This window comes from Methylocystis sp. MJC1, from assembly GCF_026427715.1.
In the GTDB taxonomy this organism is placed as follows: Bacteria; Pseudomonadota; Alphaproteobacteria; order Rhizobiales; family Beijerinckiaceae; genus Methylocystis.
On record NZ_CP107558.1, the window covers coordinates 115,343 to 226,051 of the forward strand.

At 64.1% G+C, this 110,709-nt stretch carries 109 protein-coding genes, 1 tRNA gene and 1 riboswitch (1 of these 111 running past the window's edge); of the genes, 49 read left to right on the forward strand and 61 right to left on the reverse strand.

The window, feature by feature from the left end:
* Positions 1-20 precede the first annotated feature (20 nt).
* The 4 genes from OGR47_RS00550 to OGR47_RS00565 form a co-directional block, all read right to left on the reverse strand.
* Positions 21-1,832: a hypothetical protein gene (locus tag OGR47_RS00550; protein ID WP_206527398.1), complete on the reverse strand. Its 1,812-nt coding sequence runs from the start codon at positions 1,830-1,832 to the stop codon at positions 21-23.
* 25 nt (positions 1,833-1,857) lie between these two features.
* Positions 1,858-2,307, reverse strand: coding sequence for a GtrA family protein (locus OGR47_RS00555; RefSeq protein ID WP_165049692.1), 450 nt, complete (start codon positions 2,305-2,307; stop codon positions 1,858-1,860).
* 2 nt (positions 2,308-2,309) lie between these two features.
* Positions 2,310-3,800, reverse strand: a complete 1,491-nt coding sequence (locus OGR47_RS00560) for an NAD(P)/FAD-dependent oxidoreductase (RefSeq protein ID WP_165049694.1) — start codon at positions 3,798-3,800, stop codon at positions 2,310-2,312.
* Between the two features lie 141 nt (positions 3,801-3,941).
* The gene (locus OGR47_RS00565) at positions 3,942-4,487 is read right to left on the reverse strand and encodes a L,D-transpeptidase (RefSeq protein ID WP_165049696.1); all 546 of its coding nucleotides are present in this window, start codon (positions 4,485-4,487) and stop codon (positions 3,942-3,944) included.
* A gap of 145 nt (positions 4,488-4,632) precedes the next feature.
* Between OGR47_RS00565 and mepA the strand changes: the two genes are divergently transcribed.
* Positions 4,633-5,541, forward strand: coding sequence for a penicillin-insensitive murein endopeptidase (gene mepA / locus OGR47_RS00570; RefSeq protein WP_165049849.1), 909 nt, complete (start codon positions 4,633-4,635; stop codon positions 5,539-5,541).
* 108 nt (positions 5,542-5,649) lie between these two features.
* Here mepA and msrA read toward each other — a convergent pair whose 3' ends face one another.
* Together msrA and OGR47_RS00580 are read right to left on the reverse strand one after the other, a co-directional pair.
* Positions 5,650-6,300, reverse strand: coding sequence for a peptide-methionine (S)-S-oxide reductase MsrA (gene msrA, locus OGR47_RS00575; protein WP_165049698.1), 651 nt, complete (start codon positions 6,298-6,300; stop codon positions 5,650-5,652).
* 22 nt (positions 6,301-6,322) lie between these two features.
* Positions 6,323-6,652, reverse strand: a complete 330-nt coding sequence (locus OGR47_RS00580; RefSeq protein ID WP_246729584.1) for a hypothetical protein — start codon at positions 6,650-6,652, stop codon at positions 6,323-6,325.
* A 199-nt stretch (positions 6,653-6,851) separates the two neighbouring features.
* Here OGR47_RS00580 and OGR47_RS21765 point away from each other — a divergent pair, with 199 nt between their 5' ends.
* The 3 genes from OGR47_RS21765 (at position 6,852) to OGR47_RS00595 (ending at position 9,018) form a co-directional block, all read left to right on the forward strand.
* On the forward strand, positions 6,852-8,315 hold the full coding sequence (locus OGR47_RS21765) for a M23 family metallopeptidase (protein WP_305801356.1): 1,464 nt from the start codon (positions 6,852-6,854) through the stop codon (positions 8,313-8,315).
* 68 nt (positions 8,316-8,383) lie between these two features.
* On the forward strand, positions 8,384-8,623 hold the full coding sequence (locus tag OGR47_RS00590; protein WP_165049700.1) for an antitoxin: 240 nt from the start codon (positions 8,384-8,386) through the stop codon (positions 8,621-8,623).
* On the forward strand, positions 8,605-9,018 hold the full coding sequence (locus tag OGR47_RS00595; protein WP_165049702.1) for a PIN domain-containing protein: 414 nt from the start codon (positions 8,605-8,607) through the stop codon (positions 9,016-9,018). Before OGR47_RS00590 ends, OGR47_RS00595 begins: the two co-directional genes overlap by 19 nt.
* Positions 9,019-9,147: 129 nt before the next feature.
* Here the strand turns inward: OGR47_RS00595 and prfB are convergent.
* Together prfB and OGR47_RS00605 are read right to left on the reverse strand one after the other, a co-directional pair.
* Positions 9,148-10,279, reverse strand: a protein-coding gene (gene prfB / locus OGR47_RS00600) for a peptide chain release factor 2 (RefSeq protein WP_165049705.1) whose coding sequence is annotated in 2 segments (ribosomal slippage) — positions 9,148-10,209 and positions 10,211-10,279 — 1,131 coding nt in all. Because the reading frame shifts where the segments join, the coding sequence is not laid out codon by codon here.
* A gap of 116 nt (positions 10,280-10,395) precedes the next feature.
* Positions 10,396-11,487 carry a CorA family divalent cation transporter gene (locus OGR47_RS00605; protein WP_165049707.1) on the reverse strand — a complete coding sequence of 364 codons (1,092 nt, stop codon included), beginning with the start codon at positions 11,485-11,487 and terminating at the stop codon, positions 10,396-10,398.
* 325 nt (positions 11,488-11,812) lie between these two features.
* Here OGR47_RS00605 and OGR47_RS00610 point away from each other — a divergent pair, with 325 nt between their 5' ends.
* Positions 11,813-14,308 (forward strand): putative bifunctional diguanylate cyclase/phosphodiesterase, encoded by a 2,496-nt coding sequence (locus OGR47_RS00610; protein ID WP_246729585.1) that lies wholly within the window; start codon positions 11,813-11,815, stop codon positions 14,306-14,308.
* 67 nt (positions 14,309-14,375) lie between these two features.
* Here the strand turns inward: OGR47_RS00610 and OGR47_RS00615 are convergent, their stop codons facing one another.
* The 3 genes from OGR47_RS00615 to OGR47_RS00625 all read right to left on the reverse strand — a co-directional run bounded on the left by OGR47_RS00615 (position 14,376) and on the right by OGR47_RS00625 (position 16,944).
* Positions 14,376-15,089, reverse strand: coding sequence for a DsbA family protein (locus OGR47_RS00615; protein ID WP_246729586.1), 714 nt, complete (start codon positions 15,087-15,089; stop codon positions 14,376-14,378).
* 43 nt (positions 15,090-15,132) lie between these two features.
* The gene (locus tag OGR47_RS00620) at positions 15,133-16,251 is read right to left on the reverse strand and encodes a M48 family metallopeptidase (RefSeq protein WP_165049709.1); all 1,119 of its coding nucleotides are present in this window, start codon (positions 16,249-16,251) and stop codon (positions 15,133-15,135) included.
* A gap of 132 nt (positions 16,252-16,383) precedes the next feature.
* Complete coding sequence (locus OGR47_RS00625; protein WP_165049711.1) at positions 16,384-16,944, reverse strand: LemA family protein; 561 nt, start codon at positions 16,942-16,944, stop codon at positions 16,384-16,386.
* Between the two features lie 175 nt (positions 16,945-17,119).
* Between OGR47_RS00625 and def the strand changes: the two genes are divergently transcribed.
* The 3 genes from def to truA all read left to right on the forward strand — a co-directional run bounded on the left by def (position 17,120) and on the right by truA (position 19,626).
* Positions 17,120-17,686: a peptide deformylase gene (def, locus tag OGR47_RS00630; RefSeq protein WP_165049713.1), complete on the forward strand. Its 567-nt coding sequence runs from the start codon at positions 17,120-17,122 to the stop codon at positions 17,684-17,686.
* Positions 17,687-17,689: 3 nt separating this feature from the next.
* Positions 17,690-18,616 carry a methionyl-tRNA formyltransferase gene (gene fmt, locus OGR47_RS00635; protein WP_165049714.1) on the forward strand — a complete coding sequence of 309 codons (927 nt, stop codon included), beginning with the start codon at positions 17,690-17,692 and terminating at the stop codon, positions 18,614-18,616.
* Between the two features lie 272 nt (positions 18,617-18,888).
* A complete protein-coding gene (gene truA, locus OGR47_RS00640) occupies positions 18,889-19,626 on the forward strand; it encodes a tRNA pseudouridine(38-40) synthase TruA (protein ID WP_165049716.1) in 738 nt (245 codons plus the stop codon).
* Here the strand turns inward: truA and OGR47_RS00645 are convergent.
* The 3 genes from OGR47_RS00645 to OGR47_RS00655 all read right to left on the reverse strand — a co-directional run bounded on the left by OGR47_RS00645 (position 19,620) and on the right by OGR47_RS00655 (position 21,792).
* On the reverse strand, positions 19,620-19,853 hold the full coding sequence (locus tag OGR47_RS00645) for a hypothetical protein (RefSeq protein WP_165049719.1): 234 nt from the start codon (positions 19,851-19,853) through the stop codon (positions 19,620-19,622). The genes truA and OGR47_RS00645 overlap by 7 nt on opposite strands.
* A 239-nt stretch (positions 19,854-20,092) precedes the next feature.
* The gene (locus tag OGR47_RS00650) at positions 20,093-20,593 is read right to left on the reverse strand and encodes an META domain-containing protein (protein ID WP_165049721.1); all 501 of its coding nucleotides are present in this window, start codon (positions 20,591-20,593) and stop codon (positions 20,093-20,095) included.
* 203 nt (positions 20,594-20,796) lie between these two features.
* Positions 20,797-21,792: a 2-hydroxyacid dehydrogenase gene (locus OGR47_RS00655; RefSeq protein ID WP_165049723.1), complete on the reverse strand. Its 996-nt coding sequence runs from the start codon at positions 21,790-21,792 to the stop codon at positions 20,797-20,799.
* A gap of 271 nt (positions 21,793-22,063) precedes the next feature.
* Here OGR47_RS00655 and OGR47_RS00660 point away from each other — a divergent pair, with 271 nt between their 5' ends.
* On the forward strand, positions 22,064-22,534 hold the full coding sequence (locus OGR47_RS00660; RefSeq protein WP_246729587.1) for an SH3 domain-containing protein: 471 nt from the start codon (positions 22,064-22,066) through the stop codon (positions 22,532-22,534).
* Positions 22,535-22,692: 158 nt separating this feature from the next.
* Here the strand turns inward: OGR47_RS00660 and irrA are convergent, their stop codons facing one another.
* The gene (gene irrA / locus OGR47_RS00665; RefSeq protein ID WP_246729592.1) at positions 22,693-23,076 is read right to left on the reverse strand and encodes an iron response transcriptional regulator IrrA; all 384 of its coding nucleotides are present in this window, start codon (positions 23,074-23,076) and stop codon (positions 22,693-22,695) included.
* A 340-nt stretch (positions 23,077-23,416) separates the two neighbouring features.
* On the opposite strand from irrA, the gene fabA reads away from it, so the two are divergent.
* The 5 genes from fabA to OGR47_RS00690 all read left to right on the forward strand — a co-directional run bounded on the left by fabA (position 23,417) and on the right by OGR47_RS00690 (position 27,129).
* The gene (gene fabA / locus OGR47_RS00670; RefSeq protein WP_165049727.1) at positions 23,417-23,938 is read left to right on the forward strand and encodes a 3-hydroxyacyl-[acyl-carrier-protein] dehydratase FabA; all 522 of its coding nucleotides are present in this window, start codon (positions 23,417-23,419) and stop codon (positions 23,936-23,938) included.
* A 181-nt stretch (positions 23,939-24,119) separates the two neighbouring features.
* Positions 24,120-25,343: a beta-ketoacyl-ACP synthase I gene (gene fabB / locus OGR47_RS00675; protein WP_165049730.1), complete on the forward strand. Its 1,224-nt coding sequence runs from the start codon at positions 24,120-24,122 to the stop codon at positions 25,341-25,343.
* A gap of 187 nt (positions 25,344-25,530) precedes the next feature.
* A complete protein-coding gene (locus tag OGR47_RS00680) occupies positions 25,531-25,896 on the forward strand; it encodes a hypothetical protein (protein WP_165049732.1) in 366 nt (121 codons plus the stop codon).
* Between the two features lie 81 nt (positions 25,897-25,977).
* A complete protein-coding gene (gene fabI, locus OGR47_RS00685; protein ID WP_165049734.1) occupies positions 25,978-26,787 on the forward strand; it encodes an enoyl-ACP reductase FabI in 810 nt (269 codons plus the stop codon).
* 18 nt (positions 26,788-26,805) lie between these two features.
* The gene (locus tag OGR47_RS00690; RefSeq protein WP_165049736.1) at positions 26,806-27,129 is read left to right on the forward strand and encodes a c-type cytochrome; all 324 of its coding nucleotides are present in this window, start codon (positions 26,806-26,808) and stop codon (positions 27,127-27,129) included.
* A gap of 450 nt (positions 27,130-27,579) precedes the next feature.
* Here OGR47_RS00690 and OGR47_RS00695 read toward each other — a convergent pair whose 3' ends face one another.
* From OGR47_RS00695 to OGR47_RS00705, 3 genes are all read right to left on the reverse strand, one after another.
* Positions 27,580-28,266, reverse strand: coding sequence for a hypothetical protein (locus OGR47_RS00695; RefSeq protein WP_165049738.1), 687 nt, complete (start codon positions 28,264-28,266; stop codon positions 27,580-27,582).
* A 42-nt stretch (positions 28,267-28,308) separates the two neighbouring features.
* A complete protein-coding gene (locus OGR47_RS00700; protein WP_165049740.1) occupies positions 28,309-29,811 on the reverse strand; it encodes a pyridoxal phosphate-dependent decarboxylase family protein in 1,503 nt (500 codons plus the stop codon).
* A gap of 275 nt (positions 29,812-30,086) precedes the next feature.
* Positions 30,087-30,776, reverse strand: coding sequence for a fumarylacetoacetate hydrolase family protein (locus OGR47_RS00705; RefSeq protein WP_206527399.1), 690 nt, complete (start codon positions 30,774-30,776; stop codon positions 30,087-30,089).
* A gap of 68 nt (positions 30,777-30,844) precedes the next feature.
* Between OGR47_RS00705 and OGR47_RS00710 the strand changes: the two genes are divergently transcribed.
* Positions 30,845-32,227: a histidine kinase gene (locus OGR47_RS00710; RefSeq protein WP_165049742.1), complete on the forward strand. Its 1,383-nt coding sequence runs from the start codon at positions 30,845-30,847 to the stop codon at positions 32,225-32,227.
* A 21-nt stretch (positions 32,228-32,248) separates the two neighbouring features.
* Here OGR47_RS00710 and OGR47_RS00715 read toward each other — a convergent pair whose 3' ends face one another.
* Together OGR47_RS00715 and OGR47_RS00720 are read right to left on the reverse strand one after the other, a co-directional pair.
* Entirely contained in the window at positions 32,249-33,244 is a 996-nt protein-coding gene (locus OGR47_RS00715) for an aldo/keto reductase (protein WP_165049744.1), read from the reverse strand.
* 177 nt (positions 33,245-33,421) lie between these two features.
* The gene (locus tag OGR47_RS00720; protein WP_165049746.1) at positions 33,422-34,474 is read right to left on the reverse strand and encodes an NAD(P)-dependent alcohol dehydrogenase; all 1,053 of its coding nucleotides are present in this window, start codon (positions 34,472-34,474) and stop codon (positions 33,422-33,424) included.
* Positions 34,475-34,588: 114 nt separating this feature from the next.
* Here OGR47_RS00720 and OGR47_RS00725 point away from each other — a divergent pair, with 114 nt between their 5' ends.
* A complete protein-coding gene (locus tag OGR47_RS00725) occupies positions 34,589-35,485 on the forward strand; it encodes a LysR family transcriptional regulator (RefSeq protein ID WP_165049748.1) in 897 nt (298 codons plus the stop codon).
* Positions 35,486-35,696: 211 nt separating this feature from the next.
* A complete protein-coding gene (locus tag OGR47_RS00730) occupies positions 35,697-36,041 on the forward strand; it encodes a hypothetical protein (protein WP_165049750.1) in 345 nt (114 codons plus the stop codon).
* On the opposite strand, the gene OGR47_RS00735 is transcribed toward OGR47_RS00730, so the two are convergent.
* Genes OGR47_RS00735 through OGR47_RS00745 form a run of 3 tightly spaced genes read right to left on the reverse strand, consistent with a single transcriptional unit; the run spans position 36,038 to position 39,137 of the window.
* Complete coding sequence (locus OGR47_RS00735) at positions 36,038-36,997, reverse strand: Hsp33 family molecular chaperone (RefSeq protein ID WP_165049752.1); 960 nt, start codon at positions 36,995-36,997, stop codon at positions 36,038-36,040. The genes OGR47_RS00730 and OGR47_RS00735 overlap by 4 nt on opposite strands.
* Positions 36,997-37,941, reverse strand: a complete 945-nt coding sequence (gene argF / locus OGR47_RS00740; protein WP_165049866.1) for an ornithine carbamoyltransferase — start codon at positions 37,939-37,941, stop codon at positions 36,997-36,999. The genes OGR47_RS00735 and argF overlap by 1 nt, the downstream gene beginning before the upstream one ends.
* The gene (locus tag OGR47_RS00745; protein WP_165049869.1) at positions 37,941-39,137 is read right to left on the reverse strand and encodes an aspartate aminotransferase family protein; all 1,197 of its coding nucleotides are present in this window, start codon (positions 39,135-39,137) and stop codon (positions 37,941-37,943) included. Before OGR47_RS00745 ends, argF begins: the two co-directional genes overlap by 1 nt.
* A 440-nt stretch (positions 39,138-39,577) precedes the next feature.
* Here OGR47_RS00745 and OGR47_RS00750 point away from each other — a divergent pair, with 440 nt between their 5' ends.
* Positions 39,578-40,123 (forward strand): GcrA family cell cycle regulator, encoded by a 546-nt coding sequence (locus OGR47_RS00750; RefSeq protein ID WP_165049755.1) that lies wholly within the window; start codon positions 39,578-39,580, stop codon positions 40,121-40,123.
* 34 nt (positions 40,124-40,157) lie between these two features.
* Here OGR47_RS00750 and phoB read toward each other — a convergent pair whose 3' ends face one another.
* The 10 genes from phoB to OGR47_RS00800 all read right to left on the reverse strand — a co-directional run bounded on the left by phoB (position 40,158) and on the right by OGR47_RS00800 (position 50,292).
* Entirely contained in the window at positions 40,158-40,907 is a 750-nt protein-coding gene (gene phoB, locus OGR47_RS00755) for a phosphate regulon transcriptional regulator PhoB (RefSeq protein WP_165049757.1), read from the reverse strand.
* Complete coding sequence (gene phoU, locus OGR47_RS00760) at positions 40,900-41,619, reverse strand: phosphate signaling complex protein PhoU (protein ID WP_165049759.1); 720 nt, start codon at positions 41,617-41,619, stop codon at positions 40,900-40,902. The genes phoB and phoU overlap by 8 nt, the downstream gene beginning before the upstream one ends.
* Positions 41,620-41,640: 21 nt before the next feature.
* Positions 41,641-42,423 (reverse strand): phosphate ABC transporter ATP-binding protein PstB, encoded by a 783-nt coding sequence (pstB, locus tag OGR47_RS00765; protein ID WP_165049761.1) that lies wholly within the window; start codon positions 42,421-42,423, stop codon positions 41,641-41,643.
* Complete coding sequence (gene pstA / locus OGR47_RS00770) at positions 42,420-43,262, reverse strand: phosphate ABC transporter permease PstA (RefSeq protein WP_165049763.1); 843 nt, start codon at positions 43,260-43,262, stop codon at positions 42,420-42,422. Before pstA ends, pstB begins: the two co-directional genes overlap by 4 nt.
* A 12-nt stretch (positions 43,263-43,274) precedes the next feature.
* On the reverse strand, positions 43,275-44,264 hold the full coding sequence (gene pstC, locus OGR47_RS00775) for a phosphate ABC transporter permease subunit PstC (RefSeq protein ID WP_165049872.1): 990 nt from the start codon (positions 44,262-44,264) through the stop codon (positions 43,275-43,277).
* Positions 44,265-44,412: 148 nt separating this feature from the next.
* Positions 44,413-45,474 (reverse strand): phosphate ABC transporter substrate-binding protein PstS, encoded by a 1,062-nt coding sequence (gene pstS, locus OGR47_RS00780; protein ID WP_165049766.1) that lies wholly within the window; start codon positions 45,472-45,474, stop codon positions 44,413-44,415.
* 152 nt (positions 45,475-45,626) lie between these two features.
* Positions 45,627-46,688, reverse strand: coding sequence for an ATP-binding protein (locus tag OGR47_RS00785; protein WP_165049768.1), 1,062 nt, complete (start codon positions 46,686-46,688; stop codon positions 45,627-45,629).
* A 25-nt stretch (positions 46,689-46,713) separates the two neighbouring features.
* Positions 46,714-47,775, reverse strand: a complete 1,062-nt coding sequence (locus tag OGR47_RS00790) for a lysylphosphatidylglycerol synthase domain-containing protein (protein WP_165049770.1) — start codon at positions 47,773-47,775, stop codon at positions 46,714-46,716.
* 122 nt (positions 47,776-47,897) lie between these two features.
* Entirely contained in the window at positions 47,898-49,436 is a 1,539-nt protein-coding gene (locus OGR47_RS00795; RefSeq protein WP_165049772.1) for a Y-family DNA polymerase, read from the reverse strand.
* A complete protein-coding gene (locus OGR47_RS00800) occupies positions 49,360-50,292 on the reverse strand; it encodes a hypothetical protein (protein WP_165049774.1) in 933 nt (310 codons plus the stop codon). Before OGR47_RS00800 ends, OGR47_RS00795 begins: the two co-directional genes overlap by 77 nt.
* A gap of 239 nt (positions 50,293-50,531) precedes the next feature.
* On the opposite strand from OGR47_RS00800, the gene OGR47_RS00805 reads away from it, so the two are divergent.
* Entirely contained in the window at positions 50,532-50,762 is a 231-nt protein-coding gene (locus tag OGR47_RS00805; RefSeq protein ID WP_165049776.1) for an FmdB family zinc ribbon protein, read from the forward strand.
* 143 nt (positions 50,763-50,905) lie between these two features.
* Here the strand turns inward: OGR47_RS00805 and OGR47_RS00810 are convergent, their stop codons facing one another.
* On the reverse strand, positions 50,906-51,667 hold the full coding sequence (locus tag OGR47_RS00810; RefSeq protein ID WP_206527400.1) for an SDR family NAD(P)-dependent oxidoreductase: 762 nt from the start codon (positions 51,665-51,667) through the stop codon (positions 50,906-50,908).
* 91 nt (positions 51,668-51,758) lie between these two features.
* Between OGR47_RS00810 and OGR47_RS00815 the strand changes: the two genes are divergently transcribed.
* Complete coding sequence (locus OGR47_RS00815) at positions 51,759-52,181, forward strand: MarR family winged helix-turn-helix transcriptional regulator (RefSeq protein ID WP_165049778.1); 423 nt, start codon at positions 51,759-51,761, stop codon at positions 52,179-52,181.
* Positions 52,182-52,254: 73 nt separating this feature from the next.
* Here OGR47_RS00815 and OGR47_RS00820 read toward each other — a convergent pair whose 3' ends face one another.
* Both OGR47_RS00820 and OGR47_RS00825 read right to left on the reverse strand, forming a co-directional pair.
* Entirely contained in the window at positions 52,255-52,530 is a 276-nt protein-coding gene (locus OGR47_RS00820; RefSeq protein WP_165049780.1) for a hypothetical protein, read from the reverse strand.
* A 15-nt stretch (positions 52,531-52,545) separates the two neighbouring features.
* Positions 52,546-52,872 (reverse strand): hypothetical protein, encoded by a 327-nt coding sequence (locus tag OGR47_RS00825; protein WP_165049782.1) that lies wholly within the window; start codon positions 52,870-52,872, stop codon positions 52,546-52,548.
* 111 nt (positions 52,873-52,983) lie between these two features.
* Here OGR47_RS00825 and cobT point away from each other — a divergent pair, with 111 nt between their 5' ends.
* Both cobT and OGR47_RS00835 read left to right on the forward strand, forming a co-directional pair.
* Positions 52,984-54,882, forward strand: coding sequence for a cobaltochelatase subunit CobT (cobT, locus tag OGR47_RS00830; protein ID WP_165049784.1), 1,899 nt, complete (start codon positions 52,984-52,986; stop codon positions 54,880-54,882).
* Positions 54,883-55,033: 151 nt separating this feature from the next.
* A complete protein-coding gene (locus OGR47_RS00835) occupies positions 55,034-55,159 on the forward strand; it encodes a hypothetical protein (RefSeq protein WP_256367619.1) in 126 nt (41 codons plus the stop codon).
* Positions 55,160-55,375: 216 nt separating this feature from the next.
* Here OGR47_RS00835 and OGR47_RS00840 read toward each other — a convergent pair whose 3' ends face one another.
* Both OGR47_RS00840 and OGR47_RS00845 read right to left on the reverse strand, forming a co-directional pair.
* Complete coding sequence (locus tag OGR47_RS00840; RefSeq protein ID WP_165049786.1) at positions 55,376-56,167, reverse strand: quinoprotein dehydrogenase-associated SoxYZ-like carrier; 792 nt, start codon at positions 56,165-56,167, stop codon at positions 55,376-55,378.
* A gap of 62 nt (positions 56,168-56,229) precedes the next feature.
* Complete coding sequence (locus tag OGR47_RS00845; RefSeq protein WP_165049788.1) at positions 56,230-57,165, reverse strand: quinoprotein relay system zinc metallohydrolase 2; 936 nt, start codon at positions 57,163-57,165, stop codon at positions 56,230-56,232.
* Positions 57,166-57,452: 287 nt separating this feature from the next.
* Here OGR47_RS00845 and OGR47_RS00850 point away from each other — a divergent pair, with 287 nt between their 5' ends.
* The 4 genes from OGR47_RS00850 to OGR47_RS00865 all read left to right on the forward strand — a co-directional run bounded on the left by OGR47_RS00850 (position 57,453) and on the right by OGR47_RS00865 (position 61,412).
* Positions 57,453-59,318, forward strand: a complete 1,866-nt coding sequence (locus OGR47_RS00850) for a methanol/ethanol family PQQ-dependent dehydrogenase (RefSeq protein WP_216697872.1) — start codon at positions 57,453-57,455, stop codon at positions 59,316-59,318.
* Positions 59,319-59,465: 147 nt separating this feature from the next.
* Positions 59,466-59,933 (forward strand): c-type cytochrome, methanol metabolism-related, encoded by a 468-nt coding sequence (locus OGR47_RS00855; RefSeq protein WP_165054980.1) that lies wholly within the window; start codon positions 59,466-59,468, stop codon positions 59,931-59,933.
* A gap of 25 nt (positions 59,934-59,958) precedes the next feature.
* Positions 59,959-60,864, forward strand: a complete 906-nt coding sequence (locus tag OGR47_RS00860) for a substrate-binding domain-containing protein (RefSeq protein ID WP_165054961.1) — start codon at positions 59,959-59,961, stop codon at positions 60,862-60,864.
* Positions 60,861-61,412, forward strand: a complete 552-nt coding sequence (locus tag OGR47_RS00865) for a PQQ-dependent catabolism-associated CXXCW motif protein (protein ID WP_165054960.1) — start codon at positions 60,861-60,863, stop codon at positions 61,410-61,412. Before OGR47_RS00860 ends, OGR47_RS00865 begins: the two co-directional genes overlap by 4 nt.
* A gap of 12 nt (positions 61,413-61,424) precedes the next feature.
* Here OGR47_RS00865 and OGR47_RS00870 read toward each other — a convergent pair whose 3' ends face one another.
* Positions 61,425-62,036 carry a hypothetical protein gene (locus tag OGR47_RS00870; protein WP_165054959.1) on the reverse strand — a complete coding sequence of 204 codons (612 nt, stop codon included), beginning with the start codon at positions 62,034-62,036 and terminating at the stop codon, positions 61,425-61,427.
* Between the two features lie 22 nt (positions 62,037-62,058).
* On the opposite strand from OGR47_RS00870, the gene OGR47_RS00875 reads away from it, so the two are divergent.
* Positions 62,059-62,760 (forward strand): HisA/HisF-related TIM barrel protein, encoded by a 702-nt coding sequence (locus tag OGR47_RS00875; protein WP_165054958.1) that lies wholly within the window; start codon positions 62,059-62,061, stop codon positions 62,758-62,760.
* 48 nt (positions 62,761-62,808) lie between these two features.
* Here OGR47_RS00875 and fae (OGR47_RS00880) read toward each other — a convergent pair whose 3' ends face one another.
* The 4 genes from fae (OGR47_RS00880) to OGR47_RS00895 all read right to left on the reverse strand — a co-directional run bounded on the left by fae (OGR47_RS00880) (position 62,809) and on the right by OGR47_RS00895 (position 66,004).
* Positions 62,809-63,381: a formaldehyde-activating enzyme gene (gene fae / locus OGR47_RS00880; protein ID WP_165054957.1), complete on the reverse strand. Its 573-nt coding sequence runs from the start codon at positions 63,379-63,381 to the stop codon at positions 62,809-62,811.
* A 194-nt stretch (positions 63,382-63,575) separates the two neighbouring features.
* A complete protein-coding gene (gene fae, locus OGR47_RS00885) occupies positions 63,576-64,085 on the reverse strand; it encodes a formaldehyde-activating enzyme (RefSeq protein WP_165054956.1) in 510 nt (169 codons plus the stop codon).
* A 139-nt stretch (positions 64,086-64,224) separates the two neighbouring features.
* Positions 64,225-65,139 carry a triphosphoribosyl-dephospho-CoA synthase gene (locus OGR47_RS00890; RefSeq protein ID WP_371824405.1) on the reverse strand — a complete coding sequence of 305 codons (915 nt, stop codon included), beginning with the start codon at positions 65,137-65,139 and terminating at the stop codon, positions 64,225-64,227.
* Positions 65,140-65,170: 31 nt separating this feature from the next.
* Positions 65,171-66,004: a RimK family alpha-L-glutamate ligase gene (locus OGR47_RS00895; RefSeq protein ID WP_253948076.1), complete on the reverse strand. Its 834-nt coding sequence runs from the start codon at positions 66,002-66,004 to the stop codon at positions 65,171-65,173.
* 421 nt (positions 66,005-66,425) lie between these two features.
* Here OGR47_RS00895 and OGR47_RS00900 point away from each other — a divergent pair, with 421 nt between their 5' ends.
* Positions 66,426-66,812, forward strand: coding sequence for a hypothetical protein (locus OGR47_RS00900; RefSeq protein WP_165054954.1), 387 nt, complete (start codon positions 66,426-66,428; stop codon positions 66,810-66,812).
* A gap of 127 nt (positions 66,813-66,939) precedes the next feature.
* Positions 66,940-67,026 (forward strand) — tRNA-Ser (locus tag OGR47_RS00905).
* Between the two features lie 51 nt (positions 67,027-67,077).
* On the opposite strand, the gene mch is transcribed toward OGR47_RS00905, so the two are convergent.
* Positions 67,078-68,055 carry a methenyltetrahydromethanopterin cyclohydrolase gene (mch, locus tag OGR47_RS00910; RefSeq protein WP_165054953.1) on the reverse strand — a complete coding sequence of 326 codons (978 nt, stop codon included), beginning with the start codon at positions 68,053-68,055 and terminating at the stop codon, positions 67,078-67,080.
* A 224-nt stretch (positions 68,056-68,279) separates the two neighbouring features.
* Here mch and OGR47_RS00915 point away from each other — a divergent pair, with 224 nt between their 5' ends.
* The 3 genes from OGR47_RS00915 (at position 68,280) to OGR47_RS00925 (ending at position 71,462) form a co-directional block, all read left to right on the forward strand.
* Positions 68,280-68,420: a hypothetical protein gene (locus tag OGR47_RS00915; protein WP_165054952.1), complete on the forward strand. Its 141-nt coding sequence runs from the start codon at positions 68,280-68,282 to the stop codon at positions 68,418-68,420.
* 189 nt (positions 68,421-68,609) lie between these two features.
* A complete protein-coding gene (locus OGR47_RS00920) occupies positions 68,610-69,665 on the forward strand; it encodes a GlxA family transcriptional regulator (protein ID WP_165054951.1) in 1,056 nt (351 codons plus the stop codon).
* Positions 69,666-69,677: 12 nt separating this feature from the next.
* Entirely contained in the window at positions 69,678-71,462 is a 1,785-nt protein-coding gene (locus tag OGR47_RS00925) for a hydrogenase maturation protein (RefSeq protein ID WP_165054950.1), read from the forward strand.
* Between the two features lie 281 nt (positions 71,463-71,743).
* Here OGR47_RS00925 and OGR47_RS00930 read toward each other — a convergent pair whose 3' ends face one another.
* Positions 71,744-72,730 (reverse strand): GlxA family transcriptional regulator, encoded by a 987-nt coding sequence (locus OGR47_RS00930; RefSeq protein WP_165054949.1) that lies wholly within the window; start codon positions 72,728-72,730, stop codon positions 71,744-71,746.
* 162 nt (positions 72,731-72,892) lie between these two features.
* On the opposite strand from OGR47_RS00930, the gene amoC reads away from it, so the two are divergent.
* On the forward strand, positions 72,893-73,663 hold the full coding sequence (gene amoC, locus OGR47_RS00935; RefSeq protein WP_165054948.1) for a bacterial ammonia monooxygenase, subunit AmoC: 771 nt from the start codon (positions 72,893-72,895) through the stop codon (positions 73,661-73,663).
* A 147-nt stretch (positions 73,664-73,810) separates the two neighbouring features.
* Here the strand turns inward: amoC and OGR47_RS00940 are convergent, their stop codons facing one another.
* Positions 73,811-74,641, reverse strand: coding sequence for a YgfZ/GcvT domain-containing protein (locus tag OGR47_RS00940; RefSeq protein WP_165054947.1), 831 nt, complete (start codon positions 74,639-74,641; stop codon positions 73,811-73,813).
* A gap of 118 nt (positions 74,642-74,759) precedes the next feature.
* Between OGR47_RS00940 and OGR47_RS00945 the strand changes: the two genes are divergently transcribed.
* Positions 74,760-76,085 carry a dihydroorotase gene (locus OGR47_RS00945; RefSeq protein ID WP_165054946.1) on the forward strand — a complete coding sequence of 442 codons (1,326 nt, stop codon included), beginning with the start codon at positions 74,760-74,762 and terminating at the stop codon, positions 76,083-76,085.
* 171 nt (positions 76,086-76,256) lie between these two features.
* Here the strand turns inward: OGR47_RS00945 and OGR47_RS00950 are convergent, their stop codons facing one another.
* The gene (locus OGR47_RS00950) at positions 76,257-76,673 is read right to left on the reverse strand and encodes an Lrp/AsnC family transcriptional regulator (RefSeq protein ID WP_165054945.1); all 417 of its coding nucleotides are present in this window, start codon (positions 76,671-76,673) and stop codon (positions 76,257-76,259) included.
* Positions 76,674-76,812: 139 nt separating this feature from the next.
* Between OGR47_RS00950 and OGR47_RS00955 the strand changes: the two genes are divergently transcribed.
* Complete coding sequence (locus OGR47_RS00955) at positions 76,813-77,883, forward strand: ornithine cyclodeaminase (RefSeq protein ID WP_165054974.1); 1,071 nt, start codon at positions 76,813-76,815, stop codon at positions 77,881-77,883.
* Between the two features lie 25 nt (positions 77,884-77,908).
* On the forward strand, positions 77,909-78,808 hold the full coding sequence (locus OGR47_RS00960) for a dimethylarginine dimethylaminohydrolase family protein (RefSeq protein WP_306792343.1): 900 nt from the start codon (positions 77,909-77,911) through the stop codon (positions 78,806-78,808).
* Between the two features lie 118 nt (positions 78,809-78,926).
* On the opposite strand, the gene OGR47_RS00965 is transcribed toward OGR47_RS00960, so the two are convergent.
* The 3 genes from OGR47_RS00965 to OGR47_RS00975 form a co-directional block, all read right to left on the reverse strand.
* Complete coding sequence (locus OGR47_RS00965; protein WP_165054943.1) at positions 78,927-79,592, reverse strand: hypothetical protein; 666 nt, start codon at positions 79,590-79,592, stop codon at positions 78,927-78,929.
* Between the two features lie 255 nt (positions 79,593-79,847).
* A complete protein-coding gene (locus OGR47_RS00970; protein WP_165054942.1) occupies positions 79,848-80,219 on the reverse strand; it encodes a hypothetical protein in 372 nt (123 codons plus the stop codon).
* 140 nt (positions 80,220-80,359) lie between these two features.
* Positions 80,360-80,719, reverse strand: coding sequence for a hypothetical protein (locus tag OGR47_RS00975; RefSeq protein ID WP_165054940.1), 360 nt, complete (start codon positions 80,717-80,719; stop codon positions 80,360-80,362).
* Positions 80,720-80,893: 174 nt separating this feature from the next.
* On the opposite strand from OGR47_RS00975, the gene OGR47_RS00980 reads away from it, so the two are divergent.
* Positions 80,894-81,121, forward strand: a complete 228-nt coding sequence (locus OGR47_RS00980) for a hypothetical protein (protein WP_165054938.1) — start codon at positions 80,894-80,896, stop codon at positions 81,119-81,121.
* Positions 81,122-81,128: 7 nt separating this feature from the next.
* Here the strand turns inward: OGR47_RS00980 and OGR47_RS00985 are convergent, their stop codons facing one another.
* Positions 81,129-81,632 (reverse strand): hypothetical protein, encoded by a 504-nt coding sequence (locus OGR47_RS00985; protein WP_165054937.1) that lies wholly within the window; start codon positions 81,630-81,632, stop codon positions 81,129-81,131.
* A 131-nt stretch (positions 81,633-81,763) separates the two neighbouring features.
* Between OGR47_RS00985 and OGR47_RS00990 the strand changes: the two genes are divergently transcribed.
* The 4 genes from OGR47_RS00990 (at position 81,764) to mutL (ending at position 87,091) form a co-directional block, all read left to right on the forward strand.
* Positions 81,764-84,226, forward strand: coding sequence for a TIGR02302 family protein (locus OGR47_RS00990; protein ID WP_165054936.1), 2,463 nt, complete (start codon positions 81,764-81,766; stop codon positions 84,224-84,226).
* Positions 84,227-84,529: 303 nt separating this feature from the next.
* Complete coding sequence (locus tag OGR47_RS00995) at positions 84,530-84,718, forward strand: twin transmembrane helix small protein (RefSeq protein ID WP_371824406.1); 189 nt, start codon at positions 84,530-84,532, stop codon at positions 84,716-84,718.
* A gap of 4 nt (positions 84,719-84,722) precedes the next feature.
* On the forward strand, positions 84,723-85,301 hold the full coding sequence (locus OGR47_RS01000) for a cob(I)yrinic acid a,c-diamide adenosyltransferase (RefSeq protein ID WP_165054934.1): 579 nt from the start codon (positions 84,723-84,725) through the stop codon (positions 85,299-85,301).
* Positions 85,302-85,303: 2 nt separating this feature from the next.
* The gene (gene mutL / locus OGR47_RS01005) at positions 85,304-87,091 is read left to right on the forward strand and encodes a DNA mismatch repair endonuclease MutL (RefSeq protein WP_165054933.1); all 1,788 of its coding nucleotides are present in this window, start codon (positions 85,304-85,306) and stop codon (positions 87,089-87,091) included.
* 81 nt (positions 87,092-87,172) lie between these two features.
* On the opposite strand, the gene gcvPB is transcribed toward mutL, so the two are convergent.
* The 4 genes from gcvPB to gcvT are packed head-to-tail and all read right to left on the reverse strand — an operon-like array spanning position 87,173 to position 91,573.
* Entirely contained in the window at positions 87,173-88,705 is a 1,533-nt protein-coding gene (gcvPB, locus tag OGR47_RS01010; RefSeq protein WP_165054932.1) for an aminomethyl-transferring glycine dehydrogenase subunit GcvPB, read from the reverse strand.
* Between the two features lies 1 nt (position 88,706).
* Positions 88,707-90,047 (reverse strand): aminomethyl-transferring glycine dehydrogenase subunit GcvPA, encoded by a 1,341-nt coding sequence (gene gcvPA / locus OGR47_RS01015; protein ID WP_165054931.1) that lies wholly within the window; start codon positions 90,045-90,047, stop codon positions 88,707-88,709.
* An 18-nt stretch (positions 90,048-90,065) separates the two neighbouring features.
* Entirely contained in the window at positions 90,066-90,440 is a 375-nt protein-coding gene (gene gcvH, locus OGR47_RS01020; RefSeq protein WP_165054929.1) for a glycine cleavage system protein GcvH, read from the reverse strand.
* A 5-nt stretch (positions 90,441-90,445) separates the two neighbouring features.
* The gene (gene gcvT / locus OGR47_RS01025) at positions 90,446-91,573 is read right to left on the reverse strand and encodes a glycine cleavage system aminomethyltransferase GcvT (protein ID WP_165054928.1); all 1,128 of its coding nucleotides are present in this window, start codon (positions 91,571-91,573) and stop codon (positions 90,446-90,448) included.
* Between the two features lie 167 nt (positions 91,574-91,740).
* Positions 91,741-91,828, reverse strand: a riboswitch (glycine riboswitch).
* Positions 91,829-91,998: 170 nt separating this feature from the next.
* Between gcvT and OGR47_RS01030 the strand changes: the two genes are divergently transcribed.
* On the forward strand, positions 91,999-94,041 hold the full coding sequence (locus OGR47_RS01030) for a hypothetical protein (protein WP_165054926.1): 2,043 nt from the start codon (positions 91,999-92,001) through the stop codon (positions 94,039-94,041).
* 226 nt (positions 94,042-94,267) lie between these two features.
* On the opposite strand, the gene hdeA is transcribed toward OGR47_RS01030, so the two are convergent.
* The gene (gene hdeA, locus OGR47_RS01035) at positions 94,268-94,594 is read right to left on the reverse strand and encodes an acid-activated periplasmic chaperone HdeA (protein WP_165054925.1); all 327 of its coding nucleotides are present in this window, start codon (positions 94,592-94,594) and stop codon (positions 94,268-94,270) included.
* Positions 94,595-94,975: 381 nt separating this feature from the next.
* Here hdeA and OGR47_RS01040 point away from each other — a divergent pair, with 381 nt between their 5' ends.
* Positions 94,976-95,503 carry a DUF992 domain-containing protein gene (locus OGR47_RS01040; protein ID WP_165054924.1) on the forward strand — a complete coding sequence of 176 codons (528 nt, stop codon included), beginning with the start codon at positions 94,976-94,978 and terminating at the stop codon, positions 95,501-95,503.
* Between the two features lie 82 nt (positions 95,504-95,585).
* Here the strand turns inward: OGR47_RS01040 and OGR47_RS01045 are convergent, their stop codons facing one another.
* From OGR47_RS01045 to OGR47_RS01065, 5 genes are all read right to left on the reverse strand, one after another.
* Positions 95,586-96,638, reverse strand: a complete 1,053-nt coding sequence (locus OGR47_RS01045) for a cytochrome-c peroxidase (RefSeq protein ID WP_165054923.1) — start codon at positions 96,636-96,638, stop codon at positions 95,586-95,588.
* Between the two features lie 60 nt (positions 96,639-96,698).
* Positions 96,699-97,337: a LexA family transcriptional regulator gene (locus tag OGR47_RS01050; protein ID WP_165054922.1), complete on the reverse strand. Its 639-nt coding sequence runs from the start codon at positions 97,335-97,337 to the stop codon at positions 96,699-96,701.
* A 104-nt stretch (positions 97,338-97,441) separates the two neighbouring features.
* The gene (locus OGR47_RS01055) at positions 97,442-99,298 is read right to left on the reverse strand and encodes a cation:proton antiporter (RefSeq protein ID WP_165054921.1); all 1,857 of its coding nucleotides are present in this window, start codon (positions 99,296-99,298) and stop codon (positions 97,442-97,444) included.
* Positions 99,299-99,448: 150 nt separating this feature from the next.
* Positions 99,449-99,934, reverse strand: coding sequence for a DUF2147 domain-containing protein (locus OGR47_RS01060; RefSeq protein ID WP_165054920.1), 486 nt, complete (start codon positions 99,932-99,934; stop codon positions 99,449-99,451).
* Positions 99,935-100,060: 126 nt separating this feature from the next.
* The gene (locus OGR47_RS01065) at positions 100,061-101,269 is read right to left on the reverse strand and encodes a glycosyltransferase family 4 protein (protein ID WP_165054970.1); all 1,209 of its coding nucleotides are present in this window, start codon (positions 101,267-101,269) and stop codon (positions 100,061-100,063) included.
* A gap of 133 nt (positions 101,270-101,402) precedes the next feature.
* Here OGR47_RS01065 and OGR47_RS01070 point away from each other — a divergent pair, with 133 nt between their 5' ends.
* From OGR47_RS01070 to OGR47_RS01095, 6 genes are all read left to right on the forward strand, one after another.
* Positions 101,403-102,245 (forward strand): alpha/beta hydrolase, encoded by an 843-nt coding sequence (locus tag OGR47_RS01070; protein ID WP_165054919.1) that lies wholly within the window; start codon positions 101,403-101,405, stop codon positions 102,243-102,245.
* Positions 102,246-102,406: 161 nt separating this feature from the next.
* On the forward strand, positions 102,407-103,165 hold the full coding sequence (gene bcsS, locus OGR47_RS01075) for a cellulose biosynthesis protein BcsS (protein ID WP_165054918.1): 759 nt from the start codon (positions 102,407-102,409) through the stop codon (positions 103,163-103,165).
* Between the two features lie 95 nt (positions 103,166-103,260).
* Positions 103,261-105,561, forward strand: a complete 2,301-nt coding sequence (gene bcsA, locus OGR47_RS01080) for a UDP-forming cellulose synthase catalytic subunit (RefSeq protein ID WP_165054917.1) — start codon at positions 103,261-103,263, stop codon at positions 105,559-105,561.
* Complete coding sequence (locus tag OGR47_RS01085; protein ID WP_246729802.1) at positions 105,558-108,119, forward strand: cellulose biosynthesis cyclic di-GMP-binding regulatory protein BcsB; 2,562 nt, start codon at positions 105,558-105,560, stop codon at positions 108,117-108,119. Before bcsA ends, OGR47_RS01085 begins: the two co-directional genes overlap by 4 nt.
* On the forward strand, positions 108,116-109,258 hold the full coding sequence (locus tag OGR47_RS01090) for a glycosyl hydrolase family 8 (protein WP_246729801.1): 1,143 nt from the start codon (positions 108,116-108,118) through the stop codon (positions 109,256-109,258). The genes OGR47_RS01085 and OGR47_RS01090 overlap by 4 nt, the downstream gene beginning before the upstream one ends.
* Positions 109,255-110,709: the 5' portion of a hypothetical protein gene (locus OGR47_RS01095; RefSeq protein ID WP_267270095.1), read on the forward strand. Its footprint extends 741 nt past the window's final position; the window shows 1,455 of its 2,196 coding nt (coding positions 1-1,455); the start codon lies at positions 109,255-109,257; its stop codon lies beyond the right edge, outside the window. Before OGR47_RS01090 ends, OGR47_RS01095 begins: the two co-directional genes overlap by 4 nt.

Genomic DNA, 110,709 nt, shown 5'->3' on the forward strand with positions numbered 1-110,709 from the left:
CGACAGGAGTGTTGCGCCGCTTATTTCACGGCTCTCAAGGCGAAAACAAGGAGAGGCGCGTTATTGGCCGACTTGCGCTCCAGCCATGCTGGAAAATCGCCCCGCGCAAGCATGGCGGCGAGCCCGTCCGGCGCAGCGGAAACGAGTGACGAGGGCGCCTTGGCGCGCGCGCACCATACAACGAGCCCCGCGCCCGCTTCGCGCAACAGCGCCTCGGCCTCATTGGGCGGGGCCATGAAGGCGTTGGCGGCGAGGAGATTGCCGTGATTGTCGCGATGATAGGGCGCCGCAAAAACGCTGTGCGGCGTATGGGCGAGAATATGGCTGCCGAAATCGAAGGAGCCGAGGACGCGCGCCGGGGGCTGCGCAGCGAGCGGGGCGAGCGCTTGCGGCGTCAGGCAGGCGCGCTCGCCATCCGCCTCGCTATCGTCCCCCGAGGGCAGCGCCAGCGCGAGGCCGATCGGCGAAACGAGGAGCGCAAGGAAGGCGGCGAGGGGGGCGCGTAGCGCGGCGCTCACGCGCAAGCGTTCGCCCAGTGCAACGATGGCGGCGGCGAGCGGCGCCATCGCCAGCGGCGTCACGGACGAGAAAACCCGTAGCTGCCAGAGACCCGCCGCAAGGCCCACCGCGACAAGAGCGGCTGTGAGCAGCCAGCGCCGCCGCGCGAGGCCCTGCGCGCGCCAAGCGAAGGCGGCCGCGGCCGCGAGTCCGAGCGCGACGGGCGCGGCGGTGGCGACGACAAGGCCGGGCGCTTTGGGGAAGAGCGCAAAAAGCGGCTTCGCCTCGGCCACATGGGAAAGCCAGAGATCCCGTATCAGAGGATCGAGCCCCACGAGCGGATCGCCGAGGCAATGGGGCGCAAGCAGGAGGACGCTCGAAAGCGTTACGAGTCCGGCCCCGCCCGCTGCGAGAAGGCGAGCGCGGAAAGTCGGGAGCCACGGAGCGGCCAAAGCCAGCGCAATGAGCGACGCGGCGCCAACGCCAAGCGCGGCGATATGCGCGAAAGAGAAGGTGTCACAAACGGAAGCGAAATAACGGACGCTCGGAACAGTGGTCACGTAGAAGGCGGGAAAGGCGACGGGGACGCCGCCGGCAAACCACAGAAGCCGCCCCCGCGCCGCCGCGCCCTCGAAGACGAAAAGCAAGGGAAGCGCCGCCACAATCACGGCGAAGAAGGGCAGGTTTTCGAGGCTGATCGCGAAAGAGAGCGCCATCAGCGCCGCGCTGGCGGCGAGGCGGCTCGCCTGCTTCCCATCGAGGCCTTGCAGAAAAAAGCAGAGCGACGCCGCCAATGTGACGATCTGGGGCGCATGATGGTCGATGCGGCCCGGCGTGAATTGCAGAAACATCGCCCCCGAGAGCATGGCGAGCCAAATCGCGAGGCTTCGCGCGCGGGGGCCGGAGAGAATGGCCGCGAGCCAGCCGACGACCGCGAAAAGCGCGGCGAGCAAAAGGAAGGGAAAGACGAGCCGCGTCGCCCGCTCCGCATATTCCGGCGCGAGAAAGCGCGAAAAGAGCAGATCGAGCCCGGCGAGCGGAACGTCGACGATCCGCGACCAATGCATCGGCAGCCCACCCGGCGGATCGAGGCGATAGGCGGTCACGTCGAACCAGGGCTGGCCCGCGAGGAAATCACGTAGCTGCACGGCCCGCATAGCGTCGTCGGAATCGAAAAAGGCGCCCGTGCGCCAGACGGCCTCAGTGCGCGAGAAGGACAGCGCCGCCGCGCAGAGAAGCGAAAGAGCAAGCACGAGGCCGGACGGGAAGCCGAAGTCCGTCGCCGCTTGGCGGCCCGCGGCGCTCCGCGCATCAGGCGTGGCGAGATCGGTCATCGTGCATCCTTAGAGCGTCGGGCGCTCATATCTCGGCTTTGAACAGCAGGCCCCGGCGCGAGACGAAATTGAACATGAAGACGAAGCCCGCCGTCGCCGCCTTGGCGATCGAGAGCGGCAGGCCGAACTCTCCGACGAAGAGGCGCATGAGGGCCTCGGTCAGCAGGAGGCCGATGACGCCCGTGACCAGAAAGCCGAAAATCTCGACGCGCGGCGCGCGGGCGCGCCGTCCCTCGAAGACGAAGCGGATGCTGAGGAGATAGATCAGGCAGAGGCCGGAAAGAAAGCCCGCGGCGGCGGCCTGCAGATAGCCGACGCCGAAGCCTTTCGTGAGCGACATCAGGACTGCGTAATCCAGCGCCAAAGCAAAGACGCTCGCCGCCGCATAGCGGATCATGTCGCGCACAAAGCGCAGGAGACGTCCCGGCGCCAGGCCCACAGCGAGCGCGCCATGCGCATCCGTCAGAAGCGACATGGTCACGCCACCTTTTGCGGCACGAGCCGTTCGCTCGCCAGCGCTTCCTCGGCTCCCGCGACGCCCGCCTCGGAATATTCGGCGTCCTCATTGACCCGCCAGATGTCGAAGGTCTCTTCGCCGCGAATGATGTTGAGCGCGGCGAGCATGCCAGTCATCATGGCGTGGTCCTGATTGTTATATTTGTGCATGCCATTGCGGCCGATCGGATGCAGCGTCGGGAAGCGCGCGGCGATCTCGCGGCGGATCGTCTCGACATTCTCGGCGTAAGCGTCGTCGTAAACCGGATAGGCCTTGGCCTGACGCACGACGCAGGCGTCCACCACGTCATCGGGGTCCATAAGCCCGATCTGGCCGATCTCTCCCTTGGCGAGCGCGATCAGCTCCTCATCGGGCGCGGCCCAGAGCCCGTCGCCCTCGAAGCAGAAATATTCGAGCCCGAGGCAGGTGGAGACGCCGTCGGCGATCATCTCGGGCGACCAGCTCCTGAAGTTCTGCACCCGGCCGACCTTCACGGAAGGGTCGTGGATATAAACCCAATTGTCGGGCAGCTCCTTCTGCGGGCGCCCGATCAGCACCACGGTCAGGAAGTCGCGATATTTGAGGGCGCGGGCGTTGAAGAGGCTCAAGGGCTTGGGCTCGACGGCGTTCATCAGATCGCGCATCGGCGCCGACGACATCACGTGGCGTGCATGGAAGGTTTCAACGTCGCCATTCGGCTTTGCGGCGCGCACGGTCCAGAGCCTGGACGCCGCGTCGTAGTGGATTTGGTCGACGCTTCGGCCCATGAGGAGACGTCCGCCCATCTCCTGCATCTTGCGGGCGCAGGCCTCCCACATCATGCCGGGACCGCGGCGCGGATAGCGGAAGCTCTCGATCAGTGTTTTGGCGCCGGCCCCGGCCTTGCGCAGGCCAAGCGAACGGCGCAAGCCGTCCATGATCGCCGCGCTCAGCGAAAGCCCCTTGATGCGCTGCGCCGCCCAATCGGCGGAAATCTCGTCGCAGCCCATGCCCCACACTTTCTCGGTGTAGGTCTTGAAGAAGATGCCGAAGAGCCGCTCGCCGAACTGATTGCGCACCCACTGGTGGAAGGTCTTGGGCTCCTTGACCGGGAAGGCCTTGGCCCAGGCGAAGGAGGCCATGCACAAGGCGCTTTCGAAAAGGCCGAGATTCCTCAGCGCCTCGAAGGCTTTCAGCGGATAGGCGTAGAACTTCCCCCGGTAATAGATACGCGACAGGCGCGGCCGCTCCAGAAAATCATCGGGCAGGATCTCGTTCCAGAGGTCGACGATCTCCTTCGACTTGGAGAAGAAACGATGCCCGCCGATGTCGAACAGGAAACCCTTGTAGCTCGCCGTGCGCGAAATGCCGCCGACATAGGTCGGGTCCTGCTCCAGCACCAATGCGTCGCGCCCGTGTTTTGCGAGCGTATATCCTGCCGTCAAACCGGCAGGGCCGGCCCCGATGATGATCGTTTCGATAATCTCGCCCATGCCAGCCCTGAAGTCGGGCTCCTCGCCGCGGCGGGAGCCCTTGCCTGAAGCGGACCCACATGGGGGCCGCCGCCCGGCAAGCATTCTGGTTTAGGGCCGTTAATGGGCAGTTACGTTAACGTTACGCGCGGGCGCGCGCACTCACCACATTGGCGCGAAGGGTTGCTCCTGCCAGCTGCGAACCGTGCCATAATGGTGATGACGGACAGGCGCATAGGCCATGGCGTGCGCGTGATGGCGCCGCAGGCTGGCGTAGCGGGTGGCGCGCACCGGCGGCGCGCCCGTGATCGAAATGCTGCCTCCTTCCGCCTGCACAATCTCATAGAGCCGCTTGGCGTTGCCGGGCGCGAGGCGCACGCAGCCATGCGACGCGGGGCGTCCCAAGGCGCCGGTGGCGTAGGTGCCATGGATAGCGTAGCCGCCGCGAAAGAAGATCGAGTAGGGCATGGGCGACATGTGGTATTTGCGGGAATAATGCATCCGCTGCATGCCGGTCGGCGCATAGGAGCCGCGCGGCGTCGCATAGCCGGCCCGCGCCGTCGAGACAGGCCAGCTGTAGCTGCCCTCGTTCGAGTCGACATGCATGGTCTGCGTCGACAAATCGATGTGGATGTTCGCGGTAGCGTGGGCCAGGCCGAAGGACATGAAAAAGGCCGCCACAGCCAGCAAGATGATTCTCAAACGCATGACGCCCACTCCAAGAAAACACTTATTGTCGAGATTGTGCCGCAATGATGTTCGAACGGCAACGTAAATGGACCGGTAAGGTTGACAGGGGATGATAACCTAAAAGAGGGCGAGCGTGCGTCAGCAAGACAAGACGGTGAGAGAAATGCGCGCATTTAGACTTGTGACGACGCTGTTGGCGCTGACCCTGGCGGGCGCAGGCGCCGCTCAAGACAAGGGAACGCTCGACCCGAAGCCTCTGCCGCCGCTCGCCAATCCTTCCGCCCCCACGACCCCGGCGAAGGAGCTCTTCGGCCGGGCGGCGGACAGCGCGCCGCTCGAGCCGGACCCGATCGGTTTTTATTCGCGCGGCTGCCTGGCGGGTGGAGAACAACTCCCCGTCAACGGCCCGCATTGGCAGGTCATGCGCCTCTCGCGCAACCGCAATTGGGGCCATCCGGAGCTCGTCCGCTTCCTGGAGAATTTCTCGGCCAAGGCGGCGCAGGCCGCGGGCTGGCCGGGCCTTCTCGTCGGCGACATGTCGCAGCCGCGCGGCGGACCGATGCTGACCGGCCACGCCTCGCACCAGATCGGCCTCGACGCCGATATCTGGCTCTCGCCGATGCCCAGGCGCGAGCTCACCCGCGCCGAGCGCGAGGAGATGTCGGCGACCGACGTCGTGCGCGAGGATCTCCTCGACGTGAAGCCGAACGTCTGGAGCGAGGGACACATCGCGCTCATTCGCGCTGCGGCGATGGAGCCAAAGGTACAGCGCATTTTCGTCAACCCGGCGATCAAGCGCGCCCTATGCCGCGTCGCGGAGGGCGAATCCTGGATGCGCAAGGTGCGCCCCATGTGGGGGCACAATTACCATTTCCACGTCCGGCTCTTCTGCCCCGACGGCTCGAGCTGCAAGGATCAGGACCCGACGCCTGCCGGCGACGGCTGCGATCAGTCGCTGGCCTGGTGGTTCACGGACGAGGCGCTGCACCCGAAGAAATCGACGAAATCCTGGCCGCCCATGACCATGGCGGCCTTGCCCACGGCCTGCCAGCAGGTGCTGCGGGCGGAGTGACGCCGACTCCCGTCATTGCGAGCGAAGCGAAGCAATCCAGAGCCGCTATAGCTGCCCTGGATTGCTTCGTCGCTTTGCTCCTCGCAATAACGGCGGGTGGCGTGGCGGTCAGCCCGCCCCGGTTCCGACAGGGCAGGAGACCCCGGTGCCGCCGAGCCCGCAATAACCGCTCGGGTTCTTGGCGAGATATTGCTGGTGGTAGGCCTCCGCATAATAAAACAGCGGCGCGGGCCGGATTTCCGTGGTGATCGGGCCGTAGCCGGCCCTGGTCAATACCTGTTGATACGAAGCCTTCGAGGCCTCCGCCGCCGCGAGCTGCTCGGGCGTCGAGGTGTAGATGACCGAGCGATATTGGGTCCCGACGTCATTGCCCTGGCGCATGCCTTGGGTCGGATCGTGGCTCTCCCAGAAAATCCGCAAAAGGCTCTCGAAAGACATCCTGGCCGGGTCGTAGACCACCAGAACGACCTCCGCATGGCCGGTCCTGCCGGTGCAGACGTCTTCGTAAGTGGCGTTCTTGCTCGTTCCGCCCGCGTAGCCGACGGCGGTGACGTGAACCCCCTCGCCCGCCTGCCAGAATTTGCGCTCGGCGCCCCAGAAGCAGCCCATGCCGAAAAGAACCTGCTGGGTCCCGGCCGGAAAGGGCGGATCGAGCGACGCGCCAGTGACGAAATGGCGCGCGCCATGTGGAACGGGCGTTTCGCGGTCCGGGATCGGCCCCAGCCGCCGGGCGAGGTCGAGCTTGTCGAAGAGAGACATGCTTCGAAGAATAACGCGCCATTCAGCGGCGCCAATAGCGATTCGACGCCTCGCGCTTATGGCTGAAGATAATGAAGAAGGCCCCCAGGCCGCCGAGGGCGACGCTCACCGGCAGAAGGAGCAGCGTGGTCGCTACGGGGTCCCATAGAGAGGCCGATTTCGCTTGGATGTTCGATTCCAACGACCGATAGAGCGACGGGAAAGAGTCCGCGAGGCCGCTGCGCAGCGACGTGACCAAAAGCGACCCGCCCGCGATCGAGCGCGTGCCGTCGACAATGAGGGCGATGAATCCTCCGGCGAGTAGCAGCAGTCCGAGGAAGCGGGTCACGAGGCGCAGCATATGCCCAACCATAAGTGCATGGCGCGCCTCTGTCCACGCGGCGCCAGTTCCATTTCCGCCACGGGCGATCCTATTTGAGGCGCCGCGACTTTGGGCGCTTTGGCGAAGCATTAACCTTAATAGGTTCTGATTGGCGCAGAGGCCGGAACGCCCTCGAGCGGACGTTCGCCGGCCGCTTCAACGGAGCGCCCTCCGCTCCGCCGGAACCAAAATGCGCAGCCGTAACCAGTCCTTCCCCTTTGTCGACGCGTCTGGCGACTATACCCTCGAGGTGTCGCGCGGCCATTTCAGGCGCAAGTTTCGCCTGTCGCTTTCGGCGCTCGTGGCCGGCGGCGCGGTCGCCGCCCTTCTCGTGGCCACGGTCGTCGGCGCCGCCGCCTATTTGATCTTCCGCGACGAGCTGCTCGCCGGCCTGATCGATCGCCACACACAGATGCAATACGCCTATGAGGATCGGATCGCCGCTTTGCGGCTGCGCCTCGACCAGCTCGCGAGCCGGCAGTTCATCGACCAGGACAGCGTCGAGGGGAAGGTTCAAAATCTGGTTGTCCGGCAGGCGCAGCTCGAGACGCGCGCCGCCGTTGTCGCCCAGCTGCTTGAACGCACCATTTCCAGCGACGCCGGAGTTACGTTGGTGACGCCGGCCGCCCGCGAGCCTTCGGCTCTGAGTGCGGTAAAGGCGGGCCTGCCGCTCGCAAAGGCGCCGCCCATTTCCGCCGGGATCAACGGCCAGAAGGGCGCCACGGAAGAGGCTCCGCTGGGCTACGCGCCAAAGCCCGCACCCGAGGGGCTCGAGCTGCGGCTCGGCGACGAATCGAAGCCGCTGCCGCTCGCGCCGCCCGGCGCCGCGCCCAAGCGCGACGAGCGCGGGCCCATCGACACCTCGATGGCTCCGCGGACAGCTACGCCGTCGCTCGCGCTCGCGCACGCCGCCGATCCCGGCGCACCCATGCCCCTGCGCCTCGAAAGCCTCGCCGTCTCGCTCGATCACGTCGAGCGGGATCAGGCGCGCCGTCTTTCCGGCATCGTGCGCCCCGCCCTTGAGGCCGCGACCCGCCTGCGGCAGGCTTTCGACATCGCGGGCGTTTCCGTCGATCGCTACATCAAGCCCCGGCACAAGGACGCCGCGCTGGCGGTCGGCGGCCCGTTCGTCGCGGCCCCTGCGCGCGCGACCGACAGTTTGTTCGAACGCGATCTCGCCGCTGCGCAATCGGCTGTCGCGACGCTCGACGGCCTGCGCCGCGCGCTGCCGACAACGCCATTGCGCAAGCCGCTTACAGGCGAGCTCCAGCTCACCTCGACCTTCGGCTATCGCACGGACCCCTTCTTCGGACGCCCGGCGCTGCATAGCGGCGTCGATCTGCGCGAGGACTATGGCGCCCCTGTCAAGGCGACCGCCGCGGGAACCGTCAGCGTCGCCGGGCCGCAGGGCGGCTATGGCAATCTGGTGGAGATCGACCACGGCGGCGGCATGTCCACCCGCTACGGCCATCTCTCGGCGATCAACGTCTTCCCCGGCCAGCCGGTCGGGCCCGGCGCCGTCGTCGGCCGCGTCGGCTCCACGGGACGCTCCACCGGCCCGCATCTTCATTATGAGGTGCGCATCGACGGCGAGGCGGTCGATCCGTCGCGCTTTCTCAAGGCCGCCTCCGCGCTGGGCGGCATTGTCCAGTAGTCGTAGAGACGCGTATCGACGTTCATACAGGTATTGACAGAATCAGCCCGCGCTGGAAGTCTCGCGCCATGGCCACGACGAAGGTTTTCAAATCCGGCAATAGTCTTGCGGTGCGCTTGCCGCGCGAGATCGCTTTTCCCGAGGGGTCGGAGGTGATTGTGACCCGGCAGGGCGAAAGCCTCGTCGTTTGCCCCGCCCGTCTCGATATGAAGACGCTCGTCTCTCGTCTTGCCCTGGCCCCGGCGCCGCCGCCGCTGGATCCGCCGGAGTTCAAGCCGCCGAGGCGCGAATGGACCGAAGCCGAGTGACGCCCCGTTATCTCTTGGACGCAACAGTCGTTTTCGCTGCGGCAAGCGGCGAGATGGCGACGCTCGCCAAGCTGTCTCGGCTGTCGATTTCCGACGTTGCGATCCCGGCGCTGGTTTATTGCGAGCTAGTGGGCGGCGCGGCGACCGCCGGAAAGAGCCCGAGGCTCGCCGAGAATGTCGCATTGCTCGCGCAAAACGTCGACATCCTCCCCTTCGACCGCGCGGCGGCCGAGGCCTATGCCGCCATGCTGCGCAAAATCGAGCCCAAAAGACGCCGCATGCTCGACCGCATGGTGGCGGCGCAGGCGATAGCAGAGGGTCGAATCCTCATTACGCTCGCGCCGCGCGACTTCGAGGATTTGCCGGACCTCTCGCTGGAAAGCTGGGCGATTTAGGCTAGGCGGCTCACGATAGAGATTGTCGACCCGGCCCGCATCGGGGCTATGGGAGTCACGCCTCTCGGAAGCGTCATGGCCGGGACGAGCCCGGCCTTGACGAGGGTCGGCCGTTCCGTCGCCCTCGCGTTACTCCACGTCCTCCACCTTCTCCGGGCCGCCGCCATAGATGCGCTGGGCGAGAGAAGCCTGCATGAAGTCGTCGAGCTCGCCGTCGAGCACTTCCGAGGGCGTGCCCGACGTGACGCCGGTGCGCAGGTCCTTCACCAGCTGATAGGGCTGCAGAACATAAGAGCGAATCTGGTGTCCCCAGCCGATCTCGGTCTTGCTGGCGGCCACCTTGTTCGCCTCGGCCTCGCGCATTTCCAGCTCGCGCTCATAGAGGCGGGCGCGCAGCATGTTCCAGGCGGTCGCGCGGTTCTTGTGCTGCGAGCGCTCGGCCTGACAGGCGACGACGATGCCGGTCGGCAAATGCGTGATGCGGATCGCCGAATCGGTCGTGTTCACGTGCTGGCCGCCCGCGCCGGACGATCTATACGTGTCAATACGGCAGTCCGACTCGTTGATATTGACCTCTATCCGGTCGTCCACGACCGGATAGACCCACACCGACGCGAAGCTCGTATGGCGGCGGGCGTTCGAGTCGAAGGGCGAGATGCGCACCAGGCGATGCACGCCCGATTCGGTCTTGGCCCAGCCATGGGCGTTGTGGCCCTTGACCAGAAGCGTGCCCGATTTGATGCCCGCCTCTTCGCCGGCGGTCTCCTCGATCACCTCGACCTTGAACTTCTTGCGCTCGCCCCAGCGGGCGTACATGCGGAACAGCATGCGCGCCCAATCCTGGCTCTCGGTGCCGCCGGCGCCGGAGTGAATTTCGATGAAGGTGTCGTTGCCGTCGGCTTCGCCCGAGAACAGCGCCTCGATCTGACGGCGCTGGGCCTCCTTGAGAAGGACCTTGAGCGCCTCGACGCCCTCTTTCTCGGTCGTTTCGTCACCGGCTTCTTCGCCAAGCTCGACGAGCGTCAGCGCGTCTTCGAGATCGCGCGCAAGCTTGTCGATCGCGCCCATCTGCTCCTCGAGCTGGGTGCGTTCGCGCATGAGCTTCTGCGCTTCGTCGGCGTTGTTCCAGAAATTGGGGTCTTCGGCCTTGACGTTCAGTTCGGCGAGACGGCGGGTTGCAGTCTCGACGTCAAAGATGCCTCCTCAGCAGTCCCATGGACTGCTCGATCTGTTCTTTGAGCGCAAGCGGCTCGGCGCGCATGGGTTTTTGTCTTTCGGAAAGCTTGGGGAGCGGCGCTCCCTGTTAAGTGGCGCGGAAATTAGGCGGGGCGGGGCGGCATGTAAAGCGCCGATCGTGTCAGCCTCAGTAACTGCTGCTCAGTAACTGCTGGTGTCGGCCGGCGGCGCCGGCGGCTTGGAGCCGCGCGGCCGGCTCTCCTCGGCGCCCTCGGAGTCGGTAAGGCCCCAGCGCCGCATCAACAGCAGCACGAGCCCCGCCGCAAAAATACAAACGATGGTGGCGTAGACGACGCCCTCCTCGCTTTCCGAGAAAGGCAGATTCTTAAGATTCATCCCGAAAAAGCCGGTGACAAAGGTCGCCGGCAGCAAGAGCGTCGTGACCACGGTCAGCACATAGAGCCGGTCGTTGGTCTCGAGATTCAGAATGGCGTTCAGCTCGTCCTGCAGCAGGCGGGCGCGATCCTGGAGGGTTTGCATGTCCCGGGCGAGCGATTCGGTATGCTGCACGAGCCGGGACGCGGTCTCGCGCAGCGCGTTGTCGGCGGCGCTATTGGGATCGTCCTCGATATCTTCGAGGCGCGCCAGCGTCGAAACAAGGCCACCGATCTGCCGCGAGAGCCGCACGGCGTCGCGGCGCCCGGCGCCGAGCAGCGGCCGCGCATCCCGCCCGCGCGCGTCGATGATCAAATCCTCGGCGCGATCGAAGGCGAGGCCGATGTCATTAGCCATCCGGCTCAGCTCGTCGACGATGTTGGCCGTCATCATCTCGAAGAGGGCGAAGGGCGATTCGACGGTGGTCCCCCTGCCGACGGCGCTGCGAATGGCGTCGACGCAGCTCATCGGCCGCCGCCGGGCTGTCACCAGGAAGCTTTCGTCTATCGCGAAGCGCAGGAAATCCGTGCGCGACGCCGGACCGGCGAGGGTGCGCTCGTGATCGAGCAGGGCGCCGCTCAGCAGGCCTTCCGAATATTCGAGATATTGGTGATCTACCGGCTCGCGGAGCGCCTCGCGCGCGCTGTCCGAGAGCACCCCGATCCGGCCGATGAGCGGCCGCGCGCGCACGTCGGTCAGATCGAGATGCAGCCAGACAAAGCCCTCGCGCGCCTCGCCAAGAGCGTCGAGATCGACCGTCGAGCCCGGCTCGGCGCGGCCCTGCGCGTCGAAGCGGATGATCCAGAGACAGCCGGGAATGCCGGCGTGAAGGGGTTCTTTCAGACGGTCGGCGGTCATGAGCTCGAGCTGTAGGGGATCGTCTAGGCCGCGCCGAGCCTCGCGGTGAATTCCGGCGCAACCGGGGGCGGCGGTTCGGCGTCCAGATGCGCGACAAGCCGCCGAGGCCGATGAGAGAAAGCGACAGCGTTTCAATTAAACGCGTCCCCGGCGCTTGGGAAGGCGCCCCCACTTATTTTCATCGGCCGGGCAGTCACGCGGGCAGTCGTCTGTTTATGACACAATTGCGACGCAGTATCTCTCACAAGGCCATGGAAATTTTACGTTTTTTTCAACTCCGGCCCCCAACCTCAAGCTAGATATTGGTCTATGTTGGTGTAGCGTCATGATGGCTATGGATCCGGCGGAAGATATATCCGCCGCTTTTGGTGTGCTCAGCGACTTCGAGGAAGTCCGCGAGCTGTGCGTCAGCTGGGGCTGCCAGACAGAGAAGCCATCTGAATTTCCACGCTTCGAGGAACTCGCTCTGGGGAGTCTCGGAACCCTCGCCGACGATCTCGGCCTCATGGGGGAGGGGCGCGGCGGCGGCCTCGAAATCTATTATGCGGGCAGATCGATCGAGAGCTGGCTCGGTCAGGAGCTACGATGCACGGCCTTGGAGGCGATCGACCAATATTGCGCCGCCTCTATGCGCGAAACGGTGGCCCTCGCGACGCAGCGGCGCCGTCCTGCCATGCAGGTCTTGCATTGCCTGCGGGACGGCCTCGCGACGAGCCGTGAAATCGTCATCTTCCCGCTCTCGACCAGAAAGGGCGCGACGGTTTTTCTCGTCTTCTCGCGGGAACGGGCGCAGGCGCACAACATCGTCGACGCCATTTACCGCGCCACGGACGACGGTTTGGTCACGCTCGCGGCCGTCTTCGGCGAGGCCGCCGGCGCGCCCGTGGATTTCCGCATTCTGAGCCTCAATGACGGAGCCGCACGGCTATTCGGGGGGGCTGAAACGGCGCTTCGCTGGCGGCGCCTCTCCGAGGCGGCCCCTGCCTTCGCGCGCGACGGCACGCTCTCCCGGCTGATCGAGCTTTCGAAAAACCGGCGCTGCGACGAATTCGAAATCGCCGGGCCGCTCGCGGAGTCGCCCCGGCATTTGCGCCTCAGCGCCGCCCCAATGAGCGCCGATCTCATCGCCATTACGCTGACCGACGTGACCCGGCTCAAAGCCCGAGAGGAATATTTCCGGCTGCTCTTCGAAGAAAATCCGATGCCCATGTGGGTGCACGACCCACATAGCCGGCAAATCCTCGCAGCCAATGACGCGGCGGTCCGGCATTTTGGCTATCCACGCGACCGCCTTCTGGACGCCACGCTCGAAGCTCTCTTCGACGAGAAAGAACACCCGCACCTTCCGGGCATCCAAGGAATCCCGGACGACGCAAGCGCAGATCGAATCTGGCAGGGGCGCTCTGCCGACGGGCGGCGTCGGGATATAGAAATTCACGCTCGGGAACTCGACTTCGACGGCCGACGGGCCGTCCTCGTCTCGGTGGTCGACGTAACCGAGCAACTGGCGGCTTCGGCGCGCATCGCCCATATGGCGCTTCACGATTCGCTCACCGGTCTCGCTAATCGCAACCAGTTTCGCATGCGCCTCGCCGCCAGCCTGGAGGCCCTTCAGCCGGGCGAGGCACTCGCCGCGCATTACATCGATCTCGATGATTTCAAGGACATCAACGACACGCTGGGGCATCCCGCGGGCGATCAATTGCTGGTCGCCGTGGCCGAGCGGCTCTCCGACATCCTACGGCCGGGGGACATGGTCGCCCGCCTCGGAGGGGACGAGTTCGCCTTTGTCCAACCAGGTCTCGCTTCGCCGGACGAGGCCGCCCAATTCGCCGAAAAAATCGTCGGCGCGCTCGGCCACCCGCTCAAAATCAACGGACAGAATGTTCTGGTGAGCGCGAGCGTCGGCGTGGCCATCGCCCCGGCGCACGCCAGCGACCCGGACACTCTGCTGCAATATGCGGATATCGCGCTTTATCAGGTCAAGCAGGCCGGCGGCGGCGCCTATCGGCTCTTCGACGCGGGGATGGCGGCGTCGCTGATGCGTCGCCGCATTTTGGAGGCGGACCTCCGGGACGCGCTGATGCGCAACGCCTTCGAGGTGCATTATCAGCCCATCGCTGAGATCGAAAGCCGCCGCATCGTCGCGATGGAGGCTTTGCTGCGCTGGACCCATCCGACCCGCGGGCCCATTTCTCCCGTGGAGTTCATCCCCATCGCCGAGGCCAGCGGGCTCATCATCCCGATCGGCGAGATGGCGCTCAGGCGCGCTTGCGTCGAAGCCATGCACTGGCCGCCGACCGTGCGCTTGAGCGTCAATCTTTCGCCGGCGCAGTTCAAGTCCGAGGCCCTCGTCCAATCGGTCGTCCGGGCGCTGGAGTCCAGCGGCCTGCCGGCGAACCGCCTGGAGCTGGAGATCACCGAGTCGGTTCTGCTGGTGGAGAGTCGCGACAATCTCTCGATCTTGCACCAGCTGCGCGCCTTGGGCGTGCATATTTCGCTCGACGATTTCGGAACGGGCAATTCCTCGCTCTTCTATCTTCGGGCGTTCCCTTTCGACAAAATCAAGATCGATCGCTCCTTCGTGCAGGAGCTGCCGACCAATCAGCAGTGCGTCGCCATTGTTCGCGCGGTGACGGGCATCGGCCAGTGTCTGAATGTGGCGACGGTGGCGGAAGGGGTGGAGACGGAAGAGCAGCTTGCGCATCTTCGCAAGGAAGGCTGCACGCAAATGCAGGGCTATCTCTTCGCCAGGCCGCAGCCGGCAGAAATGGCGCGCAAGCTTTTCGGCGCGTGGCAGGAGGAGGGGGCCGCGGCGTGAGCGGCTTGCCCCGCCCCGGCCACGCGCCAACATTTTCTGTCCAGCCGCCGGATCGGCGCCGAACCAATCAGCCCTTCTTCTCGCAAAGCGGCTGATCGCATTTGCGCGCATTGGCGATAATCTCGCGCAGCGGCTTTGCGCCTGGCCAGCCGAGGATCGCCGTTCCCGCGATGACGAAAGCGGGCGTCATCGCCAAGCCCAGCGCCGCGGCGAGGCGCGTTTGCTTTTTGACGACGTCGCTGACCGTTTCGCTATCGGCCGATTCTTCCACCTTGGCCGGATCGAGCCCCATGGCGCGCACGATGGCGAGCGCTGCCGGTCCATTGGCGCCGCCGCGCGCTGCATACATCTTCAGATGAAAATCATAGGCCTTCGCCGGGCCGTAAAGCCGCAAGACAGATTGTTGGACCTTCGCCGCCTGCACCGAGCCGATGGAGAGAATGGCGTTGTTGATCAGGCCGACGCGCAAGTTTTGGTCGGCTGCGGCGATGCTCGCAAGCTCTCGAGCGGCTTTTCGACAGAAAACGCAGTTGTAGTCGAAGAATTCATAGAGGATCACATCGCCGTCGCGGCGACCTTCCCATAAAATGCCGGGAAGACTTGCCGGGTCCAGCTCCGATGGGATGCGGAAATTTTGCATCGGCTCGCCGGTCTCGCCGCGCAAGGGAAAGGCGGAATTGTCCTGCGCGCGAAGCGGAGAGAGCGAGAGAAATGGAGCCGCGCCGAGGACGCCGAGCGCCGCGCGTCTGGTCAATTGCCGGTTCGGACGATCAAACTTCAATTTTTTGCTCCTTGGCTTTTCGGCGCTGCCGACGCCGAAACGATCATCCCCACGGACCGGGCTTCGGTTGATCGAGGGGGCTGCGACCGTCCTTCGGCAGAAAAGACCCTTCCTCCGGCTGCGGCTCGATCGACTCGGGCGCGGCTTCCTCGATCGGCGCGGGATCAGGCGCAATCTCCACGTCCTGTCCGCCCGCATAAGCAATGAGCGCCCGGATGCGCTCGTCTACGCTCGGATGCGTGGCGAGCCAGCTTGATTCTTCCACCCGCGCGGGGCTCTCGATGAAGAAGGCGTGCATGCGCGAGGGCATGTCGGGAATGACCGCATGCGCCTGGATTTTGCGCAGCGCGGAGATCATGGCGTCGGGGTTTTTGGTCAATTCCACAGAGCCGGCGTCGGCGAGAAATTCGCGCGAGCGCGACAGCGCGAAGCGGATCAGCACCGAGGCGCCCCAGCTCAGCAGGATGATGAGCAGCGCCAGGACAATCGCGATAATCGCGCCACCGTCGCGCCGATTGTCCTCGCGATCGGACGAGCGGGTCGGCATGAAACCGAAAGGGAAATTCCAGTTGCGGAAGGTGAGATCGGCGACGAAGGCGAAAATGCCGGCGAAGATCACCGCGATCACCATCATCTGAACGTCGCGGTTGCGGATATGCGTCAGCTCATGGGCGAGCACCGCCTCGATCTCGGGGTCGGTCAATTCCACGAGCAGGCCGCGCGTCACGGCGATGTGATATTTCCCCTCTTCAAGGCCCGACGCATAGGCGTTGAGCGCGTCGCTCTCGACGATCTGCAGCGCGGGGATGGGAATGCCGCGCGAGATGCAGAGATTTTCGAGGAGATTGTAGAGCCGGGGCGATTCCGCGCGGGTGACGTCATGCGCGCCGGTCGCGAAGTCGATCATCCTCTGGTGAAAAAAATAGGCAATGGCGAACCAGGCGCTCGCCGCCGCGACGCCGATCGGCCAGCCATATTTGAGGTCCTTTGTCGCGCGGGCGACGATATCGTCGAAAGGCGCGTCGCCGGCATTAAGGGCCTCGAAGATCAGCGCGAAGGAAAACATCAGCGCCAGCAGCAGGACGACAAAGCCCGCAAGCAGAAAGGCGGAGCGCATCCGATTGGCGCGGATGTGGGAATAAAGGCCGTAGGCTTTGAACATGGGGTTTTCCGTATTAGGGCGCCGCCGCGTGGCGTCCCGTCATTGCGAGCGAAGCGAAGCAATCCAGGGCGTCATCTCGGCTCTGGATCGCTTCGTCGCTTTGCTCCTCGCAATGACGGGACTGCGTCCCACTCAAAACTGCACCTTCGGCGCCGCTTCTATGGCCTTCTGCTCGGCCTCGCCCAGGTTGAAATAGTCCATAGGCTCGAATGCGTAACGCTGGGCAATGAGAAAGCCGGGAAAGCCCTCGCGCGTGGCGTTGTATTCTGCGACCGTATTGTTGAGGAAACGCCGCGCAGCGGAAATCTTGTTCTCTATGTCCGCCAGTTCGCTCTGCAGTTGCTGGAAGTTCTGATTGGCCTTTAGATCGGGATAGGCTTCGCTAAGCGCGATGAGGCGGGAAAGCGCGCCGGTCAGCGCGCCTTCGGCGGCGCCCTGCGCCGTGGGGCCGGCCGCAGAAACGGCTGCGTTGCGCGCCTTGACCACGTCTTCGAGCGTCGTCTTCTCATGCGTGGCGTAGCCCTTCACCGTCTCGACCAGATTGGGAACAAGGTCGTGGCGTTGCTTGAGCTGGACATTGATGTCGGAGAAGGCCTGTTTGCAGCGCTGCCGCAGATTGACGAGACCATTATAGGCCCCGACCAGCCAGAAGCCGACCGCCGCCGCGAGGCCGAGCAATATGAGTAGCGCCATTTGACATTCCTCCCCTTGGCCCGCCGCGTGAAACCGCCGCCGGAGCGCGCGCATGTTAGCCCTGCGCCGCGTCCGGGCATAGGCCGAGTCTATTTGACGGAACGGCCGCTCACGCCTATCTCTTGACGAAAGGCTCACGGCTCGCTGCACGCGACGAACCCTAAAAGAATTAGCGATGGCTCTTCTGCCGATCATCACCCTGCCCGATCCCCGGCTGCGCAAGGTCTCGCAGCCGGTGGAGCGCGTCGACGCCGAGATCTTGCAGCTTCTCGACGATATGCTGGAGACCATGTACGAGGCGCCCGGCGTCGGGCTCGCCGCCATTCAGGTGGCCGTGGCCAAGCGCATCGTCGTCGTTGACATTGGCAAGTCGGAGGAGGAGCGCAGCCCGCTCTTCCTCGTCAATCCGCAGATCATCTGGGCCTCGGAGGAGCTGTCCTCCTATAACGAGGGCTGCCTCTCGGTGCCGGATTATTTCGACGACGTGAAGCGCCCGGCCCGCGTGCGCGTGCGCCATCTCGACCGCGCCGGCGAGGCGCAGGAATTCGACGCCGAGGGCTTCCTCGCCACTGTCGTGCAGCATGAGCTCGAACATCTCGAAGGCGGGCTGTTCATCGACAATCTGTCGCGGCTGAAACGCGAGCGCGTCGTCAAGAAATTCACCAAGGCGGCGCGGATGGACGAGATCGTGGCCCAGCGCCGCACCGACGCCGCCCGGCAGTCGGAAGACATCGAGGCCTGACGCTTGCGCGTGATTTTCATGGGCACGCCGGATTTCGCGACGGCGCTGCTGAAAGAGCTTTGCGCGCGCGGTCACGAGATCGTGGCCGTCTATTCCCAGCCGCCGCGCCCGGCGGGGCGGGGGATGTCGGAGAAGAAATCCAGCGTCCATCAATTCGCCGAGAGCAAAGGGCTTCTCGTGCGCACGCCGAAGAGCCTGCGTGGGGCCGAGGAGCAGGAGGCGTTCAAGGCGCTCGGCGCCGATGTGGCGGTGGTCGCGGCTTATGGCCTGCTGCTGCCGCAGCCCATTCTCGACGCGCCGAAACATGGCTGCCTGAACCTTCACGGCTCGCTGCTGCCGCGTTGGCGCGGCGCGGCGCCGATCCAGCGCGCGATCATGGCCGGCGACAAGGAGAGCGGCGTCGAGGTGATGAAGATGGACGCCGGGCTCGACACGGGCCCTGTCGCGCTCACCGCGAAGACGCCCATCGGCCCCGATATGACGGCCGGTGAACTGCACGACAGGCTCGCCGAGCTCGGGGCGCCCTTGATGACCGATGCGCTCGATCTTCTTGCCAAGGGCGACTTGCGTTTCACGCCGCAGCTAGAGGAAGGCGCCTGCTACGCCGCCAAGATCGACAAGGCGGAGGCGCGCATCGATTGGCGCCGGCCGGCGCAGGCGCTGCATGATCATGTGCGCGGCCTCGCGCCCTTTCCGGGGGCCTTTTTCGAGGGCGATCTCGGCCATGGCGTCGAGCGCGTGAAAGCGCTGCGCACGCAGGTGGAAGCGGGCAAAGGCGAGCCGGGGACAATTCTCGACGAGGCCGGCCTCATCGCCTGCGGCGATGGCGCGCTTCGGCTGCTGCGCGTGCAGCGCGCCGGCAAGGGCGAGATGGCGATCGAGGAATTTCTGCGCGGCCGCAAGCTCGCGAAGGGCGCCGTGCTGGGATGATGCGGCGGCAGGGCCAGTTTCGCTCCCCTCGCGAACAGGGGAGTCACTCATTTCGGAACCGTCATGGCCGGGCTTGTCCCGGCCACCCACGCCAAGGGGCACAGCTTGCCTACGGACAGGATCGGCTCTGCGCTACAGACCTATCCGAGCGACGTCCCGGTCGGTTGATTTTTCGAAATTGGAGTCCATCCGCCCCAGATGAGCCGTCATTGCGCGGCGTGGATGGCCGGGACGTGCCCGGCCATGACGAGGCGGGGAGTTAGTGGTCTGACATGCCCCGCTACGCGCTCACCATCGAATATGACGGCGGACCCTTCGTCGGCTGGCAGCGGCAGGCCAATGGCATGTCCGTGCAGCAGCGGTTGGAGGAGGCTGTGTCCGCGATCAACGGCGCTCGGGCCATCATCCATGGCGCCGGGCGCACCGACGCCGGCGTGCATGCGCTGGGCCAGGTCGCCCATGTCGATCTCATGCGGGAATGGCGCGTGGATCGCCTGCGCGACGCGCTCAACGCGCACCTCAAGCCCGACCCCATTGCGGTGGTCGGCGCGCGGGCGGTGGATGAGACTTTTGAGGCGCGTTTCTCGGCCATCCGCCGCCACTACCGCTACATCATCGACAATCGCCGCGCGCCCTTGACCATCACGCTCGGCCGCGCCTGGCATGTCAAGCGCCCGCTCGACGCCGAGGCGATGCATGACGCCGCGCAGCGGCTCGTCGGCCGCTATGATTTCACCACCTTCCGCGCCTCCGAATGCCAAGCCAATTCGCCGATCCGCACGCTCGAGCGGCTCGACGTCCGCCGCAAGGGCGATCGGATAGAGATCGTCACTTGCGCAAGGTCCTTCCTGCATAATCAGGTGCGCTCCATGGCTGGTTCGCTGGAGCATGTCGGGACCGGCAAATGGTCCGCCGACGATCTCGCCGACGCCCTCGCGGCGAAAGACCGTGCGCGGTGCGGCCAGGTTGCCCCGCCGCACGGTCTCTATCTCGTCACCGTGGATTATTGAGTCACGGTCGCAGGCGCGTTGGTCCCGCTGGTTTCGGATTTCGCGGCGTCATCCTTTGCCGCCGCCGGCTGGTGCATTTTCTTCACCGCCGAGGTGTCGATCTTCTTGGCGGCGCTCTTGGGCGCATCGGGCGATTTCGGCTTCGCCAACGCGCCATGCATGGGAACGATGCTCGCCGACAGAACGGCGGCAAGAATGCCATTAACTCGGCTTCGATTCTGGATCATGAAAACCCCTCTCCTCGAAAGCCCCCTTTCCGGCGAATCGCCGGCCGCCCGAGACGATAACAACTGTCTACCGTGGAGATGTTGGGCCCCGCGCTTGGCGAGGCGGAGATAATTTCAAGGCGCAAACGGCCACGATTGAGGCGGCACGCCGCATTTCCATTCAAATAAAAAGGGGCCGCCGTAAGTCGACGCCCCCTTTTTGGTCGAGGATGCCTGCCGGGAACGACAGTGACCCGCTCTTACAGCGACCGTTCGAACTTCAGCACGCCGCCCTTGAAGCCCTTGAGCGTGAGCGTGTCGCCCTTCACGTCCCAATAGGGGCCGGAGAGCAGCACGCCCCAATAGTCGCGTTCGATGCCGGCCAGAGCGCCGTCGCATTGGCGTTCGTTGGTGGCGGGCATGGCGCGCGGGCCGAGGCGGTCCGGGCCGATCACGAAGACGCCGGACCAGTTCTTGCAGCCCGAAAAACCATTGGCGCGGCCGGTCGAGTCGATGTTGATCCACATCTCCACGGGCGGCGCCTTGCCGTTGATTTCCTTCAGCGTGAAGTTGCGGTTGTGCGGGAAGGGGACGTAGCGCGGAATGCCGCCCGACTCCTTGCCGCCCTCCGCGCCGCCCTGCTGCTGCTGCTCCTGCGCCTGGCCTTCATCGGCTGGCTTGGCGCGTTTCTTGGCCTGCGCCGGAGCGGCGATCATCGCGACGCAAAGAGCGGCCGCGAGGATCGAAAATAGCTTGTTCATGTCAGTCCCCTCCCTGGCGCGCGCCGCTCGCATGGAGCCATGCAGGCGATACGAAATCGCGCCGAATCAAAAAGCGAAAAGCGCGCTCTCGTCGCAAAAGCGTCGCCTTTGCGGAACGCGCTCTCAGGCGCTTGATTCGCATGCAAAAAAGCCCGAATCGCGGCAATGCGCCGCGCGGCAAGGCTAAGGCGCGATGGCTTTTATCACAACATGCTGGGCAGCACGCGGTCCGGCGGGCGGTGGCCGTCCATGAATGTCTTGATGTTGATGATGACCTTCTCGCCCATGTCGATGCGGCCCTCGATGGTCGCGGAGCCCATATGCGGCAAGAGCGTCACCTTGCCGCTCTGGGCGAGCTTGAGGAGCTTGGGCGATACGGCGGGCTCATGCTCGAAGACGTCGAGGCCGGCGCCGGCCATTTCATTGGCCTCCAGCATGCGCATCAGCGCGTTTTCGTCAACGATCTCGCCGCGCGCGGTGTTCACCAATATCGATTGCGGACGCAGATATTTCAGCCGGCGCGCCGAGAGCAGGTGATAGGTCGCTGGCGTGTGCGGGCAGTGGATCGACACGACGTCGACCCGCGCCAGCATCTGGTCGAGCGACTCCCAATAGGTCGCCTCCAGCTGTTCCTCGATCTCCACCGGGACGCGGCGGCGGTTGTGGTAATGGATCGAGAGGCCGAAGGCCTTGGCGCGCCGCGCCAGCGCCTGACCGATGCGGCCCATGCCGACGATGCCCAGCCGCTTGCCGGTGATGCGATGGCCGAGCATCCAGGTCGGCGACCAGCCGGCCCAGGCGCCTTCCGGGATCGCCCGCGCGCCTTCGACGAGCCGCCGCGCGACCGCGAGGATCAGGGCCATGGTCATGTCGGCGGTGTCCTCGGTGAGGACGCCCGGCGTGTTGGTGACGGTGATCGAGCGCCCGAGCGCCGAGGCGACGTCGATGTTGTCGACGCCATTGCCGAAATTGGCGATGAGCTTCATCTGCTCGCCCGCCTGCGAAATGAGGCTCGAATCGATGCGGTCGGTGATCGTCGGCACCAGCACTTCCGCCGTGCGCATGGCCTCGGCCAGCTCCTCATGGGTGAGCGGCTTGTCGGTCTCGTTGAGCCGGGTGTCGAAGAGCTCGCACATGCGGGTCTCGATGACTTCGGGCAAGCGTCGCGTCACGACTACGAGCGGCTTCTTTTTCGGCATGGTTGCGCTTCGTCCCTTCGGCTCGCCCGGATGGCTGCGTGGCAAAAACTCGAAAACTTGCTAAAAGCGTCGAGACCTCGGCCCTTGCGTCGGCGCGCCGGTTTCAACCCGGTCTTAACGATGGCAGGCGACAAAACGACGATGCCGCCCGGCGCCTGCTTTTTCGTTCCTAGCAGATGGCGGGCCAAAGACAAGACGAGCGATCATCCCCATCATGCGGCAGCAAAAAAGCAGGATTTCGACCGGCCTATTAGCGGCTTTCAGCTTGATTATGCTCCATTTTTCGCCTTTCGCGCGGGCGCAGGAGCCGCAGCTCGGCCCGGTGAGCAAATTGCCTATTCCCCGATATGTCAGCCTGAAATCGGATCGCGTCAATCTGCGCGAAGGGCCGAGCAAGGAGCATCCCACCCTCTGGATTTACCAGCGCGCCGGACTGCCCGTGGAGATTACCGCCGAATTCGAGACCTGGCGCAAGATTCGCGATTCGGAAGGCACGGAAGGCTGGGTGCTGCATTCGCTGCTCTCGGGCCGCCGCACGGCGCTGATCGCGCCCTGGAAAAAGGAGCCGCAGCTGCTGCTGGCGTCAGACCATTCGACGCCGGTGGCGAAGCTCGGGCCGGGCGTGATCGGCAATCTGCGTGGCTGCGACGGCAAATGGTGCCGCATCGCAAGCAAGGAATTTGATGGGTATATCCAGCAGGAGAATTTGTGGGGGGTGTATCCGGGGGAGAAGGTGGAGTAGCCCTCATCCGACCCCTGCTGACGCAGGGGCCACCTTCTCCCGCACGCGGGAGAAGGGAGAAACCCGAGTTTTCGATTCACAAAATTTCGACCGCGATTCCTTCTCCCGTTTACGGGAGAAGGTGGCCCCGCAAAGCGGGGTCGGATGAGGGCAGGGCCCTACCCCTCCCGCCGCAGCCGCACCACGACATCAACCCGATCGATCCGCAGCCCCTTGGGCGGCGTCGGCAGATTCGCCACCGCGACATTGGAGCCCGGAATATCGTAAAGCTCGCCGTCTTCCTCGATGAGGAAGTGGTGGTGGTCGCTCACATTGGTGTCGAAATAGACCCGCGCGCCATCGACGGCGATCTCGCGCAGGAGGCCAGCGTCGGTGAACTGATGCAGCGTATTATAGACGGTTGCGAGCGAGACCGAGAGATTGGCGGCGACCGCCTCGTCGAAGAGGCGCTCCGCGGTCACATGGCGGTCGCAGCCTCGAAAGAGCAGCTCGCCGAGCGCGACGCGCTGCCGGGTCGGGCGCAATCCGGCGTCGACCAGCATGGCGTGGACGGGCTTGCGGCGCTCGGAAAGGCCGGGCGATATCGGTTGGTTGGCGAAAACGTCCATTGGCGAGCGGCCCATGATTTTCTTTGACCTATACCAAAAAAACCCGGAAGCCTCAACTTCTGTCGCCCGTCTCGCATCGAGCGCCGCTGGCGCAAGCAGGCGCTTTCGGCGGGCTTCGGGCTATGTTACGGAACGCCAGCCCTAAAAAATCCGTCCCGTCGTCCTGCTGGGCTTGGGGCGGCGAAAACAAACGGGCGACGCGCGCTCGGTTCAGGAGCCGCGCAAAGGTGGGGAACAGGGCCTGTCAAAAGGCTGCAGCGGAGGCGGTGAGATCATGAGCGAACGGCGCTCGTCATTTGGCTATGAGGATTTGTTGGCCTGCGGGCGCGAGGAGCTCTTCGGCCCCGGCAATGCGCAACTGCCGCTGCCGCCGATGCTGATGTTCGACCGCGTCACCGAAATTTTCGAGACGGGCGGCGAGCTCGGCAACGGCTATATGCGCGCCGAGCTCGACGTCAAGCCGAGCCTCTGGTTCTTCGATTGCCACTTCAAGGGCAATCCGGTCATGCCCGGCTGCCTGGGCCTCGACGCGCTGTGGCAGATGGTCGGCTTCTATCTCGCCTGGCTCGGCAATCCCGGCCGCGGCATGGCGCTCGGCGTCGGCGAGGTGAAGTTCTCCGGCCAGGTGCGCCCGACCGTGAAGACCGTCACTTACGGCATCGACCTCAAGCGCGTACGCACGGGCAAGCTCGTGCTCGGCATGGCGGACGGCTGGGTGGCGGCGGACGGCCAGCGCATCTATGAGGCGAAGGACCTCAAGGTTGGCCTCGCAAACGCCCCGGCGCCGGCGGCGTGAGTTGATGCGGCACATCCTTCGAGACGCCCGCTTGGCGGGCTCCTCGGGATGAGGTTGTCGTTGCGAGAGAGTGGACGGCCCCAGCCGTTTTCCTCACCCTGAGGAGGCCGTCGTCTCGACGGGCGAGGAAAACCGGCCAGAAGCTATAGGAAACGGCGTCAAGCCGCGCAGGGAGAGAGAAATGAGACGAGTCGTCGTCACCGGCATGGGCATCGTATCGTCGATCGGCAATACGACGCAGGAAGTGGTCGCCTCTCTGCGCGAGGCGCGCTCCGGCATCGTTCGCGCCGAAAAATACGCGGAGCTGGGCTTCCGTTGTCAGGTCTATGGCCTGCCGACGCTCGATCCCTCGACGATTGTCGATCGCCGCGCCATGCGCTTCCACGCCACGGGCACCGCCTGGAACCACGTCGCCATGGATCAGGCGATCCTCGACTCCGGGCTCACCGAGGCGGATATCTCCAATGAGCGCACCGGCATCATCATGGGCTCAGGCGGCCCTTCGACCCGCACCGTCGTGGAGGCCGCGGACATCACCCGCACCAAAGGCCCCAAGCGCGTCGGCCCCTTCGCCGTGCCGAAATGCATGTCCTCGACGGCCTCCGCCACGCTTGCCACATGGTTTAAGATCAAGGGCGTGAACTATTCGATCTCCTCGGCCTGCGCGACCTCGAACCATTGCATCGGCAACGCCTATGAGATGATCCAATATGGCAAACAGGATGTGATGTTCGCCGGCGGCTGCGAGGAATTGGAGTGGGAGCTCTCCGTCCTCTTCGACGCCATGGGCGCCATGTCTTCCGCCTATAACGACCGCCCGGCGACCGCCTCGCGCGCCTATGACAAGAACCGCGACGGTTTCGTGATCGCCGGCGGCGCTGGCGTGCTGGTGCTGGAGGAATATGAGCGCGCCAAGGCGCGCGGCGCCAAGATCTACGCCGAGATCGCCGGCTATGGCGCAACCTCCGACGGCCACGACATGGTGGCCCCCTCGGGCGAAGGCGCGGTGCGCTGCATGAAACAAGCGCTCGCGACCGTTAAGTGCCCAATCGACTACATCAATCCGCACGCCACCGCGACGCCGGTCGGCGACGCCAAGGAGATCGAGGCGCTGCGCGAAGTCTTCGGCCGCGAGGACAAATGCCCGCCGATCGCCGCCACCAAGTCGCTCACCGGCCATTCGCTCGGCGCGACCGGCGTGCAGGAGTCGATCTATTCGCTGCTGATGATGCAGAACGGCTTTATCTGCGAGAGCGCCAATATCGAGGAGCTCGATCCCGAATTCGCCGATATGCCGATCGTGCGCCAGCGTCGCGACAATGTGAAGCTCGGCGCGGTTCTGTCGAACTCCTTCGGCTTCGGCGGCACCAACGCCACGTTGGTTTTCAAGCATCCCGATGCGTGAGGCGCTTAGCGCCGACTCGCACCCTCGTCATGGCCGGGCTCGTCCCGGCCATCCACGCGCGCAATGACATCCAATCGTGACGAACAGCCTGAATAGAATTTCGACCGGAGCGGTCTTTGGCGAAAACCTCGTTCCGTCCCCGAGTGAGCCGCGCCCCTTGGCGTGGATGGCCGGGACAAGCCCGGCCATGACGGCGATGTTCGGACGTTGCAGCATCGCGCTCGCCGCCGCCCTCTTCCCGTCGGGCGCGAGCGCTTTCGAAGGGCGCTATGTCGCGGGCTCGAATTCCTATTCGCAGGACATCGAGATCAAGAAGAGCAGCGACGACAGCTATAATGTCCGGGCCAGCGTGGCGTCGCAGGCTTGCACGGGTGATTTCGACGGCGCCGGTCCGGTTGCGGGCGACGTTCTCCGGGCGACCGCCGTCATGGAAACAGACAAATGCACGCTGGTCCTCCGCCGCACCAAGAAGGGCGTCAGCGTCGAGGAAGAAAACTGCCTACCATTTCACGGCGTGGCTTGTGATTTTACCGGCGAGTACCGCAAGCGCTAGCGCGCTTCCACGGTTGAGCGATAAGACATCGCCAGTTCGAAAAGCTGGGCCTTTAGGCCTTTCGAGTAGAGAAAGAGTGAGATGACGGTTTCTACCGGTTTGATGCAAGGTAAGCGCGGGCTCGTGATGGGCGTCGCGAACGACCATTCGATTGCTTACGGCATTGCCCGCGTGCTGGCGCGCCATGGCGCCCAGCTCGCCTTCACCTATCAGGGCGAGGCGCTCGGCAAGCGCGTGAAGCCGCTCGCCGAGGAGCTGGGCTCCAATCTCGTCCTGCCTTGCGACGTCGAGGATACCGAGACCGTCGACGCGGTCTTCGCGCGGCTGGAGCAGGAATGGGGCGAGATGGACTTTCTCGTCCACTCCATCGCCTATTCCGACAAGAGCGAGCTGAAGGGCCTTTACGCCGACACCTCGCGCGAGAATTTCATCCGCACCATGGTGATCTCCTGCTTCTCCTTCACGGAAGCGGCGAAGCGCGCGGCCCGTTTGATGAAGAACGGCGGCTCGATGGTGACGGTGAGCTTCGGCGGCGGCACCCATGTCATGCCGAACTACAATGTGATGGGCGTCGCCAAGGCCGCGCTCGACTCCTCCGTGCGCTATCTCGCCGCCGACTACGGCGATCGCGGCATCCGTGTGAACGCGCTGTCGCCCGGGCCGGTGCGCACCATGGCAGGGGCCGGCATCACCGGCGCGCGCGCCATGGGCGCCTTCCAGAAGCAGCATTGCCCCCTGCGGCGAATGATCACGCTCGATGAAATCGGCGGCTCGGCGCTTTATTTCCTATCCGAGCTCTCGGGCGGCGTGACCGGCGAAATCCATCTCGTCGACGCTGGCTACAACATCATGCTGCAGCCGCGCCCGGAGGATTTGAACGGCGGCGAGTAATTTTTGAGGGAGAGGAAAATGAGATTGGCGTTCCTGTCGGTTTTGCTTTTCCTCTCCGCCGGGACGGCGCCGGCTCTGGCGCAGGGCCCCGATGAGACGGTCGGCAAGCGCATCGCGCAGGAAACCTGCGCGTCATGCCACGCCGTGACCGCCGACCCCGACGCCATCAGCCCCGACCCCAAGGCCCCGCGCTTCCTCGACGTCGCCAGAATGCCCTCGACGACGGAGCTGTCGCTGAAGGTGTTTTTGCGCTCCTCGCACCGGAACATGCCGAACTTCATTCTCTCGCGCGAGGAGATGGATTCGGTCACTTGGTATATTTTGGGGCTGAAGAAGAAGTAGGGGCAAGGATTCCGCCTGGGGCGCGATCCCCGTCCCTCCCTCTCAAGGGAGGGAAGCTGAATCCATTAATGCCGAGTTAATCGTCGCTATCCCAGCCGGAACGCCCATCGCAAAATTCGCAGCCTGATAAGTAGCTGTCTTCCAAATCACCTCCGCCAATCTGATATTCGTTGCACCAGCCACAACATGGCGCATCCTCACTAGTGGAAAGACATTCGCTGCAGACAAAAAAGTCCTTATGTTTCACTACGCTGGCGTGACTCATGCAGAAGCCGCAATTGATGGGGGGCGAAAAGTCAGACGGATCAGAGAAATCCGTGCACAATGCATCGGCAAGTTCTTCCGAGTTTACCTCATGGCCGCACTTACATGTTCGGTTGCTTCCATAATCAGCTTCAATCAGAACCTTTGCGCCGCATTCGGCGGGGCATCCAATTGACGCATATCTTTCTAATAGTCCGCAGACACGACAATCTTGTTCGAAGATGAGCTCTGACAATTCCTTAACTTCTGCGGCTTCGTATCCGCATCCAGAGCAGAGCTTAAAGGTAATCCCTTTTTTTCGATCTGCTGCAATTTCACTTGAGACACGATCGAACGCGACGGATAGATAAGAGCGATTTCGTCGCATAAGCATCGCGTCTCTGTAATTTTCACTGCAAACTCTGAAAATTGATCGCTCCACTGCAGGAGAAGATTCTCTAGATAAAACCATCCTAGACACTGCTCCTTAACGATCCCCTCAACTAGTCCTTTGCTATTCTGAGTAGAAGTGGCCTCGTGAAAGAAATGAACCATCTTATTGCGGTGAGCTGCAATTTTTTCAAATTGCTTCGCGGAGGGCATTGGGATGCTCTGCTGACAGACCTTTTCAAGGCGTTTGATTGCCTCGCCTGTGCTAACGGTTTTGCATTTCCCTGAAAGAAAGTCGTTTATGTCGGCATCTGAAACCTTCTCTACGACAAGAGACCAGTGTTCATGCATCAATCTGGCCTTGAGTAGAAGCTCAACAGCAATCGCGAAATGGATAACAGAGTATTTCGGGTGATCGTCAATTTCACCCGCAGAACGTTTTAAGAAGTCAAACGCACTATCTGTAAGAGTCTTTTTGGCTTGCGCGATTTTCTGCTTATGCATTGAGATATACCGACTTGTTTTAGCTGCCAGATTAATGCAGCTCTAATCCTCCGACAGCCGCGTCTTCCCCGGCCCATGCGGCTCCACCACGGCGCCGAAATCATGCGGCTCCTTGCGGGCGCGGCGTAGCGCCGCTTCTAGGAAGCGCGTGACGGCGTCGATGTCTTCCTCATGGGTCCGGTGATTGATGATCGCCGCGCGGATCGCCGGCGCGCCGTCGAGGATCGTCAGCGAAGGCGCCGCCTCGCCGCGTTCGTGCAGCTCCATCACGATCTCGCGGGCGAGCGAGCCGTCGTCGTCGCCCTTCACCCCGAAGCACACAATGTTGAGCGCGACCGGCGCGCGCATCACGAAGCTGTCCGACGTCTCGATCCAGGCTTCCAGTCGCTTCGCCATGCGGCAGCATTGCTCGATACATTGGGCGAGCTTATCGGCGCCGAAGGTCTCGATGGTGATCCAGGTTTTCAGCGCACGAAAGCCGCGCGAGAGATCGGGGCCGAGATCGCAGGGCCAGGTGTCCCCGGCCGCGAGCCCGCGCGGCGCGCGCGAGAGATAGGCCGCGTTGGCCGCGAAGGCGCGCTTATGCGCCTTGGGATCGCGCACCAGGAAGAAGCCCGCGTCATAAGGCACATGCAGCCATTTGTGGAAGTCGAAGGCGACGCTGTCGGCGCGCTCCAGCCCCTTCACCAGCGGCTTCAAAGCCGGTGAGAGCGCCGCCAGCGCCCCGAAGGCGCCATCGACATGAAACCACAAATCCTCCGAATGGGCGACGTCGGCGAGGCGATCGAGCGGATCGATCGCGCCCGTATCCACCGTCCCGGCCGTGCCCACGATGAGGAAGGGCCGGAAGCCCGCCGCGCGATCGGCCGAGATGGCGTGGCGCAGCGCGCTGATCTTCATGCGGCGGTTGTCGTCTGAAGGAATGAGCCGCAGATGCCGCGCGCCGAGCCCGGCAAGCTCCATGGCCTGCCGCACGCAATTGTGCGCCTCGCGCGACGTATAGGCGATGAGCTGGCCGCTCTGAGCGCAGAGCCCGTTGAGCCGCACGTCCTTGTCGCCATAGGCCTGGTCGCGCGCGACGAGGAGCGACAGGAAATTCGCCATGGAGGTGCCGGTGACGAAAATCCCCGAGGCGTCCTCTGGCAGGCCGAAAGCCTGCGCCATCCATTTGGCGATCTGGCGCTCGACGTCGATGGCGATATGATTGCGCCCGCCGCAGTTGGAATTCATGCCAGCGGCGAGCATTTCCGCGATCATGCCGACCGGCGTGCCGGCGCCCTGCACCCAGCCCATGAACATCGGATGGATGTTGCCCGTGGCGAAGGGCTTGATGTAGCGCTCGAAATCTTCGAGCACGGCGGAAAGCGCGCGGCCCTGCGCCGGCAGGTCGCGGTTGAAACGCGCCTTGGCCTCGTCGCTCGGCGGCGTCCAGACGGGCCGGGTGCGCAGGTCGCGCAGATAGTCGATCATGGAATCGAGCGCGCGATGGCTCTCCTCGCGGAAGGCGTCCCAGTCTTGGGGGTCGAGATCGACCGGCTTGGTCATGTCGCGGCGCTCCCGCGCCGGAGCGGCGCAAAGGCGGTCATATGGGGCATGCGCCGCGCGTCTCCCGGCGTTTCAACAGCAAAGCCAAATAGCCGTCTTTGGGCGCCTTGCGCAACCCGGCCTTGTGCGCTGCGGCGGCTCTTTGCGTCAGAGGAACGGCTCGCGGTCATTCCCGACGCTCGCGAAAGCGAGCGATCGGGAATCCAGAGCAGAACCAACGCTCTTGTGGCTCTGGATCCCCGGTCGGGCCGGCGGCCCCCCGGGGATGACAGTCGTCACCTGGCGAAAGTGACGCGGACGGTCCCCACGCCCTCGATCTCGCCGTCGGCCGTGTCGCCCGGCTGCAGCGCGCCGACGCCCGAGGGCGTGCCGGTGAAGATGAGATCGCCCGGCGCCAGCGCGACATAGGTCGAGATCGCCGCAATGATCTGCGGCAGGCTCCAGATCATGTCCGAGAGATCGCTTTGCTGGCGCACAGCGCCATTCACCGAGAGCGCAATGCGCCCGCGCGCCGGATGGCCGATGTCGGACGCCTTGCGGATCGCCCCGATCGGCGCGGAGTTGTCGAAGCCCTTGGACATATCCCAGGGCCGTCCGGCGTTGCGCGCTTGCGTCTGCATATCGCGGCGGGTGAGGTCGATCCCGGCGGCGTAGCCATAGACGCAATCGAGCGCGCGGTCGGGCGCGATGTCGGCGCCGCCGGACTGCAGCGCGGCGACAAGCTCGATCTCGTGGTGCAGGTTCGTCGTCAGACGCGGAAAGGGAATGGTCTCGCCGTCGGCGACAACGGCGTCGGCGGGCTTGGCGAAGAAGAAGGGCGGCTCGGCGCCGGGGTCTTTCCCCATCTCGCGCGCATGGTCGGCGTAGTTCAGCGCGACGCAGAAAATCCGCCGCACCGGAAAGCGCCGCGTCTCGCCGACAACCGCGACGGAAGGGGCGGACGGCGGCGGAAAGACATAGGACATGGGAATTCCTCTATATTGCGTCCTCCGGTTATAGATTGACTTCGCAGGGCGCCGCTATCGTTTCAACCATGAGCTTGACAGGGACCACCATCGCTGACGAGGCGCTGACGCGCGGGCGGATCGGACTCGCCCTCGTGGATGCGCGCCTGTTCGTTCGCCAGCGCCTCGGGCCGCTCAGCGATTGGCTGCCGCCAGTCGGGGCGCCCGTCTGCGGCGCGCCGCTTCTCATCAATATGGAAGAGGCCTTCGCGGCTTTGCGCCGAGAGGGCGGCGAGATTGTCCTGCCCTCGATGCGGGCCGCTTTGGAGGGCCGGCGCGTCACGATCTCGATCGGCTGGAGCGCTGGCGAGGGGGCTTATCTCGTCGTCACGACGCCGGACCATGGGTCGGAGCAGATCGACCGCCTCCTGGCGTCGGATCGGCGCGAGAAGCAGCTCTTGCAGCAGCAGGCCGACGCCGCCGCGGCGCGGCTCAAGATCGCCGACGCGCTTTATCGCGACATCGTCGAATCCTCCGGCAATCTCGTCTTGCGCTTCCGCCCTGATTTGCGGCTTGTTTTCGCGAACCGGGCGACCGCGTCCTTCCTTGGCAGGCCGCAGGACGCGCTGATCGGCGAAGCGCTCGACGATCTATTCCCTTCCCAGGGCGCTCCCTGGCGGCTTCGTCGCGCCGCCGAGGGGCAGTCCTTCAAGATGTCGGCCCGCGACGCGAGGGGCCGCGCGCGATGGCTTTCCTGGGATATTCGCTTTCTCGGGGCGGCGGCCGGCGGCGAGTTTCAGGCCGTGGCGCGCGACGTCACCGCCGAGCGGCGGCTGCGCATCGAGCGCGAGAAGGCGCAAGAGGAGGCGCGCGCGGCGGCGATCGCCCATGAGCGTTTGCGGATCGCCCATGACCTGCACGACACGCTGGTGCGCTCCATCGTCACCATGATCGCCGAGGCGCGGCTGATCGCGAAGAAGACCTCCGACCCAGAGGCAAAAAAAGCCTTGGCCGAGGTCGACGCGCATGCGCGGCAGGGCCTATGGGAAGCGCGCGAGGCCATCGCCCAGATGCGCGAGACGCGGCGCGAGGACGCGGATCTGCGCGCCATCGTTTTGGCGTTCCAGGCGCGCTGGCCGGAGGTCGCCGTTACGCTGGATTTTGCCGCCGAGCGTCCGCTCGCGCCGCAGACCGAGACGCTTTTTGCGGCGATCCTGCGCGAGGCGCTGCGCAATATCGAGCTGCATTCGGGCGCGAAGAATGTGCGCGTCGCCCTGCATGTGAACGACGCGCGAGCGGAGCTCGTCGTCGAGGACGATGGCGCAGGTTTCGACCCCGCGGCGCCGACGCCCGGCCATTTCGGGGTGCTGGGCATGCGCGAGCGGGCAAGCCTTTCGGGCGCGACGCTGGAGGTCGAGAGCGCGCCGGGCGAGGGGGCGCGGCTGAAGCTCTCGGTCTCACTGACCGGCTAGCGGCGTGCGAGCCGATCTCGCTCACCCGCCCGTCATCCGCTCCAGATGCTCCGGATAACGGTCGCCCTGCACGGGAATCTTCGCCGCCGCCGCGTCGATTTCCGCAAGATCGTCGGCCGTCAGCGCCAGTTCCGCCGCCGCGAGGTTTTCCTCCAGGCGCGCGGGCTTCGTCGTGCCGGGGATCGGGATGATCCACGGCCTTTGCGCGAGGAGCCAGGCGAGGGCGATCTGCGCCGGCGTGGCCTGTTTGCGCGCGGCGACCGCGCGGATCAGTTCGATGAGCGCCTGGTTCGCCTGCAGCGCCTCGGCCTCGAAACGCGGCAATCCGCTGCGCATATCCTTCGCGTCGAAGGTCGTGCGCGCGTCCATCTGGCCCGTGAGGAAGCCGCGCCCGAGCGGGCTGTAGGCGACGAGGCTGATCTCCAGCTCCTCCAGGGTCGGGATGATCTCCGCCTCCGGTTGTCGCCACCAGAGCGAATATTCGTTCTGCAGCGCCGTCACCGGCTGCACGGCATGCGCGCGGCGGATCGTCTGGGCGTTCGCCTCCGACAGGCCGAAATGCCGGACCTTGCCCTGCGCGATGAGGTCTTTCACCGCCCCGGCCACTTCCTCGATCGGCACGTTGGGGTCGACGCGATGCTGGTAGAGAAGATCGATCGTCTCGATCTTCAGCCGTTTGAGCGACGCCTCGACGACCTCCCTTATGTGTTCGGGGCGGCTGTCGAGACCGGTCCAGGGCCATTTGCCATTGGGGTCGACGGCGAAGCCGAATTTCGTCGCGATCACGAGATCCGCGTGCAGCTCCGACAACGCGTCGCCGACAAGCTCCTCATTTGCGAAAGGGCCATAGACCTCGGCGGTGTCGAAGAAATTCACGCCACGCTCGACCGCCGCGCGCAGCAGCGCGATCATCTCGCGCTTGTCTTTGGGCGCGCCATAGGCGCCGGTCATTCCCATGCAGCCGAGCCCGATGGCCGAGACTTCCAGGCCGCTCGCGCCTAATTTGCGCTTTTGCATGTCTGCCCTCCTGAAATGAAGTGATACGAGATGTCATTCCCGACGCTCGCTTGAGCGAGCGATCGGGAATCCAGAGCAAAACCAGCGCTCTTGTGGCTCTGGATCCCCGGTCGGGCCGTCGGCCCGCCGGGAATGACAGAGACCCGATGCGCGCTGTTCACGACAAGAATCCGCGCGCTACGCTTTCAACGACACCATGTCGATGACGAAGCGATATTTCACGTCGCTTTTGAGCATGCGCTCGTACGCCGCGTTGATGTCCTGCATCTTGATCACTTCGACATCCGAGACGACGCCATGCGTCGCGCAGAAGTCGAACAGCTCCTGCGTCTCCGCCATGCCGCCGATGAGCGAGCCTGCGACAGACTTGCGGCCCATGATCAAGGGAATCGTGTCGAGCGCGGGTTCGAGCCCGCCGAGATAGCCGACGAGCACGAGCGTCCCGTCGATGGCGAGCGTCGGCAGATAGGGATTGAGATCGTGAATGGAGGGCACGGTGTCGATGACGAGATCGAACTTGCCCTTGGCGCCCGCCATATGCGCTTCGTCGGTCGAAAGAATGATCTCGTCGGCGCCGAGTCGCTTGGCGTCCTCGCTCTTGCCGGGCGAACGGGTGAACAAAGCGACCTGCGCGCCGAGCGCCTTGGCGAGCTTGATCGCCATATGCCCGAGCCCGCCCAGGCCGATGACTGCGACTTTGCTTCCCGGGCCGACCTTCCAGTGGCGCAGCGGCGAATAGGTCGTGATCCCCGCGCACAGCAGCGGCGCCGCGCCCGCGAGGTCGATTCCGTCGGGGATCTTCACCACGAAGCGCTCTTTGACGACGATGCGGTCGGAGTAGCCGCCCTGCGTCGGCTGCCCGTTCTTGTCGAGCGCATTGTAGGTGAAAGTCGGGAAGCAATTGCAGAATTGCTCCTGTCCCTGCTCGCAAGGCTCGCAGGTGAGGCACGAGTCGACCATGCAGCCGACGCCCGCATGGTCGCCGATCTTGAAGCGCGTGACCTGCGGCCCGACCGCCACGACGCGCCCGATGATCTCGTGACCGGGCACCATCGGATAGATCGAATTGTTCCAGTCGTTGCGCGCCTGATGCAGGTCGGAGTGGCAGACACCGCAGTACAGAATTTCGATTGTCACGTCGTCGGCGAGCGGGTCGCGCCGCTCGAAGTGGAACGGAACGAGCGGCGAGGTCGCCGAATGCGCGGCATAGCCGAAAGCTTTGATCGTCATTTGCGGGTCTTCTCCAAGGGCGCGGGCGGGGACGCTTCTGCGTCGGAGATAACACCTGGACCGTCGCCTCATTAGGGAGCTATATCCGCATGCGCTTATGAATAGGGTTCATGAATGTTCCGGCAGAACGCCCATGATCTTTTCGGCTTCGTCGCCGTCGCCTCGGAGCGCAGCTTTACGCGAGCGGCCGCAAAGCTCGGCGTCTCGCAATCGGCGCTGAGCCATGGCGTGCGCGGGCTGGAGGAGCGCCTGGGCGTGCGGCTGCTCTCGCGCACGACGCGCAGCGTGGCGCTGACGGCGGCCGGCGAGCGCCTGCTCGAAGCCCTGGGGCCGCGTTTCGACGAGATCAATCTTGAGCTCGCGGGCCTGAGCGACTTGCGCGACAAACCCGCCGGCGCGATCCGCATCACTGCGGGCGGGCATGCCGCTGAAACGATCCTGTGGCCGGCGCTCGCCAAGCTTGTCGCCGATTATCCCGACATCAAGGTCGAGATCGTCGTCGATGAGGCGCTGACCGACATCGTCGCGGAGCGTTTCGACGCTGGCGTCCGCTTCGGCGAGCAGGTGGCCAAGGACATGATCGCGGTGCGCATCGGGCCGGACGCACGCATGGCGGTCGTCGGCGCGCCGTCCTATTTCGCGCGGCGCAAGCGTCCGAAAAGCCCGCAGGAGCTGACCGAGCACATCTGCATCAATCTGCGCCTGCCGACCTATGGCGGTTTCTACGCCTGGGAGTTCGAGAAGGGCGGGCGCGAGGTGAAGGCGCGCGTCGACGGCCAGCTCGCCTTCAACAGTCTGCGGCTGATCCTCGACGCCGCGCGCGCGGGCTACGGATTGGCCTATCTCCCCGAAGATATGGTCGAGGCGCCGCTTGCGCGAGGCGAGCTCATCCGGGTCCTCGCCGATTGGCTCCCGCCCTTTCCGGGCTATCACCTCTATTACCCGAGCCGGCGCCAGCCCACGCCGGCTTTCGCCTTGGTGGTCGAGGCGCTGCGTTACCATGGCGGTTAGGAAAAATCGGCGTGGGCGCCTTCCGATTTGTCTGAGGGCTTCCTCTTAATCGAATGCCGGCCGGCGAAGTTTCTCTCGAAATCAAAATGCTGGAATGAATTTTTCGCCAGAATTCGCTTTGAAGAGCGATGCTGCGCTGCGCAATTACATTTTTGTCGTTATGTGCTTTTAAGGAGGCGTAACTGCATTTTTTTTCATCAGGAGCGCTTTGATGACCGCGTTTACGTTCGAATATTCTCGAGAAGGCGAGACACCGCTGCTCGCCGAGAAAATCGAGATTTCGGACAGCGCGGCGATCTGGCGCCATGTCGAGGCGTTGGCTTTGCGCTTTGGACGGAGCCCCGGCGCCCTCATCCGGGTGCGCGACGAGCGCGGGCAGGTCGTGGTGCGGGCCGGCGTCGCCACTGCTCTCGCGGCGATCGAGCAATGTCCCTGCAGCTGTTGCGAGCTGAAAGAAACCGCGCGGGGCGAGAAAAAAGCTGGTGATTTACGGCTCTCGTCCTGCACCAACTCGGGCGTCTGCCCTTGCAAGGCGCAATCGGCGGCGAAAAACTAATCGAAATCGGCGGGATCGAAGCTTCTGAAGGTCGCGCAGAATTCGCAGGTGACGCCGATGCGCCCGTCGTCGCCGACCATGTCGGCGCGCTCCTGCGGCGTGAAGCTCTTCAGCAGCCGTTCGATGCGCTCCGACGAGCAGCGGCAGAACTCTTCCAGCGCGCGCTCGTTGAAGACCTTCACGCCACGCTCGTGGAACAGCCGATAGAGCAGCCGCTCGCCAGAGAGCGACGGGTCGACAAGCTCGTGGTCTTCGAGCGTCCCGGCGAGGGCCTGACCCTCCGTCCAGGCGTCGTCCTGCTCCTCGATGGCGATTTCGCCATCGTCGGGAGCGTCGCCCGGGGCCAGATCCTGCACGCGCGCGCCGGCGACCGGCAGATATTGCAGCAATAATCCGCCCGCCCGCCAACTGCGGCCCTGGGGCGTCACCACTTCCGCGACGGCCAGGCGCACGAAAGACGGGATCTGCTCGGACTGGCGGAAATAGGTGTGCGCCGCCTCGGCCAGGCTCTCGCCCTCTAACGGCACAACGCCCTGATAGCGCGCGGCGTCTTCCTCGCGCTCGATCGTCAAAGCCAGATGGCCGCGCCCGAGCAGCGCCGCCGGCGCGGGGTCGGCGATCTCGCTCAGGCGTGCGGCATCGAAACGGGCGAAGCCACGCAGCTTGCCCGGCGCGTCATAGTCGACGACCAGCATATCCACCGGGCCGTCGCTGCGCGTCTGGAGCTGGAAGCGGCCATGCGACTCCAGGATCGAGCCGAGCAGGGCCGCAAGCGCGACGGCTTCGCCAAGCAGGCGCGCGACCTGCGGGGGATATTCATAGTGGTTGAGGATCGCGTCGACCGTCGGCCCGAGCCGCACGAGCCGCCCGCGCAGATCGAGCGCCTCGACGGCGAAAGGCGTCACGCGATCATCGCGCGCCTCTTTCGAAACCGCACGGCTCGGCGCCTCCTGCATCAATAAATTCCCGGCGCGAGGCACCAGGCGAGGACGCCCTTCTGGGCGTGGAGGCGGTTCTCGGCCTCGTCGAAAACCACCGATTGCGGTCCGTCCATGACCTCATCGGTCACTTCCTCGCCGCGATGGGCCGGCAGACAATGCATGAAGATCGCGTCCTTGGCGGCGGCGCGCATGAGTTTGGCGTCGACCTGATATGGCGCGAGAACCCGGCGACGGAAGTCCTCATCCTCATCGCCCATGGAGACCCAGCAATCGGTAATGACCGCCTGCGCGCCGGCGACGGCGGCGTGAGGGTCGGCCATGACGTTCATGGCGCAGCCGTTGGCCTTGGCCCAATCGAGGAGGGCTTGCGGCGGCGCGAGCTCGGGAGGGGTCGCGACATTGATCGTGAAACCGAAGCGCGCGGCGGCGTGCACCCAGCTCGCCAGCACATTGTTCGAGTCGCCGACCCAGGCGACCGTGCTTCCGTCGATGCGGCCGAGGCGCTCCTCAAAGGTCAGCAGATCGGCCATGATCTGGCAGGGATGCGAGAGCTTGGTCAGCCCGTTGATGACCGGCACGGTGGCGTGGCGGGCAAGCTCGGTCAAATCCTCGTGCGACAAAATGCGGATCATCACCGCGTCGACAAAGCGCGATAGAACGCGCGCCGTATCGGCGATGGTTTCGCCGCGGCCGAGCTGCATCTCGCCGCCGGTGAGCATGATCGTCTCGCCGCCGAGATCGCGCATGGCGATATCGAAAGAGACGCGCGTGCGGGTCGACGGCTTGTCGAAAACCATCGCCAGATATTTGCCGGCGAGCGGGCGCTCTGCGGGAGGCATGCCCTTCACGCGCTTGGCTTTGAGGGTTTTGGCAAGCTCGAGGATCTGGCGCAGCTCTTGGCCGGGAAGATCGCAGATATCCAGAAAATGACGCGGCCGCGTCATGGTGTGCGCGGTCATCATACCGCCCCCAATTGCTCGGCTTTCGCGGCGAAATGCGCGCAGGCCCGATCGAGGCGCTGAAATGCCTCCGATATGTGGCTCTCGTCGATAATGAGCGGCGGGAGCAGGCGAACGACATTATCCCCGGCGATTGGAAGGAGGAGCTCTTCCGTGCGCGCTGCGGCGGCGAATTCCCCATTGGGAACGCGCGTCTTGATGCCGAACATCAGCCCTTCGCCGCGAATGGCTTCGATCACGCGTGGATGGCGGTCGTGCAGCTCCGCGAGACGCTGGCGGAGATGGCCGCCCAACGCGGCGACGCGCGCGAGGAAGCCCTCGGCGAGAACGACGTCCAGCACGGCGCCGCCCACTGCGGTGGCGAGCGGATTGCCGCCGAAGGTCGAGCCATGCGTGCCTAGCGTCATGCCTTTGGCCGCCTCTCGCGTGGCGAGGCAAGCGCCGAGCGGGAAACCGCCGCCGAGACCCTTGGCCAGCGCGACGATATCTGGCGTGACGCCGGAGTGCTCGCAGGCCAGGAATTTTCCGGTGCGGCCGACGCCGCATTGAACTTCGTCCAGCACGAGCAGCAGGCCGCGCTCATCGCACAAAGTGCGAAGCTTTCGCAGGAATTCATGCGGGAAGACGCGCAGACCGCCCTCGCCCTGCACGGGTTCGAGCAGCACGCCCGCGGTTTCCTCGGTGATGGCGGCTTCGACAGCGGCGAGATCATCGAAGGGGACCTGGTCGAAGCCGTCGAGCGGCGGACCGAAGCCTTCGAGATATTTCGGATTGCCGCCGGCGGCGATGGTCGCGAGCGTGCGTCCGTGAAAGGCGCCCTCGAAGGTAATGAGGCGGTAGCGCTCCGGCTGGCCATTCGCCGCATGATATTTGCGGGCGGTTTTGATGGCGCATTCCACGGCTTCGGCGCCAGAATTCACGAAGAACACCGTGTCGGCGAAGGTCGCCGCTACGAGACGCTCGGCAAGCGCTTCGGCCTGGGGAATGCGGAAGAGATTGGAGACGTGCCACGGCTTTTCGGCGGCGGCCTTGAGGGTCTCGACAAGATGCGGATGCTCATGGCCGAGCGACAGCACCGCCACGCCCGAAGCAAAATCGAGATAGCGGTCGCCGTTTTCTGTAAAGAGCCATGCGCCTTCGCCCCGAGAAAAGGCGATGTCGGCTCGCGCATAAGTCGGATAGAGCGCAGAAGTCAAAATCATGCTCCAAGCCAACAGATCCGCCGCTTTGGCGGTTGGGCCAAAAAACAAAGCGCCGCCCTTTCGGGGCGGCATTTTGAGAAGTCGATTTTATGCGGGCGCGCTGTTTCGGTCAAATCCTAACGTCGTGGCCAACTTGGCGGCCGCGCCGAGACGCCTTTCATTTGACGTTTGGCAGGCGGTGAGTCGCCACGGCAACACTGTCGGGGAAATGCGCTCAGAAAGGCTGTGTAGAACGCCCCGTCCTGCTTGCCAGCGACTCTTGCCCGTGATTCAAAGGTTTTGTTAAGTTTTTCTCGCCGGGTCGGTCGCGTTGTTTCCGCCTGGCGCTTCTCGAGTTTCGGTGCGCGCGACGTCGCCGCTGGTTGGGTCCAGCGCAGCGAGAGTTGGTGGATTCTGTCCGGTTGCGCGCTCGAACCGGCCGCTTGGAGGTCAAAATGTCTTGGACCGATGAACGCGTCGACCTGTTGCGTAAGCTTTGGAGCGACGGTCTCAGCGCGAGTCAGGTGGCTGCCGAACTTGGCCCCGGCATCACGCGCAATGCGGTGATCGGCAAGATCCACCGTCTTGGCCTCGCCGAACGGGCGAAGACGGCCAATGCGCCGCGTCCGCGCGCCGCCAAGGCGGCCCCTCGGCAGGCGGCGGTTTCCGCCCCCGCCGCATCTGCGCCTCGCGTCGGTGGACACGCCGTGCTCGGTAATGTCGCGCTTGCGTTTACACCCGAGACGGTCGTGGTTGCGCGCGTGACGCCGAATGAGGAGGTCGTCATCCCGATGTCGGAGCGCGTGACGCTGATGGAGCTGCGCGAGTCCATGTGCCGTTGGCCGATGGGCGATCCGACGACGCCGGACTTCCGCTTCTGCGGCGGCAAGTCGCCGATCGGCGGCGGCCCTTACTGCGCGCATCACGCCCGTATCGCCTATCAGCCGGCGCAGGATCGCCGTCGCGCCCGCGAGCAGCTCAGAGCGCCGCGCTACGCTTAAATGAAATCGGCCGCGGGGGTAACGCGGCCGAAGGTCAGTCTCGACCAAAGGTCTCGTCGAAAGAATAGCCGGAGCCGCGCACAGTGCGGATCGGGTCTTTTTCCCGGCCGCGGATGAGCGCCTTGCGAAGCCGTCCGACATGCACGTCCACCGTGCGCTCGTCGATCTCCGCCGACATGCCCCAGACGCTGTCGAGGAGCTGGGCGCGCGTGAAAACGCGGCCGGGCTTCTCCATGAAATATTCGAGCAGCCGGAACTCGGTCGGGCCCAGGTGGATTTCCCGGCCCGAGCGGCGCACGCGACGCGTCTCGCGGTCGAGGTCGATATCGCCCAGCGTCAGCTTTGAGGCGACGCGCTCCGGCCGGGCGCGACGCAGCAAAGCGCGCACGCGCGCCATCAGCTCCGGGGTCGAGAAGGGCTTGACCACATAGTCGTCGGCGCCGACCGAAAGCCCGCGCACGCGCTCGGCCTCCTCGCCGCGCGCGGTCAGCATGATGATCGGCATGTCGCGGGCGGTGTCGCGCGCGCGCAGGCGGCGGCAGATTTCGAGGCCCGAGACGCCGGGCAGCATCCAGTCGAGCAGCATCAGGTCCGGCGGCGATTCCGCGATGCGCAGCTCCGCTTCGTCGCCATTATCGACGTGCTCGACCTGATAGCCTTCCGCCTCCAGATTATAAACCAGCAGCGTCGCCAGCGGGATCTCGTCCTCGACGACGAGAATCCTGGGGGCGCGGTCGCTCTTGCCGTCCCGGGTGATGGTCGGCGCGGTCGTCGTCTCACTCATGCGATGCTTCGCTCTCTGCGCTCAAAACGCCCGACCGTGCTTTGGGGCGCTCGAGCGGCATGGATTCGCCTGTCACGAGATAGACGATGGTCTCGGCGATATTGGTCGTGTGGTCGCCGATGCGTTCGAGGTTCTTCGAGCAGAACAGAAGATGCGTGCAGAACGAGATGTTGCGCGGATCTTCCATCATGAAGGTGAGAAGATCGCGAAACACCGAGTCTTCCAGCGCGTCGAGATCGGCGTCGTTCATCCAGACGGTGCGGGCGCGTTCTTCGTCACGCAGCGCATAGGCGTCGAGCGCGTCCTTAAGCTGCGTCGCCGCGATTTCATGCATCGACTTCAAGCCGACGATGGCGCGGGGCAAACGGGCCTCGGAGGCGATCTTCAGGGTGCGCTTGGCGATATTCTTGGCGAGGTCGCCGATCCGCTCGATGTCGCCGGAGATGCGGATTGCGGCGATGCATTCGCGTAGATCGACCGCCAGCGGCTGCCGGCGGGCGATGGTCATCACGGCGTTTTCCTCGATCTCGCGCTGGAGCGCGTCGAGCCGCGCGTCGCTTGCGACGACCTGCTTTGCGAGCTCGAGGTCGAGGTTGGACAATGCGTCCATCGCCTCGGCGAGCATTTTCTCCGCAACGCCGCCCATCTCGGAGATGCGACGTCCCAGCGCCTCGAGATCGCGGTCATAGGACTTGACGGTATGGTCAGTCATCGCTCGTTCCTTAAATGGGATTCAGCCGAAGCGGCCGGTGATGTAGTCCTGCGTGCGCTTTTCTCTCGGCCGGTTGAAGACGTCGTCGGTGTCGGCGAATTCGATGAGCTCGCCCAGATACATGAAAGCGGTGTAGTCGGAGACGCGCACCGCCTGCTGCATATTATGGGTCACGATCGCGATCGTGTATTGCGAGGAAAGCTCCTCGATCAGCTCTTCGACCTTCGCCGTCGAGATCGGGTCGAGAGCGGAGCAGGGCTCGTCGAAGAGCATGACCTCGGGCTGCACGGCGACGCTGCGGGCGATGCATAGGCGTTGCTGCTGGCCGCCGGAAAGGCCGAGCCCGCTCGCCTGCAGCTTGTCCTTCACCTCGTCCCAGAGCGCCGCGCCGCGCAAAGCCTCTTCGACGCGGATGTCCATATCGGCGCGCGACAATTTCTCGTAGAGGCGGATGCCGAAAGCGACGTTCTCATAGATCGACATGGGGAAGGGCGTCGGCTTTTGGAAGATCATGCCGACGCGGGCGCGCAGGGCGTTGAGGTCGATCGCCGGATCGAGGATGTTCTCGCCGTCGAGCAGCACCTCGCCTTCGGCGCGCTGACCCGGATACAGGTCGTACATGCGGTTGAGCACGCGCAGCAGGGTGGACTTGCCGCAGCCCGACGGGCCAATGAAGGCCGTCACCTTATGGCTGTGCAGCGGCAGCGAGACGGATTTGAGCGCGCGCGTCGAACCGTAATAGAAATCGAGGCTGCGCACCGAGATCTTGGTGGCGGACTGGTTCACCTGAGCGAGGGCGTTCATTTCGATTTTCTCCGGCCGGCGCTCAGCGCGCGGGCAGTGATCGACAGGGCGAGAACGGCGAGGGTGATCAACAGGGCGCCCGTCCAGGCGAGCTGCTGCCAATCTTTGTAGGGCGACAAGGCGAACTGGAAGATGACGACCGGCAAGCTCGCCATCGGCGCGTTGAGGTCGGTGCTCCAGAATTGGTTGTTGAGCGCCGTGAAGAGCAGCGGCGCGGTTTCGCCCGAGACGCGCGCCACAGCGAGCAGAATGCCCGTGACGAGTCCGGCCTTGGCGGCGCGATAGGCCACCTTGCCGATGACGAGCGCGCGCGGCGCGCCGAGCGCGGCGGCGGCTTCGCGCATCGAGCCGGGCACGAGCAGCAGCATGTCTTCGGTCGTGCGCAGGACGACCGGGACGACGAGCAGGGCGAGGGCGACGGCGCCGGAGATGCCGGAGAAATGCCCCATGGGCCCGACGAGCAGCGTGTAGACGAAAAGGCCGATGACGATCGACGGCGCGCTCAGCAGGATGTCGTTGATGAAGCGCACGACGGCGGTCAGCTTCGAATAGCGGCCGTATTCCGCCATATAGGTGCCGGCCAGCATGCCGAGCGGCGCGCCGATGGCGACGCCGATCACGGTCATCACGAGCGAGCCGGCGATGGCGTTCACGAGGCCGCCTTGGCTGCCGGGCGGCGGCGTCGTTTGGGTGAAGACGGCGGGCGAAAGGCCGCGAAGGCCTTCATAGAGAAGCGCAACGAGGATCAGCAACAGCCAGGTCAGGCCGAAGATCGCGGCGCCCCAGGCGAGGGTCGTCGCCAGTGAATTGCGCCGGCGGCGGGTGGCGTAGAGCGACATGGCGCGGGCTCCTTAAGCCGACTTCCGCTCGATGCGCATCAGCATGTAACGCGCGATCGCCAGAACGATGAAGGTGATGACGAAGAGGATCAGGCCGAGCTCGATGAGGGCCGATGTGTAAACATCGCCGACGGCCTCGGTGAATTCATTGGCGATGGTCGCCGAGATGGTCGTGCCGGGCGCGAATAGCGAGGGCGAGATTTTATGCGCATTGCCGATGACGAAGGTGACCGCCATCGTTTCGCCCAGCGCGCGGCCGAGACCCAGCATGATGCCGCCGATGACCCCGACGCGCGTGTAGGGCAGAACCACATAGCGCATCAATTCCCATGTCGTGCAGCCAACGCCGATCGCCGCTTCCTTGAGGACCGGCGGAACGGTTTCGAAGACGTCGCGCGAGATGGAGGCGATGAAGGGCAGCACCATGATGGCGAGAATGAAGCCGGCGGTCAGCATGCCGATGCCATAAGGCGGGCCGGCGAAGATCGAGGACAGCACGGGCACGTCGCCGAAGAGCGAGATCAAGCCGGGCTGCACATGGGTCTGAATGAAAGGCGCGAAGACGAAGAGGCCCCAGATGCCGTAGATGATCGACGGGATGCCGGCCAGAAGCTCGATGGCGACGCCGATCGGCCGGCGCAACGCATGCGGGCAGAGCTCGGTCAGGAAAGTCGCAATGCCGATGCCGACCGGGACGGCGATGAGCATGGCGACGAGCGAGGTCACGATCGTGCCGAAGATCGCCGGCAAGGCGCCGAAATTCTCGGTGACGGGGTTCCACGCCTGCGAGATCAGGAAACCGGGGCCAAAGGCCTTGATCGCCGGCAGAGAGCCGTGAACCAGCGAGACGATGACGCCGCTGAGAATGACCAGGACGATGACCGCGGCGGCGCGCGTCACCTGGAAAAAGATTCGGTCTAGCAACGCAATGCTTGAAAGCGCTTTTGTGCGGTCGACGACCGCTGGACGAGGCACAGCGCTCTCCATTGCTAGCTCCGACATATTGCCCTCTCCATTCGATCCACGCCGCGTGGGTTCGGTCGTCGTCATGAGATGCTCCTGAGACGCCGGCTCTCTCGAACCGGCGTCCTGGTCGCTAGCGGCTCTTTCCTTGAGCCGCCGTTAATGCGCGCCGCAAAAGCGCCGCGCCTCAGTGCTGCGCGAGCGGCTTTCCGTCCGCGCCCTTCACATTCGCCCAGCTCTTCTTGATGAGCTCGACGACGGGCTTCGGCATCGGGATGTAATCGAGCTCTTCCGCCGCCTTGCCGCCATTGGCGAAGGCCCAGCCGAAGAACTTCAGGGCTTCGCCCGTCGCAGCCTCATCCTTCGAGTCCTTCGGGAGAAGGATGAAGGTCGCCGCCGAGATCGGCCAGGACTTGGCGCCCGGCGAGTTGGTGATGATCTGGTAGAAGCCCGGGGCCTTCGCCCAATCCGCATTGGCGGCGGCCGCCTGGAAGCTGTCGACGCCCGGCGCGACAACCTTGTTCGCGGCGTTGATCATCTTGGTGTGGGTCAGCTTGTTCTGCTTGGCGTAGGCATATTCGACATAGCCGATCGCGCCCTTGGTGTTGGCGACGTTGTTGGCCACGCCTTCATTGCCCTTGGCGCCGATGCCGGCCGGCCATTCGACCGCCGAATTCTCGCCGACCTTGGACTTCCACTCCTCGGAGATCTTGGAGAGATAGTTGGTGAAGTTGAAGGTCGTGCCCGATCCGTCCGAACGATGGACGACGACGATCGCGGTCGAGGCGAGCTTGGCCTTCGGATTGAGCTTCTTGATCGCGGCGTCATCCCAGCTCGTGATCTGGCCGAGATAGATCTTCGCGACGGTCGGGCCGTCGAGGACGAGCTCGCCCGGCGTGACGCCGTCGAGATTGACGACCGGCACGATGCCGCCGATGACCTGCGGCCACTGAATGAGATTGGCGGCGTCGAGGTCTTCCGGCTTCAGCGGCTGGTCGGAGGCGCCGAAGGTCACGGTGCGGGCCTTGATCTGCTTGATGCCGCCGCCGGAGCCGATCGACTGATAGTTGAGGCCGTTGCCGGTCTCTTTCTTATAGGTCTCCGCCCATTTGGCGTAGATCGGATAAGGGAAGGTCGCGCCCGCGCCGGAAATATCCAGCGCGAGGGCCGGGCTGACCATGGCGGCGCCGGCCATGGTCGCGAGCGCCATCGTCGCGACGGCGGCGCGCTTTAAGAACTTGGAGATCATTCGAGGATCGCTTTCAGCTCGAGAATATATACACGAGAGGCGCGGGGCGCCTGTCACGCCCTAGTCCTTTAGCGACCAGGCAAGAGAGTTTTGTGATAGTTTTGTTACAGTTTCATGACGTTGGAAGGTCGCATAAATTCAGTTTTTTAATTTCATTTCCACTGGGTCTGATCTGTAGCAGGCAGCGTCACTCTGAAAAGCGATCCCTCTCCCAGGGCGGACTCTATGCCGAGCCGGCCGCGATGGCGCAGCACGATATGTTTGACGATCGCGAGGCCGAGCCCCGTGCCGCCCTTGGCGCGGCTCTTGCCGGCGTCGACGCGGTAGAAGCGTTCGGTCAAACGCGGAATATGCTCCTGCGCCACGCCGGGGCCGTGATCGCGCACCGAGAAAACGGCGGTCACGCCTCTGCGCGCCAGCGAAATTTCGACTGGCTTGGGGCTGTTTTCGCTGTGGCCGTATTTCAGCGCGTTCTCGATGAGATTCTCGGCGATCCGCGCGAGTTCGTCGCGGTCGCCGGGGACGATGACGTTTGGTTCGAGATCCAGCGCCAGGGGGATGTCGCTCTCTTCCGCCATCGGCGTCAGCGTGTCGACGATATGCGCGACGAGCATGGTGAAGTCGACCGCTTCCGCCGGGCGCACATGCATGTGCTGCTCGATGCGCGAGAGCGAGAGAAGATCGTCGACGAGGCGCGCCATGCGCTGCGCCTGCTCGCGCATGATGCTCAGGAATTTATCGCGCGCCGCCGGATCGTTTTTTGCCGGCCCCTGCAGCGTTTCGACGAAACCCAGAAGAGAGGCGAGCGGCGTGCGCAATTCGTGGCTGGCGTTGGCCACGAAATCGACGCGCATGCGCTCGATCCGGTGCGCTTCGGTCAGGTCGCGCAAGCTGATCATCGCGACGGTCTCGTGGCCGGGAAAGCGGATGGGCGCGATATGGGCCTCGAACCAGCGTTCGAGCGGGAGGCGCTCCACCCACGAGGCCTTTTCGGCGTTTCCGCCGGAGAGCACGCGCATCGCGGCGTCCAGCATGTCCGGCGAACGCAGGCTGCGCGACAATGGCTCGCCGATGCGCAATGCCGGCGCAAGGATGCGGGCGGCGGCGTTGAAGGCCAGCGCGTGGGTTTCCGCGTCGATGACGAAGACGGGCTCTGGAAGCGCGTCGATCACCGGGCCGAGCATGTCTTCAGCGGGCCATTTAAGATGCGCCATATGAAAATCGCTTCCCGCTGAAACCTCAGCTTCGTTCCTCAATGATGCGCGCGACCGCATCACGCAAGGCGCTCCAGCGGCGCGCGCCCTCGTCGGCGCCGAGCATGGCGAGCGCGACGATGAAGGGCAGGAAATAATAGACGACGCGGAAAAGAAGTAGCGAGGCGAGAATGCTTTCCTGCGAGGCGCCCGGCAGCGCATGCAGCATCGTCGCCTCGAAGACGCCGATGCCGCCCGGCGCATGGCTGACGACGCCGAGAATGCAGGCGAGGACATAGACGGCGAGGAAAGCCGTATAATCGAGGTCGACGCCTGCCGGCAGCAACATGTAGAGCACGGCCGAGGCGGCGCAGAGATCGGCGACGCCGACCGCGAGCTGCTCGACCGTCGATCCCACGCCCGGCATTTCCAGCACATGGCCGCGCAGGCGAATGCGCCGGGGCTCCAGCGCCACCCAGGCGCCATAGCCGGCGACAGTCGCAAGGATGAAGACTCCGGCCGCGACATGCAACGCCGTCGGCAGACGATCGACCGCGGCCAGCGATCCGGCCGCCTTCACCAGCGTGAAGCCGACGACCGCCGTCATGCCGAGCCAGAAGGTGACGCCGGTGATTACCGTGAGATTGGCGACCTGCAGCGCGGTCATTCCCACGCGCGAATAAATCCAGTAGCGCACGGCGGCGCCGGTGACGATCGGAAAGCCGAGATTGAAGGAGATGGCGTAGCTCGCGAAGGAGGCGAGCGCCGTCACGCGATAGGGCGAACAGTGGCGGATCTGGCGAAGCGCCGAGACGTCATAGCCCGTGAGCGCGAAATAAGAGAGGACCGTGAAGAAAAGGGCGGCGAGAATCTGGCCGCCGCTCGTCGCCGTCAACGCCTCGACGACGTCGGCGAAGCGGACATGCGAAAGGGTGTTCGTGAGGATGTAGGCGGCGACCCCGAAGAGCGCGAGGCTGGCGAGAACGCCGAGGATGTGGCTCGCCCCATGGGGAAGGCGATCCTGCAGCGTCTCGAAAAAATTCTTGCGCCGGATGACGACCGGCAGGCCGGAGTGAGACGAAATGGCGAGATCCTCGTCTTGTTGCATCTACCGCTCGTTGGAAGTGGGGCCGGTTCGCCACGCGAGCGCCGGCCAAAGACTTCGTCCTGAAAAGATGACGTCAGAATGACGGGCAACCGCCTTTTAGCTTGGCGCCCGCGCCGGCTGAGTCAAGACAGGCCATGCACGAACCAGCGGGGATTATCGGTCTCTCGCCCGTAAAGCCCCTCGCGGAAGAGCCAGAACAATTGGCCGTTTTTATCCTGTGCGTGGAAATAATCCCGGGTAAATTGCTGCGGCGCATCGTCCCACCAGGGCGCCGCGATGCGCTCCGGCCCCTCGAAAGCGACGATTTCACGCAAGACCCGCCGCCAACGGAATTTGAGCGGCGGGCCGTCGGGAAAGAGCGCGATGGCCTCGATAGGCTCCGGACGCTCGAAAAGCCGCAGCGGCCGCATCGCGCTTTCCGCGCATTTTTCAGTGTGGGGCCGAGGCGCGCCGAAGGCGGCCGGGACGGCGGCGATGGCGAATTCCGGCAGATGCGCGGCCTCCGGGTGCAGCCGCAGCACGCGGCGCAGGCCGAGCCGCGCGCCGAGCCGGTCGAGAAGATCGCCGAGGTCTTCGTCGGTTTCGCCGCCGCGCGGCGGGGCGACGAAGGCCGTCTGCGGCGGCACCGCACTTTCTACTTCGGTCGCCGACAGTTGCAGCACGTCGAAGCCATAGCCGGTGTCGAGCCCCTCCTCCGCGACCGCTGAAAGACGCTCGGCCAGGAGGGCTGCAAGGCGGGCTGGATCGCGCAGCGGTCGGCTGGTTCCGGCCGTGATGCGTTTCACCGCGCCGTCGACCCGGTAGAAAACCGCCTCCAGCCGCCGCGCGCCGACGCCGGCGCGTTCGAGCATGGGGCAGAGATCGCTGGCGAGGCGCGTCAGCGTCGCCGCGAGATCCTCCTGCCGGGTCAACCCGTCGGGAAAGCGCCGCTCGGCGATGAAGGCCGGCGCCTCGAAGCGCGGCGTGATCGGGTCGCGGATGCGGCAGGTGAGCGCGTCGAGCCGCGTCAGCGCCTGGGCGCCAAAACGCGCGGCAAGGGGCGCGCGGGGCCGCTCGAGGAGATCGCCGATGCTGCGCAGACCGGCGCGGCGCATGCCGGCGAGGGCTTCCCCCTCGAGCACCAGCGCGTCGATCGGGAAAGACGCAGCGAGACGGTCGAGCTCTTCCTGCCGCGCCTGCGCGGCGACGAGACGGGTGTTGGAGAAGCGCGCCAGCGCCCGGGCGAGGGCCGGCCCTGGCGCGATCGCGGCACGGGCGGCGAAGCCCAAAGCGCGCAGCCGGCTTTCGACGTCGTCGAGAAGCGCCGCCTCGCCGCCGAAAAGATGCGCGGCGCCCGTCACGTCGAGCAGCAGGCCGTCGGGCGGATCGGGCGCGGCGAGCGGGGTGAAGCGGCGGCCCCAGTCGGCGAGCCCCGCGACGAGCGCGGCGTCGGCTTTCGGGTCGGCCTCGGCAAGCGCCAGCGCGGGGCAGCGGGCGCGGGCGTCGGCGACCGCCATGCCGGGCGCGAGGCCGCGCTTTTGCGCCCGCGCGTCGACGGCGGTGAGCCGTTCCGCCCCCTTCACGCGGGCGTAGAGGGCGAAGGCCTCAGGCGCGGCGCCGCGACGGCGCCGCAACAGGCGGTCGGTCGCGAGCCTCGGCAGGAAGACGCTCAGGAAACGCATGACGAAACGCTACTCTTTCAGGATCGAAGGCGATGTCGCGCCATTGCGCCGGGTCGATCTCGCCCGGCGCGCCGAGAAGGCCGGCGCGCGCCTTCAGGACCCGCAGCCGCCACAGGAAGGGCGCGAGAGGAGAAAGCGGCGGGCGCGCCGAGGCGAGCGGCGCCGGCTGGGCGCTGCGATTGGCGGCGATCTCGACTCGCAATTCCGCGGCGCTGGAGACGCGCCCGGCCGGCGTCCCCTGCGGCGCAAGAACGCCCAACGCGCCGCCGCGCCTTGCGGCGAGCAGCAGGCGCCGCGAGGCGGCGAGGTCATAGAGGCGGGCGTCGAGAAAAACCTCGGTGACGACCGCCGCGCAGGCCGGGCTTTTCAACGCCTCCTCCATGGCCCAGAGCGCCTCGCGCGGTCGGCGGACCTTGATGAGCGCGACGCGGGAAAGATCGACGCCCGCCGCCATGAGGCCGCGCCCATAAGGCAGGCCGAATTCGCGCGCGCTCATATCCTCGATGATGAAGACGAGCGCGCCGCCTGCGCGCGCCGCCTGCGCCCGCAGCGCCATGGCGAGGGCGAAAGCGGCCGCAGCGGGCGCGTCCGGCGGGCGGGCGGAGAAGATCTCGCTCAGGCCGCCGCGGCCGGTGGCGAAAAGCGGCGAGAGAAAATCATCGCCGTCATTGCGAGGAGCGTCAGCGACGAAGCAATCCAGAGCCACATCACTGTCCTGGATTGCTTCGCTTCGCTCGCAATGACGGGCGCGATCCTGCGTCAGGGGCGCGCGCGCCGCCGTTGCGTCGCGCGCCTCGATGGCGGCGATGCGACGGCGCAAAAAGAGAATGCGTTCCGAAACGCCGCTTTGCGACATCGGTCCTAAAGCCCAGATCTGGAGAGAGCGCCCCTCGGCGCGTGTTCGATATTTGTTCTCGTGTGGGAAAGAGTCAAGCCGGATTCAGAGAGCGCTATTTTCATGCGACTTGGCAGCTTGTCGGAAAAGCGACATTGGCGATGGGCATTCCACGCCAGCCCTGAATCTTCTTATCTTTTCATAGGCTGGAACAGCTTTTGCTTGCCCTGCGGCCGTATGTATTCCCTGCGAGGACCGACATGCCCCTTTATGCGTATAGCTGCAACGACTGTCAGGCCGAGTTCGAACTTTTGGTGCGCTCTTCCGACACGCCGGAATGTCCAGCCTGTGGGTCGGCCAAGCTGACGCAGCAGGTATCGCGCATCTGCAATGAAATCAAATATCCGGCCATCGCCCGTTCCTGGCGCCGCGCGGCGGCGGCCGAAGGCAATCTCTCCAATTTCAGCAAGGCCGAACGCGGGAAGCTCTAATACGAAATCCGTTTGATTGGTTCCATGTCATTCCCGATCGCTCGCAAAGCGAGCGATCGGGAATCCATAGCAAAATCAGCGCTCTTGTGGTTCTGGATTCCCGGTTGGGCTTCCGGCTCGCCGGGAATGATACCCACTAGGGCTTACCATGCCAGTTGCCCAGCAAGACCCCAAAAGCTGCCGTTAGGCGGCGGAGGGTCAATCGTTGCAAGGCGCACCGCTATGCTGGCGCCCTCCGCAGGCGATACGCCGCCTTGACGATAGCCGTTGAGCGCGGTTGAAACCTGTCCTGGCGACGTGGCAAATGTTCTGACCGAGGTTTCTCTCAAGAATTTGGCATATTCCAAAGTGATCGAGTTCAACGCTGCTTTCGAGCTGTTGTAAGCAAGCCAGTTGAGCTTGATCAATGGCGGCTCCATACGAGCGGTCATGCTGTGCGAGCCAAGCGCAGCGGATTGATTGATGATGCGGCCATCTCTCGATTTCAAAAGCATGGGCAGAAATGCGTTTGTAACCATGGCCACGCCGAAGACGTTTGTCTCGTAAGTCTCGCGAAAGTCCTGCAACGTCGTTTCCGACGGCGTCTTTTTCTGATCTCTGGCAATTCCCGCGTTGTTGATCAGCACGTCCAGCCGGCCGATTTCGCCACTCACCCGGGTTGCAGCGCGTGAGACGCTGACCGGATCGGTGACATCTAGTTGAACCGAAACCACATCCCCACCCGCTGCGCAGAATTCTGCCGCAATGGCGCGGCCGCGCTCGGCGTCACGCGCGCCGATAATGAGTTTCAGGCCGGCCTCAGCGAGTTGACGGGCTATTTCAAGCCCGATGCCGGCAGTGGCCCCGGTTATGAGAACGACAGGGGCAATCTTTGCTGTCTTGTTGACGGAATCGACCATTTGCATGAGTGCTCCAAATGGTAACGTCTATTCAAATGTCCTTATATAGTGATCCTTATATATCCATTCGCTCGTTGATACAAGGAGCCTTATACGCATGCAGGATTCTTTGAGACTGGCGGCGCTGAGTCTCAAGCGCGCACAAATCGCGAAAAGCGGCGCATTCGATCGAAATCTCGCCAGCTTGGGTTTGACCATGGCCCAATGGGTCGTGCTCGATCGAATTCGGGCTCATCCAGCGCAATCAACACACGCCCTCGCCAAAGCGAGTCTGATGACGGATCAATCCGTTGGCGAGCTCGTCGCCAAACTGGCGAAGCGAGGCTTGATCCAGAGGGTCGCCGGGCCGGGTCGATCGATCCGCCATCATCTGACCGATGCGGGAGCAGAATTGCTCGAAAAAGCCGCGCCCTTGGTGGCGGACGCCTTGGAGTCCGCCTTCGCGGGGCTAAGTCATTCTGAGATTGAACAGCTCATACAATTGCTCGACAGGATCGCGACCACAAAAATGGAAGTGTGATCCACCTTGCCGGGTGGATTAAGGCCACAACCGGCGCCGACAACTCTAGGCGCCCGCGACGCCTGTCGTCATCTCAACCTTTCGGGTGCGCCGACTTTTTTACACGGATAGAGGGAAAAGTGAGCTTTGCCGTGCCGTGCTCGAAACGGCTTTGCGAAAGGAAGAGGTGAAAATCTCGCCCCGATAGCCGCGTCACTGGCTCGGGAATATCGACTTCATGAACAGTCTGGCCTGGAAGAGGCTTAATTGCCAGACTTTGGCCTTTTATCGAGGAAGTTCCTCGACGAGCAGCGGCGACGATCTTCCCCGCGGAGTCTGTAACCACGAGCATTTTCATGGACTTGTCCATCGGCTCCTCCAAACGTTAGACGTTGCCGCCGCCCTGGATGTTGAAATGCACGCCGCTAGAGCCCCAATTCGTAATGGTGACGCCGTAACGATAGTACGGATCCTGGCCCGGACAAGCCTGGGGAGGGCCATTCTCCTGAATGCACCCGATGGCATAATCGAGAATCTTAGACTGGTCTGAGATGACCAACTCACAGGGCGCCTCACCCGCAAGCGGGTGCGCCATGATCCACTGAGCGCCGTTATCGTCTCCAGGATCGCCGTACCACATGTTCACACGAATTTGCTGTCCTGGCGCTAAGAAAAACGGTCCGTCGGCTGGTTGCAATCCGTTGAATGACATGGTGCTAACTCCCGTATGCAAATGCGGCTAATAGCTTCTGAGATAGCTCAGCTCAGAGCGAAAGCCATAGCGACTTGCTCCTTTCCCCGCGCCCGCGCATATAGTGGCGTCATGCCGCCCGCGCCCACCAACCGCCGCCCCGTCGCTCCCAAGGAAGCCCCGCAGGAACCCTTCAAAAGGGCCGTCGCCGGCGCCATGCGCGCCATGGCGAAAACCGCCAAGCTCGAAGTGGCTTTCGCGCCCGAGCGCCCGTCGCTCCTTGCCTCGCCCGAGGGCGCCAAGGCGCGGTTGACGGACCCGCCGCGCAAGCTCTCGCCGAAGGACGCGGCGATCCTGCGCGGCCAGGCCGATTCGATCGCGCTGCGCCTCGCCTGCCACGACGACGCGCTGCATCGGCGCCACGCCCCCGAGACGATGGAGGCGCGCGCCGCCTTCGACGCTTTGGAGCAGGCCCGGGTCGAATCGATCGGCGCGCGGCGCATGGCCGGCGTCGCCGCCAATATCGGCGCGATGCTGGAAGACCGCTACGCGCGCAGCCATTCCGAGAAAATTACGAGCCGCGACGACGCGCCGCTCGAGGACGCATTGGCGCTGATGGCCCGCGAGCGCCTCACAGGCCTCGAGTCGCCGCCGCATGGCGCGAAGATCGTCGAATTCTGGCGGGAGGTCATCGAGAAGCGCGCCGGCGGCGATCTCGACCGGCTCGTCGGCGCGGTCGAGGACCAGAAGCATTTCGCGCAGATCGTGCGCGAGCTTCTCGCTCATCTCGACATGGCCGGCGCCGAGGCGCCGGAAGAGACCGAGGCGGACGAGGAGAGCAGCGAAGCGCCGCAGAACCCCGAGGAAAGCGAAGAGCCGCAGCAGGAAGAGGATCAGGCCAAGAGCGCCGCCGAGATGGAGACCGCCCTCGCCGCCGAGGACTCTGAGCAGGAGGGCGAGAGCGAATCCGCCGAGGCTCCCTATGGCGAGTCGGCGGAGGAATCGGATACGGGCGATATGGAGGAGGCCGCCGACGCGCGCCGCCCCTCGACCACAGCCTCAGACCGCTCCGGCGCGGATTACCACGCCTACACCTCCCGCTTCGACGAGACTGTGCGCGCCGAGGAATTGTGCGATTCCGAGGAGCTCGACCGGCTGCGCGCCTATCTCGACAAGCAGCTTCTGCATTTGTCGTCGGTCGTCGGCCGCCTCGCCAACCGCCTGCAGCGCCGGCTGATGGCGCAGCAGAGCCGGTCCTGGGAGTTCGACATCGAAGAGGGCATGCTCGATCCGGCGCGCCTGCCGCGCGTGATCATCGATCCGCAGCAGCCGCTCTCCTTCAAGCGCGAAAAGGACACGGACTTCCGCGATACGGTGGTCACGCTGCTGCTCGACAATTCCGGCTCCATGCGCGGCCGCCCGATCACCGTGGCCGCGACCTGCGCCGATATTCTCGCCCGCACGCTCGAGCGCTGCGGCGTGAAGGTCGAAATCTTGGGCTTCACCACCCGCGCCTGGAAGGGCGGCCAGTCGCGCGAGCTGTGGATCAACGAAGGCAAGAAGCCCAATCCCGGCCGCCTCAACGACATCCGCCACATCATCTACAAGGCCGCCGACGCGCCCTGGCGGCGGGCGCGGCGCAATCTCGGCCTGATGATGCGCGAGGGGCTCCTGAAGGAGAATATCGACGGCGAGGCGCTCGACTGGGCGCATCGGCGGCTCCTGGCGCGCACGGAGCAGCGCCGCATCCTGATGATGATCTCCGACGGCGCGCCGGTCGATGATTCGACGCTCTCCGTCAATCCGGGGAATTATCTCGAGCGCCACCTGCGCCAGGTGATCTTCGACATCGAGACGAAGTCGCCGGTGGAGCTGATCGCTATCGGCATCGGCCACGACGTGACGCGCTATTACCGCCGCGCCGTGACCATCGTCGACGCCGAGGAGCTCGGCGGCGCCATGACCGAAAAGCTTGCGGAGCTCTTCAGCGAAAATACGCCTTCAAATGGCCGCGCCGGCGCCCGCGCTTAACCCAGCCGAAACCACGTTTCGCGTATGAAATCGGCGGGATTGGAAATGCCGCTACGACGTTAAAATTGCAACGAATCCACGTCGATGCGCGTTAACATGGGCGCGCCAACGTCAACGAGCGCGCGATAAGCGTTGCTTGGGAGCGAGTAAGATGGCGTTGGTGAGAAAAATACGCGACGAGGCGCCCGAATTCGAGAAAATGGCCTGCGTAACGGCGCTTTGTGCCTTGGCGACGCTGCCGCTCGCCTTCTGCGCGGCCGTAACGATTTTCGGCTGAGGCGGGGCGGAAATGCAAAAGGGAGCGGCAAGCGCTCCCCCAGTCTGCTGACAAACCTCCGAGGCGGCCTCGTCCTTCGAGACGCGAGCTTCGCTCGCTCCTCAGGATGAGGCCTAAGTGTTTGGCGAAGTTGCAGAAGCTCCTCATGCTGAGGAGACTGCGCAGCAGGCGTCTCGAAGCACGAGGGGCGTCATCGCCACTTTGGCGGCAGCTCCCTCACGAGGCATCGGCGATCGGCCATTCGCCCTTGAACTCTCCGCCCATATTGTCATGCGCGATCACGCGAAGCGTCTTGGCGCCATTGGGCGCATAAGTGAAACGGAAGTTCGGGTCTTCCGAAAGAGAAATCCCGCCCTCCATCTTGAAGATCAGATCGTCGCCCTGCCAGACCTCGACGGCGTCGATGTAATGTGCAGGCGTATAGGCGCGCGTGATCGGGTCCATCTGCAGGCCGGAATTATTCGGGTGCCGGATCATGATTTGCGCCTCGCGCTTGCTCGCGACCGCGCTCTTCAATTCGCGGTATTTCATCTTGCCCATATTGGCGAGCGCCTCGTCCGGGTCCTTGCCGGCGGGGGCCGAACATCCGCCCGAGGCCTTCACGAATTTGACTTCCGAATGAAGCTTGCCGTCGCGCGTCTCCGCAACGGCGTGGACGTTGGTGTAGCTGTTCACCCGCACGCGCGTTTCGATCGCGTCGACGCCGGCTTTCTCGCCAAAAGTGAAGCTCGCGGCCATCGGCATGGGGTTCTGATCGATGACGAGCGTTGCGACCTTCACTTTGGCCGGCTCAGGGAAGCGCAAGGTCATCGGCACGATCGCCGCGTCCTCCGCGCGCTTGGGCGCTTCGAGCGAAACAGCGCCGTCGGCCATGGCGATCTCCCGGCCGTGGAAGATGTCCGTGACGAGCCCCGGCCAAAGGTCGGGCGCGCTGGATTGCGCCAACGCCGAAGAGGCGAGGGCGGCAGCGAGCATTGCGGCGGCGAGCGCCGTGCGGGCGGTTGACATGGGCGTCCTCCAAAACTCTCGCGAGAGATTAGCGCAGCTTGGAGCCTGACCGTGAGACAAAGTCACGGCCCCTCCCACTCCAGCTCCGCAAAGCCAGCCGTGGCGTTTCGGGCGTTGTAATCATCGAAAAGACGCCATTTGTCGCGCTCTTCGCTTCCAGCGTCCTTCGCGGCGTCCTTCACGCTTTCGCCCTTCTTGATCGCCGCGCGCAGATCGGCGGTCAGCCGCATGAGATAAGCGCGTTCGTCGTCGAGCGCCTTGGGCCAGGGCGCGACGTCGGGGCCATGCCCCGGCACGACGCGCTCGGCTTTGATTCCCGCCAGACGGTCGGCGACGTCGAGAAAGCCGAGCAGGCTGCCGTCGACCACCGGCACATGCTGCAGGAAAAGAAGATCGCCGGCGAAGAGCGTACCGCTCTTGGCGTCCAGCGCGGTCAGATCCGCCTCGCTATGCGCGGTCTTCCACGCCTGTAGAACGATCTCCCGGCCGCCGAGATCGAGCGTCGTCGTCTCCGATACGAGCATCGTCGGCGGCACGATGGTCACGCCGTCGAGGGCGTCGCCCATGATCTGGCGGAAGGATGCGAGATAATGCTCGCCGCGCGCAGCGAGGGCGCGGGGCAAATTCTTGTGGCCCACGAAGGTCACGCGGGGCAGGGCGAAGGCCGCATTGCCGAAAACATGATCCGGATGCGCGTGCGTGTTGATGACATATCGGATGGGCTTTTGTGTCTTCTCGCGCAGCGCGGCAAGGAAGGCCTTGCCCTGAACGAGGCTCCCGCCCGTATCGATCACCGCGACTGCGTCGTCGCCGACAATGGCGCCTAGATTGGCGATGCCGCCCAAGTTTTCCCGGGTCATCAGGGACGTTTCGCCCTGATGCGCATAGACGCCTGGCGCGATCTCGTCGAGCTTGAAAGGCGCCTCCGCCGCTGCCGGGAGCGGCGTCAAAATCAGCGCGACAAGCACAGCGGCCAAGGTGGAAATTGAACGCAACATGTTGATTTACCTTGGAGCTTTAGCGACACGGCCCCACACGCCGAGGCTTATGTTTTTTGCGATTGCGATTCAACCGGTCGCGACATATTATCCCGGCGTTTCCAAGTTAGAAGATGCCTTCCGGACGGGAACCGGAAGCATCCCGACGCTGTAGGCAATTTTTTGCACGACCGGCCCGGGAGCGAAACGGAAAACGCCTTCCCAATGTCGAGGCGCCCAATAGAGGCGCGACGTCGGCGGCGGCGCAACCATAAGGCGCGCCTCGGCGTCGTCAGGAGGAAATGCTCATGCATAAGCTGTTGTTGTCGACTTCAGTTGGTGTTCTTGCGCTGTTTGCGGTCGGCGCTGCGAAAGCCGACGACGAATTGCTGACGCTGTCGAAGGATCCCAAGCAGTGGGTTTCTCCGACCGGCGACTACGCCAATCTCCGCCATTCGGGCCTCAAGCAGATCACGGGCGAAAACGTCGGCAAGCTCCAGCCGGCCTGGCAGTTTTCGACGGGCGTTCTGCGCGGCCACGAAGGCGCGCCGATCGTCCTCAACAATGTGTCGGTCACCGACAGCTCCGGCAAGACCATCACGACCGACGTGATGTATCTGCATACGCCGTTCCCCAATATCGTCTATGCGCTCGACGCCAAGGATCCGGCTCACCAGATCCTCTGGAAATATGAGCCCAAGCAGGATCCGTCGGTCGTTCCGGTCATGTGCTGCGACACGGTCAACCGCGGCGTCGCTTACGGCGACGGCAAGATTTTCCTCGCTCAGGCCGACACCACGCTCGTCGCGCTCGACGCCAAGACCGGCAAGGTCGTCTGGTCGGTGAAGAACGGCGATCCGTCGAAGGGCCAGACCTCGACCGCCGCGCCGCATGTCTTCAAGGACAAGGTGTTCGTCGGCATCGCCGGCGGCGAGTTCGGCGTGCGCGGCCATATCACCGCTTACGACATCAAGACCGGCAAGCAGGTGTGGCGCGGCTACTCCATGGGTCCCGACGCCGATACGCTGATCGAGCCGGGCAAGACCACCCATCTCGGCCAGCCGGTCGAGAAGGACTCCGGCATCAGCACCTGGCAGGGCGATCAGTGGCAGACGGGCGGCGGCACCACCTGGGGCTGGTATAGCTACGACCCCGAGCTGAACCTCGTCTACTACGGCTCCGGCAACCCCTCGACCTGGAACCCGAACCAGCGTCCGGGCGACAACCGCTGGTCGATGACCATCTGGGCGCGCGACCTCGACACCGGCAAGACGAAGTGGCTCTACCAGATGACCCCCCACGACGAGTGGGACTATGACGGCATCAACGAGATGATCCTGGCCGACCAGGACATCGGCGGCAAGAAGGTCAAGACGCTCGTCCACTTCGACCGTAACGGCTTCGCCTATACGCTCGATCGCACCAACGGCGACCTGCTCGTCGCCGAGAAGTATGATCCGGCGGTGAACTGGGCGACGAAGGTCGACATGGACAAGTCGTCCAAGACCTATGGCCGTCCGCTGGTCGTCGACAAATATTCGACGCAGCACAATGGCGAGGACACGAACACCCAGAACGTCTGCCCGGCCGCTCTCGGCTCGAAGGACGAACAGCCGGCTTCTTTCGATCCGGCGACGGGCCTGTTCATGGTTCCGACGAACCACGTCTGCATGGACTATGAGCCGTTCCGCGTGTCCTACACGGCGGGCCAGCCCTATGTCGGCGCGACGCTGGAAATGTTCCCGGCGGGCAAGGTGCTGGGCGACGGCACGAACCACACCGGCAACTTCATCGCCTGGGACGCGCGGACGGGTAAGATCGTCTGGTCGAACAAGGAGCAGTTCTCGGCCTGGTCGGGCGCTGTGTCGACGGACGGCGGCGTGACCTTCTACGGCACGCTGGAGGGCTATCTGAAGGCGGTCGACACGAAGACCGGCAAGGAGCTCTACAAGTATAAGACCCCGTCGGGCATCATCGGCAATGTGATGACCTATGAATCGGCCGGCAAGCAGTATGTGGCGGTTCTGTCGGGCGTCGGCGGCTGGGCTGGCATCGGCCTCGCGGCCGGTCTGTCGAAGTCGAACGAAGGTCTCGGCGCGGTGGGCAACTACGCCTCGCTCGCCAATTATACCGCCCTCGGCGGCGTCCTGACCGTCTTCGCCCTGCCCAACTAAGCAGAGCGTAAGATAAAAACCGGCGCTCGGCGAACCCTGGCAATAAGGGCCTCGCCGGGCGCTGTCGTTTACGAGTGAATGAAGAACCGACCAGGAGAGTGTGTGATGAGATCGTCGATTGCCGGGGCTGTTGCTCTGGGCGTCATGATGTTTGTGGGAACCTCCGCCATGGCCGAGGCGCCCGGAGACCCCAAAGCCGTCAAATCCGAGAACGGCAAATATTTCGACGCGAAAGGCGATCCCACCTATAACGTCGGCGCCGACGGCGCGGTCGATTGGTACACCTTCTCCGGCTATCGCCGCTATCACGCCGAATGCCACGTCTGCCACGGCCCGAACGGCGGCGGCTCGACCTACGCCCCGGCGCTGAAGGAGTCGGTGAAGCGCTTCAACTACGCCGAATTCGCGGGCATCGTCATCGGCGGCCGTCAGAACGGCAACAGCGTCATGCCGGCTTTCGCCGACAACAAGAACGCCGTCTGCTACATCGATGACCTTTACGTCTATCTCCGCGCGCTTTCGACCGGCGCTGTCCAGCCGGGCCGCCCGGAGAAGAAAGAGCCGGCTCCGGAGGCCTTCAAGAAGGCCGAAGCCGACTGCATGGCCGCCAAGTAAGGCCCGTTATAGAGAGGTCGATCTCATGATCGTCTCGCAGGCATGTCAGCGCGGCGTCGCCGCGCTCCTGTCCTCAGTCGGCGCCGTCGCGATTCTGTTCGCGGCGGCGTCTGGCTTTGCGCAGCATATGGGCCCGGATGCGGGCGCCAAGGGGTCCGACAATGCAGGCGGGATCGAGCTCATCGACCCGAAAACGCTTCGCGTCTGCGCCGACCCGAATAATCTGCCTTTCTCCAACGAGAAGGGTGAAGGCTTCGAGAACAAGATCGCCGAGTTCCTGGCCGCAAAGCTCCACAAGGATCTCGCCTACGCCTACTATCCCGGCGCGACGGGCTTCGTGCGCAATACGCTCAACGCGCATCTGTGCGACGTCATTCTCGGCATGCCACAGGGCAATGATCTCGTGCAGCCGACGAATCCTTATTACCGCACGACCTACGCTATGGTGACTCGCGCCGGTTCTGATCTCGACGGGATACAGAACCTCGACGATCCGCGTCTGAAGGAAAAGAAGGGCCGCATCGGCCTCGTCGCCAATACGCCGCCGGGTAATATTCTCGCGAAAAATGGCATGATCGGGCTCGTGAAGCCCTATGCCTTAATGGTCGACACGCGTGTGGAATCCTCGAGCGCGGCCATGATCCACGATCTGGAGGCCGGTGAGATCGACGTTGCATTGCTTTGGGGCCCGATCGCTGGCTATTACGCCAAGAAATCGAATGCAAAGCTGAATGTGACGTTGCTCCCCGAGACGCCGGGCGTACGCATGGCCTTCCGCATCGGATTCGGCGTGCGCAATTCGGACCAGAATTGGAAGCGCGAGCTCAATAATCTCATTGGACAGAACAAAGCCGAGATCGAAAAGATCCTGGCCGATTACGGCGTGCCGATGCTCGATGAAGGCGGCCAGCCGCTGAGGAAAGCGCAATGAGGCGGCTCGCCGCCGCCGCGTTTGCAACTGCTTTCGCGGCGCATGCGGCGGCGGAAACAGTCGCGCCGCCGCCTGAGCCCGAGGGCTACCGCCTCGACGCCTATCGCGCGCCCGTGCCTGCGACGCTGAAAGGCGCCGCCGTCGTCGATACGGCAAAGGCTTTCGAATTATGGCGCGCCAAGGCGGCGGTCTTCATCGACGCGCTGCCGCAGGCGCCTAAGCCCGAGGGCCTGCCGAAGAAGGCTGTGTGGCGCGAGCAGCCGCGCTTCGATATTCCCGGCAGCATTTGGCTGCCGGACACGGGCTATGGCGCGCTGTCAGATGCGACGCAGGCCTATTTGGAAAAGGGCCTCGCCAAGGCGACGGGGCGGGACAAGGCAAAGGCGCTGGTTTTCTATTGCCTCACCAATTGCTGGATGTCCTGGAACGCCGCCAAGCGCGCTATATCGCTCGGCTACTCCAATGTTTTCTGGTATCCGCAAGGCACGGATGGCTGGGCGGCGGAAAAGCATCCGCTCGAAGAGCGCAAGCCGGAGCCGCGCGAGTAGCGTTTAACTCCGCTACTCCATCTCCGCCAAAATCTTGCGCGCCAGTTCGCCGAAGCGCTGTTCGATGAGCGCGGGGCTTTCGCAGACAAAGCTCGCCATCTTGCGCTGCTCTTCGAAGAGACGCACACGCCATTGCGTGGTTTCGGCCGCCTTCTTCACTGTTTCGGCGTCCGGCGCCGGCTTCTTGCTCTGCAATTCATAAAAGGCCTGCGTCTCTTCGCGCGTCTTTTCCGCCATCTCCTTGAGGCGCCGTCCAAAGCGGTCGAGACCATTCACAACGTCGCGACGCTCGTCGTTCATGCGCTCGTAGAGACCCGCAAAGAGCGTCGTCAGACGTTCCTTGCGATGATCGCCCGCGCCTTTCGAAAATTCTCCGATAAGCTTTTCAGCTTCGTCTATCGGCGTGCGGCGGGCGGCGATGCGCGCGACGAGGTCGGCGATAGCAGCATCATCGCGCCAGCTCTTTCTCTCTTTCTCGATCGACGGCCCGGTCCATACGCCGGCGAGCGCGATCTCCGGAACGCGCACCTGTTTGCAGGGCCAGTCGCCCTGTGCAGATTGCGCGAGCGCAGGCGTTGCGAGCAGGAGTGGCGCCGCAAAGGCAAGCGCGAGGTGTCTTCTCATCGGCATGCGCCTATAATGCCTCATGCAGGTCATCCCCGTCATCGATATTCGCAATGGCGTTGTCGTGCGCGCCGTCGCGGGTCAGCGTTCCGAATATAAGCCGCTTGAAACGCCGCTCGCGCCGACGGGCGCGCCGCTCGATGTCGCGCATGGTCTAGCGTCGCTCCATCCTTTTCGCACGCTCTATATCGCCGATTTGGATGCGATCGAAGGCCGGAGCGACAACTATGCGCATATCATTCGCGTCGCCACCGCCTTCCCGCATGCGCGTCTCTGGGTCGACGTAGGGATCACGCGCTTTGCCGACGCCGACCGCTGGCTCGCTCTGCGAAATATTGACGTCGTCATCGGCAGTGAAAGCCTGAAAGAGGCGGCAGAATTGCGCGCGATCAGAGACAATTCACGATTCGCGCTCTCCTTGGATTTCTCAGCTCAAGCTTTCCTTGGCGAAGCGGAGATTCTGCACAATGCCGGATTGTGGCCTGCAAACATCATTGTCATGACGCTTGCGCGGGTCGGCGCTGGTCAGGGTCCCGACCTGAGCCGCCTAAATGAAATCCTGCCGCGGGCAAAAGGAAAGAACGTCTACGCTGCGGGCGGCGTGCGCGGCGTCGAGGACCTCATCGCGTTGGAAAAGGCAGGCGTCGCGGGCGCGCTTATCGCCACCGCCCTGCATGATGGCCGCCTCACGCGCAAAGAGCTCGGGCAGTTTCACGCAGAATAAAAAAGGGGAGCCGCGACGGGCTCCCCTGATAGGTAAAAACTCTCGCGCTTAGTTGGCGGCGAAAGGATGCTTGGCGGTGACGCGCTCCTGGACGACGCGCGAAGCCTTGGGGTCGCCCTTCATTGCGCGAGCAATGGCTTCCTTCGTGGCCTGGTAGTTGAAGTCCTGGATCTTCTGGTCGTCGTTGGCTTCCCAGTGGATGAAGACGCCGACGCAGATGAAGAGGTCTTCAGCCTTGTCGAGCGGGATGACGCCTTCAGCGACAGAGTCAGCAACGGCCTTGGCGACGCCATGCTGCGCCGGGCCGAACATCTGCACGGCCTGCTTGGCGTTCTTGATCGTCACCTTGTTGAACATCATGGTGTAGGGCTTGACGAGCAGGTTCGGGGCGATAACCGCGAGCAGCGTCGTGAAGCCGTCCTTGTTGTTCACGAGGCCGTTGGCGAACGCCTTCTCCGCCGCCGAGCCGCGCGGCCCCATGATCAGGTCGATATGGGCGACCTCATTACCCTCGCCGACGAGCGATTCGCCGACGCCCATCTTGGCGCTGCTGGAGCCCGCGAAGCCCGTCGCCGGCTTCGGAAACAGCGCGCCCAGAATCTTTTCAAAGAAAGAAGCCATGTTCATCCCTCCCGGCGCCATTCGCGTCCAGCGGCTTGTTTATTGCGCGCCCGCGCGGAGCCCGTTTGTCCGTTGAACGCCCGATTGACCGCGGCGCGTATCGTGTTCGGCAGAAAGGGGAGCCGGCTCCGGCTCCCCTGATTATCTCGCTTGCTCGAGCGTTTTCGGATCGAAAACGCTATAGCGTTCCGAACTCAGTTCGGGGCGAAGGGGTGCTTGGCGTCGTTGCGCTTGGCGACGACTTCGGCAGCCTTCGGCTCGCCGGCGACGGCGCGGGCGATGGCTTCCTTGGTGGCCTGGTAGTTGTAGTCCTGGATCTTCTTGTCGTCGTTGGCGTCCCAGTGAATGAACACGCCGACGGAGATGAACAGGTCGTCAGCTTCCTCGACCGGGATGATGCCTTCGGCGACGGCATCGGCGACGGCCTTGGCGACGCCGTGCTGAGCCGGGCCAAACATCTGGACGGCCTGCTTGGCGCCCTTGATGGTGACCTTGTTGAAGAGGATCGTGTTGGGCTTGCAGAGCAGGTTCGGGGCGACGACCGCGAGAAGGGTCGTGAAGCCGTCCTTGTTGTTGACGAGAGCGTTCGCGAAAGCGAGCTCAGCGGCCGAGCCGCGCGGGCCCATGATCAGGTCGATGTGAGCGACTTCGTTGCCTTCGCCGACGAGCGACTCGCCCACCAGCATCTTGTTGATCTTCGCCATTTGTGCGTTCCCTTTTCAGCTTCCCCCAGGCGTTCGCGCGCTGCGCGCCGCGACCGCCTCTATCCTTCGTTTTCGGCGTCGGCCTAATCGCCCGACCGGTTAGCCGGATAGCCGCGAGACCACCCCGCGCGGCGCGGACTCAACCATTTTTGTGGGCTTTTGCCAAGATGGCGGGAAGGGAATCGGCGAAAAGAACGGCCACCGTCAGGTCTGCGCTGGTGCCGGGATTGATTTTGTTTTTCTTAAGGTTCTGGTCGAAATCGAGCGCCAGGGCGAAGGCCGCGTCGCGCGCCGGGGCGCGTTCGATGCGTGCGGCTGCGCACATGGCCGCGTCGCGAACGTCGTACGCTTTTTCAATTCCATACTTGCGGACGATGTGGCTGTCGGGAAAAGCGGCGAGAAACGCGAGATATGTTTCGAGCGTTGCGCGCGGCGCGTCATGGCCGCGCGCGCGGGCCCGCTGCAGCGCGTTGAGCCCTGTCTCGAAAATATCGACGAAATCATGGGCGTATTGGTAGCCGATGCGGTCGCGGTCGGCGCTCGCACGCATCGCTTCGAGCAAAGACGTCTGCGCGGGGCCGGAGACGTCATGCTCCTCCGCCGCGCCGAGGCCCGCGGGATTGGCGCGGCTGATGGCGCGGAACGCGGCGTCGGCGTCGGCGACGTCGAGCGCCGCCAGCACGCGCGCGGTCTCGCGGCGAAGGTCGGGCGTTTCGGTGGTCAGCACGGCGTGGGCGAGCGGCGCGCAGAGCAGGATAATGCCGAGATTGGTGTTCTGGGCGACCGCCGCCCAGGTGGCCTCGACCGCGCCGAGAATGCGGTGGCCGACGCTCGCGCCGGGCGCGGCGATGAAAGGCGCGGCCGCGCGGGCGCTCTCGATAAAGTCCCGCGCCTCCATGCCATGGCCCGGCGCAAAGTGATGCACATTGCCGGGCTTGGGCGCGGCTAGCTCCGCCTCGCAGGCCGCGACGAATGCTTGCGCGACCGCGGCGTTGATTGGGTCGGGATGCGGGGCGAGGGGGGCGGTCACGTGATGAATGGCGTGTATACCCAAGGGGCGGCGCGCGAGAGCGCCGCTTCGTCCCTCATCCTAACGCTTTCAGCGCATTGCGGCGAGCGGGCAGGAGGGAAAGCGCGTCCGCGGCCAGCCGTTCGGCGATGGAGAAGGGCGTTATGCGTTGCAGGCCGCTCCAGCCCGGCATGCTGTTGACTTCCAAGACCATGGGCCGCCCTTGCGCGCTGGTGATGAGATCGACGCCGGCGACGATCGTTCCCATTGCCTCAGACGCCGCGAGCGCCATGTCGCGCTCCTCGCGCGTCGGCTCCGCCACGAGGGGCTTCGCCCCCTGGCGCACATTGGTGATCCAATGGCTGGAGCGGCGTTTCATCGCCGCAACCACTTCGCCGCGCGAAACGAGAACACGCATGTCCTCGTAAGGGGGGCGGCTCGGGCCGACGAAGCGCTGCAGATAATAGACGCCGCGCGCTTCTTCGACTGAAGGAATGTCGCTTTCCTTTTCGATGAGTCGCAAGCCCCAGCCCTGGGCGCCGAAAAGCGGTTTCATAACGAGGACGCCGCTCGCGCATTCGCGCCGGGCGATGTCGCGCGCCTGCGCCAAGGATTGCGTCGCGAAGGTCTCGGGCGCCGGGACGCAGGCGCGCGCGAGCAGAAAACTCGCCATGCTTTTGTCGGTGCAGCGCTCGATCGAACGGGCGCTGTTCACGAGCGGAACGCCCAAGGCTTCCAGCGCATGCAGCACGCCGAGCCGCATGGTGATCGCCTCCAGCGAGCCGTCGCCAATGGCGCGCACGACGACGAGGTCGGGAAGCGCGTGAAAGCCGGGAATGGCGAGGCCGTGCGGGCGGGACGAATCGATCCGGCAGGCTGAAAGCCGCACGGCGACCGGCGTCGCCCCCAATGCGCGGAAGGCCGCGAGCGTATGCTCGACATGCCAGTCCAGCTTGTCGGTGAAAACGGCGACGCGGGGGGTGGGGTAATTGTTCAGTAACTATCTCCCAAGTGCGACAAGCCCGGAAAGGCTACCCCCTATTTGCCGAACTCACCCCGCCATGCCAACAGCGCTACTGCCGTGCGGCAATTTGTCGCGTTAACGCTCGGTTAATCATATGATGGACTCGACAGGAATAGGGCCGAAAACCTCCTTAAATAGAGAAAAAGGGGGTTTACGCGCGAGCAAGTCCCGTGCCGACGCTAGCCTCGCGCAAAATTAAGCATGACTCGCCACCAACATCCTTGCGCGATTCCAAAAAATATTAACGACTCGACGTTGCGCGTCTTGCGCAGAGTCCAGAATCGTGGATAATGGGGCTATGGAGACATTGTCAGAGTTCATAGCCCGGCGCCGAGAGGAGCTGGCAGAAGAAGAAAGGAAGCTTCGGCGGAGGCTGAGCGAGATATTAATTGAAATGCAGCAGCTAAAGTCAGTTGCATCTCAGCATTTCGAGTCAGAAGAAAAAATCGATAGACAACTAACGCCTCGAACTTATGGACGAAAAAGAAGTATTAAGCCGGGAACGATCATGTTTGATGTTATGGCTATTTTGGACGGCTACCCTCAGGGTTTGACAGCAAACGAAATATTAGATCGCATAAACGAAATAAGGACAGAAAGAGTTGAAAGAACTAGTTTAAGTCCGCAGCTCAGTCGTCTGCGGCAAGATGGTTACCTTGAACTCGCTGGATCAGTTTGGAGGCTAATCAGGTGAAAACGATCGAAGTGTTACAAAAAAAGGGGCTCAGAATGATCTGAGCCCCAGAAGGGGATGGTATAGTGCGGGCTGTCGGCTACCCACCTGTCGGCCCGAGGGTGCAAGTCCCTCCATCTCCACCATTGGCCCCGTGGCGAAATCGGTAGACGCAGCGGTCTTGAAAACCGCCTCCTGGCAGGGATTGTCGGTTCGAATCCGACCGGGGCCACCACTCGAAATTAATTTAGCTACGTGCCACTGTCCAGAGCGCAGTCTTTCGAGACTACCCGCCAAACGACTTGTCGAGCAGCGCCTCGTCGATCTTGCCGGCGCGGAAGGTTTCGCCGGTCTCGACCGCCGTCACCAGCGCTTCGGCCGGCGAGAACAGGCTACCGTCGATCTGGTAGAAGTCGCCCTTATAGGCCTTGAAGATTTCCGCGAAAGGCCGGCCGTAGTCGCGCGAATTGCTGCTCGGCAGCTTTTCGGCGAGCTCCTTGGCCGCCGCTGCCGGGCCCTTCACGAAGAGATGCGCGCGGCCGGCGTAGATGATGGCGTCATTGGTGCGGCCCATCGCCTGGACGAAGTCGGGATGCGGCGGCGAGAGCGGCGCAGTCGCGATTCCGTCGACGACGTTTTCGAGCGGGAAATGCAGCTCATGCGCCTTGTGCAGCGCCACTTCGAGCACGCGGCCGACGACCTGAACGCTGCCGGCGAGCGACTGCGTCGGAGCGTAGACGAAGGCGACCTTATCGGGCGAGACATCGGACTTGGACGCGACCTTCTCGACGACTTCCTTCGGCGGCGGCGCGGCCGACTCCAGCACGATCGTCACGCGGTCGGCGCGGTCCTTGTAGGAAAGCTCCTCGAAAAGCTTCTCGACGCGCGCCTGGGCGCGGCCGGGGCCCGAGCCCAGCGCAAAGAATTTCTCATGCTGCAGGCTCCAGCCGGCATATTGGCTGGCGAGGCAGGCGACGACGGGATCGTTGCTGGAGACCGTGAGCCAGAACGGCCATTTCGCGGCGCCGGGCGAATGCGACAAGGTGACCTTGCCGAGACCGCCCATGCAGATTTCCGTGAGGAGCAGGCCGGCGTCGACGCCGCCCACGGCCTTGGCGCCCGCGTCGATCAGCAATTCGCCGAGGCTGCCGCGCGACACCGAAACGCGGTAGCGCTCGGCGCCGGCGACGAGACGGTCGACGATCTCGCCCGCGAGAGTGTTGACGCTGGCCGTGACGCGGCCGGTGTTTTCGCTAGCGCTCACTAGTGGTCCTTCCCTCGAGATTTCTGTGGCTCTACCGCTCGACCCCCTGCGCTCTATAAGAGCGGGGAAACTTCGCCAGCGGCAGGCGCGGGCGCGAACTTATCGGTCTTTGCGGCGAAACGAAAGCGGCTCGCGACGCGCAAGCGGCCAGATGGTTTTAACCTCTGTCGCATAAGTTTCAAACCAAAGGCGTAGGGCGGAATTCTCTTCATCGGGCGGGCGATATGGACAGGCAAGAGTTCAGGGCGCAGGAATTTTCACTGCGGGACGCGACGATCGCGGCGCTCGCGGTCCTCGGCGTCGTCTTCGCTAACATTGGCGTGGTCCGCGCCCTGGATATCGCGCTGGACGCCATCCACCGCTGATTCCAGCTAGAGCGCAAGAAATCCCAGCCTTCCGTCCAACAGGTCGGAAGGTTTTGTTTTTTCGACGTCTACGAAGCCTTTTTCCCGCCCGCCTCATCCGGATGGATAATTGAGCCACAGTAGGGCGGTGGCAGGATTTGTCGTTATTTTGTCATTGTGCACGCCCGTGTCAGGCCGGAAAATATTTGTATGACAAGCGTTAAGCCCCCATTCGATCCCCATGGCGCTTTGTGGCCTGATCCGATCCGCTCGGATATTCGACGGAACCGAAAAATAGGCATTCTAATCTATCCTGACTTTGAAATTATCGATCTTTGCGGCCCGCTAGACGTTTTCTATTACGCTGACCGCGCCCTCGGCTCGGAGCGGGCGAGCGAGCCCGGCTATGAATGCGTTGTCATCGCACAGGCAAAGGGTCTCGTCAGAGCTAAATGCGGCCTCGAACTCAGAGCGACCCACGATTGCGCTGAAATCCCCGCTGGCCTCGACACGCTGCTCGTCGCTGGCGGCGAGGGGGCCTTCGCGGCTTGCGAAGACGAGAGCCTCATCGATTGGATCAAGGCCATCTCGTGCGGCGTACGGCGCCTCGCTTCAATTTGCACGGGCGCTTTCATCCTCGCCAAAGCCGGGCTTCTCAACAATCGCAAGGTGACGACCCACTGGCTCTATTGTGACCAGCTCGCGGCGGCCTATCCCTCCCTTTGCGTCGAATCCAACCGCATCTTCGTGCGTGACGGCGGCGTCTACACCTCGGGCGGCATCACGGCCGGAATCGATCTGGCGCTCATGCTGATCGAAGAGGATCTCGGCCGGGACGTGCCACGCATGGTCGCCGGCATGATGGTCGTTTTCCTGCGGCGTCCCGGGGGACAGGCGCAATTCAGCCCTTTCCTCCAGGCGGAGACCGGAAACTGCCGGGACATCACCCAGCTAAAATCATGGATCCTCGGCAATTCGAGCGAAAATCTCACGGTCGAGCGCCTCGCCGAGCAGCTTGCGATGAGCCCGCGCAACTTCGCTCGGCGGTTCCGCGCAGAGACCGGCATGACGCCCGCGCGCTTCGTCGAATACGCCCGGGTCGAAGCTGCGCGCTGCCGGCTGGAGCAGACAAGCCTCCCTCTTCAGACCATTGCGGAAATCTGCGGCTTTACGACGATCGAGCGCATGCGGCGCGCCTTCAAGCGGAATCTCGCCGTCGGCCCGAACGAATATCGAGAGCGCTTCCAATCGACTTTCCTCCAATAGGAGAGGCTTGCCATGAAAATCTTGTTCCTGACGACGGCGCACAACAGTCTCAGTCAGCGCCTTTTGATCGAGCTGACAGAGCGCGGCCATAAAGTCGCGGTGACCATCGCCGACAGCAGCGCGGCGATGCTCGGCGCGGTCGAGGAGCAAGACCCGGACCTCATCATCGCGCCCATGTTGAAGGCCGCCGTGCCGGAGGAGATCTGGACCCAGCGCGTCTGCCTTATCGTGCATCCGGGCATCATGGGCGATCGTGGGCCGTCTTCGCTCGACTGGGCCATTATGGACGGCGAGAAGCGCTGGGGCGCGACGGTTCTGCAGGCTGCGGCGGAAATGGACGCGGGGCCGATCTGGGCGAGCCACGAATTCGACCTGCCGGAGGTCGCCGACGCCAAGGGCACCCTTTACCGCAATGAGGTGACGGAAGCGGCCGTGCGCGGGGTTTTGGAGGCGGTCGATAAATTCGAATCCGGCAGCTTCCAGCCCTGGCCGCTCGATTATTCCTGCCCGCTCACGCAGGGCCGGCTGCGCCCGACCATGATGCAGAAGGATCGCGCCATCGACTGGATGCGCGAGCCGACTGACGACGTTGTGCGTAAGATTCGCGCGGCCGATAGCGCGCCGGGCGTTTTGGACGAGCTGTTCGGCCTGCCGGTGTTTCTCTACGGCGCGCATTATGAAGACCGGCTGAAGGGGCCGCCGGGAACGGTCATCGCCAAGCGCGATGGCGCGATCTGCCGCGCGACGGTCGACGGCGCGGTCTGGATCACACACCTCAAGCTCAAGAGCGACGCGCACGACGCCAATTGCCGCTTCGCGGAACAGGGTTGCGATTATTGCAACACGCAGTTCTGCCCAGTTTCCGGGATCAAGCTGCCGGCCGGAGACATACTGGGTCCGTTGCTACGCGGCGCGCCGGAATCGGCGCTGTCCGTGGAGGAGGAAGTCGATTACCGGACCTATCGCGACATCCGCTACGTCGAGCGCGACGGCGTCGGGCATATCCATTTCGACTTCTACAATGGCGCGATGAGCACGGAGCAATGCTATCGGCTGCGAGACGCCTTCCTCCTCGCGCGCAGCCGGCCGACGCGCGTGATCGTGCTGCATGGCGGCAAGGACTACTTTTCAAACGGCATCCATTTGAACGTCATCGAGGCGGCAGAGGATCCAGCGCTCGAGTCGTGGCGAAACATCAACGCCATTGATGATCTCGTGTATGAAATCACTTGCACGATGTCGCATATCGTCATCGCGTCCATGTGCGGCAACGCCGGCGCGGGCGGCGCGATTGTGGCGCTCGCTGCGGATCGCGTCTTCGCGCGCGAGGGCGTCGTCCTCAATCCGCATTACAAGAGCATGGGCGGGCTCTACGGGTCCGAATACTGGACCTATCTCCTCCCCAGACGCGTCGGCGCGGAGCGCGCGCATGAAGTGATGGACGGCTGCCGGCCAATGGGGACGCATGAGGCGAAGGCGATCGGCTTCGTCGACAATGTCTTTGGCGGAAATGCGCAAAGCTTCCAGCAGGAAGTTACAGTGAGGGCGGTCCATCTCGCCATGCGCATGGATTTCTGGAACCTGCTGCGCGAGAAGCACGAAAAGCGCGTGAAGGACGAGCGGGTGAAGCAGCTCGCGGCCTATCGCGCCGAGGAGCTGGCGCGGATGCGGGTCAATTTCTTCGGGCCCGATCCTTCTTATCACCTTGCCCGCGAAAGATTCGTCTTCAAGGGCCGCGCGCCAACGGCGAGGCCAACGACCACACCCGCCATTCGTCGTGAGTTCGCCGGCCGCTGACCTTGTGACGCGGGGCCTGTCCTCTACGCCTTAAGAGAGTCTCGCATCTAAAGGGCCGTCATGGCCGGGCTTGTCCCGGCCACCCACGCCGACGGGCATATCCCAACAAGACGCGCCATCGCTATGGATGAAGTTCAGGCCAGGCTTTGCGATGCTCCGAAGTCCTCTCTTCACGCCGACGCAAAGTTCCATGCTGATCTATGCCCAGCATTTGCTGTCGTTCGCGTGGCGTGGGTGGCCGGGACAAGCCCGGCCATGACGAGGGCGGCATGCGGTGGCCTCTACGCCTTCACGCCGCGCCTTGCGAGGGACCAGGTACGATAGGCCCCCGGCGTCATTCCGGCGTAGCGCCGGAACGCGCGCCGGAAGCTCGTTTCATCCGCATAGCCCGACGCGCTGGCGAGCTGTTTCACCGAACTCTGCGTTGTCTCCAGGAGCATGCGCGTCGTCTCGAAGCGCACGCGGTCGAGAAAGCTTTTGGGGGTCTCTCCGGTGAATTCCTTGAGGCGCCGATGCAGCGTGCGGTCCGAGACGCCGAGCGCCTGCGCCAGTTGCACGGATGTGAGCGGCGCGTCGCCCGCCTGCCGCACGATATGTTCGGCTTGGAGGATGAAGGGATTGGACGCCGAGACATGGCCGGGCGGGATGTAGATCGTCTGGGTCGACGGCGCGGCGTCGACGACGGTAAAATCCGCGGCCGTTTTCGCGGCTTCGTCGCCGACAAGCGCGCGAATGAGATGGAGAGATAGGTCGATCCACGAGAGGGGGCCGCCGGCGGTCACCACGCGTCGATCCTCGATCAGCGACGCGCCGCGGGCGGCGTCGGCGCGGGGATAGCGCGCTTTCAATTCATCGTGCCGCCACCAAGTCGTCGTGCAGCGGCGCCCGTCGAGCAGGCCCGCTTCGCCGAGCAGGAAGACACCGTTGCAGGCGGCGGCGACAATCGCGCCCAATGCGTGCTGGCGCCTCAGCCAGGCGGCTGCGGCGCTGATTTCGGGCGTCGGCGGCAAAGAATTGCCGCCATCGCAGAAGAACGGCGGGACGATAACGGCGGCGCATGAGCCGAGCGTCCCGAAAGCCTCGTCGACAGCATGTGTCCGGCCCGAGCCGTCGCATATCGGCGCGCCATCGTGACTGACAGTGACGACGCGATACGGCGACGGCCGCTCTTTCGTCTTCAGCATGCGCCTGCTGAGCATAAGAAGATCGGCCGCGCCGATGAATCCGAGGCCCAAACAATTTTCGTAACCGAGAACGGCAATGTCCATGGTCTGACTCGCTTGGCGGAAAATGCCTGTCTTGTGGCAAATTCGCTGTCTGACTTTGCAAGGATAATGGCAAACCCGCCATGCTGGCAAGCGCAAGGCGCTCTTTATCCTCCTCCCTCACCGGAAACGCCGGTCGTTTCCCGGTCGCAATGGAGAAGAAAAATGAGTGCAACGACACAAACCGCGGCAGGCGCCACAGCAGCCGAAAAGCCGATCGTCGATCTCAGAGGCATGTGGATTGGATTGGGGCTGCTCAACAGCTTCTATTTGATTGTCCGCGTCTATGAGCAAGTCTTCGGCTGGCGCGCGGGCCTCGATTCATTCGCGCCAGAGTTCCAGACCTATTGGATGTCGATCCTCTGGTCGGAGATTCCGCTGGAGCTGATCTCGGGCCTTGGTCTCGCCGGCTATCTTTGGAAGACCCGCGTGCGCGACATGTCGCTGGTGACGCCGCGTCAGGAAATGCGCGCCATCGTCGATAATGTGAAATGGCTCGTTTGCTATGCGGCGGCGATCTACTGGGGCGCGTCCTTCTTCACCGAGCAGGACGGCACGTGGCATATGACCGTGATTCGCGACACGGATTTCACGCCGTCGCATATCATCGAGTTCTACATGAGCTATCCGATCTATTCCATCATGGCGGTCGGCTGCTTCTTCCATGCAAGGACGCGCATCCCTTACTTTTCCAAGGGCTATTCGCTCGCCTATCTGATCGTCTCGATCGGCCCCTTCATGATCATCCCGAATGTCGGCCTCAATGAATGGGGACATACGTTCTGGTTCATGGAGGAGCTCTTCGTCGCGCCGCTCCATTGGGGCTTCGTGTTCTTCGGCTGGATGGCGCTCGGCGTCTTCGGCGTCGTGCTTCAGCTCCTGCTGAATGTGCATCGGTTGCTCGGCAAGGAGGGCGTCGCGCTTCTCACCCAGTGATTTTGAAAAAGGGCGCGCGCCGCGCCGGCGGCCGCGCGCCTTGCCCCCGCTCCTGGTCCCTCCCGCAAGGGGCAGGGGGATACTCACGTGAGTCATGTCGCTCTTAGTCAGATCGCCTCTCGACGCCCAGGGTCGGGAGGCGATTGATTATTGGCTACCCCTCTCGATGAATTCCAGCGCAACGCCGCCCGCCATCGGCGCCTCGCCTTTCTCCTTTGCGTCGGCAAGGCGGTCGAGACGGATGAGGGCGAGGCCTTCTTCGCCGATCGCAGAGCCGGTGACGCCGATCTCGACGTCGCCGGCGCGAATCGGTTCGCCGGGCTTGGGCGCGCCGCCGGGGGCGCGATATTGCGTCACGCGCTTGCGCACGAGATTGCGATGCTTCATGCGCGAGACGACTTCCTGGCCGACATAGCAGCCCTTCTTGAAGTCGAGACCCGCGAAGAGGTCCATATCGGCCTCATGCGGAAAAGCGTCGCTATAGTCGAAATCGACCCCGCCCAGCGGCACGCCGGCGCGGATGCGGCGCATCTCGTAATCGGCGAGCGGACCGGAGGCGGCGATCTTGCCTTTTTCGGCAAGCGCCCGCCAGCCGAGCGCCTCGGCGCGCGGGTCCGGCGCAAGCGCGATCGCCTCCACTTCCGGGCGTTTGTCAGCGTCCGGGAAAGCGACGGCCTCCAGCCTGTCGCTGAGATTCGTCACGGTAATCTTGGCGCGCAGCTTGTAGAGGTTCAGCCGCTTTTCGAGGTCGTCGGCGAGCGAAAGCGGACAATCGAGTAGGAAACGTCCCTCTCCCAACGCGAAGACGACAAAATCAAATAGAATTTTTCCTTGCGGCGTCAGCAGGGCGGCGAAGCGCGCTGCGCCGGGCTCGAGGGACTTCACGTCGTTCGTCACGATATTGTGAAGAAATTTAGCCGCGTCTTCGCCGCTCACCTCGACGACGCCGCGGTCCGTCAGCAGGATCGCTGTGGTCATTTTCCGTTCCTGTTGCTTGAGCGTGCTCGACATATCGCACGCTCGCTCGCGCATTCGACTTGGCGCATCGGCGACTTGTGCTTATCTAGGCAGGATCGCTGCAAACGGGGCGCCATTCATGCCGCAGACATTCGACGTCATCCTATCTGGAGGCACGCTCGTCAACCAGGATGGCGAGGGCTTGCGGGACGTGGGCGTTCGCGCGGGCAAGATTGCCGAGATCGGCGATCTCTCCCGCGCTTCCGCCGGCGAGACGATCGATTGCACGGGCCTGCACATTCTTCCGGGCGTCGTCGATTCGCAGGTGCATTTTCGCGAGCCGGGCCTTTCGCATAAGGAAGATCTCGAATCAGGGTCGCGCAGCGCCGTTCTCGGCGGCGTGACGGGCGTTTTCGAAATGCCCAACACCACGCCGCTTACAACGGGCGAAGCCGAGCTTGCGGACAAGGTGGCGCGCGCGACGGACCGCATGCATTGCGATTTCGCTTTCTGGGTCGGCGGCACGCATCAGAACGCCAAGCACGCCGCCGAGCTTGAAAGGCTGCCGGGCGCGGCGGGCATTAAGGTTTTCATGGGCTCGTCGACGGGCTCGCTGCTCGTCGCGGACGATGAGGGCATTGCGCAGGTGCTCGCGCATACGCGCCGGCGCGCGGCTTTCCACAGCGAGGACGAATATCGTCTGAACGAACGCAAGGAGTTGCGCGTCGAAGGCGATCCACGTTCGCATCCCATTTGGCGCGACGTCGAGACCGCGCTGCGTTCGACCCAACGCCTGTTGAAGATCGCAAGAGAGAAGCGCGCGCTGATCCACGTGCTGCATGTCACGACGGCGGAAGAAATCGAGCTTCTCTCGCACCATAAGGATCTGGCGAGCGTTGAGGTCACGCCAAATCATCTGACGCTCGACGCCAGCGCTTATGAGCGCATCGGCACGCTGGCGCAGATGAATCCGCCGGTGCGCGAGGCGCATCACCGCGACGCGCTGTGGGAAAGCTTGCGGCAGGGCGTCGTCGACGTCATCGGCTCCGATCACGCGCCGCATACGCTCGAAGAAAAGGCGCAGCCCTATCCGAAAAGCCCTTCGGGCATGACCGGCGTGCAGACGCTCGTGCCGCTGCTGCTCAACGCCGTGAACAATGGCAAGCTGACGCTCGCACGCTTCGTCGATTTGACGAGCGCCGGTCCGCTGCGCGTTTTCGGCATGGCCGGCAAAGGCCGCATCGCCAAAGGCTATGACGCAGATTTCACGATCGTGGACATGAAGCGGCGTGAGGTGATCCGCAATGAATGGATTGCTTCTCGCGCCTGTTGGACGCCATTCGACGGCGCCGAAGTCACCGGCTGGCCGGTGGGGACTTTCGTGCGCGGCGCGCGGGTGATGTGGGAGGGCGAACTCGTGACGCCGTCGCGGGGCAAGCCGATACGGTTTCAGCAGGCGTTGTAATTCGTTTCCGCTTGAATAGGCGCGTGTCATTCCCGGCGGGCTGAAAGGCCCGACCGGGAATCCAGAGTCGCAGGCGCGCTGGCTTTGCTCTGGATTCCCGATCGCTCACTTCGCGAGCGTCGGGAATGACAGGGAACCAATCGCGCGGATTCCTTTCACGCGCGACTGTGCTCACGCCGGCGCAAGTAGAAGACTGGTCTCGCTTCTCGCAACGCCCTCGATCGACCTCACCGTAGACAGCACCCTGTCGAACTCCGCCAGATTGGCGACCTCGATCTCCGCAATGAGATCATAAGCGCCGTTGGTGCTGTAGAGCGCGTGAATCTCGGGCAGGCCACGGAGCACTTGCACGACGCGGCGGGTGCTCTTTCCTGCGACTTCGATCATCATGATCGCGCGAATGCGGTCGTCGTCTGCAACGCTCTTCAGCCGCACCGTAAATCCCAGGATGACTTCAGAGTCGATCAAGCGGTCGAGCCTGTTCTGCACCGTGCCGCGTGAGACGCCAAGCCGCTTCGCCAGCTCGGACAACGAGGCTCTGCCGTCTGCCCTCAGCTCGGCGATCAAGCGGCGGTCGAGATCGTCCATGCCGGCGCCCCTGTCGAATTGGGGCTAGCTTATGTCAATTTGCTCAATAATCTACGAAATTATGCATATGTTTGTGATTTTTATCGACGTCCGCCGTCTTTAACATCAGGCGCACGCCAAGGATGTTGGAGGCTTGCGTATGGTCACTTTTCTGAACGCCTCAGACGTGGCCAAAATCGTTCGCCGCGTCGGCGCGCGCCGTTTTTGGGAGCGTCTGGTCGAGGGTCTTCGCGACGATTTCCTGCGCTGGGATCGTTTCGACAAATGCGCGCGCTTCGCCAGCCATTCGCCCGGCGGCGTCATTGAGCTGATGCCGGTGAGCGACGGCGAGGTTTTCGCCTTCAAATTCGTCAACGGCCATCCGGGCAACACCCAGCTTTGCCTGCAGACTGTCGTCGCCTTCGGGGCGTTGGCTGACGTCGCGACGGGCTATCCGGTCTTCATGTCGGATATGACGCTCGCCACCGCCTTTCGCACGGCCGCGACCTCTGTTCTGGCGGCGCGCCATCTGGCGCGGCCGGAAAGCCGCACGATGGCGCTCATCGGGCTCGGCGCACAATCGGAATTCCAGGCCTGGGCTTTCCACGAGATCCACGGGATCGACCGGCTGCGCATTTTCGACGTCGACGAAGAGGCCGTCGACAAATTCGAATCCAACATCGCGGGGTTTGAGCTCGAAGTAACGCGGTGCCTCGACGCGCGGTCGGCCGCGCTGGGCGCGGATATCGTCACGACGATCACGGCGGATAAGAAGCGCGCCACGATCCTGTCGCAGGACATGATCGCGCCGGGAACACATATCAACGCCGTCGGCGGCGACTGCCCGGGCAAGACGGAACTGTCGCGCGGGCTGCTCCTGCGATCGGATATCTATGTCGAATATGCCCCCCAGACGCGGCTCGAGGGCGAGCTCCAGCAGCTCCCCGCCGATCATCCGGCCGTCGAGCTGCATGAGGTTCTCGCCGGCCGCAAGCCGGGCAGGGCGTCCGAAGACGCCATCACCATATTCGACAGCGTGGGTTTCGCGGTCGAGGATTTTTCGGCGCTGCGGCTGTTGGGCGACCTCGCGCGTGAAACGGGAATCGGCGCCTGCTTGGAGCTGACGGCCGCGCCGACGAATCCAAAAAATCTCTTCTCCCTGTTGCACCCTCTTGAAGCGGCGCAGGAGCGCGGCGACGCGCTTCCCGAGCCGATGAAACTCTCCGACTAACCCTCTCTCCAGGAGTCCTCTCGACGTGAACGTCCATCTCAAAGCCGAAACCATGGCCGAGCCGCATCGTCGCGCCGCGCAGCCAGGCGCGCGCATCCTCATGTGCGCGCCCGATCATTTCGGCGTCGATTACGTCATCAACCCTTGGATGGAGAACCAGGTCGGCCGCGCCGATCTCACGCGCGCGCGCGAGCAGTGGGAAAACTTACGCCGTCATCTCGGGGCCAATGTCTCTCTCGATTTCGTCGCGCCCGCCGAGGGCTTGCCCGATATGGTGTTCACGGCGAACGCCGGACTGGCGATCGGCGATACGGTTGCGGTGGCGCGCTTCCACGCCAAGGAGCGTCGGCCCGAGGAAGATCTATTCCGCGACTGGTTCGAAGCGCGCGGCTTCACGATCGCGCCCTGGCCGGAGGACGTCGCTTTCGAGGGCGCCGGCGACGCTTTGCCCGACCGTGCGCAGCCGTTGATCTGGTGCGGGCATGGCTGGCGCTCGCATGCGCGGGCGGCCGAGCATTTGGCCGACATCTTCGACCGCGAGGCCGTCGGATTGAAGCTCGTCGATCCCCGCTTCTATCACCTCGACACCTGCCTGTGTCCGCTCTCTGGCGGATGGCTGATGTATTATCCGGCGGCCTTCGACGAGGCCTCGCGCGCGGAGATTGCGGCGCGGGTTCCGGTGCAACGGCGGCTCGAAGTCGACGAGGCCGACGCTATGGGCTTCGCCTGCAACGCCGTCGAGGCGAGCGGCAAGGTCTTCATGAACGCCTGCTCGCCTTCTCTCCAGGGGCGTCTTGCGGCGGCAGGCTTTCAACCGGTCGTGACGCCACTATCGGAATTCCTGAAATCCGGGGGCGGCGCGAAATGCCTCACGCTCGAAGTGCAGTCTAGTGGTCGAAATCCCACGCGAGGTGGAACCGCCTAAGAGGTTGCGGTTGGACCAATCCCCGATGTCGCTCACGATTAACGGATGAAGAATTGCGTAGGCGCGGGGGCCTCAGTCCCTGACTAGGGACGGGCCACTCTCGACCGATCTATTACCTCTAGACATGCGCCAACTCCAGTTCGTGCAAGGCCGCAAGAACGTGTTTGGTCACGGCTTCGGAATGACCCAATTTCTGCTTCTGAAGAGCTTTCTGGAGGTAATCGGCTGCGTTTGCCGCGTGAGGGCTGATCCTCGCCTTGTCGGCTGCTTCGGTATCCGCTAGCGCGAGATCGGCGTGAAAGGAAAGGATCCTGAAAAGCTTTGACATCTCGTGGGCCAGGGGCTCAAAGGCCCGCAGCGCGGCAAGCGCTTCGCCATGGGCTTTCTCAGACTTAGCATAGGCGGCCCGGCGATTTCTCTCGGCGTCTTCAGCCGTTGCCTCCAGCGCCTTTCCCGCAGCGGCGTCATACGCCGCCTGCGAACCTTGTAACCTGGTTTCCTCGGCGCCGATCGCCGCCGAGGCCGCCCGCTGGCTGCTCTCGCTGCCATGCGCGAGAGACTCCGCAAACGCACTTTGCGTCTGCGCGAGATTTTCAATCGCTTGCGCCAGGCTAGTGCGCGCCTCTTCCTTAGCCGCTTCGAGAGCGGGTTGTTGCGGCGTGTCTAGGGCAGCTCTAATCATGTCGCAGAGCGCCTCCTTTTTCTCGTCACCCGGCGGCGTTTCAGCCCGACTTAAGAGGTCGAGGACCAACGCCGCAGACTCGCGACTGAGACTAAGGTTCATGGCGAGGTCTCTTTTTCACTCTGTATTCTTAGATTCGTATATAGAGCGGGGAGACCAAACTGAAACGGCTACGTGTGAGCAACGTCTCGCATCGCCCGCGAAGCCCTCAAGCGCGAAGTGGCCAACGGATACTGTCGCGCGGGGGATGGGAAAAGAAGTCGCGGTTTTCTTCGAATGCGTTTGGTATGGCGAGCGCCAGCTTTGCGGCTTCGGAAAAGTCGTGAGCGTACCCTTTCAGATTTCGACCACTAGGGCCTATTCGGAACAGACGGCGCGCCGGCCGGTCCTCTCCTCGGTCAGTTGGCCGGTGATGCGCAGCCCGTCGTGTATCTTGATGCTCACGATGCCGTTGTAGAAGCCGAAGCGATAGTCGCGCTTCATCGGATAGGAGCTTCCATCTGCGCCGACGTAGAAGCAGTGGGAGCTATATTCGGGGTTGGCCAGACGCGAGATCGAGCAATGGACCTGATAGGGCAACGGGGCGCAATGCAGCGCGACGTCCTTGTTGGGAACCATCCAATTTGGCGAAGCGACCGAGCCTGCGACAGCGGGCCAAGCCGAGAGCGGCAAGAGAAGCGGCGGGAGAAGCGAAAAACCAGCGTAACGCTTTTGCCGATCGTTCAACATAGACTTTCCTGACTGCAACCGCGCCGTTGCGCGGTTGCAATTCTTTGCGTGCCCGGCTGCGATCATAGACCGGGCGGCTAAAATCTGAAGCGGGTTCTTATTCGCAAAAGCATTCAACTTTTGCGGAACGCGCTTTGGCGTCACCAGCAGGTGCAGCCGCCGCCGTAGCCGTAAGTGGACGGATAATAGGGAGCGGCGGAATAACCGTAGGGATAGCCGCCATAGCCATAGTAGCCGCCGTAATAGGGAGAGGTCGCTGCGCCGGCGATCGTCCCAAGCGCCAGGCCGCCGAGCAGGCCGGCGCCCAAGCCGCCGCCATATCCCCAGCCGCCACCCCAACCGCGACCCCAGCCGCCGCCCCATCCGCGGCCCCAGCCGGCATGGCCCCAGCCGCCGCCCCAACGGCCCCAGGCCGCGTCGGCCGGCGTCGCGACGGAAAGCGCGCCGACCAGCATTGTAGCCGCGAGCGCCGTAGTGAGCGTCTTACTTAGGTTCCTCATCGCCATCTCCTGGGTCCTTGTCCGCCAAAGCCCCAACGCCACTCCCTGCAACGCGAACCCGGTTTTGTTGTTCCGTTAGGTTTTGAACAGGATTTGACCTCGTCATCTCGAAGGGCGGCTATTTCCGTTGGCGTCGCAGGCGCTAGCTCATTGTTCTCTCGCAAGGAGACGGCAATGACCAAACAGAGCGAAACGACGCCGCGCAACGAAGGCGAAGGCAACCGCACGGCCGCCAGGCAATATAATGAGGCGCAGCGGAAATTCGTCGAGAGCGGCAAGGTCGAGCGCGCCGCGAAAGACGCCGAACATGCGCTCGAAACCGAAGAGGCCGAGGAGCTGAAACGCGCCGAAGAGAAAGGCCGCGCGCACGCCAAGCCGCATGAGCAAGAGCGGGAGATATGAGCGCTTTTTAATCCTCGCTCCAGAAATAATGCCACACGCCATCCGCCGCGATGGCGATGCGCGTCGGACGCGGCCTGCCCTCGGCGTTGGAGCGGGGGAGGTCGGCGAAGCGCACGCAGGCCCAGCGCGCGCAGGCCTCGTCCTCATCGGCGGGCGGCGTCGGCCGGCGCGCAAAGGCGGGCCACTCATAAAGCGTCACCGGACCGCGCACGATCCTCACATAAGGCTGCGCGAAAACCGCCCGCGCGACGGCAATCGTCTCGCTCCCCTTTTTATCGAAGGATAGGACTTTAAGAATTTCGATCGGGTCCGTTCCCGCCCTGAAGGTTCCGCTTTTTGCAAAGAGCGGCCGAACCTCGTTCCAGTCTATGGGAATCCGCAGAGCCTCGACGTCGTTCTTCTCCAGCGCGGCCAGGATCTTGTCCCGGATCGCGCGCACCGGGGCGGGCAGAGCGGTGAGATCGGCCGAAGGCTCGGATATAACGTCTTTCGGGGCGTTTTTTGTTTTCATGCCGCATGTTAGCCGCGCCGCCCCGCAAAAGGCGAATTCTTCCTTCTTCTGCTTAGCCTTCGGGCCGCATGGATTGTATAGTCGGCGGCAGACCGCCATCTCTACCGGGACGTCGTCTCGCCGGAGCGCGAATGGACCTTTCCTCGAAGAACGAAAACGGCCGGCTGGAGAGCGCGGGCCCGTTGGAATATGCGCTGCGCCGTTCGGCGACGGCGATCCTGGCCGAGCGGCTGCTGAGGCTCGGCGCTGCGCTTGTGACGCTGGCATTGTTTTTTGTGGCGCTGTCCTGGCTCGGCTTTTGGCGCGCGGTTCCAGTCGAAGCGCGTATGCTCGGCGTGGCGCTCTTCGGCTTTCTGGCGCTCTACCTCGCGGCGCGCGAAATAGCCCGCGGCCTGCCGAAGCGTAGGGCCGCCGCCGCGCGCCTGGACGCCGCCGCGGATGGTTCGCTGAAGCCCGCCGCCTCGCTCGACGACACGCTCGCGGCGCTAAACGCCGATCCCGCCACGGCCGCCCTCTGGACGCTACATCGCAAGCGGCTGGAGATGGCGTTGGCGCAGACGCCCGTGGCGCCCCCGCGCCCGCGCCTGCCTGAACGCGATCCTTACGCGCTGCGCGCTTTGGCGCTCGTCGCCGCCATCGCCGCCGCCTTCGTCGCAGGGGATGAAAAGCGCGTCCGTCTCGCCGCCGCCTTCGACTGGCGCGCCATTCATCTGCTCCAGCCCGCGCAGCGCATCGACGCCTGGTTCGATCCGCCGGCTTATACGGGACGCCCGCCCATTGTGTTCGCCCAGGAAAGCGGCGCGGTTCAGGCGCCCGTGAATTCGACGCTGCGGCTGCGGCCGGCCGAGGCCAGCGTCTCCGTCGAAGGCGCGCTGGCGCCAATCGAATCCGCGGAGAAGAAGGAGCGGGGCTTCGCTCTCGCCGGGGACGCGCGGATCGATTTTTCCGATGGCCGCAGCTTCGCGATCACCGCCATTCCCGACCTCGTCCCCACGATCGAGCTTGTGGGCAAGCCGCGTAACAATGCGCGCGGCACGATGACGCTCTCCTACCGCGCCGAGGACGATTACGGCGTCGTGAGCGCCGAGGCCGTGTTCAGCAAGTCGGCGGCCGGCCGCGCGCTTTACGAGCCGCCGCGCCTGCCGCTGGAGCTGCCGGCGGGCGCCGGCGGACTGGGCGATGGCCGCGCCACGCTCGATCTCGCGGACAGCCCCTACGCCGGAGCCCGGATGACCATGCGTCTTGTCGCGAAGGACGCCGCCGGCAATGAAGGCGCTTCCGATCCGATCGACGTGACCTTGCCGCAGCGCCGCTTTACCAAGCCGCTCGCCAAGGCGCTCGTCGAGCAGCGGCGCATTCTGGCGCTCGATCCCGATCAACGCTCCAATGTGCGCGCGGCGCTCGAGGCGCTGTCGCTCGCGCCGGAGATTTTCGACACGCCGTCGGCCGTCCATCTCGGCCTGCGGGCGGCGCGCCGCAGCCTGGAGGGTAATGGCGGCGACAATGAATTGCGCGGCGTCGCCGACATGCTCTGGGCCATGGCGCTCAGTCTCGAAGACGGCAATACGCCGCAAGCCGAGCGTGATCTGCGCGCGGCCGAACAGGCGCTGCGCGACGCCCTGGCGCGGGGCGCCAATGACGAGGAGATCGCCAAACGCACGCAGGATTTGCGCGCCGCGCTCGATAAATTCCTCGAGCAGCTCGGCGCACGCGCACAGCCGCCGCAGCAGCAGAGCGAAAGCGCGAGCGACCCGGACAGCGTCACGCCCAGTGATCTGCAGGCCATGCTCGACGACATCGAAAAGGCGATGAAGTCCGGGGATATGGCCGAGGCGCAACGGCTCCTCGACGAATTGCAGGACATCATGGAAAACGCCCAGACGGGCGACGCCAGCGGCGCCCAGAACGCCGCCCGCGAGAAGAAACGTCGCGAAATGCAGCAGGCGCTCTCCGAGATCGACCAGCTCACGCGCGAGGAGCAGCGGCTTCGCGACGACACCTTCCAGGGGATGAAGAACCCTTCCGACGACGACGCCCGCAAGCCGCAACAGCGCGGGGGCAAGAAGGGCCAACCGCAGGCGGGCGACGACGCCGCCCCGGAGCGCCAGCGCCAGCAGGGCCTGCGCGACAAACTCGAGCGTCAGCAGGACGCAATGAAGGGCGAGGCGGGCGAAGCTGGCGAGGCTCTCGACGACGCCCGCAAGTCGATGAAGGAAGCCGAAGAGGCGTTGAAGCCCGGCGGCGAGGGACGCGGCAAGGCCGTCGACGCTCAGGGCCGCGCAGTGGAGTCTTTGCGCAAGGGCGCCGACAAGCTCGCCGAGCAAATGCGCGGCGACGGCCAAGAGGGCGAGGAAGGCGAAGAGGGCCAGAGCGGCAAGGGCCATGGCAAGGCGCGCGGGCGCTTTGGCCAGGGGCGCGATCCGCTGGGGCGCTCCTCGGGCGGCCAGCGCGCGTCGCATGAGAAATATGATCCGCTCGGCCTGCCGCCGGCGCAACGCGCTCATCGCGTGCAGGAGGAGCTGCGCCGCCGCCTCGGCCAACCCGAGCGCCCGACCGAGGAGCTGGACTATCTGCAACGGCTGCTGCGGCGATGAAACTGCCGATCGACATAGCTGGGCATGAGCCCATCCCTCCTTTACGGGGAGAGTGGCCCCGCGATAGGGCGTCTTTTAAGACGCCCGTCTTAAAAGACGGGCTATGGCGGGGTCGGGTGGGGTAAAGCCCCCATCACTACCGTTGCGGCGTGAACCCACCCGGCGGCCTTTGGCTGCCGACCTCCCCGTAAAGGGGAGGTATGGAGCTAATGACGCGGCGCGCCCGGTTGCCTCTAGAACGCTTGCCCTCGCGTGAACGCTTCTCTACTTGCTGCGGATTAACCTGCCCGGGAGTTGATCGCCTTGTCCAATACTCTGGTCTTCGTCGCCGCTGCGGCGGTTTTCGCGGTGCTCCTCGCCGGCTTCATCAATATGTTTCGCGGCGGCGCGGGCGCGCCCCAGCGCTCGCAGACGCTGATGCGCTGGCGCGTCGGCCTGCAATTCCTCGCGCTCGCCATTGCGCTGGCGGCGCTCTATTTCCGGGGACACTGATAAAGTGGTCAAGCTCGACAGGATTTACACGCGGGGCGGCGACAAGGGCGCCACTTCGCTCGCCACCGGCGCCCGCTGTCGCAAGGACGACATCCGCGTCGAGGCCTATGGCGCGATCGACGAGACCAACGCCGCCATCGGCGTGGCGCGTCTTGCGGTTGCCGACGCCGCGCTCGACGCCATGCTGGAGCGCATTCAGAACGATCTCTTCGATCTCGGCGCCGAGCTTGCCACCCCGCACGATCCCGCAAAGCCGATCGATCCGTCGATGCGGCTCGTCATCCTTCCCTCGCAGGTGGAGCGACTGGAGAAAGAGATCGACGCGCTCAACGCCGATCTCGCGCCGCTGCGCTCCTTCGTGCTGCCAGCCGGGACGCCCGTCGCCGCGCATCTGCACCTCGCGCGCACCATTTGCCGCCGCGCCGAGCGCGTGATGGTGACGCTGATGCAGACGGAAGGCGAGGAGCTTTCGGCCACTGCGCTTGCTTATGTGAATCGTCTCTCCGACTTCCTGTTCGTCGCCTCGCGTTCCGCCAATCGCGAAAAGGGCGACGTGTTGTGGAAGCCGGGCGCGACGCGGTAGCCATGGCCGTCCGTCGTCTCGATCCCATCCTCGTCGATCGCATCGCCGCCGGCGAAGTTGTCGAGCGGCCGGCCTCCGCCGTGAAGGAATTGGTCGAGAACGCGCTCGACGCTGGCGCGACGCGTATCGACGTCGCAATCGAAGACGGCGGCCGCAAGCTCATTCGCGTCATCGACGACGGCAGCGGCATGGATGAACATGATCTCGCGCTCGCCATCGAGCGCCACGCCACCTCGAAAATTCCGGACGGCGACCTCACCCATATCGCGACTCTCGGCTTTCGCGGCGAGGCGTTGCCCTCCATCGCGGCCGTCGCCGACCTCACGATAGATACGCGCGCCAAAGAGGCGTCGCATGGTTTCACCATTCGCGTGGAGGCGGGCGAGAAGCGCGGGCTTATCGCCTCGAGCTGGCCGCGCGGCACGCGGATCGAAGCCCGCGCGCTCTTCGCCGCGACGCCGGCGCGGCTGAAATTCCTGAAAACCGACCGCACGGAGACGGCGGCCGTCGTCGATGTGGTCAAGCGCCTCGCCATGGCGCATCCCGAGGTGCGCTTCGCGCTCTCCGCCGACAGCGGCGCGCTCTTCGATTATCCTGCGTGCGGAGAGGATATCGCCCGCCGCATCGCGCAGGTGCTGGGCGAAGAGTTTCGCGCCAACGCCTTCGAGATCGAAGCCGCGCGCGAAGCCGTGCGGCTGACGGGGCTCGCGAGTCTCCCCACCTACAATCGCGGCAATGCGCAGGCGCAATATGTCTATATCAATGGGCGGCCCGTGCGCGACAAGCTCTTCGCCGGGGCCATTCGCGCCGCCTATCTCGACTTTCTCGCGCATGACCGCCATCCGGTCGCGGCGCTTTTCATCGACTGCGATCCGCGCATCGTCGATGTGAACGTGCATCCCGCCAAGGCGGAAGTGCGTTTCGCCGATCCCGGCCTGGTGCGCGGCCTCGTGGTGGGCGCGCTGAAACAGGCGCTTGCCGAGAAAAGCCATCGCAGCGCCAACACCAACGCCCGCACGGCGATCGACATGCTCGCGCGCTACAACGGCCCGAGCGAGCCGCCGCCCTATCGCGCGCCGCCGCCCGCGAATTGGCGCGTGGCCGACTCTCCCTATGCGCCGAGCGGTTTCGCCGAAGCGCCGCAAGCGACCTTCGAAACCGGCGCGCCAATGGCCCGCGTGCATGAGGCGCCGACAGAGACGCTCGACGACGCGCCGCTCGGCGCCGCGCGCGCGCAGCTGCATGAAACATATATCATTGCGCAAACGCGCGACGGGCTCGTCATCGTCGACCAGCATGCGGCACATGAGCGGCTCGTCTATGAGAAGCTCAAAAACCAGCGTGCGGAGACGGGCGTCGCGCGGCAGATGCTGCTTATTCCCGTCGTCGTCGATCTCGACGAGGCGCGCATGAATGCGCTCGCCGGCGCCTTCGAGGAACTCGCCGCTCTGGGCCTTGTGCTCGAACCTTTCGGACCCGGCGCCGTAATGGTGCGCGAGGCGCCCGCCATTCTCGGCGAGGTGAATCACAAGCGGCTTGTCGAAGACATCGCCGATCTTCTGGCCGAAGACGGCGACGCGCGCGGCCTTTCCCGGCGTCTCGACCATGTGCTCGCAACCTGCGCCTGCCATCATTCAGTGCGCGCGGGCCGGCGCCTGAGCGCCGCCGAGATGAACGCGCTGCTACGCGAGATGGAGACGACGCCGGGCGCGGCGCAATGTAATCACGGAAGGCCCACCTATGTGGAGCTGAAGCTCTCCGACATAGAGAAGCTTTTTGGACGGAGGTAAGCATCAATCGCCGTCATTGCGAGCGCAGCGAAGCAATCCAGGGCCGCAGTAGCTGCTCTGGATTGCGTCGCTCTACGCTCCTCACAGTGACGGAGACTCTGCGCACCACCTCAGCACGGGCTTGCGCGCCGCCAATGTCTCGTCTACGCGCCGGCGCGGCGCGAAGCGCGGGGCCTGGGTGAAGCGCTTGGCGTCGCCTTCTTTCGCACGCTTCGCCAAATCGCGCAGCGTCGCGATGAAGAGATCGAGAGAGGCCTTCGACTCCGATTCCGTCGGCTCGATCAGCATGGCCCCATGCGCGACGAGCGGGAAATAAATCGTCATCGGATGGTAGCCTTCATCGATCATCGCCTTGGCGAAATCGAGCGTCGAGACGCCGGTTCCTTTCAGCCAGGCGTCGTCGAACAGGACTTCATGCATGCAAAGGCGGTCGCCGAAAGGCTGGGTCATCACGTCGCGCAATGATGCTCGCACATAATTCGCCGACAGCACCGCGTCTTTGGAGGCCTGCGCCACGCCATCGCCGCCATGCGCCAGGAGATAGGCGAGCGCGCGCACGAACATGCCCATCTGACCATGAAAAGCCGTCATGCGGCCGAAGCTCTGTGTCCCTTCCGCATGTTCAACGAGCGCAAGCGTTTCGCCGTTACGGCGAAGGAACGGCACGGGCGCGAAGGGCGCCAGCCTTTCCGACAGCACGACCGGACCAGCGCCAGGACCGCCGCCGCCATGCGGCGTTGAGAAGGTCTTGTGCAGATTGATATGCATGGCGTCGACGCCGAAATCGCCCGGCCGCGCCACGCCTGCGATGGCGTTGAAGTTTGCGCCGTCGCAGTAGAAATAAGCGCCCGCCTCGTGGACGGCTTCCGCGATCTCCACGATCTCGCGCTCGAAGAGACCGCAAGTGTTGGGGTTCGTCAGCATGAGCGCCGCAACGTCGGGGCCGAGCGCTTCTTGCACGGCCGCTGCGCGAACCGTTCCATCATCGGCCCCCGGCACGACGCGCACGGAAAAGCCGAGCAGCGCCGCCGTCGCCGGATTGGTGCCATGCGCCGATTGCGGGATGAGAACCACATTGCGCGTGGCGCCTTCGCCGCGCGCCGCAACCGCGGATTTGATCGCCATCATGCCGCACAGTTCGCCATGCGCCCCCGCCTTCGGAGAGAGCGCGATGGCCTGCATATTGGTGAGCGTCAACAGCCAATGCGCGAGCGTCTCCATTAGCTCCAGCGCCCCCTGCACGGAGGACATGGGCTGCAGCGGATGAAGATCGGCGAAGCCCTCTAGCCGCGCGAGCTTCTCGTTGGCGCGCGGATTATGCTTCATGGTGCAGGAGCCGAGCGGATAAAGGCCGGCGTCAATCGAATAGTTCTTGCGCGACAGGCGCACATAATGGCGCATCGCCTCCGGCTCGCTGAGGCCGGGCAGGCCGATCCGATCCTTTCGCTCCAACCCGCCGAGGCGCGCGGCAAATTGAGGCGGCTCCTCGACGTCGACGCCGGTCGCGTCCGTGCGGCCGATTTCGAAGAGCAGAGGTTCTTCGTGGTCGAGCGCGCGATTGCCGGTGAAGGTTTCGGGCGTTTCGTCGTCGATATGAGCGGGGCGGTCGAGCATCTCAAAGAGACCCTTCCAGAGCGGTGACAAAAGCCGCGCGATCTTCCTGCGTACTGGTTTCGGAGCTGGCGACCAGCAGCAGATCGTCGAGGCCAGCTTTCGGCAGCAGCCGCGAGACGGGCACGCCTGCGAGCACGCCCTTTGCCGCCATCCTCTCGACGAGGGTCGCTGCATCGCCCTTCACGCGCAACGTGAATTCGTTGAAGAAGCTATTGTTGAGCACATCGACGTTGGGGACGCGCTCCAACATTTCTGCAAGCGCGACGGCGTTGGCGTGATTGAGCTTCGCGAGACGCGTAAGGCCTGCTTCGCCGAGCAGCGTCAGATGAATGGTGAAGGCGAGCGCGCAGAGCCCCGAATTGGTGCAGATGTTCGACGTCGCCTTGTCGCGGCGAATATGCTGCTCGCGCGTCGAGAGCGTGAGCACGAAAGAGCGCCGCCCATCGGCGTCGACGCTTTCGCCCGCGAGACGCCCCGGCATTTGCCGCACATAATCGTGCCGCGTGGCGAAGAGCCCGACATAGGGGCCGCCGAAATTGAGCGCATTGCCGATCGATTGGCCTTCGCCCACGACGATGTCGGCGCCCATGGCGCCGGGCGGCGTCAAAAGGCCGAGCGACACGGCTTCGGTAAAGACCGCGACGAGCAGGGCGCCGTGGCGATGGCAGGCTTCCGCGATCGTCGTGAGGTCGCGTAGATTGCCGAAGAAATCGGGCGTCTGCACGACGACGCAGGAAACAGTTTCGTCGATCTTCGCGACGATGTCTTCATCGCCCAATACGTCGGGCGTCATCACGATCGTTTCGTCTTCGGCAAGGCGCGAGATGGTTTGCACGACCTCGGCGTAATGCGGATGGAGCCCGCCCGAGACCAGCGCCTTGCGGCGCTTCGTCAGCCGATGCGCCATCAGCACGGCTTCCGCCGTCGCCGTCGAGCCGTCATACATGGAGGCGTTCGCCACATCCATGCCCGTGAGAAGAGCGACCTGTGTCTGGAACTCGAAGAGCGTTTGCAGCGTGCCCTGCGAAATCTCCGGCTGATAGGGCGTGTAGCTCGTGAGAAACTCAGAGCGCTGGATCAGATGATCGACGCTCGCCGGCACATGATGCCGATAAGCGCCGGCGCCGATAAAGAAAGGAACGCGCCCCGCGGCCGTATTGCGCGCGGACAGCCGTGAAAAGATGCGCTCGACCTCGAACTCCGATTTGTGGCGCGGCAGATCGAGGGGCTCTTTCAGCAGCGTCGAGGCGGGGGCGTCCGCGTAAAGGTCTTCTATTCTATCTACGCCGATCGTCGCCAGCATGGTCTTCCGGTCGGCGTCGGACAGCGGGAGATAGCGCATCTCATGTTCCTTCCGGCGCTACAAGGTCTTCACGAAGCCGGCGTAAGCGGCTTCGTCCATCAGCGTTTCAACCTCGCCCGCGTTCTCCACGCGTATCTTCACGAGCCAACCGCCAGCGAGGGGATCGTCGTTGACGAGCGCGGGCTTTTCGCCCAGCTCGGCGTTGACTTCGACGACCTCGCCGGAAACCGGCGCATAGACTTCGCTCGCAGCCTTCACGCTTTCGACGACCGCAAGCTCCGAACCCTTGGTGACTTTCTTTCCGATCTTGGGCAGATCGACGAAAACGATGTCGCCGAGCTGCACTTGCGCATAGTCGGAAATGCCGACGGTCGCGACGTCGCCGTCGAGCCGAAGATATTCATGGTCCTTTGTGAAACGCAGCATGCTCATTCCCCTCAGGCTTTGAAGTAGCGATGCGCCACGAAAGGCAAACGCGCCACGTCGAGGCTGATTCGGTTGCCACGCAATTCGGTGGCGAGCGAAACGCCGGGCGTCGCATATTCGCGCGCGACATAGCCCATAGCGATCGGCCGCTGCAGCGTTGGCGAAAATCCGCCGGATGTGACATGGCCGGCGACTTCGCCGCTTTGCGAAACGAGAATGGCCCCCTCGCGCACAGGCGCTTTGGTCTGCGGCAGGAGTCCAACGCGCAGGCGCGGCGGTCCATTGCGCAAAGCTGCGTCGATGCGCTCGAAGCCGGGGAAGCCGCCTTCGACGCGCCGCCTTTTGCCGATCGACCAGGCGAGGCCAGCTTCCACGGGGTCGGTCGTCTCGTCGAGATCATGCCCGTAGAGCGGCAATCCGGCCTCTAACCGCAGCGCGTCGCGCGCGCCGAGACCCGCCGGCGCCACGTCCTCATTTTCCAGGAGCGCCTTCACGAAGAGCTCGGCGCGGTCGGCGCGCATGGAAATCTCGAAACCGTCTTCGCCCGTATAGCCCGAGCGCGAGACGAAGAAGCTCGACACGCTCTCTTCGAAAGCGCGCCAGCTCATGAAGGGGAGGTCCTCGGCGCCGGGGAGGAGGGCGCCGAGGACGGCAGCCGCGCGCGGCCCTTGCAGGGCGATCAGCGCGCGGTTCAACGGGATGAAGTCGAATTGCGGCAGGCGCTCGCGAATGAGCGCGAAATCATCCAACTTTCGTGACGCGTTGACGACAATGAGCAGCCGCTCTTCGACGCCCGGCAGGCGCGTCACCATCAAATCATCGAAAACACCGCCTTTTTCGTTCAAAAGCTGGGTGTAGCGCATGCGCCCCGGCGCGAGCCCCACGAGGTCTCCCGGCGTAAGGCTTTCCAGGGCGCGCGCGGCGCCGGCGCCGGCAAGGATCGCCTGGCCCATATGCGACACGTCGAACACTCCCGCCTTCTGGCGCGTGTGTAGCGTCTCGGAGACGATGCCCGAGGCATATTGCAAGGGCATGTCATAGCCAGCGAAGGGCGCCATGCGCGCCCCCAAGCTGCGATGCAAGGCGTCGAGCGGCAAATGCGCCAGCGGGGCGCCATCGTGGTTGGGCTGGGCGGTCACGAGAGACTCTCCGGCTTTGGGCGTTTGCGCTGCGGGCGGAATCAGGCTCGCGACGCGCCCCCTCTGTCCGGTGACCTGAGAGATTTCCCCGCTTGCGTTAAGCTCAGCGAGTTACGCCCTTCGGTGGACGAAGCGCCTTTCGAGCGCCGCGTCGCTTTCCAGAGTCTGTCCTCTACGCGGTCCTTTTGCCTGAACGTTTCCGGGGCGGTTTCGCCTTCGGCGCCGGCGCGAGCCGGTCTCTCCCGCGAAAGAGGTTACGGGCAGAAAGATGTGCTCGATTCCGCAATGCGTCAAGGCGGCGGCGCGCGACATTTTTGATCGTATTTGCGAGTCGGGGGGCAGCGCGGCTATTCTTTGGCCGCCTTTTCCGCGCATGGCCCGCGGCGTCATGCTTTCTTCTTGGCTTCAACCGGGCGCTGTGGCGAATGTGGCGTGAGCAGTTGGACTATTTCTGGGACGGTCGGCGACGGCTTGTCATTGGTTGCTTCGAGGGCGCCGAGCGCGCGCCTCCGCTCGGCCCCCGTCCCGCGCTGACCCTCGTTTCGGCGCGCGACCCTGGCTTCGAGATGGAGCCGACGCTCGTCGATGTGATCGACGCGGCGCGTTGGCGCGCTGGGGTCGTGATCGTCGACATTCCGCTCGAACATCGTTTCGTTCGTCTGCTTGCGTCCGACGGTGGGGAGCTGACGCTTCTTCTAGGTTCGGAGCGCGATCAGCCGCCGGAGGCCGATTATCGCCTGCTGATGACGCTGTTGCCCGAGGGCGGCGGCGCAGAAGCGGCTACATTCCGGCTCGTCCCGCTTTCCGCGCGCGGAGATATGGAGCGGCTGGCGCGCGAGCAGACGGCCTCGGCCGGCCCGCGCCTCATCTGGGCCTTCGGCCAGCGCCGGGCTTTCGAGCAGAGCGCCAACGGCGCCCTCGTGGCGAGACTCGCGCCGGCGCGCCGTATTTTCCCTGCCTATCAGAGCCGGCTGCTGCTGGAGGCGCGCGGGCTCGATATGGAGGCTTCCGCCGACACTCGCGAGGCGCCTTTCGCCATCATGCAGCATTGGCTGCGCGAGAATGGCGCGCCGCGCGCCATGCTGCGGCTGCGCATTCCCGATTCTCTCGAGGAGAGTGCGACAATGCTCGGCGGCGCCAGCGTCGCTCTCGTCCTCAACCAACGCCGTCGCCTGCGTGGCTGGATGCATGAGCAAAAGCAGGCCGGCGAGCCGGTCATTGACCCGCTGACCTTCGACGATATTCGCGAGGCGACGGGCGACGCGTGCGAATGGCCGGATGCGGCGGAGGGGAATGAGGCGATCGTCGTCGCCAACCTCCTCAATCTTTTGCTCGATCCCGATTCGCCAGAAGCCGATGGCGTTGCAGTGCGCCGCAGCGTCGAGAAAAATGGCGCGGGATCAGGCGAAACGATCGAAATCGATTTCTATGGGGCGGCGCTTGGTGACGATTTGGGGCTCGTGGCGCCGGCCGCGCGGCAGGGCGATCTCGCCATTGCGCCGGTCGATCCCGGCGGCCCGCTCGTCGTGCGGCTCTTTCGTTTCGAGGCCGATGGGCTCGTTCCCCGGCGTCTCGGCGAGGACGATCCGCTCGTCGAAGAGCTGACGCGGCGCGCGGCCCAGTTTGCCGCCCGCACGAATACGAGCGCCGCCGCCCGCGCCTTTGCCGAGCGCGCGGCCGGGTTGAAAAGCCGGCGCGAGAAGCTCGTCGCCGGGTTCAACGAGGGGCTGGCGCGCGCGGGCTTTTCAGGGCGATTCTCGGCGGCCGGGCTGTGGGACGTGTTCGAGCCTGTGCAAATGGCGAGCTTCGTGACGCTCGCGACGCAATCGCCGCCGCCGGCGCGCGCTGCGCTGCAAGAGATGGGCGCTTATGGCGCCTATGGCGTCGATCCGGCGGTTGCGGCGGCGCTCATGCGCGGAGGCCCGCTGGCGCAAGGCGCGCGCGTCATGGCGGATTCGCGCGGCGGGGCGTCGCTCGCCGCGCGCTATGCGGCTGCCTGCGGCGCAGAGGGAATGACGCCCCCTGGCCTCGACGTCGGATCGCAAGTCGCTGCGCTCGTCGCTCTGTTGCAGGAAGAGGATATGTCCGCCTTGCGCGCCGCGCGCATCGGCTTGTCGCCGGACGCCGCCGTGCGGCGCGCTGCGTCTCTTGCCGCTCGGCGCCTCGCGGATATGACGGCGGTCGAAGGCGCCGTCGCCCATTTCGAGAAAAGCCGAGACATGGAGAGCGCCTCGGCGCTTGCGGAATATCTCGTCGCCCGCCGCGCCGGCCGTTGGATTTCCGCGACCTCGGCGCCCGCGCTTGCGTCGCTCGTGGCGCGCGCCGATGTGGCGCGCGAGGCGGAGCAGACGCGCGTCGCCGTCGGCATGAGCGCCGCGGCCGCCGCGCCGCCGCCGTCAACGCTCGCCGCGACGCCGCCTCCGCCCGACAAGCCCAAGGGCTTCTTGCGGCGGTTGTTCGGCGGGTAAGCGCTCGCGGCCGACCCGGCCGTTTGATGATTGTTGAAGCTCAGTTCGCTTGCTTCTGGCGCGAATGTTTGCAGGAGCACGCCGCTCCCTCGGCACAGACCGCGGCCGTCATTGCGAGGAGCGTAAGCGACGAAGCAAACCAGGGCGGCGACCGCGGCTCTGGATTGCTTCGCTTCGCTCGCAATGACGGCGACATGCTTTCTCGCCGTGGCGGAATGCAGGCCCGTTATAATTTGTCCTTGAGTTTTTTTGCTTCCGATTCGACGGAGCGCCAAGCGTTGCGCAGCTTTGTCACGAATGATTCGCTCGGCGTTTTCTTGCAGTTGTCGATGACGATCGGAACGACTTTTTCCGTCCCCTCGATGTCGACAATGGAGTCGGGCTTGCCGTTCTTGGCCTTGGCCGTCGCCCAATAGACGACCTTGGGCTGGAATTCGTCCTGGACAGAGAGAAACTCCTCGCAGGCCCATTTAGAGACCGGCTTTTTCGTGTCGGCGACCGCCGCCTGGGCGGCGAGGACGCAGGAAGCGAGAACGAAATAACGTAACTTCATGAAACGCTCCGGGATCAAGTTAAAAGAAAAATGCGCCGGGAGTTGCCGAGGTTGGTCTCCTTGCATATCGGAGCATAAGCTGAGGCTGGCGACAATCCGGCAGGCAGTCGGTTGGAGCGCTGCGCGAGTGCAGGATCGGGACTGAGTTAACGTCTCGTTGACGCGCAAAGAACACGTTCTGTTCAATTATTCGGTCGAACCGCTGGTTTCGTAAGGCGCAATCCCGATACGACACGCCGGACGAGATTCATTGTTTACGTCCTCCTAACCGCGACATCGAAGACGCGGGAGCTGAAGTTGAACAATGTCTCGGCCGTGATAACTTTCATCGCCAAGCTGGGCCGTTCATCCCACCCCAGCTTTCCCTCAATGAGGCCCCCAATGATTTTATCGAAAAAACTGTCGCTCGCCGGCCTGGCTTTTTGCGGCCTGGCACTTGCCCCGGTCGCCGCGCTCGCGCAGACGGCGACCGTCGGCACGCTGCAATGTCATCTGTCGGGCGGGGTCGGAATGATCCTGGTCGAAAACCAGGCGGTCGACTGCGTCTATAAAGGCCAGTCTGCGCCGCCGCAGCATTATGTCGGCCGGCTCACCAATGTGGGCGCGAATATTGGGATCAGCGGCCCTGGTCAAATGGTGTGGGAAGTGGTGACGGCGACCAATAAGGTCGGTCCGGGCGAGCTGGCCGGCGATTACGCGGGCGCGCAAGGATCAGTGGCGGTCGGGGCCGGGGTCGGCGGCGCCGTCCTGGTCGGCGGCTCCAGCAATTCCATTTCCTTGCAGCCGATTTCGGTTTCCGCCGATACGGGGCTGAATGTCTCGGCCGGCGTCGGCAATCTCAATCTGCAATATATGCCGGTGACGCCGCCGCCGCCGTTCCATCTGCTGAAGCTGAAAAAGGCTCACTAAATCAGCATCTGAAAGCAGCAGGGCAGCTCGCATGGAAACATGCGAGCTGTATCTTTTTCAGGGCATCACGCGCTTTCTGCTCTCAGCGGTCGCGCGGCGGCAGGACCGGCAGAACGATTTCGGGCTGTTTCCCGGTCAGCGTCTTCAGAAAAGCCACGACTTTCGTCGCCTCGTCGTCAGACAGCTTCGCGCCGAGCTGCGTCTCCGCCATCACCGTCACCGCCTTCTTCAAATCGAAGGTCGAGCCCGTATGGAAATAGGGCGGGGTCATTTCGACGTTGCGCAGCGACGGGACCTTGAAGACATAACGGTCCGCGTTGTTTTTGGTCACGGCGTAGCGGCCGGCGTCCTCGGAGGGCAAATATTCGGGGCCCGGATTGGCGACAACGCCGAATTTGGCGTAGCTCGCGCCGCCGATATTCACGCCATTGTGGCAAGCCGCGCAGCCCTTGTCGATGAAGAGCTTGAGGCCGGCCTTCTGCGTGTCGTCGAGCGCCGCGTCGTCTCCGGTCAGCCAGCGATCGAAGGCCGAATCGGGGGTGATCAGCGTCGCCTCGAAGACGGCGATCGCTTTGCCGATATTATCATAGACGAGCGGGTCCGCCTCGCCGGGGAAGGCGGTCTTGAAGGCCTCCACATAGGAAGGCACGGCCTTGAGCTGATCGATTTCGAGCTGCTTGGTGGCGGCGAGTTCGACCGGATTGATCGCCATCGGCCCGCCGCGCGTCTTCAGCACAGCCTTGGGATTGGCCATGACTGAATTGACGACCTGATCTTGAAGATCGGCCGTGCGGCCGTCCCAATACTGCGATTTGTTGAAGACGGCGTTGAGCACCGTCAGCACGTCGCGCCCGGCAAGCTGGCTGCTCGCGATCGCGTCGACGCCGCTCATAGTGAGGTTATGGCAGGTGGCGCAGGACATGTCGCGGCGCCCGGACAGGCGCGGCTCGAAATAGAGCATCTTGCCGAGCGCGAGCTTCTCGGGCGTCGCCGGATTGCCTGGGAGCGCCGGCGCGGCTTTGGGGATTGGCTCGAACAGGCCCTTTGCCTGATCGCGCAACGCGTCCTCGGCATGGACGGCGCCGGCGCCGAGCGACAGAAAAGCAAAGATCGAGGCGATGAGGGAATGACGCATGTTCGAGCCCATCTCCTTGGAAGAGGAAATCGCTCTATAGCACAGCTCTTTGCGCGCGCCTTATTGGCTCGCCCATAAAATCCGCGCCATCCAGCTCACCTCCTCGCGCGGCACGATGCGGTCGGGATAGGCCGGATTGATCGAACGCAATTCGATCGAGCGCGTCGTCTGGCGTTTGAGCTCCTTGGCCATGATCTCCCCGGCGGTCGTCTTCACCACCACGCGATCGCCGCGGCGAATAGGCGCAGCGGGAGAGACGAGGACGATGTCGCCCTCGCGATAGAGCGGGGCCATCGAGTCGCCGGAAATCTCGAGCGCATAGGAGTGCTCGTCGGCGTCGGCGAGAATGTCGATCTCGTCCCAGCCCGCGCCGACCGCGAACCCTGAGTCATCGAAAAAGCCGCCCTCGCCGGCTTGCGCCATGCCGATCAGCGGGTGGGTCTGGCGCCGCGTCTCGCCGCTCGCGGAGACCAGCGCCATGAAGTCGTCGAGGCTTGCGCCCGTCGCCTGCAGAACCTTGGCGATCGATTCGGTCGAGGGCCAACGCTGGCGCCCGCTCGGCGTCTCGCGCTTGGAGCGGTTGAAGGTCGTCGGATCGAGCCCCGCCTTGCGCGCGAGGCCGGAGGGCGTGAGCCCATAGCGCTTGCCGAGCGCGTCTAGGGCCGCCCAGATCTGGGCGTGGGAGAGAATGTCCGTCATGGCGCGACCGAGTTGGGAGGGGATTGTTCCTGCAATAGGAATATATCCTTGTCTATCCGCGCGGCAAATAGGAAAATTGTCAGGAAGAACGGGGCTTTGAAAGTCTACGCATCCTCGCCTGCTTCCTTCACCGGTCGGCCGGCGATACGGCGACGCGCCTGCTCGCGCTTGATCTTGTTGCGCCTCTCCGTCTGGCGCGCGCGGGCCTCTTCCCCCGTGGGCTGGAGGATTTTGCGGTAATCGTCACGCTTCTCATGGATCGAGGCAATAACATAGCCCATGGGGACGCCGACATCGACGAGCACCGTCTCGGCGAGCTGCAAGCTCGCCTCGATCGTCTCGGGGATGGCGTCGCTGGCGCCGAGCGCATAGAGGGTCGTGGCGTGGCGCGCGTCGCGGGCGCGGGCCACGATGATCAAATCGGTCCTGATCTCGCCAGCGATGCGGACGATCTCCTCGACCGCCGTCGGGTTCTCGATGGTCACGACGAGGGCGCGCGCCTGCTCAAGGCCGCAGCGGATCAGGAAGTCCTTGCGCGCGGCGTTGCCCCAATAAATCTCGACGCCCTTCTGGCGCGCTTCGGTGACGATGGAGACGAGATTCTCCACGGCGACAAAAGGCACATCGTGGCGCGACAGCATGTCGCCGACCAGGCTGCCGACGCGCCCATAGCCCACGATCAGAACGCGGCCTTCGGCGACGGGGTTCTCCGGCTCGAGATGCGCGAATTTCGTTTTATTGCTTGCGCGCTCGGCGGATTGCGAGAGCCGCGCGCCGAGGCGCCCCAGGAAGGGGATGAAGAAGATGCTCAGCGTCACCACGACCATGGTCTCGGCGCCGTTGTGGCCCGGCAGGACGCCGGCGAGCATGGCGGCGGTGAGAAGCGCGAAGGCAAATTCGCCGCCAGGCGCGAGCAACAAGGCCGCTTCGGTCGAGGTCCGCCAGTCGATCCGGAACAACAGCGCGAGCGAGAAGATGATCGCCGCCTTCACCGCGATGAGCCCCAGCGTATGGATGATCGTCGGCGCGGGATCGGCGACGACCGCGCCAATGTCGAGCTCCGCGCCCACGGAGACGAAGAAGAGGCCGAGCAGCAAGCCTTTGAAAGGCTCGATCGTCACCTCGATCTCGCGACGGAACTCCGTCTCCGCGAGCAGCAGGCCGGCGATGAAGGCGCCGAGGCCCATGGAGAGGCCGGCCGCCGCCGTCACCAGCGCTTCGCCAACGATCACCAGCAGGCAGGCGGCGACGAAAAGCTCCGCCAATTGCGCCGCGGCGACGAGACGGAACAGCGGCCGCAGCAGCAGCCGGCCGAAAACGATGAGGCCGGCGAGCGCGACGAAGGCAGGCAGGAGGGTGTAGACGGCCTGAAGCGCGTTGAAGCCATTTTTGGCCTCGGCCAGGACGGTGACGAAGAACAACGCCGGCGCCACCATCAAATCCTGCAGCAGCAGCACCGAGAAAGCGACGCGCCCCGGCGATTTGTTCACGCGCCGACCTTCGGAGAGCACCGGCATCACCACCGCCGTCGACGACATGGCGAGGGCGACGCCCATCAGGATCGAGGGCGCGGCGTCGACGCCGAACCAATAGCGCCCGACCAGCGCCAGAACCGTCGCGCAAACTGCGACCTGCGCGAGCCCCAGGCCGAAAACGAGGCGACGCATGCGCGCGAGGCGCTCCCAGGAGAGTTCCAGACCGATCATGAAGAGCAGGAAAACGAGCCCGAATTCCGCGAGCCGGCCCACGCCCTCGACATCGGCGATGGTGAAGTAGGTTAGCCAGGCGTAGCGCTCGGCGAGGCTGCCGAGCCCGTGCGGCCCGAGCGCCGCGCCGGCGAGGAGAAAACCCAGCACCGGGCTGACCCGCAGGCGATGGAACAAAGGCACGACCACGCCCGCCGTTGCCAGAAAGACGAGCGCCTCGCGATAGGATTCGAGATGTAATGGATTCTCGCCCACGAGGCCTCCCCATGCCCGCTGATTCGATGAAGCGAATGTAAAGGCGACGGCGCATTTGGCGAGACGGACGAAGCCAAAACCTTGCTGGCGGGATGCACAAAAAAACGCCGCCCCAAAAGGGCGGCGTTCAACTGCGCTCGATCAGTTCGATTATTGGGCGCTGGCGGCCTTTGTTTCCTTGGCGTGCGGCTCGAGCGACGCCTGCGGCTTGACGGCCGGCGCAGCGCTGACGCGGGTCCAGGTCTCGCCGCTGCAAAGGATGCCCCAAAGGCAGCCCTTCAGCCGCAGCTCATTTGCGGATTTGATGGTGATGGAGCCATCATAGGTCTTACCGTCCTGCGCATTGTAGAGCTTGCCTTTCCACTCATTTGGCCCGCTCTTCGAGGCACCGCGCAAAATCACTGTCCCGATCGATTTTTGATCCTCGGGGTTTGCGACGGCGATGAGCTTGGCGCAGAGCTGCGTCCCGCAGTCGTAGAAGCTGAATTGCTCGCCGCCCTCCGGGCGCAGCCAGACGCCGTGCGGATCGTTGGGATCATTGGGGGCGACCGCTCCCGCCGGAGCGGCGAGAAGCGCCAAGGCGGTGGCTGCGGGCATAAGACGCGCGAAGAGATCGAAGACTGGGATACGCTTCATGTCGATCGCTCCTTACTCGTGGCGATGAGTGAAAGGTCCCCCTTCAAATGGGCGAATCTTCGACCGCAATGAGACGTGGGCTGGACAAGCTTGCCGCCGTAGCTTCGGCTTGAATGGCGCCTCTCGCTATGGCTGCAGAAGGCGACGATAGACGTCGAGAGTCGCGCGCTGCATCTGCTCGACCGAAAAACGTCTCTGCACATTGGCGCGGGCGCGCAGCATCAGCTCGTCGCGCGACGAAGCCGTTAACGCCAGCGCTTCGCTTACCGCATATGCAAGGGCGGCGGGATCGCCCGGCGGCACGCGCCAGCCTGTCGCCTGATGGCGCGGCGTTTGCGGCGGCGCTTGCACGATTTCTGGGGAGGCGCCGATGTCAGAGACGATGACAGGCGCGCCCATCGCCTGGGCTTCAATCGCAACGCGGCCAAAGGCTTCGGGCTCGGTCGAGGGCGCGACGACAACAGCGGCCGCGAGATAAGCGGCCGGCATGTCGTCGCAATGGCCGGCATTGCGCACGAGATCTGCAACCCCTGCCCGCATGATCTGCGTCTCTATCGCTTGGCGGAAACTCTCGCTGTGCGGATCGCCGACGAAGAGAATGCGAATGTCGGCAACGCCTTCAGCGGCAAGGCGCTTGGCCGCCTCGATCATCACCGCATGGCCCTTGCGCGCGGCCAGCCGCGCGGGCAGGAGCACGACGCGTTCATGCGCCGCTACTTTCCATTGAGCGCGCAATCTTCTGACGCGCGAAGCCGACACGGCGTCCGGGGAAAAGACACGAAGATCGGCGCCGCGCGGGATGATGACGACGCGTTCGCTGGATTCAGGATGCAATTTGCGAATGCGTTGCGCCGCGAACTCGGAAATGGCGATAACCGTGTCGCCCACCGCCATGATGGCGTTGTAGCGCAGCTTGATTGGGGAAGCGCCGTAATAGGCGCTGTGATAGGTTGTGACGAATTTCACGCCGGTCTGGCGCGTGGCGTAATAGGCGACCCAGGCGGGCGCCCGCGAACGCGCGTGGACGATGTCAACGCCCTCGTCGCGAAGGATGCGCGCGAGCTGCACGGAATTGAGCGCCATGGCGAATGGATTCTTGGTGGCCGCCGGGAAGGGAATCCAAATTCCGCCCTTGGATTGCAGCTCGCTGACCATGCGGCCGCCGCGCGACGCGACGAGACAGCGCCCCCCGGCGAGGGCAAGCGCTTCCGCCATATCGATCGTGGCGCGTTCCGCGCCGCCCGATTGCAGGTCGGGGACAATTTGCAGCACCGTTTTCCCGACCAGCGATTGGTCGGCGGCGGCGGTTGCGGGAGGGGCGAGCGTTTGCGGCATCGAGGGGCGGGCGACCAGTTCCAACTTCGTGAGGCCGCATTCTCTTACGAGATTATTTACCAACTATGAGCAAATGGCGGCAAAACAAGCGCGCGGCCAAACCGTGCTTAGCTGCATCAACGAAAAATAAGAGATGAGCTTGACCCAAACAGACGACGTCGACTTTCTCGATGTAGCGAATCCCGCTGGCGGCGCGCCCTGGCGCATCGCAAGGCGGCGACGACATGCGACGAGCGCCGGGCGCGGCGCGCCAGGAGCTGTCTGGCTCGGCGGCTTCGCGTCCGATATGGCCTCCACCAAGGCCAGCTATCTCGACGCATGGGCGCGCGAGAGGGGGCGCGCCTTCCTGCGTTTCGACTATTCGGGTCATGGCGAATCAGAGGGACGGTTCGAGGAGGGCTGCATCGGCGATTGGCTGGAGCAGACGACGGCCGTCTTCCTGCAATCGACGCAAGGCCCCCAGATCGTGGTCGGTAGCTCCATGGGCGGATGGCTCGCGCTGCTCCTTGCGCGCTGTCTTGCCGCAAGAGGCGAGGAGGGCCGCCTTGCAGGTTTTGTCCTGATTGCGCCCGCCGTGGATTTCACGGAGACGCTCATATGGGTGAATCTCGATGAGGCGGCGCGCCGGGACATCATGGAGAAGGGGGCCTGGGGCCGCCGGTCCGAATATGCGCCCGAGCCCATGCCGATCACGCGTCGGCTGATCGAGGACGGGCGCAAGCATCTCCTGCTCGGCGGGATCATTCACGCCTATGCGCCCGTGCATATTCTGCAGGGCATGGCGGACACGGACGTTCCCTGGCGTCACGCCATGACTCTCGTCGAACATCTCTCGGCGGATCCCGTGACGCTGACTTTTGTCGCCGACGGCGACCATCGCCTGTCACGCCCGCAGGATCTCGCGCAGCTCGCCGCGGCCATCGAGTTGATGAGCGCGCCGAGCGCCGGCAAGGCGGCGCGCGATCTCTTCTCCTGAGGGTGTTAAAGCTTCATTAAGGATAATGAACGCCCCGTTCGCATTCGCATCTTTTTATTAAGTTCGGAAAAGGAGTTTAGCGCCGCCGTAGGCGCCATGAAAGGCGTGGTAAGCGGCGAAGGGGCGAGCGATCGCCTACAGACAAATGAGTTGTCTCGAACATGCGCGCTTCTTTGTTTCTGTTTGTCAGCGTTGCATCCGCGCTCTCGATGGCGGTTGGACCGAATGCATGCGCCGCTGACTGGTATACTGGCGCGCCGAACGACGGCCCGCCCGCGCCGAAGTCGCCGCGCGCTGCGATCGACATCTCCTTCGACGGCACGACGCAGTCGGCGTTTTCCGCTGCGGTCATCGGCACCATTGCGCCTTTCACGCCGCTCGACCGCAGCGGCTTCCGCTTGCGGGCAGGCGGCATCGTCGGCAGCTATATCTATAATTCGGCCTATGTCGGCGGCGTCCACGGCAATCTTATCGGCGGCGCTTTCCTCATGGGCTATGAGTGGGTGTCCAAACAGGCGACGGTGGCCGTCTATGCCGGCGGCGAGATCGTCAATAACTCGATCTCTCCCAACGACCCCAACAACCAGGCAAAGGGAACGAGCGCCGGCTTGAAGCTCGCGACCGATTTCTACGTCACGCCGACGGACGCGACGATGATCGCCGGCGTCTTCTCCTATTCGACGAACTTCAATTCATACTACGGGCGGTTGAAATTCGGCATGGCCCTCGCCGATCGCGTTTATATTGGACCGGAATTTGGCGCGCTGGGCGACAATTTCTTTCAGCAATGGCGTCTTGGCGGGCATGTCACCGGCATCAGGCTCGGCATGCTGCAATTCGGCGCAGCGCTTGGTTTTCTCAACGATCGCGTTCGCGGCGGCGGGCTTTATGGGACAGTCGATAGTCGCGTGACCTTCTGAGCAAGAAGGTCGGTCTGACAGACTCGAGCATATCGTTAACGCAGCCTTAGCTCAGTTTGTCTACAATTTAATCCTGGACGATGTGGGGTAGTTTGATGTCCGCGTTGCGTGCAGTCGCATGGATTGCGACGGGTGTGCTGGCGATGGCGTTGTTGACGCAGCCGGTCAGCGTACAGGCTCAATTGTCATTGAGCATCACGATTATTGCGGCACTTCTGCTTCTGTGGCGCTACGGCCGGAGCCCCTTCGCCCGCCATGCTTATCTCGCGCTCTCGGGCTTCATCGTCATCCGCTACCTTTATTGGCGTTTGACGTGCACGCTGCCGCCCGCTTCTGATCCTTTCGGTCTCTCCTTCGGGCTTATCCTTTTGACGGCGGAGCTTTACTGCGTCGCCATCCTGGCCATCAGCCTGGTCGTCAATATCGATCCGATCAAGCGTGCGCCCCTCTCGCGCCGCGCGGAGGAGGACCTGCCGACGGTCGATGTCTTCATCCCGACCTACAACGAGGACGAATATATTCTCGCCACGACCGCGGCGGCGGCGCTGTCGTTGGATTATCCAAAGGAGAAGCTGACGGTCTGGCTGCTCGACGACGGGGGAACGGACCAGAAGTGCAACGACAAAAACCCTCTGAAAGCCGAAGCCGCGAAGCTGCGCCGCGCCTCGCTGCAGGAATTGTGCAAGCGGCTCGGGGCGCGTTACCTCACGCGCGCAAGAAACGACCATGCCAAAGCGGGCAATATGAACAGCGCGCTCGCCCATGTGAAAGGCGATATCGTCGTTGTCTTCGACGCGGATCACGCGCCTTTCCGTAACTTCCTGCAGGAGACAGTCGCCTATTTCATCGACGACCCCAAGCTCTTCCTCGTGCAGACGCCTCACGTTTTTCTCAATCCGGACCCGATCGAAAAAAACCTCAGAACCTTCGATCGCATGCCTTCGGAAAACGAAATGTTTTACTCGATGACGCAACGCGGCCTCGACAAATGGGACGCCTCGTTCTTCTGCGGTTCGGCGGCGCTGCTGCGCCGTTCGGCGCTGATGGAAGCCGGCGGTTTTTCGGGCGTCACGATCACAGAAGATTGTGAAACGGCTTTCGAGTTGCACGCCAAGGGCTATTCGAGCGTCTTCGTCGACAAGCCGCTCATCGCCGGCCTGCAACCGGAGACTTTCACATCTTTCATCGGACAGCGCGTGCGCTGGTGCCAAGGCATGCTGCAAATCATGCTCTTGAAAAATCCGGTCTTCAAGAAAGGGCTGAGGCCTATCCAGAAGCTCGGCTATCTCTCGAGCATGACCTTCTGGTTCTTTCCATTTCCGCGCCTCGTCTTCATGCTGGCGCCGCTCGTTTATATCCTTTTCGATATCAAGCTCTTTGTCTCGAACGTGGACGAGGCGGTCGCCTTCACGGCGACTTATATGATCTCAAATGTCATGCTGCAGAACTATCTGTTCGGCTATGTGCGCTGGCCCTGGATTTCAGAACTCTACGAATATTGCCAGGGAGTTTTCCTGAGCAAGGCGATCGTTTCGGTGATCTTGAACCCGCACAAGCCGACGTTCAACGTCACCGCCAAGGGCGTCACGCTCGAGAACGATCATCTGTCCGAACTCGCGCGGCCGTTTTTCATCATCTATCTGCTGCTGCTCGCGGGCTCGCTCGTGGCCGCCTTCCGCTATGTGTTCGAGCCGGGCGTGAGCCATTTGATGTTCATCGTTGGGCTCTGGAACACCTTCAATCTCATCATGGCGGGGGTGGCGCTGGGCGTCGTTTCCGAACGCAAGCAGCGCGACCGCCACCCACGCCTCACCATCAAGCGCAAGGGCTGGCTCGTTTTCGGCGCGCAGCGCGTCGCAGTCGAAATCATCAACGTCTCGGTCGGCGGTTGCGGCGTGCGTCTCCTGGAGGAGATGCCGCCCATGCTGCTCGAACACGAAGACACGCGCATGCGTCTCGTCGTCGAGACGATCGGCGGCATTGTTGGCGAGCGCAGCCTGCGGCTGATTTTCCGCCGCGCCCCGACGACCTTGGGTGGCGCAGAGTTTTTCGGCTGTGAGTTCGACACCATGCAGTCGGAAGAATATGTCGTCCTCGCAGATCTGATGTACGGCGATCCCGAGGCCTTACCGCGCTTCCTGCAAAGCCGCCGCAAGCATAAGAGCCTTTGGACAGGCACCGGCCAGTTCATTTGGTGGGGCGTCGTCGAGCCAATCCGCGCCTTCGCCTATCTCCGGAAGACAAGGGCGAACGGCAAATCGAAAGTTGAAACCCCGCCCGTGCTGCCGCCAATCGCCTCGACGGCTTGGTTGAGTCGCCTCGTCCGGCAGGCTGTCGAAGGAGAAACAAAGCTCAAGGAAGAAGAGGCGATTGCGCCGGCGAGGAAATCTGCGTGAGCGCGCGTCTTTCCACCCGCTTGTGTGGCGCATTCCGCGCCTTTGCGGCTGCTTGCGTTTTCTCGCTCGGTTCCTCCCCGGCTTTGGCGCAGCCGATATTCCTGACGGCGCCGCAGGAGATATCTCACGTCGATCGCCCGCCGGTCATGGCTCCGGAGGCGGCCCAATGGCTGCCCGCGATTGCCGGGCAAGCAGTCCCGCCACCGCCTCAAATGTCACGACCGGAGCAGAAGCCGCGCGCAACGATCCTGCGGCATCTTGCCAATAATGTTCAGGGCTATCGCCTCGTGGGGGAAACCGGCTCGTCGGAGTGGCCGATTTATCTGACGGACAAGCAGGCGCGTCGGCGGCTGCAATTCCAGCTCGGCTATCTCTCCGCCATATCCGTCATGCCGGAAGCGTCTCGACTGACGCTTCTGATCAACGATCAACCCGTCGGCGCGACGGCCATCACAGCCGTGCAGGCAGTAAAAACAGTCGCCTTCGATATTCCCCCGAGCCTACTTCGGGCGGGATTCAACTCGGTGCGTATCGCAATGGAGCAGCGTCATCGAGTCGACTGCTCGCTGGAAGCGACGCGAGAGTTGTGGACGCAAATCGATCCCACGCGAACCGGCCTCATCGTCGATGAAGCCGACGCGGAGATCGACGCCATTTCCGATCTTGGCGCGCTACCCACGGATGAACAGGGCGCATTGCCGCTGCGCGCCGTCATCGCCGACCATCCGGCGACGAAAGATCTGGATCGCATGCTGCGCGTCATGCAGATTGTCTCGATCATTGGACGTTTCGAGCAGCCGGTCGTGGACGCCGGCGCGCTGGCGGGCGGGCGCTATGGCGCCAATCTCCTGGTCGGCACGGCCGCCGAGCTCGCCGCCATTGTCGGTCCGCCGATGGTGGGCGTCGTCAGCAAACCGCGCGCCTTCGTGCTGCCCGCGACGCCCCAACGGCGCACCACGATTGTTGTGACGGGGGCAAATGCGCAGCAGGTCGACGAGGCGATCAAGCAGTTCCTCGTCGCTGCTAGTCCGAAAGGGGCGGCGGCGGGCCTGCGCGCCGCATTGGCCTTCCCAGGTTATCGGGTCGAAGGCGGCCAGCGCATCAGGCTGGGCGACATCGGCGTGAAGAGCGCCGAATTCGACGGGCGCTTGTTCCGCGTCGCATTTAACGTCGTCATGCCGTCGGATTTTTATCCGGCGGATTACGGCCGCGCGACTGTGCGCGTGGCGGGTGGTTATGCGCCGGGCCTCGCCTCCAAGGCGCAGCTCGTCATGAATGTGAACGAGCGCACCGCGGTCACTCTTCCGCTTTTGAGATCGTCGGGAGAGGTTTTCAAGGACAACCCTTTGCCTGTGCCGCTCGGCTTTCTGCGGCCTGGCCTCAATCGCATCGAGATCGAAGCGCATGTGCCGGCGCCGGCCGACGAGCGCTGCGAGACGTTCGCCCTGCGCGACGCGCCGAATCGTTTTCTTTTCCTCGATTCGACCGAAATCGAAATCCCTTCCATCGCCCGAGTTGGCCGCCTGCCCGATCTTGCCGTGACGGCGACGGGCGGCTTTCCCTTCTCGACCTCGTTGCGTCGATCGAAGCTCTACATGCCGCGCCTCGACGCCAAGACGATTGGCGCCGCCGCGACTTTCGTCGCCCATCTCGCCGTTGTTGCAGGCCGCCCGATCGATTTCGAGATCACGCAGACGCCGCCGCTCGCAAGCAAGAGCCCGACGCTCGCCGTCGCGCCTTATGACGCGCTCGCCCCGGCGCTGCTCCGCAAGCTGGACATGCCCATCGACGATCTCGCGCGCGTATGGGACGAGAAAATCGGCGCACCCGCTGAATCCAAGAAAGAAGCGGCTCGCAACCGGCTTGCGCTGCAGAGCAACTTCCCGATGGCTTGCCACCCCTGGCGATCCATTGGCGGCTTCCGAACCATGCTCGAAAACGTCGATCGAACCGCCACCGGCGCGACGCGGAGCGAGGATGACGCCGGTCCCGCCACAGCGCTGAGCGACGATGGCGAGGGCGCGCGGGACCTCTTCCAGGAATGGGACGCGCGCCTGCGCAACGAGAGTCGCTTCAACGCGGCCTTCAGCTGGCTGCGGCGCGTCGGAGAATGGGGCCGCGCCAAATTCACCGACGCGGCGGACATATTCCGCCGCTTGGAGCCGGCCCCAGTGGCGGTGTCCTCGCAGACAACGCTTGCGCTCGGCCAAAACATTCTCGATGGCGCAAATGAAAATGTCTGGACGGTGGTGACCGCGCCCAACGCCGATGCGCTCGCAGACTCGGTCGCCTGTTTGGTCGACCCGCGCGTATCGCGTCAGATCACAGGACAAACGGCGCTGCTCGACCTGTCCTCGGCGAGGATCGATGCCGTTCCCGTCGCGAACCCGCGTTTCGTGATGACGCAGCCGCTCTCGGTCGGCAACGCGCGGCTCATCGCTGCCGGCTGGCTCTCGCTTCACGCCCTCTATTACGTGGGGGGGGTCCTTGCGGTCGGGCTCCTGCTGGCGGTCACGACGCGGCTCTTCGTGAAAAATGTCGGAAGGAGGACATCGTGACGCCTCTGCCGCGCGCACGCGCTCTGGCGCTTTTCTTAGGTCTGGCCACGTCGGCCTGGGCTCAGGTCGCGCCGCCAGCCCAGCCTGCCGCCAATCCTGAGACTCCGGAGGCGTCTCCGAGGCTTGTTCTCGACGCGCGCGCGCAGGCGCTCGGCGGCGCGCTCAAAACGCCCCAGATGTGGCAGGCCTACAAGGCGCGCTTCATCACTGAGCAAGGCCGCGTCATCGACACCGGCAATAATCTCACCAGTCATAGCGAAGGCCAGGGCTATGGCATGCTGCTCGCGGTGGCCGCCAACGACCGGCCGACTTTCGATCGCATCTGGGGTTGGACACGCGCCAATCTCATGGTGCGCGACGACGCATTGCTTGCCTGGCGTTGGGAGCCCGGCAAGCGTCCCGCCGTCGCCGATATGAACGACGCCTCGGACGGCGACATTCTCGTCGCCTGGGCGCTCGCGGAGGCGGGGGATTTCTGGAACGACATGAGCTATCGCGTCGCGGGCCGGCGCATCGCCGTTGAAGTGGCCCGCAAGCTGGCGCTGTTCAAAACGAAAATGGGTGCGATCCTGCTGCCGGCGGTTTCAGGCTTTCACCAAAGTGACCGCCGTGACGGCCCGATCGTCAACCTCTCCTATTATATCTTCCCGGCTTTCGCGCGATTGAAGCTCGTCGCGCCCGAAGTTGATTGGCCGAGGCTGACGCAGACTGGCCTCGATCTTCTGGACGCAACGCGCACGAAGCCCGAGGCGTTGCCGCCCGATTGGATGTCTCTGAAGGACTGGAGCGTAAAGCCGGCGGAAGGACTTCCCGCGCAATTCTCCTACAACGCCGTGCGCGTGCCGCTTTACATGGCCTGGGCGGGCATCGGCAAAAGCGAGCAATATGCGCCTTTCATGGCGCTCGTGAAGAAGACGCGCGGGGCCTTGTCGATCGTAAATCCGAATGGGACCGAAGGCGGCCGGTTCGACGGCGTCGGGGTCGGCGCGATCGGCGCATTGACGGCCTGCGTCGTCGAAGGCGCGAAGGCGCCTGCCCAAATCTTCGTGCTTGCGTCCTCCGACAATTACTACCCTGCAACGCTGCAAATGCTGTCACTGATCGCCATGCAGGTGAGGTATGCGTCATGCCTGCGATGACGCCTCGTCTCTTTTCCTGCGCCGTCGTGTTGACGCTGCTTGCGAGCGTCGGCTATGCGGCGCCGCTTCAAGGCGTGACGACACAAGAGACGCTGCGCGCCCCTCAAGCTCAAAAGACGCCGTTGTCGGAGATCGCTCCGGCCGATCCTAAGTCGGCTCTCGACGGCAAGCCGAAATCGCGCGCCGCGCGAGCGCGGCTGCAAATCCCGCTTGTAGGCGACCCTGTTGCTCCCGACGATTTTGCGCTGCGTTATTACGCTGCGCAGAAACAGTCTGCGCGCGTCGACGCGGAGCTTGCGCGTCTGCACGCGCTCTATCCGAATTATGAGCCGCCCGCCGATTTATACGAGGCGCCGGCTTCGAACGTCATCGACGAGGAGCCGTTCTGGGTTCTCTATGCGGCGGACAGGCTCGACGAGCTAAAGGCGGCCATAGCCGCGAAGGAGCGTGAATTTCCCGGCTGGCGGCCTTCTGCCGATCTCGCGTCCAAAATGCGACGCAAGGAGCTGCAACTCGAGATCGCGTCGCTCTGGAAGGCCGAGAAAATTCAGGACCTCGTCGATTACGCCAAGAAGGAGGACCTGAGCCAGATCTCGGACCAGGTCGACGTTCTTTGGACGATCGCGGACGCCTATGCGCGCGCCAAGCAGAATGGCGATGCGGTCGATATGTTCAAGCGTATCATCGCGACGTCCAAAGACCCGCAGATCCGAGTGGCGACAATCCAGAAAGCGCTCGCCTCCTTGCGCATGGCCGACGTCGAGACGTTGCTCGCCGCCTTTCCCGGCGCGTCCGAGGGGACGAATGAGTTCGCGCAGATCGCCATCGACGTCGCGCGCGCCCGCATCGCCGCCTTCTTGCATGACGCGCGGCCGGAGGAAGTATCCGCCGCCGACATGCAGAAATTCGAGGCCTATGCAAGAAATAGCGGCGACGCCAACCAGTTGGGCCTCGTCGCCTGGTACGATTACAAGCGCCGCGATTTCGCGGGCGCGCTCGAGTGGTTCAAGCTCGCGATACAAAGCGACGGCGACGCGATGATCGCCCACGGTCTTGCGCATTCGCTGCGCGCGCTCGACCGCAAGCGCGAAGCGGAGGAGGTCGCCTACGCGTGGCGCGAGCCGCTCTCCAACAATATGATCCTTTTCCTCGATCTGCTCGAAACAGACCTTACCCGCGAAATCCCGCCCTATATCGAGGCGGACCGTCTCGCGCGCTACGCCAGGGCAACCATGGAGGCCGGATCGGGCGAGGGCGCGCAAGCGCTCGCCTGGTACGCCTATAACAGCTGCCAATGGGACGTCGCCCTCTATTGGTTCGAGCGCGGCGTCGCCTGGCTCCCCAAGGACGCCACCGTCTATGGCTATGCTCTGACGCTCCAGCGGCTGAAGAAGGACCAGGCGCTGTACGAGCTCGCCAACCGCTATGACGGCCTCTTCGCCGAGGTCATC

Bases quoted from the DNA above. Each gene is read 5' to 3' on its own strand.
- OGR47_RS00550 (WP_206527398.1), bottom strand. From the start codon at position 1,832: ATGACCGATCTCGCCACGCCTGATGCGCGGAGCGCCGCGGGCCGCCAA.
- OGR47_RS00555 (WP_165049692.1), bottom strand. From the start codon at position 2,307: ATGTCGCTTCTGACGGATGCGCATGGCGCGCTCGCTGTGGGCCTGGCG.
- OGR47_RS00560 (WP_165049694.1), bottom strand. From the start codon at position 3,800: ATGGGCGAGATTATCGAAACGATCATCATCGGGGCCGGCCCTGCCGGT.
- OGR47_RS00565 (WP_165049696.1), bottom strand. From the start codon at position 4,487: ATGCGTTTGAGAATCATCTTGCTGGCTGTGGCGGCCTTTTTCATGTCC.
- mepA (WP_165049849.1), top strand. From the start codon at position 4,633: ATGCGCGCATTTAGACTTGTGACGACGCTGTTGGCGCTGACCCTGGCG.
- msrA (WP_165049698.1), bottom strand. From the start codon at position 6,300: ATGTCTCTCTTCGACAAGCTCGACCTCGCCCGGCGGCTGGGGCCGATC.
- OGR47_RS00580 (WP_246729584.1), bottom strand. From the start codon at position 6,652: ATGGTTGGGCATATGCTGCGCCTCGTGACCCGCTTCCTCGGACTGCTG.
- OGR47_RS21765 (WP_305801356.1), top strand. From the start codon at position 6,852: ATGCGCAGCCGTAACCAGTCCTTCCCCTTTGTCGACGCGTCTGGCGAC.
- OGR47_RS00590 (WP_165049700.1), top strand. From the start codon at position 8,384: ATGGCCACGACGAAGGTTTTCAAATCCGGCAATAGTCTTGCGGTGCGC.
- OGR47_RS00595 (WP_165049702.1), top strand. From the start codon at position 8,605: ATGGACCGAAGCCGAGTGACGCCCCGTTATCTCTTGGACGCAACAGTC.
- OGR47_RS00605 (WP_165049707.1), bottom strand. From the start codon at position 11,487: ATGACCGCCGACCGTCTGAAAGAACCCCTTCACGCCGGCATTCCCGGC.
- OGR47_RS00610 (WP_246729585.1), top strand. From the start codon at position 11,813: ATGATGGCTATGGATCCGGCGGAAGATATATCCGCCGCTTTTGGTGTG.
- OGR47_RS00620 (WP_165049709.1), bottom strand. From the start codon at position 16,251: ATGTTCAAAGCCTACGGCCTTTATTCCCACATCCGCGCCAATCGGATG.
- OGR47_RS00625 (WP_165049711.1), bottom strand. From the start codon at position 16,944: ATGGCGCTACTCATATTGCTCGGCCTCGCGGCGGCGGTCGGCTTCTGG.
- def (WP_165049713.1), top strand. From the start codon at position 17,120: ATGGCTCTTCTGCCGATCATCACCCTGCCCGATCCCCGGCTGCGCAAG.
- truA (WP_165049716.1), top strand. From the start codon at position 18,889: ATGCCCCGCTACGCGCTCACCATCGAATATGACGGCGGACCCTTCGTC.
- OGR47_RS00645 (WP_165049719.1), bottom strand. From the start codon at position 19,853: ATGATCCAGAATCGAAGCCGAGTTAATGGCATTCTTGCCGCCGTTCTG.
- OGR47_RS00650 (WP_165049721.1), bottom strand. From the start codon at position 20,593: ATGAACAAGCTATTTTCGATCCTCGCGGCCGCTCTTTGCGTCGCGATG.
- OGR47_RS00655 (WP_165049723.1), bottom strand. From the start codon at position 21,792: ATGCCGAAAAAGAAGCCGCTCGTAGTCGTGACGCGACGCTTGCCCGAA.
- OGR47_RS00660 (WP_246729587.1), top strand. From the start codon at position 22,064: ATGCTCCATTTTTCGCCTTTCGCGCGGGCGCAGGAGCCGCAGCTCGGC.
- irrA (WP_246729592.1), bottom strand. From the start codon at position 23,076: ATGCTGGTCGACGCCGGATTGCGCCCGACCCGGCAGCGCGTCGCGCTC.
- fabA (WP_165049727.1), top strand. From the start codon at position 23,417: ATGAGCGAACGGCGCTCGTCATTTGGCTATGAGGATTTGTTGGCCTGC.
- fabB (WP_165049730.1), top strand. From the start codon at position 24,120: ATGAGACGAGTCGTCGTCACCGGCATGGGCATCGTATCGTCGATCGGC.
- OGR47_RS00680 (WP_165049732.1), top strand. From the start codon at position 25,531: ATGACGGCGATGTTCGGACGTTGCAGCATCGCGCTCGCCGCCGCCCTC.
- fabI (WP_165049734.1), top strand. From the start codon at position 25,978: ATGACGGTTTCTACCGGTTTGATGCAAGGTAAGCGCGGGCTCGTGATG.
- OGR47_RS00690 (WP_165049736.1), top strand. From the start codon at position 26,806: ATGAGATTGGCGTTCCTGTCGGTTTTGCTTTTCCTCTCCGCCGGGACG.
- OGR47_RS00695 (WP_165049738.1), bottom strand. From the start codon at position 28,266: ATGCATAAGCAGAAAATCGCGCAAGCCAAAAAGACTCTTACAGATAGT.
- OGR47_RS00700 (WP_165049740.1), bottom strand. From the start codon at position 29,811: ATGACCAAGCCGGTCGATCTCGACCCCCAAGACTGGGACGCCTTCCGC.
- OGR47_RS00705 (WP_206527399.1), bottom strand. From the start codon at position 30,776: ATGTCCTATGTCTTTCCGCCGCCGTCCGCCCCTTCCGTCGCGGTTGTC.
- OGR47_RS00710 (WP_165049742.1), top strand. From the start codon at position 30,845: ATGAGCTTGACAGGGACCACCATCGCTGACGAGGCGCTGACGCGCGGG.
- OGR47_RS00715 (WP_165049744.1), bottom strand. From the start codon at position 33,244: ATGCAAAAGCGCAAATTAGGCGCGAGCGGCCTGGAAGTCTCGGCCATC.
- OGR47_RS00720 (WP_165049746.1), bottom strand. From the start codon at position 34,474: ATGACGATCAAAGCTTTCGGCTATGCCGCGCATTCGGCGACCTCGCCG.
- OGR47_RS00725 (WP_165049748.1), top strand. From the start codon at position 34,589: ATGTTCCGGCAGAACGCCCATGATCTTTTCGGCTTCGTCGCCGTCGCC.
- OGR47_RS00730 (WP_165049750.1), top strand. From the start codon at position 35,697: ATGACCGCGTTTACGTTCGAATATTCTCGAGAAGGCGAGACACCGCTG.
- OGR47_RS00735 (WP_165049752.1), bottom strand. From the start codon at position 36,997: ATGCAGGAGGCGCCGAGCCGTGCGGTTTCGAAAGAGGCGCGCGATGAT.
- argF (WP_165049866.1), bottom strand. From the start codon at position 37,941: ATGACCGCGCACACCATGACGCGGCCGCGTCATTTTCTGGATATCTGC.
- OGR47_RS00750 (WP_165049755.1), top strand. From the start codon at position 39,578: ATGTCTTGGACCGATGAACGCGTCGACCTGTTGCGTAAGCTTTGGAGC.
- phoB (WP_165049757.1), bottom strand. From the start codon at position 40,907: ATGAGTGAGACGACGACCGCGCCGACCATCACCCGGGACGGCAAGAGC.
- phoU (WP_165049759.1), bottom strand. From the start codon at position 41,619: ATGACTGACCATACCGTCAAGTCCTATGACCGCGATCTCGAGGCGCTG.
- pstB (WP_165049761.1), bottom strand. From the start codon at position 42,423: ATGAACGCCCTCGCTCAGGTGAACCAGTCCGCCACCAAGATCTCGGTG.
- pstA (WP_165049763.1), bottom strand. From the start codon at position 43,262: ATGTCGCTCTACGCCACCCGCCGCCGGCGCAATTCACTGGCGACGACC.
- pstC (WP_165049872.1), bottom strand. From the start codon at position 44,264: ATGTCGGAGCTAGCAATGGAGAGCGCTGTGCCTCGTCCAGCGGTCGTC.
- pstS (WP_165049766.1), bottom strand. From the start codon at position 45,474: ATGATCTCCAAGTTCTTAAAGCGCGCCGCCGTCGCGACGATGGCGCTC.
- OGR47_RS00785 (WP_165049768.1), bottom strand. From the start codon at position 46,688: ATGGCGCATCTTAAATGGCCCGCTGAAGACATGCTCGGCCCGGTGATC.
- OGR47_RS00790 (WP_165049770.1), bottom strand. From the start codon at position 47,775: ATGCAACAAGACGAGGATCTCGCCATTTCGTCTCACTCCGGCCTGCCG.
- OGR47_RS00795 (WP_165049772.1), bottom strand. From the start codon at position 49,436: ATGCGTTTCCTGAGCGTCTTCCTGCCGAGGCTCGCGACCGACCGCCTG.
- OGR47_RS00800 (WP_165049774.1), bottom strand. From the start codon at position 50,292: ATGTCGCAAAGCGGCGTTTCGGAACGCATTCTCTTTTTGCGCCGTCGC.
- OGR47_RS00805 (WP_165049776.1), top strand. From the start codon at position 50,532: ATGCCCCTTTATGCGTATAGCTGCAACGACTGTCAGGCCGAGTTCGAA.
- OGR47_RS00810 (WP_206527400.1), bottom strand. From the start codon at position 51,667: ATGCAAATGGTCGATTCCGTCAACAAGACAGCAAAGATTGCCCCTGTC.
- OGR47_RS00815 (WP_165049778.1), top strand. From the start codon at position 51,759: ATGCAGGATTCTTTGAGACTGGCGGCGCTGAGTCTCAAGCGCGCACAA.
- OGR47_RS00820 (WP_165049780.1), bottom strand. From the start codon at position 52,530: ATGGACAAGTCCATGAAAATGCTCGTGGTTACAGACTCCGCGGGGAAG.
- OGR47_RS00825 (WP_165049782.1), bottom strand. From the start codon at position 52,872: ATGTCATTCAACGGATTGCAACCAGCCGACGGACCGTTTTTCTTAGCG.
- cobT (WP_165049784.1), top strand. From the start codon at position 52,984: ATGCCGCCCGCGCCCACCAACCGCCGCCCCGTCGCTCCCAAGGAAGCC.
- OGR47_RS00835 (WP_256367619.1), top strand. From the start codon at position 55,034: ATGGCGTTGGTGAGAAAAATACGCGACGAGGCGCCCGAATTCGAGAAA.
- OGR47_RS00840 (WP_165049786.1), bottom strand. From the start codon at position 56,167: ATGTCAACCGCCCGCACGGCGCTCGCCGCCGCAATGCTCGCTGCCGCC.
- OGR47_RS00845 (WP_165049788.1), bottom strand. From the start codon at position 57,165: ATGTTGCGTTCAATTTCCACCTTGGCCGCTGTGCTTGTCGCGCTGATT.
- OGR47_RS00850 (WP_216697872.1), top strand. From the start codon at position 57,453: ATGCATAAGCTGTTGTTGTCGACTTCAGTTGGTGTTCTTGCGCTGTTT.
- OGR47_RS00855 (WP_165054980.1), top strand. From the start codon at position 59,466: ATGTTTGTGGGAACCTCCGCCATGGCCGAGGCGCCCGGAGACCCCAAA.
- OGR47_RS00860 (WP_165054961.1), top strand. From the start codon at position 59,959: ATGATCGTCTCGCAGGCATGTCAGCGCGGCGTCGCCGCGCTCCTGTCC.
- OGR47_RS00865 (WP_165054960.1), top strand. From the start codon at position 60,861: ATGAGGCGGCTCGCCGCCGCCGCGTTTGCAACTGCTTTCGCGGCGCAT.
- OGR47_RS00870 (WP_165054959.1), bottom strand. From the start codon at position 62,036: ATGAGAAGACACCTCGCGCTTGCCTTTGCGGCGCCACTCCTGCTCGCA.
- OGR47_RS00875 (WP_165054958.1), top strand. From the start codon at position 62,059: ATGCAGGTCATCCCCGTCATCGATATTCGCAATGGCGTTGTCGTGCGC.
- fae (WP_165054957.1), bottom strand. From the start codon at position 63,381: ATGGCTTCTTTCTTTGAAAAGATTCTGGGCGCGCTGTTTCCGAAGCCG.
- fae (WP_165054956.1), bottom strand. From the start codon at position 64,085: ATGGCGAAGATCAACAAGATGCTGGTGGGCGAGTCGCTCGTCGGCGAA.
- OGR47_RS00915 (WP_165054952.1), top strand. From the start codon at position 68,280: ATGGACAGGCAAGAGTTCAGGGCGCAGGAATTTTCACTGCGGGACGCG.
- OGR47_RS00920 (WP_165054951.1), top strand. From the start codon at position 68,610: ATGACAAGCGTTAAGCCCCCATTCGATCCCCATGGCGCTTTGTGGCCT.
- OGR47_RS00925 (WP_165054950.1), top strand. From the start codon at position 69,678: ATGAAAATCTTGTTCCTGACGACGGCGCACAACAGTCTCAGTCAGCGC.
- OGR47_RS00930 (WP_165054949.1), bottom strand. From the start codon at position 72,730: ATGGACATTGCCGTTCTCGGTTACGAAAATTGTTTGGGCCTCGGATTC.
- amoC (WP_165054948.1), top strand. From the start codon at position 72,893: ATGAGTGCAACGACACAAACCGCGGCAGGCGCCACAGCAGCCGAAAAG.
- OGR47_RS00940 (WP_165054947.1), bottom strand. From the start codon at position 74,641: ATGACCACAGCGATCCTGCTGACGGACCGCGGCGTCGTCGAGGTGAGC.
- OGR47_RS00945 (WP_165054946.1), top strand. From the start codon at position 74,760: ATGCCGCAGACATTCGACGTCATCCTATCTGGAGGCACGCTCGTCAAC.
- OGR47_RS00950 (WP_165054945.1), bottom strand. From the start codon at position 76,673: ATGGACGATCTCGACCGCCGCTTGATCGCCGAGCTGAGGGCAGACGGC.
- OGR47_RS00955 (WP_165054974.1), top strand. From the start codon at position 76,813: ATGGTCACTTTTCTGAACGCCTCAGACGTGGCCAAAATCGTTCGCCGC.
- OGR47_RS00965 (WP_165054943.1), bottom strand. From the start codon at position 79,592: ATGAACCTTAGTCTCAGTCGCGAGTCTGCGGCGTTGGTCCTCGACCTC.
- OGR47_RS00970 (WP_165054942.1), bottom strand. From the start codon at position 80,219: ATGTTGAACGATCGGCAAAAGCGTTACGCTGGTTTTTCGCTTCTCCCG.
- OGR47_RS00975 (WP_165054940.1), bottom strand. From the start codon at position 80,719: ATGAGGAACCTAAGTAAGACGCTCACTACGGCGCTCGCGGCTACAATG.
- OGR47_RS00980 (WP_165054938.1), top strand. From the start codon at position 80,894: ATGACCAAACAGAGCGAAACGACGCCGCGCAACGAAGGCGAAGGCAAC.
- OGR47_RS00985 (WP_165054937.1), bottom strand. From the start codon at position 81,632: ATGAAAACAAAAAACGCCCCGAAAGACGTTATATCCGAGCCTTCGGCC.
- OGR47_RS00990 (WP_165054936.1), top strand. From the start codon at position 81,764: ATGGACCTTTCCTCGAAGAACGAAAACGGCCGGCTGGAGAGCGCGGGC.
- mutL (WP_165054933.1), top strand. From the start codon at position 85,304: ATGGCCGTCCGTCGTCTCGATCCCATCCTCGTCGATCGCATCGCCGCC.
- gcvPB (WP_165054932.1), bottom strand. From the start codon at position 88,705: ATGCTCGACCGCCCCGCTCATATCGACGACGAAACGCCCGAAACCTTC.
- gcvPA (WP_165054931.1), bottom strand. From the start codon at position 90,047: ATGCGCTATCTCCCGCTGTCCGACGCCGACCGGAAGACCATGCTGGCG.
- gcvH (WP_165054929.1), bottom strand. From the start codon at position 90,440: ATGAGCATGCTGCGTTTCACAAAGGACCATGAATATCTTCGGCTCGAC.
- OGR47_RS01030 (WP_165054926.1), top strand. From the start codon at position 91,999: ATGTGGCGTGAGCAGTTGGACTATTTCTGGGACGGTCGGCGACGGCTT.
- hdeA (WP_165054925.1), bottom strand. From the start codon at position 94,594: ATGAAGTTACGTTATTTCGTTCTCGCTTCCTGCGTCCTCGCCGCCCAG.
- OGR47_RS01040 (WP_165054924.1), top strand. From the start codon at position 94,976: ATGATTTTATCGAAAAAACTGTCGCTCGCCGGCCTGGCTTTTTGCGGC.
- OGR47_RS01045 (WP_165054923.1), bottom strand. From the start codon at position 96,638: ATGCGTCATTCCCTCATCGCCTCGATCTTTGCTTTTCTGTCGCTCGGC.
- OGR47_RS01050 (WP_165054922.1), bottom strand. From the start codon at position 97,337: ATGACGGACATTCTCTCCCACGCCCAGATCTGGGCGGCCCTAGACGCG.
- OGR47_RS01060 (WP_165054920.1), bottom strand. From the start codon at position 99,934: ATGAAGCGTATCCCAGTCTTCGATCTCTTCGCGCGTCTTATGCCCGCA.
- OGR47_RS01065 (WP_165054970.1), bottom strand. From the start codon at position 101,269: ATGCCGCAAACGCTCGCCCCTCCCGCAACCGCCGCCGCCGACCAATCG.
- OGR47_RS01070 (WP_165054919.1), top strand. From the start codon at position 101,403: ATGAGCTTGACCCAAACAGACGACGTCGACTTTCTCGATGTAGCGAAT.
- bcsS (WP_165054918.1), top strand. From the start codon at position 102,407: ATGCGCGCTTCTTTGTTTCTGTTTGTCAGCGTTGCATCCGCGCTCTCG.
- bcsA (WP_165054917.1), top strand. From the start codon at position 103,261: ATGTCCGCGTTGCGTGCAGTCGCATGGATTGCGACGGGTGTGCTGGCG.